Source organism: Rhizobium sp. SL86, from assembly GCF_026672545.1.
Classification (GTDB): Bacteria; Pseudomonadota; Alphaproteobacteria; order Rhizobiales; family Rhizobiaceae; genus Neorhizobium.
Window position 1 is genome coordinate 442,672 of sequence record NZ_JAPPRJ010000002.1, and the last position, 114,236, is coordinate 556,907.

General features: G+C 60.7%; 111 protein-coding genes (2 of these 111 only partly in view). 74 read left to right on the plus strand and 37 right to left on the minus strand.

What is annotated here, in order from left to right:
• From OU993_RS14285 to OU993_RS14355, 15 genes are all read left to right on the plus strand, one after another.
• A protein-coding gene (locus OU993_RS14285) for an SRPBCC family protein (RefSeq protein ID WP_268158434.1) crosses the window boundary here: on the plus strand, nt 1–464 show its 3' portion. 181 nt of this gene lie to the left of the window's left edge; the window shows 464 of its 645 coding nt (coding positions 182–645); its start codon lies off the left edge, out of view; its stop codon occupies nt 462–464.
• A 335-nt stretch (nt 465–799) separates the two neighbouring features.
• Entirely contained in the window at nt 800–1,459 is a 660-nt protein-coding gene (locus OU993_RS14290) for a TetR/AcrR family transcriptional regulator (protein WP_268158436.1), read from the plus strand.
• Entirely contained in the window at nt 1,456–2,220 is a 765-nt protein-coding gene (locus OU993_RS14295; RefSeq protein WP_268158438.1) for an ABC transporter ATP-binding protein, read from the plus strand. The genes OU993_RS14290 and OU993_RS14295 overlap by 4 nt, the downstream gene beginning before the upstream one ends.
• 2 nt (nt 2,221–2,222) lie before the next feature.
• Nucleotides 2,223–2,924 carry an ABC transporter ATP-binding protein gene (locus OU993_RS14300; protein WP_268158440.1) on the plus strand — a complete coding sequence of 234 codons (702 nt, stop codon included), beginning with the start codon at nt 2,223–2,225 and terminating at the stop codon, nt 2,922–2,924.
• Between the two features lie 40 nt (nt 2,925–2,964).
• The gene (locus tag OU993_RS14305) at nt 2,965–4,170 is read left to right on the plus strand and encodes an ABC transporter substrate-binding protein (protein ID WP_268158442.1); all 1,206 of its coding nucleotides are present in this window, start codon (nt 2,965–2,967) and stop codon (nt 4,168–4,170) included.
• A gap of 7 nt (nt 4,171–4,177) precedes the next feature.
• Nucleotides 4,178–5,041: a branched-chain amino acid ABC transporter permease gene (locus tag OU993_RS14310; protein WP_268158444.1), complete on the plus strand. Its 864-nt coding sequence runs from the start codon at nt 4,178–4,180 to the stop codon at nt 5,039–5,041.
• The gene (locus tag OU993_RS14315) at nt 5,041–5,952 is read left to right on the plus strand and encodes a branched-chain amino acid ABC transporter permease (RefSeq protein WP_268158446.1); all 912 of its coding nucleotides are present in this window, start codon (nt 5,041–5,043) and stop codon (nt 5,950–5,952) included. The genes OU993_RS14310 and OU993_RS14315 overlap by 1 nt, the downstream gene beginning before the upstream one ends.
• Nucleotides 5,949–6,413, plus strand: coding sequence for a GAF domain-containing protein (locus OU993_RS14320; protein WP_268158448.1), 465 nt, complete (start codon nt 5,949–5,951; stop codon nt 6,411–6,413). Before OU993_RS14315 ends, OU993_RS14320 begins: the two co-directional genes overlap by 4 nt.
• A 22-nt stretch (nt 6,414–6,435) precedes the next feature.
• On the plus strand, nt 6,436–7,659 hold the full coding sequence (locus tag OU993_RS14325; protein ID WP_268158450.1) for a metal-dependent hydrolase family protein: 1,224 nt from the start codon (nt 6,436–6,438) through the stop codon (nt 7,657–7,659).
• Nucleotides 7,660–8,087: 428 nt separating this feature from the next.
• Entirely contained in the window at nt 8,088–9,113 is a 1,026-nt protein-coding gene (locus tag OU993_RS14330; protein WP_268158452.1) for a LacI family DNA-binding transcriptional regulator, read from the plus strand.
• Between the two features lie 35 nt (nt 9,114–9,148).
• Nucleotides 9,149–10,102, plus strand: coding sequence for an ABC transporter substrate-binding protein (locus OU993_RS14335; RefSeq protein ID WP_268158454.1), 954 nt, complete (start codon nt 9,149–9,151; stop codon nt 10,100–10,102).
• Nucleotides 10,099–10,908, plus strand: a complete 810-nt coding sequence (locus OU993_RS14340; RefSeq protein ID WP_268158455.1) for an ATP-binding cassette domain-containing protein — start codon at nt 10,099–10,101, stop codon at nt 10,906–10,908. Before OU993_RS14335 ends, OU993_RS14340 begins: the two co-directional genes overlap by 4 nt.
• Entirely contained in the window at nt 10,905–11,909 is a 1,005-nt protein-coding gene (locus OU993_RS14345; RefSeq protein WP_268158457.1) for an ABC transporter permease, read from the plus strand. Before OU993_RS14340 ends, OU993_RS14345 begins: the two co-directional genes overlap by 4 nt.
• A 4-nt stretch (nt 11,910–11,913) precedes the next feature.
• Nucleotides 11,914–12,981, plus strand: coding sequence for a phosphotriesterase family protein (locus OU993_RS14350; RefSeq protein ID WP_268158460.1), 1,068 nt, complete (start codon nt 11,914–11,916; stop codon nt 12,979–12,981).
• Nucleotides 12,982–13,001: 20 nt separating this feature from the next.
• Entirely contained in the window at nt 13,002–13,772 is a 771-nt protein-coding gene (locus tag OU993_RS14355) for a glutamine amidotransferase (protein ID WP_268158462.1), read from the plus strand.
• A 7-nt stretch (nt 13,773–13,779) separates the two neighbouring features.
• Here the strand turns inward: OU993_RS14355 and OU993_RS14360 are convergent, their stop codons facing one another.
• Nucleotides 13,780–14,676 (minus strand): ribokinase, encoded by an 897-nt coding sequence (locus tag OU993_RS14360; RefSeq protein WP_268158464.1) that lies wholly within the window; start codon nt 14,674–14,676, stop codon nt 13,780–13,782.
• 26 nt (nt 14,677–14,702) lie between these two features.
• Between OU993_RS14360 and OU993_RS14365 the strand changes: the two genes are divergently transcribed.
• Nucleotides 14,703–15,545 carry a BtpA/SgcQ family protein gene (locus tag OU993_RS14365; protein ID WP_268158466.1) on the plus strand — a complete coding sequence of 281 codons (843 nt, stop codon included), beginning with the start codon at nt 14,703–14,705 and terminating at the stop codon, nt 15,543–15,545.
• Between the two features lie 6 nt (nt 15,546–15,551).
• On the plus strand, nt 15,552–16,796 hold the full coding sequence (locus tag OU993_RS14370; RefSeq protein WP_268158468.1) for a Zn-dependent hydrolase: 1,245 nt from the start codon (nt 15,552–15,554) through the stop codon (nt 16,794–16,796).
• Between the two features lie 240 nt (nt 16,797–17,036).
• Here the strand turns inward: OU993_RS14370 and OU993_RS14375 are convergent, their stop codons facing one another.
• The 3 genes from OU993_RS14375 to OU993_RS14385 are packed head-to-tail and all read right to left on the minus strand — an operon-like array spanning nt 17,037 to nt 19,837.
• On the minus strand, nt 17,037–18,086 hold the full coding sequence (locus OU993_RS14375) for a LacI family DNA-binding transcriptional regulator (protein ID WP_268158470.1): 1,050 nt from the start codon (nt 18,084–18,086) through the stop codon (nt 17,037–17,039).
• Between the two features lie 8 nt (nt 18,087–18,094).
• Nucleotides 18,095–19,084, minus strand: coding sequence for an ABC transporter permease (locus OU993_RS14380; protein WP_268158473.1), 990 nt, complete (start codon nt 19,082–19,084; stop codon nt 18,095–18,097).
• A gap of 12 nt (nt 19,085–19,096) precedes the next feature.
• Nucleotides 19,097–19,837, minus strand: a complete 741-nt coding sequence (locus tag OU993_RS14385) for an ATP-binding cassette domain-containing protein (protein ID WP_268158475.1) — start codon at nt 19,835–19,837, stop codon at nt 19,097–19,099.
• A 152-nt stretch (nt 19,838–19,989) separates the two neighbouring features.
• On the opposite strand from OU993_RS14385, the gene OU993_RS14390 reads away from it, so the two are divergent.
• From OU993_RS14390 to OU993_RS14490, 21 genes are all read left to right on the plus strand, one after another.
• Nucleotides 19,990–20,970 (plus strand): NAD-dependent epimerase/dehydratase family protein, encoded by a 981-nt coding sequence (locus OU993_RS14390; RefSeq protein ID WP_268159670.1) that lies wholly within the window; start codon nt 19,990–19,992, stop codon nt 20,968–20,970.
• 47 nt (nt 20,971–21,017) lie between these two features.
• Nucleotides 21,018–22,004, plus strand: a complete 987-nt coding sequence (locus OU993_RS14395; protein ID WP_442792985.1) for a sugar-binding protein — start codon at nt 21,018–21,020, stop codon at nt 22,002–22,004.
• A gap of 117 nt (nt 22,005–22,121) precedes the next feature.
• Nucleotides 22,122–23,069, plus strand: a complete 948-nt coding sequence (locus OU993_RS14400) for a sugar-binding protein (protein WP_268158479.1) — start codon at nt 22,122–22,124, stop codon at nt 23,067–23,069.
• 72 nt (nt 23,070–23,141) lie between these two features.
• Complete coding sequence (locus OU993_RS14405; RefSeq protein ID WP_268158481.1) at nt 23,142–24,641, plus strand: sugar ABC transporter ATP-binding protein; 1,500 nt, start codon at nt 23,142–23,144, stop codon at nt 24,639–24,641.
• A 9-nt stretch (nt 24,642–24,650) separates the two neighbouring features.
• The gene (locus OU993_RS14410; protein WP_268158482.1) at nt 24,651–25,658 is read left to right on the plus strand and encodes an ABC transporter permease; all 1,008 of its coding nucleotides are present in this window, start codon (nt 24,651–24,653) and stop codon (nt 25,656–25,658) included.
• A gap of 464 nt (nt 25,659–26,122) precedes the next feature.
• Nucleotides 26,123–26,983 (plus strand): MurR/RpiR family transcriptional regulator, encoded by an 861-nt coding sequence (locus OU993_RS14415; RefSeq protein WP_268158483.1) that lies wholly within the window; start codon nt 26,123–26,125, stop codon nt 26,981–26,983.
• A gap of 268 nt (nt 26,984–27,251) precedes the next feature.
• Complete coding sequence (locus tag OU993_RS14420) at nt 27,252–29,414, plus strand: TonB-dependent receptor family protein (protein WP_268158485.1); 2,163 nt, start codon at nt 27,252–27,254, stop codon at nt 29,412–29,414.
• A gap of 150 nt (nt 29,415–29,564) precedes the next feature.
• Nucleotides 29,565–30,464, plus strand: coding sequence for an ABC transporter substrate-binding protein (locus tag OU993_RS14425; protein ID WP_268158487.1), 900 nt, complete (start codon nt 29,565–29,567; stop codon nt 30,462–30,464).
• A gap of 6 nt (nt 30,465–30,470) precedes the next feature.
• Nucleotides 30,471–31,484: a FecCD family ABC transporter permease gene (locus tag OU993_RS14430; protein WP_268158489.1), complete on the plus strand. Its 1,014-nt coding sequence runs from the start codon at nt 30,471–30,473 to the stop codon at nt 31,482–31,484.
• Complete coding sequence (locus OU993_RS14435; protein ID WP_268158491.1) at nt 31,481–32,488, plus strand: FecCD family ABC transporter permease; 1,008 nt, start codon at nt 31,481–31,483, stop codon at nt 32,486–32,488. Before OU993_RS14430 ends, OU993_RS14435 begins: the two co-directional genes overlap by 4 nt.
• Entirely contained in the window at nt 32,481–33,287 is an 807-nt protein-coding gene (locus tag OU993_RS14440; RefSeq protein ID WP_268158493.1) for an ABC transporter ATP-binding protein, read from the plus strand. The genes OU993_RS14435 and OU993_RS14440 overlap by 8 nt, the downstream gene beginning before the upstream one ends.
• A gap of 409 nt (nt 33,288–33,696) precedes the next feature.
• Nucleotides 33,697–35,775, plus strand: a complete 2,079-nt coding sequence (locus OU993_RS14445) for a c-type cytochrome (protein ID WP_268158495.1) — start codon at nt 33,697–33,699, stop codon at nt 35,773–35,775.
• A gap of 89 nt (nt 35,776–35,864) precedes the next feature.
• Entirely contained in the window at nt 35,865–37,631 is a 1,767-nt protein-coding gene (locus tag OU993_RS14450) for a sensor histidine kinase (RefSeq protein WP_268158496.1), read from the plus strand.
• The gene (locus tag OU993_RS14455; protein ID WP_268158498.1) at nt 37,628–38,257 is read left to right on the plus strand and encodes a response regulator transcription factor; all 630 of its coding nucleotides are present in this window, start codon (nt 37,628–37,630) and stop codon (nt 38,255–38,257) included. The genes OU993_RS14450 and OU993_RS14455 overlap by 4 nt, the downstream gene beginning before the upstream one ends.
• A 246-nt stretch (nt 38,258–38,503) precedes the next feature.
• The gene (locus OU993_RS14460) at nt 38,504–39,481 is read left to right on the plus strand and encodes a LacI family DNA-binding transcriptional regulator (protein WP_268158499.1); all 978 of its coding nucleotides are present in this window, start codon (nt 38,504–38,506) and stop codon (nt 39,479–39,481) included.
• A gap of 248 nt (nt 39,482–39,729) precedes the next feature.
• On the plus strand, nt 39,730–41,658 hold the full coding sequence (locus OU993_RS14465) for an ABC transporter substrate-binding protein (protein WP_268158501.1): 1,929 nt from the start codon (nt 39,730–39,732) through the stop codon (nt 41,656–41,658).
• Between the two features lie 72 nt (nt 41,659–41,730).
• Nucleotides 41,731–42,741, plus strand: a complete 1,011-nt coding sequence (locus OU993_RS14470) for an ABC transporter permease (protein ID WP_268158502.1) — start codon at nt 41,731–41,733, stop codon at nt 42,739–42,741.
• Complete coding sequence (locus tag OU993_RS14475; protein WP_268158503.1) at nt 42,741–43,850, plus strand: ABC transporter permease; 1,110 nt, start codon at nt 42,741–42,743, stop codon at nt 43,848–43,850. The genes OU993_RS14470 and OU993_RS14475 overlap by 1 nt, the downstream gene beginning before the upstream one ends.
• Before the next feature lie 3 nt (nt 43,851–43,853).
• Nucleotides 43,854–45,935 (plus strand): ABC transporter ATP-binding protein, encoded by a 2,082-nt coding sequence (locus tag OU993_RS14480; protein WP_268158505.1) that lies wholly within the window; start codon nt 43,854–43,856, stop codon nt 45,933–45,935.
• Nucleotide 45,936: 1 nt separating this feature from the next.
• Nucleotides 45,937–46,986 (plus strand): LacI family DNA-binding transcriptional regulator, encoded by a 1,050-nt coding sequence (locus OU993_RS14485; protein ID WP_268158507.1) that lies wholly within the window; start codon nt 45,937–45,939, stop codon nt 46,984–46,986.
• An 8-nt stretch (nt 46,987–46,994) separates the two neighbouring features.
• Nucleotides 46,995–48,230, plus strand: a complete 1,236-nt coding sequence (locus OU993_RS14490) for an HAD family hydrolase (RefSeq protein WP_268158509.1) — start codon at nt 46,995–46,997, stop codon at nt 48,228–48,230.
• Between the two features lie 123 nt (nt 48,231–48,353).
• On the opposite strand, the gene OU993_RS14495 is transcribed toward OU993_RS14490, so the two are convergent.
• Nucleotides 48,354–49,097: an SDR family NAD(P)-dependent oxidoreductase gene (locus OU993_RS14495; protein ID WP_268158511.1), complete on the minus strand. Its 744-nt coding sequence runs from the start codon at nt 49,095–49,097 to the stop codon at nt 48,354–48,356.
• A gap of 88 nt (nt 49,098–49,185) precedes the next feature.
• Here OU993_RS14495 and OU993_RS14500 point away from each other — a divergent pair, with 88 nt between their 5' ends.
• Nucleotides 49,186–49,743, plus strand: coding sequence for an SbtR family transcriptional regulator (locus OU993_RS14500; protein WP_268158512.1), 558 nt, complete (start codon nt 49,186–49,188; stop codon nt 49,741–49,743).
• Nucleotides 49,744–50,002: 259 nt separating this feature from the next.
• On the opposite strand, the gene OU993_RS14505 is transcribed toward OU993_RS14500, so the two are convergent.
• The gene (locus tag OU993_RS14505) at nt 50,003–50,578 is read right to left on the minus strand and encodes a chlorite dismutase family protein (RefSeq protein ID WP_268158513.1); all 576 of its coding nucleotides are present in this window, start codon (nt 50,576–50,578) and stop codon (nt 50,003–50,005) included.
• Nucleotides 50,579–50,712: 134 nt separating this feature from the next.
• Nucleotides 50,713–51,021 carry a hypothetical protein gene (locus OU993_RS14510; RefSeq protein WP_268158514.1) on the minus strand — a complete coding sequence of 103 codons (309 nt, stop codon included), beginning with the start codon at nt 51,019–51,021 and terminating at the stop codon, nt 50,713–50,715.
• A gap of 648 nt (nt 51,022–51,669) precedes the next feature.
• On the opposite strand from OU993_RS14510, the gene OU993_RS14515 reads away from it, so the two are divergent.
• The 11 genes from OU993_RS14515 to OU993_RS14565 all read left to right on the plus strand — a co-directional run bounded on the left by OU993_RS14515 (nt 51,670) and on the right by OU993_RS14565 (nt 58,123).
• Nucleotides 51,670–52,149, plus strand: coding sequence for a hypothetical protein (locus OU993_RS14515; RefSeq protein ID WP_268158515.1), 480 nt, complete (start codon nt 51,670–51,672; stop codon nt 52,147–52,149).
• Between the two features lie 136 nt (nt 52,150–52,285).
• A complete protein-coding gene (locus OU993_RS14520) occupies nt 52,286–52,831 on the plus strand; it encodes a hypothetical protein (RefSeq protein ID WP_268158517.1) in 546 nt (181 codons plus the stop codon).
• Entirely contained in the window at nt 52,819–53,415 is a 597-nt protein-coding gene (locus tag OU993_RS14525; RefSeq protein ID WP_268158519.1) for a YHS domain-containing (seleno)protein, read from the plus strand. The genes OU993_RS14520 and OU993_RS14525 overlap by 13 nt, the downstream gene beginning before the upstream one ends.
• A gap of 216 nt (nt 53,416–53,631) precedes the next feature.
• A complete protein-coding gene (locus OU993_RS14530) occupies nt 53,632–54,345 on the plus strand; it encodes an SDR family NAD(P)-dependent oxidoreductase (protein ID WP_268158521.1) in 714 nt (237 codons plus the stop codon).
• A gap of 7 nt (nt 54,346–54,352) precedes the next feature.
• Nucleotides 54,353–54,568: a hypothetical protein gene (locus OU993_RS14535; RefSeq protein ID WP_268158523.1), complete on the plus strand. Its 216-nt coding sequence runs from the start codon at nt 54,353–54,355 to the stop codon at nt 54,566–54,568.
• Nucleotide 54,569: 1 nt separating this feature from the next.
• A complete protein-coding gene (locus OU993_RS14540; RefSeq protein ID WP_268158525.1) occupies nt 54,570–54,731 on the plus strand; it encodes a hypothetical protein in 162 nt (53 codons plus the stop codon).
• The gene (locus OU993_RS14545; RefSeq protein ID WP_268158527.1) at nt 54,728–55,819 is read left to right on the plus strand and encodes a Rieske (2Fe-2S) protein; all 1,092 of its coding nucleotides are present in this window, start codon (nt 54,728–54,730) and stop codon (nt 55,817–55,819) included. The genes OU993_RS14540 and OU993_RS14545 overlap by 4 nt, the downstream gene beginning before the upstream one ends.
• A complete protein-coding gene (locus tag OU993_RS14550) occupies nt 55,819–56,589 on the plus strand; it encodes a hypothetical protein (protein WP_268158529.1) in 771 nt (256 codons plus the stop codon). The genes OU993_RS14545 and OU993_RS14550 overlap by 1 nt, the downstream gene beginning before the upstream one ends.
• Nucleotides 56,586–56,798, plus strand: a complete 213-nt coding sequence (locus OU993_RS14555; protein ID WP_268158531.1) for a hypothetical protein — start codon at nt 56,586–56,588, stop codon at nt 56,796–56,798. The genes OU993_RS14550 and OU993_RS14555 overlap by 4 nt, the downstream gene beginning before the upstream one ends.
• 153 nt (nt 56,799–56,951) lie before the next feature.
• Nucleotides 56,952–57,707, plus strand: coding sequence for a haloacid dehalogenase type II (locus OU993_RS14560; RefSeq protein ID WP_268158533.1), 756 nt, complete (start codon nt 56,952–56,954; stop codon nt 57,705–57,707).
• Complete coding sequence (locus tag OU993_RS14565; protein WP_268158535.1) at nt 57,704–58,123, plus strand: CopD family protein; 420 nt, start codon at nt 57,704–57,706, stop codon at nt 58,121–58,123. The genes OU993_RS14560 and OU993_RS14565 overlap by 4 nt, the downstream gene beginning before the upstream one ends.
• A gap of 92 nt (nt 58,124–58,215) precedes the next feature.
• Here OU993_RS14565 and OU993_RS14570 read toward each other — a convergent pair whose 3' ends face one another.
• Nucleotides 58,216–59,118 carry a LysR family transcriptional regulator gene (locus OU993_RS14570; RefSeq protein WP_268158537.1) on the minus strand — a complete coding sequence of 301 codons (903 nt, stop codon included), beginning with the start codon at nt 59,116–59,118 and terminating at the stop codon, nt 58,216–58,218.
• Between the two features lie 110 nt (nt 59,119–59,228).
• Between OU993_RS14570 and OU993_RS14575 the strand changes: the two genes are divergently transcribed.
• Genes OU993_RS14575 through OU993_RS14585 form a run of 3 tightly spaced genes read left to right on the plus strand, consistent with a single transcriptional unit; the run spans nt 59,229 to nt 60,949 of the window.
• Complete coding sequence (locus tag OU993_RS14575) at nt 59,229–59,777, plus strand: carboxymuconolactone decarboxylase family protein (RefSeq protein WP_268158538.1); 549 nt, start codon at nt 59,229–59,231, stop codon at nt 59,775–59,777.
• Between the two features lie 60 nt (nt 59,778–59,837).
• A complete protein-coding gene (locus OU993_RS14580) occupies nt 59,838–60,302 on the plus strand; it encodes a nuclear transport factor 2 family protein (RefSeq protein WP_268158539.1) in 465 nt (154 codons plus the stop codon).
• 14 nt (nt 60,303–60,316) lie between these two features.
• Complete coding sequence (locus OU993_RS14585) at nt 60,317–60,949, plus strand: pyridoxamine 5'-phosphate oxidase family protein (protein WP_268158541.1); 633 nt, start codon at nt 60,317–60,319, stop codon at nt 60,947–60,949.
• Nucleotides 60,950–60,983: 34 nt separating this feature from the next.
• Here OU993_RS14585 and OU993_RS14590 read toward each other — a convergent pair whose 3' ends face one another.
• Nucleotides 60,984–62,084 carry an ROK family protein gene (locus tag OU993_RS14590; RefSeq protein WP_268158543.1) on the minus strand — a complete coding sequence of 367 codons (1,101 nt, stop codon included), beginning with the start codon at nt 62,082–62,084 and terminating at the stop codon, nt 60,984–60,986.
• Between the two features lie 308 nt (nt 62,085–62,392).
• Between OU993_RS14590 and OU993_RS14595 the strand changes: the two genes are divergently transcribed.
• The 6 genes from OU993_RS14595 (at nt 62,393) to OU993_RS14620 (ending at nt 68,037) form a co-directional block, all read left to right on the plus strand.
• The gene (locus OU993_RS14595; RefSeq protein ID WP_268158545.1) at nt 62,393–63,472 is read left to right on the plus strand and encodes an ABC transporter ATP-binding protein; all 1,080 of its coding nucleotides are present in this window, start codon (nt 62,393–62,395) and stop codon (nt 63,470–63,472) included.
• A complete protein-coding gene (locus tag OU993_RS14600) occupies nt 63,469–64,332 on the plus strand; it encodes an ABC transporter permease (protein WP_268158546.1) in 864 nt (287 codons plus the stop codon). Before OU993_RS14595 ends, OU993_RS14600 begins: the two co-directional genes overlap by 4 nt.
• A gap of 4 nt (nt 64,333–64,336) precedes the next feature.
• Nucleotides 64,337–65,179, plus strand: a complete 843-nt coding sequence (locus OU993_RS14605) for an ABC transporter permease (RefSeq protein ID WP_268158548.1) — start codon at nt 64,337–64,339, stop codon at nt 65,177–65,179.
• Nucleotides 65,180–65,223: 44 nt separating this feature from the next.
• Nucleotides 65,224–66,345, plus strand: coding sequence for an extracellular solute-binding protein (locus OU993_RS14610; RefSeq protein WP_268158550.1), 1,122 nt, complete (start codon nt 65,224–65,226; stop codon nt 66,343–66,345).
• A gap of 85 nt (nt 66,346–66,430) precedes the next feature.
• The gene (locus OU993_RS14615; RefSeq protein ID WP_268158551.1) at nt 66,431–67,213 is read left to right on the plus strand and encodes a glycerophosphodiester phosphodiesterase family protein; all 783 of its coding nucleotides are present in this window, start codon (nt 66,431–66,433) and stop codon (nt 67,211–67,213) included.
• Nucleotides 67,214–67,215: 2 nt separating this feature from the next.
• Nucleotides 67,216–68,037 (plus strand): inositol monophosphatase family protein, encoded by an 822-nt coding sequence (locus OU993_RS14620; protein WP_268158553.1) that lies wholly within the window; start codon nt 67,216–67,218, stop codon nt 68,035–68,037.
• Between the two features lie 39 nt (nt 68,038–68,076).
• Here the strand turns inward: OU993_RS14620 and OU993_RS14625 are convergent, their stop codons facing one another.
• Genes OU993_RS14625 through OU993_RS14635 form a run of 3 tightly spaced genes read right to left on the minus strand, consistent with a single transcriptional unit; the run spans nt 68,077 to nt 72,514 of the window.
• Entirely contained in the window at nt 68,077–69,201 is a 1,125-nt protein-coding gene (locus OU993_RS14625) for a siderophore-interacting protein (protein WP_268158555.1), read from the minus strand.
• An 18-nt stretch (nt 69,202–69,219) separates the two neighbouring features.
• On the minus strand, nt 69,220–70,344 hold the full coding sequence (locus tag OU993_RS14630; protein ID WP_268158557.1) for an ABC transporter substrate-binding protein: 1,125 nt from the start codon (nt 70,342–70,344) through the stop codon (nt 69,220–69,222).
• A gap of 7 nt (nt 70,345–70,351) precedes the next feature.
• Nucleotides 70,352–72,514, minus strand: a complete 2,163-nt coding sequence (locus OU993_RS14635; RefSeq protein ID WP_268158559.1) for a TonB-dependent siderophore receptor — start codon at nt 72,512–72,514, stop codon at nt 70,352–70,354.
• A gap of 74 nt (nt 72,515–72,588) precedes the next feature.
• Between OU993_RS14635 and OU993_RS14640 the strand changes: the two genes are divergently transcribed.
• Nucleotides 72,589–73,311, plus strand: coding sequence for a TetR/AcrR family transcriptional regulator (locus tag OU993_RS14640; protein WP_268158561.1), 723 nt, complete (start codon nt 72,589–72,591; stop codon nt 73,309–73,311).
• Between the two features lie 119 nt (nt 73,312–73,430).
• Here the strand turns inward: OU993_RS14640 and OU993_RS14645 are convergent, their stop codons facing one another.
• Together OU993_RS14645 and OU993_RS14650 are read right to left on the minus strand one after the other, a co-directional pair.
• Nucleotides 73,431–75,263, minus strand: a complete 1,833-nt coding sequence (locus OU993_RS14645) for an ABC transporter ATP-binding protein (RefSeq protein ID WP_268158562.1) — start codon at nt 75,261–75,263, stop codon at nt 73,431–73,433.
• Nucleotides 75,264–75,308: 45 nt separating this feature from the next.
• Nucleotides 75,309–76,505, minus strand: a complete 1,197-nt coding sequence (locus tag OU993_RS14650; RefSeq protein WP_268158564.1) for an aminotransferase class V-fold PLP-dependent enzyme — start codon at nt 76,503–76,505, stop codon at nt 75,309–75,311.
• Between the two features lie 142 nt (nt 76,506–76,647).
• Between OU993_RS14650 and OU993_RS14655 the strand changes: the two genes are divergently transcribed.
• Nucleotides 76,648–77,436: an IclR family transcriptional regulator gene (locus tag OU993_RS14655; protein ID WP_442792986.1), complete on the plus strand. Its 789-nt coding sequence runs from the start codon at nt 76,648–76,650 to the stop codon at nt 77,434–77,436.
• A gap of 8 nt (nt 77,437–77,444) precedes the next feature.
• On the opposite strand, the gene OU993_RS14660 is transcribed toward OU993_RS14655, so the two are convergent.
• From OU993_RS14660 to OU993_RS14680, 5 genes are all read right to left on the minus strand, one after another.
• A complete protein-coding gene (locus OU993_RS14660; protein WP_268158568.1) occupies nt 77,445–77,942 on the minus strand; it encodes a RidA family protein in 498 nt (165 codons plus the stop codon).
• Nucleotides 77,943–77,972: 30 nt separating this feature from the next.
• Nucleotides 77,973–79,193 (minus strand): amidohydrolase/deacetylase family metallohydrolase, encoded by a 1,221-nt coding sequence (locus OU993_RS14665; RefSeq protein ID WP_442792965.1) that lies wholly within the window; start codon nt 79,191–79,193, stop codon nt 77,973–77,975.
• A gap of 1 nt (nt 79,194) precedes the next feature.
• Complete coding sequence (locus tag OU993_RS14670; protein ID WP_268158570.1) at nt 79,195–80,070, minus strand: ABC transporter permease; 876 nt, start codon at nt 80,068–80,070, stop codon at nt 79,195–79,197.
• Nucleotides 80,070–81,011: an ABC transporter permease gene (locus OU993_RS14675; RefSeq protein ID WP_268158572.1), complete on the minus strand. Its 942-nt coding sequence runs from the start codon at nt 81,009–81,011 to the stop codon at nt 80,070–80,072. The genes OU993_RS14670 and OU993_RS14675 overlap by 1 nt, the downstream gene beginning before the upstream one ends.
• Nucleotides 81,012–81,087: 76 nt before the next feature.
• On the minus strand, nt 81,088–82,614 hold the full coding sequence (locus OU993_RS14680; RefSeq protein ID WP_268158574.1) for an ABC transporter substrate-binding protein: 1,527 nt from the start codon (nt 82,612–82,614) through the stop codon (nt 81,088–81,090).
• Between the two features lie 621 nt (nt 82,615–83,235).
• On the opposite strand from OU993_RS14680, the gene pxpA reads away from it, so the two are divergent.
• Nucleotides 83,236–83,991, plus strand: a complete 756-nt coding sequence (gene pxpA, locus OU993_RS14685) for a 5-oxoprolinase subunit PxpA (protein ID WP_268158575.1) — start codon at nt 83,236–83,238, stop codon at nt 83,989–83,991.
• A 137-nt stretch (nt 83,992–84,128) separates the two neighbouring features.
• Here the strand turns inward: pxpA and OU993_RS14690 are convergent, their stop codons facing one another.
• The 10 genes from OU993_RS14690 to OU993_RS14735 form a co-directional block, all read right to left on the minus strand.
• Nucleotides 84,129–85,322 (minus strand): ABC transporter substrate-binding protein, encoded by a 1,194-nt coding sequence (locus OU993_RS14690; RefSeq protein ID WP_268158577.1) that lies wholly within the window; start codon nt 85,320–85,322, stop codon nt 84,129–84,131.
• A 43-nt stretch (nt 85,323–85,365) separates the two neighbouring features.
• Nucleotides 85,366–86,448: a branched-chain amino acid ABC transporter permease gene (locus OU993_RS14695; RefSeq protein WP_268158579.1), complete on the minus strand. Its 1,083-nt coding sequence runs from the start codon at nt 86,446–86,448 to the stop codon at nt 85,366–85,368.
• 4 nt (nt 86,449–86,452) lie between these two features.
• A complete protein-coding gene (locus OU993_RS14700; RefSeq protein WP_268158581.1) occupies nt 86,453–87,358 on the minus strand; it encodes a branched-chain amino acid ABC transporter permease in 906 nt (301 codons plus the stop codon).
• A gap of 1 nt (nt 87,359) precedes the next feature.
• On the minus strand, nt 87,360–88,094 hold the full coding sequence (locus OU993_RS14705; RefSeq protein ID WP_268158583.1) for an ABC transporter ATP-binding protein: 735 nt from the start codon (nt 88,092–88,094) through the stop codon (nt 87,360–87,362).
• The gene (locus OU993_RS14710) at nt 88,091–88,843 is read right to left on the minus strand and encodes an ABC transporter ATP-binding protein (protein ID WP_268158585.1); all 753 of its coding nucleotides are present in this window, start codon (nt 88,841–88,843) and stop codon (nt 88,091–88,093) included. The genes OU993_RS14705 and OU993_RS14710 overlap by 4 nt, the downstream gene beginning before the upstream one ends.
• A gap of 270 nt (nt 88,844–89,113) precedes the next feature.
• A complete protein-coding gene (locus OU993_RS14715; protein WP_268158587.1) occupies nt 89,114–90,085 on the minus strand; it encodes a biotin-dependent carboxyltransferase family protein in 972 nt (323 codons plus the stop codon).
• Entirely contained in the window at nt 90,075–90,950 is an 876-nt protein-coding gene (locus OU993_RS14720; RefSeq protein WP_268158589.1) for a 5-oxoprolinase subunit B family protein, read from the minus strand. Before OU993_RS14720 ends, OU993_RS14715 begins: the two co-directional genes overlap by 11 nt.
• Nucleotides 90,951–90,962: 12 nt before the next feature.
• Nucleotides 90,963–92,327, minus strand: a complete 1,365-nt coding sequence (locus OU993_RS14725; RefSeq protein ID WP_442792966.1) for an acetyl-CoA carboxylase biotin carboxylase subunit — start codon at nt 92,325–92,327, stop codon at nt 90,963–90,965.
• Nucleotides 92,327–92,560, minus strand: a complete 234-nt coding sequence (locus tag OU993_RS14730; protein ID WP_268158591.1) for an acetyl-CoA carboxylase — start codon at nt 92,558–92,560, stop codon at nt 92,327–92,329. The genes OU993_RS14725 and OU993_RS14730 overlap by 1 nt, the downstream gene beginning before the upstream one ends.
• A gap of 69 nt (nt 92,561–92,629) precedes the next feature.
• Nucleotides 92,630–93,352: a LamB/YcsF family protein gene (locus OU993_RS14735; RefSeq protein WP_268158593.1), complete on the minus strand. Its 723-nt coding sequence runs from the start codon at nt 93,350–93,352 to the stop codon at nt 92,630–92,632.
• 135 nt (nt 93,353–93,487) lie between these two features.
• Between OU993_RS14735 and OU993_RS14740 the strand changes: the two genes are divergently transcribed.
• Complete coding sequence (locus OU993_RS14740) at nt 93,488–94,393, plus strand: LysR family transcriptional regulator (protein WP_442792967.1); 906 nt, start codon at nt 93,488–93,490, stop codon at nt 94,391–94,393.
• 110 nt (nt 94,394–94,503) lie between these two features.
• Here the strand turns inward: OU993_RS14740 and OU993_RS14745 are convergent, their stop codons facing one another.
• A complete protein-coding gene (locus OU993_RS14745; RefSeq protein WP_268158595.1) occupies nt 94,504–95,400 on the minus strand; it encodes a LysR family transcriptional regulator in 897 nt (298 codons plus the stop codon).
• 101 nt (nt 95,401–95,501) lie between these two features.
• Between OU993_RS14745 and OU993_RS14750 the strand changes: the two genes are divergently transcribed.
• Both OU993_RS14750 and OU993_RS14755 read left to right on the plus strand, forming a co-directional pair.
• The gene (locus OU993_RS14750; RefSeq protein WP_268158596.1) at nt 95,502–95,822 is read left to right on the plus strand and encodes a nuclear transport factor 2 family protein; all 321 of its coding nucleotides are present in this window, start codon (nt 95,502–95,504) and stop codon (nt 95,820–95,822) included.
• Nucleotides 95,822–96,601 (plus strand): SDR family oxidoreductase, encoded by a 780-nt coding sequence (locus OU993_RS14755; protein WP_268158597.1) that lies wholly within the window; start codon nt 95,822–95,824, stop codon nt 96,599–96,601. Before OU993_RS14750 ends, OU993_RS14755 begins: the two co-directional genes overlap by 1 nt.
• A 145-nt stretch (nt 96,602–96,746) precedes the next feature.
• On the opposite strand, the gene OU993_RS14760 is transcribed toward OU993_RS14755, so the two are convergent.
• The 5 genes from OU993_RS14760 to OU993_RS14780 form a co-directional block, all read right to left on the minus strand.
• The gene (locus tag OU993_RS14760) at nt 96,747–98,258 is read right to left on the minus strand and encodes a malonate--CoA ligase (RefSeq protein WP_268158598.1); all 1,512 of its coding nucleotides are present in this window, start codon (nt 98,256–98,258) and stop codon (nt 96,747–96,749) included.
• Nucleotides 98,255–99,685 carry a malonyl-CoA decarboxylase gene (locus OU993_RS14765; protein WP_268158600.1) on the minus strand — a complete coding sequence of 477 codons (1,431 nt, stop codon included), beginning with the start codon at nt 99,683–99,685 and terminating at the stop codon, nt 98,255–98,257. The genes OU993_RS14760 and OU993_RS14765 overlap by 4 nt, the downstream gene beginning before the upstream one ends.
• Entirely contained in the window at nt 99,685–100,998 is a 1,314-nt protein-coding gene (locus OU993_RS14770) for a TRAP transporter large permease (RefSeq protein WP_268158601.1), read from the minus strand. The genes OU993_RS14765 and OU993_RS14770 overlap by 1 nt, the downstream gene beginning before the upstream one ends.
• Nucleotides 100,995–101,552: a TRAP transporter small permease subunit gene (locus tag OU993_RS14775; RefSeq protein WP_268158602.1), complete on the minus strand. Its 558-nt coding sequence runs from the start codon at nt 101,550–101,552 to the stop codon at nt 100,995–100,997. The genes OU993_RS14770 and OU993_RS14775 overlap by 4 nt, the downstream gene beginning before the upstream one ends.
• Nucleotides 101,553–101,622: 70 nt before the next feature.
• Nucleotides 101,623–102,627, minus strand: coding sequence for a TRAP transporter substrate-binding protein (locus tag OU993_RS14780; RefSeq protein WP_268158603.1), 1,005 nt, complete (start codon nt 102,625–102,627; stop codon nt 101,623–101,625).
• A gap of 117 nt (nt 102,628–102,744) precedes the next feature.
• On the opposite strand from OU993_RS14780, the gene OU993_RS14785 reads away from it, so the two are divergent.
• Entirely contained in the window at nt 102,745–103,416 is a 672-nt protein-coding gene (locus OU993_RS14785; protein ID WP_268158605.1) for a GntR family transcriptional regulator, read from the plus strand.
• 34 nt (nt 103,417–103,450) lie between these two features.
• On the opposite strand, the gene OU993_RS14790 is transcribed toward OU993_RS14785, so the two are convergent.
• On the minus strand, nt 103,451–104,356 hold the full coding sequence (locus OU993_RS14790) for a LysR family transcriptional regulator (protein WP_268158607.1): 906 nt from the start codon (nt 104,354–104,356) through the stop codon (nt 103,451–103,453).
• A gap of 204 nt (nt 104,357–104,560) precedes the next feature.
• On the opposite strand from OU993_RS14790, the gene OU993_RS14795 reads away from it, so the two are divergent.
• The 8 genes from OU993_RS14795 (at nt 104,561) to OU993_RS14830 (ending at nt 113,678) form a co-directional block, all read left to right on the plus strand.
• A complete protein-coding gene (locus tag OU993_RS14795) occupies nt 104,561–105,535 on the plus strand; it encodes an ABC transporter permease (protein ID WP_268158609.1) in 975 nt (324 codons plus the stop codon).
• The gene (locus OU993_RS14800) at nt 105,532–106,434 is read left to right on the plus strand and encodes an ABC transporter permease (RefSeq protein WP_268158611.1); all 903 of its coding nucleotides are present in this window, start codon (nt 105,532–105,534) and stop codon (nt 106,432–106,434) included. The genes OU993_RS14795 and OU993_RS14800 overlap by 4 nt, the downstream gene beginning before the upstream one ends.
• 5 nt (nt 106,435–106,439) lie before the next feature.
• Nucleotides 106,440–107,414 (plus strand): ABC transporter ATP-binding protein, encoded by a 975-nt coding sequence (locus OU993_RS14805; RefSeq protein ID WP_268158612.1) that lies wholly within the window; start codon nt 106,440–106,442, stop codon nt 107,412–107,414.
• Nucleotides 107,411–108,451 (plus strand): ABC transporter ATP-binding protein, encoded by a 1,041-nt coding sequence (locus OU993_RS14810; RefSeq protein ID WP_268158613.1) that lies wholly within the window; start codon nt 107,411–107,413, stop codon nt 108,449–108,451. Before OU993_RS14805 ends, OU993_RS14810 begins: the two co-directional genes overlap by 4 nt.
• A 20-nt stretch (nt 108,452–108,471) precedes the next feature.
• The gene (locus OU993_RS14815; protein WP_268158614.1) at nt 108,472–110,046 is read left to right on the plus strand and encodes an ABC transporter substrate-binding protein; all 1,575 of its coding nucleotides are present in this window, start codon (nt 108,472–108,474) and stop codon (nt 110,044–110,046) included.
• Between the two features lie 61 nt (nt 110,047–110,107).
• A complete protein-coding gene (locus tag OU993_RS14820) occupies nt 110,108–112,033 on the plus strand; it encodes a CocE/NonD family hydrolase (RefSeq protein ID WP_268158616.1) in 1,926 nt (641 codons plus the stop codon).
• Entirely contained in the window at nt 112,030–113,169 is a 1,140-nt protein-coding gene (locus OU993_RS14825; RefSeq protein ID WP_268158618.1) for a CapA family protein, read from the plus strand. Before OU993_RS14820 ends, OU993_RS14825 begins: the two co-directional genes overlap by 4 nt.
• An 89-nt stretch (nt 113,170–113,258) precedes the next feature.
• Nucleotides 113,259–113,678 (plus strand): GNAT family N-acetyltransferase, encoded by a 420-nt coding sequence (locus OU993_RS14830; protein ID WP_268158619.1) that lies wholly within the window; start codon nt 113,259–113,261, stop codon nt 113,676–113,678.
• 7 nt (nt 113,679–113,685) lie between these two features.
• Here the strand turns inward: OU993_RS14830 and OU993_RS14835 are convergent, their stop codons facing one another.
• On the minus strand, nt 113,686–114,236 hold the final stretch of the coding sequence (locus tag OU993_RS14835; protein WP_268158621.1) for an anhydro-N-acetylmuramic acid kinase. It continues 565 nt past the right edge of the window; only the last 551 of its 1,116 coding nucleotides appear in the window; its start codon lies off the right edge, out of view; it ends in the stop codon at nt 113,686–113,688.

A 114,236-nucleotide genomic window follows, 5' to 3' on the forward strand; every position in this document is an offset into this window, starting at 1 on the left:
GCACCGTCACCCTATCCGATCTCGACCCGCCGAACGGCTATACGATCTCCGGCGAGGGATCGGGCGGCATGGCCGGGTTTGCCAAGGGGGGAGCCAAGGTCACGCTTGAACCGGATGGCGATGCAACGATCCTGAACTATACGGTCAAGGCCGAAATCGGTGGCAAGCTGGCGCAGATGGGCAGCCGGCTGATCGATAGCACGGCGAAAAAACTCGCCGGCGAGTTCTTTGCCAAGTTCGGCGATGTTGTCGGCAAGCCACCAGCCGGAGAGCCTCTTCCTGTCGAAGAACCTGCGCAGGAGACACTCAGCAAAGGCTGGATGAGCCGTATCCTCGGCACCAGTGCGACAGCCTTCCTCATCCTCGCCCTCACGCCGGACCTTTGCTGCGTTGCCGGCGATCATTCGGTTATGGCGAATGACATGATGATGTCATCGATCTGCACGTCTCAGTCGACATTGTGACAGGATTGTCTCCCGAGGGAGTATGAAGGAACAGATGATCTGATCGATTGCCCATATCCCATCGGGTGCCAACGCCCGAGCTCATTTGCGATGGGACAATCCAACGCACGAGTGGTCGGCTGACGTCGCTTGCCAAGCCTGTTGTCAAGTTCAACGGCTCGAAGTCTGTCTGTATAGACGTACATGAACAACCTCCCGGGGGGCAAGTTTTCGCCGCCGCAGATGCATTAAAAAACAAACTTGACTGTTTGTTTTTGGCGTGCAAACCATTGTGGCAACGAAAGCGGCGCCACTGGTTGCCGACTTAAGAATTGGCAAAAAGCCGAGGGGACATCGTGAGTTCAGTCAATAAGCGGCCTTCGGGCACGCGACGTACACGCACGCAAAGTGAACGATCCAGCGAGACGCGCCAGGCGTTGTTCGACGCGACGATTGCACTTCTTCACGATCAGGGGTTCAACAAGACATCGACCCCGGAGATCGCGCGCAAAGCCGGGGTTTCCCGCGGTGCACTGACCCATCATTTCGCGACCAAGGAAGACCTGGTGATCAGCGCGGTCGCCGACCATCTGGCGCAGGTGAACACCAAGCTGGCCGCCTTTGCCGACACCTACGGTCGCCGTGGCGGTTCGACCGACGAGATCGTCGATTATCTCTGGCAGATCATGTTCGACAGGCTCTTCTACGTGACCCTGGAATACCTGCCTGAGGCGCGCCATAACGAAGGCTTTCGCGCCGGCCTCATACCCGTCGTGCACGAGTTCCATGACCGTCTCGATGCGATCTGGACGGCGCTTGCCGCTCACCGGCAGGCAGATCCGGCCAGCGTTCGCATCGTCATGAACGCCACCATGTGCCTGATCCGAGGAATGATTGCACAGACCGTGCTGCGTCCTGCAGATTCGACCTATTACGAAACCCTGCTTGGGTTCTGGAAGCAGCAGGTCAGGGACTATTTTTCGACGATCGCGAAACATTCGGAGCCGAAGCCATGAAGTCCATTCTTCAGGTAAGGGATCTCCGGCGAAGCTTTTATGGTGTGAAGGTTCTGACGGGCGTCAATCTCGATGTCATCGAGGGGACCATCACCGGTCTGATCGGTCCGAACGGCGCTGGGAAATCGACCTTCTTCAACTGCATCTCAGGGCTTTATATGCCCGATAGCGGTTCCGTGATGTTCGACGGTGTCGACGTCACCCGCTCCAGAAGCCAGGATCGAGTGGCCGCGGGTCTTGTCCGCACATTCCAGCTCGCGCGGGGGTTTCCAAAACTCACCGTGTTCCAGCACTTCATGCTTTACGGCCAGAACCATCCTGGCGAGGGCCTGTTGGCCAGCCTCACCGGCAGCGCCGTCGGGCGGCGACACGAGGAAGAACTGGCGGAGGAGGCCTTGTCCACGGCCCGCCGGCTGCGCCTCACCCATGTGATTGACAATCCGGTAACGGCGCTGTCGGGCGGTCAGAAGAAGCTTGTCGAGATTGGCCGGGCGCTGATGGCCAAACCTCGACTGATCCTGCTCGATGAACCCATGGCCGGCGTCAACCCCACCCTTATGGCGGAGATCGCCGAGCATCTGAAGGCTTTGAACGCCGAAGGTGTGACCATCTGCCTGATCGAGCACGATATGAAGCTGATCGGCAGCCTCTGCGATCCGGTCATCGTTATGGCCGAAGGTCGCAAGCTCACCGAAGGCAGCTTCGCCGAGGTCGTCTCCGACGAACGGGTACAGGAAGCCTATCTCGGAGGAAGGCACTGATCATGTTGAAGGCTGAAGGTCTTGTGGCCGGTTATGGCGCCGCCGAGGAAATCCTGAAGGGCGCTTCGATCGACGTGGAAGCCGGTGAGATTGTCACGATCATCGGCCCGAATGGTGCAGGCAAATCGACCCTTCTCAAGGCGATTGCCGGTCTGGTGCCGTTGAAGGGTGGCAGCGTCCGAATGAATGGCGCCGATCTGACGCGCCAGGATGCGCTGGGTCGTTCAAAGGCCGGGCTGGCTTTCGTCATGCAGGAAAAGAACGTGTTCGGCGCGATGTCGGTGGCCGAAAACCTCGACATTGCCAGCTTCGGCAATCCCTCGGGCATGGCGGCCCGGCGTGAGGCGGTCTATGCCCGTTATCCCGTTCTGGCCGACAAACGAAAGGCCTTGGCGCGCACGCTTTCCGGCGGTCAGCGGCAACTGCTCGCCATGGGCATGAGCCTGATGACGGAACCGAAGCTGCTGCTGCTCGATGAACCGACGGCTGGTCTTTCGCCGAAGGCGGCCGAGGAACTTTTCATGGCGATCATCGAACTCAACCGGTCCGGTCTTCCCGTCCTCATGGTCGAGCAGCACGCGCTTGAGGCGCTGGAGATCTCCACTCGCGGTTATGTCATTGTTACCGGTCGCAACGCGGCCACTGGCGGCGGCAGAGAACTGGCCGCCGATCCTGAAGTTCGCCGCCTGTTCCTGGGCGGTTGAGAAGACGGTCAGCAATCAAACAAAGAAGAGGGAACAACGCATGAGCAGCTTCACATTCAGTCGCCGCGGCTTCATGGGCGGCGTGGCCGGTCTCGCCGCAACCGGTCTCGTGCCGCACGCCGTCATGGCGCAGGACGGACCCATCAAGATCGGCGCATTGACGCCGCTGACCGGCTCGGGCGGCCCCTACGGTCCGGTGATGGTCAAGGCGATCAAAGCGGTCGCCGCCGAGGTGAACAAGGCCGGTGGCGTTCTGGGACGCCAGATCGAAATCATTTCGGAAGACGACCAGACGAACCCGGAAGCCGGTGTTCGCGCCGCTCGTAAGCTGGTAGATGTCGATCGCGTTTCGGCCATTCTCGGCACCTGGGCCTCGTCGGTTACAACCGCGGTTGCGCCGATCTGCTGGGAATCCGGCACCATGCTGGCTACCGTTTCCGGTGCCGACGCGATCACCGCGCTGCCGCATCAGGGTTACATTATCCGGACCCAGCCGACGACCATTCTCCAGGGCCGCAAGTTCGGCGAGTTTGCCGTGGAGCAGGGCGTCAAGAAGCTGTTCTTCTTCTCGCCGCAGACCCCGTTTGCGGACAGCCAGTTCACCAATATCACGAAGGCGGTGAAGGCCGCCGGTGGCGAAACGAAATCGTTGATCTATGACGACAAAAAGCCGTCCTATCGCAGCGAAGTCGATGAGATGCTCGCCTATGGTCCCGATGTCATCGTGCTGGGCGGCTACGCGGCGGATACCGCTGTCCTTCTCAAGGATATCTTCCGCGCCGGCTATGAAGGCAAGAAGATCGCCTTCGCCTATTCCGTCAACCAGAAGCTTATCGACAGCGTTCCCCCGGAAGTTGTCGAAGGCATCTTCACGATCGCGCCGTCGCCGGCTGAATCGTCCAGCGCCTATAAGCGCCTGGTTTCGCTCATCGACGTACAGAATCCCGACCCCTACACCACACAGGTCTACGACCAGGCAAACCTCGTGATCATGGCCATTGCCAAGGCGGGAGCCGCTGACGGCAAGTCGATCCGCGACGCGATCCGTTCGGTTTCCCAGGCCGAGGGCGGCACGGTCGTCGACAATGCGGTCGATGGTCTGAAGCTGATCGCCGAAGGCAAGTCGGTGAACTATCAAGGTGCTTCCGGCCCCTGCGATTTCACCGCCGCCGGTGACATCTCCGACAGTCAGTTCCGCTACGAACAGGTTAAAGGCGGCAAGCTCAAGCTCCTGAAGATCGCGTGAGGCCGTAATGACGATCGTGGCTCAGGCAATACTGAACGGTATCATGACGGGGATGCTGATCGCCATTCCCGCCCTTGGCCTCACGGCGATCTTTGCCGTGCTGCGTTATGTCAATTTTGCCATAGGGGCCTATGCCACGGTCGGCGCATTTGCAGCCTGGTATGTCAATACGAGGTTCGGGCTCGGTGTGTTTCCTTCCGCGCTGGTGGCGTTTGTTGCCGGCGGTGCGGTTGGGCTGATTGCGGAGCAGACGGCGCTTGCCCGTCTGCGTCCGTCCGGCGCACTTGCGGTGGCGATCGCCTCGATCGCCGTCAATCTCATTCTCGAAAATGTCATCCGTTTCATCTTCGGCAACGATCTTCAGGGGTTCGATCTGCCGATCGCCCGTGACTGGCGTTTTGCCGGCCTCCGATTCGGGCCGCAACAACTGCAGACGGCGGCGATTGCCATCGCCATCATGGCAGCGGTGTTTTTGTTCCTGCGGTTTGCCCGGTTCGGCAAGGCCATGCGCGCGGTTGCCGACAATCCAGATCTTGGCAGGCTTTTCGGCATGGACCCGGCCCGGATCGCCATGATCACCGTGGTGCTCGGGGCAGGTCTTGCGGGTGTCGGCGGCGTGCTGCTCGGTCTCGACACGGCGATCGATCCGATGACGGGATCACGTTTGTTGCTGTCGATCTTCGCCGCCGCGGTGCTGGGCGGACTGGGGTCTATCCCCGGAGCCGTACTTGGCGCGGTCATGATCGGCATTGGTGAGGAACTGGCGGTGCTGGTTCTGCCGGCCACGTATCGTTCGGCCGTCGGCTTCGCCACCATTCTTCTTATCCTGTCGCTGCGTCCCGCAGGCATTCTGGGTGAAAGGAATACCTGATGCTGTCCTACCTCATCTTCACGCTGACACTTGGCGGCATCTACGCGCTCTTGGCGCTCAGCCTCAATCTGATCTGGGGCGGCGTCGGCATGGTCAATCTCGGCCTCGCCGGTTTCTTTGCCGTCGGGGCCTATGCTTCGGCGCTGGTGGCGATTGCCGGCGTTCCGCTGCCGCTTGCCATGTTGCTCGCCTGCCTGATCGGCGCTGCCGCCGGCATCCTCGCCACCTTCGCGACCATTCGCCTGCGCGGTGATTATCTCGCCATCGTCACACTCGGTTTTGCCGAGGTGGTGCGCATGGTGGCGCTCAACGAGCGCTGGCTGACACGCGGCTCGGATGGCATATCGGGGATACCCGCACCTTTTCGTGCCGAGCTTGGCGTGGACGGTTTCAACCTGTTCTACCTTGCGCTGGTCAGCGTGATCGTGCTCGCCGTGTTCCTGACCATGCGCCGCCTCGATCTGTCGCCATTCGGGCGTGTGCTGAAGGCGATCCGCGAAGACCAGGAACTGGCGACCTTCGCCGGCAAATCCGTAACTCGGTTCAAGATGCAGACCTTTGCGCTGTCGGCGGGCATTGCCGGTCTGGCGGGGGCCCTCTACGGTCATTTCCAGACCTATATTTCGCCGGACCATTTCCAGCCGTTGATTACCATTTATATCTTCCTCGCGGTGACAGCCGGCGGTGTCGGCCGGCCGGTGGGCGCGCTTGTCGGCGCTTATCTCGTGGTGTTTTTCCTCGAAGCGACGCGTTTTCTCGGCGAGATCTTCACCGTGCTTGAGCCGGGGCAGGTGGCCGCGATCCGCGAAATCCTCGTCGGCCTCGCCTTGCTGTGTGTCCTGCATCTGCGCCCGCAGGGCATTTTGCCGGAACGTATCGCCCCCGCACCCAAACCGGAGACATCACCGTGAAGGAACTTCTGTCGACGTTGAGCGCGCCCGGCCAGCCGGCAACGCTCTACAAGGCTCTCGAACAGGCCCTGTCGGAGGAAATCGGCTTTGGCCTGTTCACCTTGCTTTACCGGGATGGCGACGAGGTCGCTCGCGTCTATTCCAGCAACGAGGCCGCCTATCCGGTGTTCGGCCGCAAGCACATGGGCCCGACCCCTTGGGGTGAAAAGGTCATTGACCGGCAGGAAGCCTTTCTCGGGCCGGACCGGGACGCCATTGTCTGGGCCTTCTACGATCATGAGTTGATTTTCAGCCTCGGTCTCGGCGCGGTCATCAACATCCCCGTCGTCTACAATGGCGAGACCATCGGCACGATGAACCTGCTCGACAAAAGCGGTGCCTATACCGAGGAGCATCTTGAAAAGGCGGCGGCGTACGCGCCTTTGCTCATCCCTGCCTATCTTGAGGCGCGCCGCGCCTGAACACATTCCCAGGACATTTTTTATGACAAACATTCTCTTCCAGAACGCCCGTATCGTTGACGGCACCTCCGATCGTCCGAGCGATCCGGTCAACGTGTGGATCGAAGGCAACATGATCCGTGAAGTCGGCACCTCGGTATCGAGCGCGTCGGCCGAACGGATCGATCTCTCCGGCAAGATCCTGATGCCGGGTCTGATCGATGCCCATGTCCATGTCGTCGCCTCGACCGCAGATCTCGGCCGCAACGGCCAGCTTCCCGATCCGCTCGTCACGGTGCGCGCCTTCAAGCTGATGGGCGAAATGCTCAATCGCGGTTTCACCACGGTGCGTGATGTCGGTGGAGCAACCTCTGGCCTGGTTGCGGCTGCCCTCGAAGCGTCCTGGCTGACGCCGCGCCTGAACATTTCCGGCAAAGCCCTGGCTCAGACCGGCGGCCATTGTGATTATCGCGGTCCGTTCAACGATGATCCGGTGCGGCTTCGCAGCTTCCCGCTGGGCGCGCTCGGCCGTATCGTCGATGGCGTTCCGGAGGTTCGTCGCGCCGCCCGCGAAGAGATCAAGAGCGGCGCCAACTTTATCAAGATCATGGCGAACGGCGGCGTATCCTCGCCGACCGACCCGATCCATTTCCTCGGATTTTCCCGGGAAGAGCTGCTGGCCGTGGTCGAGGAAGCGGACAATGCCGGCACCTATGTCTCGGCGCATCTTTATACCGACCAGGCCATTCGCCGGGCGGTTGAATGTGGCGTGCATTCGCTGGAACACTGTAACCTGATCGGGTCCGAGACAGCGAAGCTTGCTGCATCAAGGGGGGCTTTCGCCGTTCCGACGCTCGTCACTTATGACAAGCTGTCGAGCGAGGGGGAAGCCATGGGCTTGCCCGCCGCATCGGTGGCCAAGGTCGACGATGTGCGTCTCGCCGGCATGGAATCGCTGTCGATCATGCGCGAAGCCGGCCTGCAGATGGCTTATGGCAGTGACCTCCTGGGTGGCATGCATGTGCACCAGTCGGAAGAATTCGTCATTCGCGGTCGGGTTCTGCCGGCCATGGACGTCATCGCCTCCGCCACCCATATCGCTGCGCGCCTGCTGCGGATGGAAGGCAAGATCGGCACGATCGCCGCCGGCGCATTCGCAGACCTCATCGTGGTCGATGGTAACCCTCTCGACGACCTCACGCTTCTCACGGGTCAAGGCATGCACATGCCGATGATCATGAAGGACGGCGCTTTCATCAAGCGCTGATCGCTTGCCGCCATAAGGTGGCCGCCATTGTCAACGCCCGGTTCTTCACCGGGCGTTCCTGCTTGCGCACGCGTGCGCGTTGACGGCCGCCCTCCGCTGAGGGGCCATATCTCATTGTCGTTGACCCGACCAATCCTGTGCACGTGTCCCGATCAGGCCCACGCTGGCATGAGGGCATTGGTTCGACCAACCGCGCACCGTTGAGCAATCGCCGTCGTTCGGTGAGCAGGTGCTGCGATGTCCAGGTTATCGGTTGCCGATGTGTCACCCTGCACAAACTGGCTTTGCGGAAATGTACACCGACGAAATCCATTCCGCTTGACAAGAGAACAACAAAATGGATTCAGTAAAGCGCTTTACTAAAGCGGTTTACAAAACGCCTGTAGAGACCTTAAGGTCCGCATGGCAGGGGAACAGGAGTATCAGCAATGGCGCAGAACCGTGCGACCAGCCTGAAAGACGTAGCCCAGGCGGCCGGCGTTTCGGTTGCCACCGTGTCGCGGCTGTTGAATGGCTCGCTGGAGCTGCCCGCCGAGACAAAGGCGCGTATCGACACGGCCATCCGCGATCTCAATTATGTTCCCAATCCGCATGCGCGGCGCCTGAGCCGCGGCCGATCCGATACGATCGGGCTGGTGGTGCCGGATATCGGCAATCCGTTTTTCGGTATGCTTGTAGCCGCGGTTGAGGAGGCTGCTGACCAACAGGGTCTGGCGGTATCGTTGTTTGCGACCTTGAACCGCACCGGCCGCGAAATCTCCTATCTGCGGCTGTTGGCACGCAATCATGTCGATGGCCTGGTCTTCATCACCAACCATCCCGAAACCGACGAACTGGCCGAGCTGATCAATGCAACCGGCAAAGTGGTCGTCGTCGACGAAGACGTGCAAGGCGCGCTTGTTCCGAAACTGTTCTGCGACAATGAGCAGGGAGGGCGTCTGGCCGGTGCGCATCTGGCGGACCATGGTCATCGTCGCGTTCTGTACGTGGGTGGGGCTGACGACATGCTAAGCGCGCAGCGCCGCTATCAGGGCTGTCAGGCCGCACTCTTCGAGCGCTTCGGCAGTGATGCTCTGCTTCACCGCTATTGCGGCGATTACACGATTGAATTCGGTCGTGACGCCGCCCGGAAGTTCCTGGCCGAAGGCCGCCCCGCGACGGCGATTTTCGCCAGTTCCGATGAAATCGCCATCGGCATGATGGAGGTCCTGCGAGCCGAAGGAATTCGCGTGCCGGAGGATGTATCGATGATTGGCTTCGACGATGTCGCGCCGCTGCATCTCTTTGCGCCCGCCCTCACGGCGATCCGCCAGCCGGTCCGGGCGATCGGCCAGCGGGCGCTCTCGCTGCTTCTGGAAACCAATTGGGACGAGCGATCTGCCTCCGCCACGGAGGAATTGCTGCCCGTCGAAATCGTCGTGCGGAGCTCCGTTGCGCCGCCGTCGACCGCATAATCGCAACGGACAATAACCAACAGAGGACGAACGCCATGACATTCATGAAACGCAGATATTTTTCCGGAGCGCTCGCGGCCACGGTCCTGGCCGGCGCCACCCTGTCGGCAGGCCTTGCCTCTGCCGCGGAAAAGACGATTGCCCTGGTGCAGATAAACCAGCAGGCTCTCTTCTTTAATCAGATGAACGAAGGTGCGCAGAAGGCGGCAAAGGAAGCCGGCGTCAAGCTCGTCATCTTCAATGCCAACAATGATCCGGCCGCACAAAACAGCGCGATCGAGACCTACATCCAGCAGAAGGTGGATGGGATTGCCGTTGTCGCCATCGACGTGAACGGCATCATGCCGGCCGTCAAGCAGGCCGCTGCGGCCAACATTCCGGTTGTCGCCATCGATGCCATTCTGCCGGATGGCCCGCAGAAGGCGCAGATCGGCGTGGACAACGCCAAGGCGGCTGCCGACATGGGCAAGTTCTTCCTTGATTATGTGAAGTCCGATATGGGCGGCAAGGCGAAGATCGGTGTTGTCGGGGCGCTGAATTCCTTCATTCAGAACATCCGCCAAAAGGGTTTTGAAGACACGCTGAAGGATCAGGCCGGCATCACCAAGGCCGGTGTCGTCGATGGCCAGAACGTCCAGGATACCGCCCTTTCGGCTGCCGAGAACCTCATTACCGGCAACCCCGACATGACCGCGATCTACGCCACCGGCGAGCCGGCACTTCTCGGCGCCGTCGCCGCTGTCGAAAGCCAGGGCAAGCAGAAGGCCATCAAGGTCTTCGGTTGGGATCTGACCAAGCAGGCGATTGCCGGTATCGATGCAGGCTATGTCGCAGGCGTTATCCAGCAGGATCCCGCCGCCATGGGGGCCGCGGCCGTCAAGGCCCTGAAGACCGTTTCGGACGGCGGAACCGTCGAGAAGACCATCGCCGTGCCGGTCACCATCGTGACCAAGGCCAATGTCGAGCCCTACCGGGCGGTCTTCAAATGAATGCCGACGGACAGCACTCAACCGCTGTCTCCGGCGCCGGGGGAAGGCCCATCCCCCGGCAACCCACCGGAGCGGTGAGGCAACCGCGCATCTCCCTGAAGGGGATCACCAAGACTTTCGGCTCGCACCAGGCCCTGCGCGGTGTCGATCTGGATATCTTTCCCGGCGAATGCCTTGGCCTCGTGGGAGATAATGCGGCGGGCAAGTCGACCCTGACGAAGGTCATTTCCGGAACCTATCTCCCGGACGGTGGCACCATCACCATGGATGGTGAATCCGTTCGTTTTTCTGGCCCTGCCGATGCGCGGGAACGAAACATTGAAATGGTGTTTCAGGATCTGAGCCTGTGTGACCACATTGACGTGGTTGGCAACCTCTTCCTGGGACGCGAAATCACCAAGGGGCCTTTTCTGGATCGTCCGACCATGCTGGCGGAAGCCCGCAAGATGCTGGATGCGCTGGAAATCCGCATCCCGCGTCTCACCGCCAAGGTGGAAAAGCTCTCGGGCGGACAGCGCCAGGCCATCGCCATCGCGCGTGCCGCTTCCTTCAACCCGAAGGTTCTGATCATGGATGAGCCGACGTCCGCTCTGGCGGTGGCGGAAGTGGAAGCCGTGCTTTCGCTGATCAATCGCGTGAAGGCGAAAGGCGTCTCTGTCATCCTGATTACCCACCGCCTGCAGGATCTCTTCCGGGTCTGTGATCGCATTGCCGTGATGTATGAAGGCACGAAGGTGGCGGAGCGTCAGATCGGTGAAACAAGCCTTGAGGACCTCGTCAAACTCATCGTGGGAGATCGACATTGACCGTCTATACTGAACGGGCCAAGGGATCGCCGGTGGCGGACTTCGTCGCCGAGAATGCGCAAGTTCTCTCCATCGCGGTCTTCTTTTTCGCCTGTATGGTGTTCTTTACGATCACCACCGATACCTTTTTGACCGCTGGCAATCTGCTGAATGTCGTGCGGCAGGCAGCGCCCATCCTCATTGTTTCCATTGCCATGACGCTGGTCATCATTACCGGCGGCATCGATCTCTCGGTCGGCTCGATGGTCGCGCTCATCAATGCCGTCGGTGCCATCTTGCTTGCAGCGGGTTATCCCTGGCTGCTGGTGTTGGTGGCCATGCTGATGTTGGGAGGCGTGCTGGGTCTGCTACAGGGCTGGTTCATTGCCTATCAGGGAATTCCGGCCTTCATCGTGACGCTTGCCGGTCTTTCCATCCTGCGCGGCGTGGCGCTCTACATCACGCAGGGCTATTCCGTGCCGGTTCCCGATGTGCCAGGCTTCTTCTACCTTGGACGTGGAGATCTGTTCGGCATGCCGGTTCCCGCTCTGATCGGCATCGTTGTCACGATCATCGGTTATGTCGTCTTGTCCTCTACCCGCTACGGTCGCCGGGTCATCGCCGTCGGCTCGAATCTTGAAGCAGCCCGCCGGGTCGGCATGCCTGCCAAGTGGATCCTTGCCTCTGTCTATCTGGTGGCGGGTGTCGCCTCGGCCATTTCCGGCCTGCTGATTGCCGCGCGGCTGGGCTCAGGGTCGTCCAATGCGGCCGTCGGCTTCGAACTCCAGGTGGTGGCGGCCGTCGTTCTCGGCGGCACCTCGTTGATGGGCGGGCGCGGTACGATCCTCGGCACGGTGCTTGGCACCATGACGATTGCCGTCATCGGCAATGGCCTGATCCTTCTGCATATATCGCCCTTTTTCACACAGATCGTGACGGGCGCGATCATTCTGGCTGCCATCTGGCTGAACACCCGGATCTTCACCACCAACTTCCGCTTCGGCGGCAAGAAGAAGGGGTGAGGCTATGGTCAGCGAACTCTCGGAAGGTCACGTTCGATCCGGTCATGTCATGACCGTTTGCGGCCCGGTACCGGTGGAAAGGCTCGGTGTCACGCTGATGCACGAGCATATCCTCAACGATTGCCGCTGCTGGTGGCATGCGCCGAAGACGCCGGAGCGGCAATATCTGGCCGAAGACTTCGTCTGCATGGAAATCCTTGGCGAACTTCGCCAGGATCCCTTCGTCAACAAGCACAACATCACGCTTGACGACGAACCGCTGGCCATCGCCGAACTCAAGGACTTCGCCATCGCCGGCGGGCACACGGTGGTCGAGCCGACCTGCCAGGGCATCGGGCGCAATCCTCTGGCGCTAAAGAGGATCGCGGAGGCAACCGGCCTCAACATCGTCATGGGGGCAGGTTATTATCTTGCCTCTTCCCATCCGCAGAAAGTGGCCGCGCTCAGCATCGATCAGATCGCAGATGAGATTGTGATTGAAGCGTGTGAGGGCGTGGATGGCACCGGCGTCAGGATTGGCCTGATCGGCGAAATCGGCGTCTCTGCGGAATTCACCGCGGAGGAAGAGAAATCGCTGCGCGGGGCGGCGCGGGCGCAAGTGCGCACCGGACTGCCCCTGATGGTGCATCTGCCAGGCTGGTACCGACTGGGTCACAGGGTACTCGATGTCGTGGAAGAGGAAGGTGCGGATCTTCGCCACACCGTTCTCTGCCACATGAACCCCTCCCATGACGACCTTGCTTACCAGGGCGAACTGGCGAACCGCGGTGCCTTCATCGAGTATGACATGATCGGCATGGATTTTTTCTATGCCGACCAGCAGGTGCAATGCCCCAGCGATGAGGAAGCCGCCCGCGCGATCGTCCAGCTGGTGGAACGGGGTCATCTCGACAGCATCCTGCTTTCCCACGACGTCTTCCTGAAGATGATGCTGACGCGATATGGCGGCAATGGTTATGCCTATATCCTCAAGCATTTCCTGCCCCGCCTGAAGCGGCACGGGCTGGACGATGCCACCCTTCACACTCTCATGCGGGCGAACCCGCGCGCGGTCTTCGAAGCGAAGGCCTGATTAACGACGGAATGTAAGTCATGACGAAAAAAGTTCTTCTCGTTGGCGAAAGCTGGGTCAGCTCCGCCACCCATTACAAAGGTTTCGACCAGTTCGGCAGCGTCACCTTCCATCTCGGGGCAGAGCCGCTGGTGAAGGCGCTCGAAGGCAGCGAATACGACCTGACCTATATGACTGCCCATGATGCGGTGGAAAAATTCCCCTTCGACATGGCGGGCCTCGACCTCTACGACGTGATCATCCTGTCCGATATCGGCGCCAATTCGCTGCTGCTGCCGCCGGCCGTCTGGCTGCATTCGAAGACCGTGCCGAACCGGCTGAAGCTGATCAAGGCCTGGGTGGAAAAGGGCGGCGGCCTGCTGATGGTTGGCGGTTATTTCTCCTTCCAGGGCATCGACGGCAAGGCCCGCTGGCGCCGCACGCCGGTGGAAGACACGTTGCCGGTGACCTGCCTGCCCTGGGATGACCGCGTCGAAATTCCGGAAGGTTCGAGCGCCGACATCCTGAAACCCGAGCACCCGACGGTGGCAGGGCTTTCCGGCGACTGGCCGCTGCTGCTCGGTGTCAACGAGGTGGAGGTGCGCGAGCGCGCCGATGTCGAGGTGGTCGCCCGCCTGCCGGAAGATCAGGGCGGCCATCCGCTTTTGGTGACCGGTTCGTTCGGCAAGGGCCGCACGGCGGCCTGGACGTCCGATATCGGCCCGCACTGGCTCTCGCCCGCTTTCTGCGAGTGGGACGGGTATGGCAGGCTGTGGAAGAACATTCTCGGCTGGCTGACGGAAAAGCGCTGAGGTGATCTCAGGCGGAGAGGATCTCTTTCATCTCGTCAACCGTCGGAAAGGCCAAGCGCGTTCCCCGGCGGCTGACGGTGATGGCGGAGGCACGAGCTGCGTCTTGCAAGGCGCGGTGATCAAGGGCAGACCCACGTAGCATGGCGGAGGCAAGCGCGGTTCCCATGAAACAGTCTCCGGCTCCCGTGGTATCCACAGCCGGGGCGGTCACGGCGGACACGTTGCAGGCCGTGTCCGCCGTGACCAGCATCGAGCCTTCTTTGCCAAGGGTCAGGACCACGGTGCGAACGCCCTGTTGTATAAGACATTGACCGGCAGCATGGCCTGTCTCGCGTGTGAGGGCCACGGCCTCGCTCTGGTTCAGGAAGGCCATATCGACCAGGGGCCAGAGATTGGCAAACCACGGCTGCAAGGGGGAGGGATTGAAGGCAGTGAGCATCGATTTGTGCCGGGCCAGTTCCAGTGCCGTTCGTGTGGCCGCTTCGGCGAGGTTGCCCTGCAGGACGAGAAGATCCCCGGCCTCTGCCAGTCTGAGGCTGTGGGCAACACGGCCCGGTGTGAAGGCCGACGCGGCGCTCCGGGTGGTAATCACGGAGTTTTCGCCATCCGGCGTGGTGAGGATGATGGAGAGGTCGCTTGCCACCCCATTCGCTTCGATGAGATCGGCTGTCAGGGGCTCCTCCGCCAGCGCCTCTCGAATGGTTGTCGCGCGGTCATCCGATCCAATTGTGGCGGCAAGTGTCGTCGGCAGGCCGCAGCGCGCCATCACGATCGCCTGGTTGCAGCCCTTGCCCCCCAGATCCCGCGAGGCCTGGGCGCCGAAGATCGAAACGCCTGGCTCCGGCAGGGCGGAAATGGAATAGGTTTCATCGAGTGCGACATTGCCGATCACGAAGGCACGCATGTAGAACTTTCGAAAGGATAACAATCGTGCAGACCATATCCGACAACGCCGCGAATGCCATTCAGGAAATCTTCGGTCGGCCGAAGGCGCTGATCGGCATGGTTCATTGCCCGGCTTTTCCAGGCGCCCCGCGCTATCGCGGCGCGTCCATGGACACGATCTACGATGCCTGCATGCGGGACGCGGAAGCGCTGGTTGAGGGCGGCATGCATGGGATCCTCATCGAGAACCACGGCGATATCCCCTTCTCGAAGCCGGAGGATATCGGACCGGAAACCACGGGCTTCATGAGCGTGGTGACCGATCGCATCGCCCGCGCCATCGACGTGCCGCTCGGCATCAACGTGCTGGCGAATGCGCCGATCCCGGCCTTTGCCATTGCCATGGCGGGCGGTGCAAAATTCATCCGTGTCAACCAGTGGGCCAATGCCTATGTGGCCAATGAAGGTTTCATGGAAGGCCGCGCGGCAGAGGCTATGCGCTATCGCTCAGCCTTGCGTGCAGAACACATCAAGGTTTTCGCAGACAGTCATGTGAAGCACGGCGCGCATGCCATCACCGCCGACCGCACCATCGAGGAACTGACGCGAGATCTCGCCTTTTTCGATGCGGATGGTGTGATCGCCACCGGCCAACGGACGGGTAGCAGCGCGACGATCGAAGAGATCGAAGAAATTGGCAAGGCGACGCATCTGCCGTTGCTGGTCGGTTCCGGCGTCAGCGAAGGCAATATCGTCGAGATCCTCAAGCGGACTCAAGGGGTCATCGTCGCATCTTCGCTGAAGCAGGGTGGCGTCTGGTGGAATCCGGTCGAACTCAGCCGGGTCCGTTCCTTCGTGGCCGCTGCCCAAGCCGGCCTGGAAGGATAAGCCACGATGGGTGACAATATCGCGATCAATGGAGAGCGGCTTCTCGCAAACCTGCAACGTTTCGCGGAGATTGGGGCAACGCCCAAGGGCGGCGTCAATCGACAGGCGCTGACCGATCTTGATCGCCAAGCACGCAGACGTCTGGCAGAGCTTGCGGCCAAACGGGGCTTTTCGGTATTTCAGGATGAGATTGCCAATCTTTTCATCCGCCGGGAGGGCCGTAACCCGGCTCTGCCGCCGATGCTGATCGGCAGCCACCTTGATAGCCAGCCTTTGGGTGGCAAGTTCGATGGCGCACTGGGCACGCTCGCGGCCTTCGAGGTCCTGGAAACGTTGGAAGATCACGGCATCGAGACCGAGCGACCGGTTGAAGTGGTCGCCTTCACCAATGAGGAGGGTTGCCGGTTCGCACCGGGTTGCATGGGGTCCATGGCCTTCGCTGCGGGAGAATTGCCCGCAAGTTGGCAGGATCTTCGGGCTGTTGATGGGGCTTCTCTGGCGGACGAGCTTGCCGCGACGCTCGCAAGTTTGCCCGAAGCGACCATGCGTCCGCTCGGTTTCCCAGTGTTCGCTTATCTGGAGGTGCATATCGAACAGGGGAGGCTTCTGGAAAGTGAGGCCCTGTCCATCGGCATCGTGACGGGCATTCAGGGCACGCGGTGGCTCGATGTCGAACTGACGGGCCAGACTGCGCATGCGGGAACCACACTGCTGAAGTTTCGGCGCGATCCAATGCGGGTGGCGGTGCAGGCGCTGGCGGGCCTCTACGACCACATCATGCCGAGCGACGAACGGGCGCGGTTCACCGTCGGGCGAATGTCGTTAAAGCCCGGCGCGGTCAACGCCATTCCCGAAAGCGTGCGATTGACGATCGACATCCGTCATCCGGAAACGCCGGCACTGGACGCCATGGAGCAGATCATCCGCGACAGCTTCGCCCGGCAGGCCGGGGAGCAGGACTGTCAGGCGATCGTGACCCGCATCTTCGACATGCCGCCCGCGGAATTTCCTTCAACCATGGCCGACACATTGAGTGCCTGTGCAGATCGTTTGCAACTGGGTTCGCGGCGAATGTTATCCGGAGCATTCCATGATGCGCTATTCATGAACCGGATCGCACCCGCGGCTATGATCTTCGTCCCGTGTCGCGATGGTCTCAGCCATAACGAGTTGGAACATGTGGAGCCGGACCACTCGATTGCCGGTTGCCGGCTTCTGGCAGCCGCGGTGCTTGATCTCTGCGCGTCATGACGGCAGATGAGCCGTTGATGCAGCTGCGCCGTGTTCTGTCGAAATCAAGGCATGGTTTCTTGCGGTCAGACCGGCTGTGGATGATGATCCTGGCGGTGTCAGGCCGTCCGACGATCAAAACCAATTCTGCGGGCTTCTTTGGACGTGGAACGGTTCATGGCACGCGAAGCGTGTGTCAGCGAGACGGTTGGACGACCGCGTTGCGATGCTCTTCTACCTAGCCACGGCTTTCGTCCTCGCTCAGGCGGATTGGCGCTCCACCAGGCGGCATTCGACCTTCAACTGGTCGTGCGAACTGGACAGCCCTCCGGCTATGTCGGCAATCAGCTCGACGGCCATCGCGCCCATTTCGAACATCGGCAGGTGGAAAGTCGTCAGTGGAGGCATGGTGAACTGGGCGATGTCGCGATTGTCGAAACCGACGACGGAGATGTCGCCGGGGATGGATTTGCCGAGTTCCTTCAAGGCCTCGATGCATCCAAGCGCCATCAGGTCATTGGCGCAGAAAATGCCGTCGGGCGGGTTCTTCAACTTCATCAAGGCATGCGTTTTTTCGTAACCGGATGAAGGCTCCCAGTTGCCGTAGTGCACAAGGTCGGGGTCGTAACCGAGGTCATTGCTGGCGAGCGCCTGCTTATAGCCGCGCAGGCGGTCCCGCGGGTTGTCAAGACCCTCCTGACCATTGATCAGGGCGATCCGCTTGCGGCCGGCCGCAATCAAGCGTTCCGTCGCAGCGCGTCCGCCGGCCACGTCGCCCGGGAGGATCGAGGGCAGACGGCGGTCCTGGTCATAACAGTTGACCAGGACGGAGGGCGCCCTCATCAGAGGCTCGGGCGGTTCGATCTTGCGGGTCAGGATTGTGCCGAAGATGTACCCGACCAGCGTCTGGCCGTCACAGATCGAGAAAATGCCGCCATCCGGGTCCTCGCCCTTGCGGAAGACGCCGAGCGTTACGATGATGCCCAGTTCAAGAGCCTTTTCCCGGGCACCTTCGAAGGCCATGGACATCCAGGGATCGGTGGTCAGTTCATCCACTGCGAAGACGATGATCTTGTTGGCAGGCGCGACGCCAGCAGCGGCACTCGCGGTAGACTTGTTGGCCAGCCGATAACCCAGTTGTTCTGCCGCATCGAAAACCCGCTTGCGGGTTGCTTCGCTGAAGCGGGCGCCGGAACTGCCGTTGAGGATGAGGGAAACGGTCGCCTGGGATACGCGCGCCAGCGCGGCCACGTCCATCATTGTCGGTTTCAAGGCATTCTCCATGACGAACACCGTGGTTTCCGCAGCCATGTCCCGGATCAGGATCGAAAATGCCGGATCCGGTCGAAGGCGACGGCGACCACAATGAACGTACCTATGAACATTCCTTGCCAGAATGTCGAGATGCCGAGCAGGATCAGGGAGTTGCGAATAACCTCAATCAGCAGCGCTCCCACGACGGCTCCCAGCGCATTGCCTTCGCCGCCGGCGAGGTTGGCCCCGCCGATGACGGCCGCGGCGATCACCGTCAGCTCCATCGACTGGCCGAGATTGGTTGTCACGCTGCCGAGCCAGCCGGCCATCAGGATGCCTGCGAGCCCGGCGGTCAGTGCCGAAAACACGTAGATGCTGACTTTCATCTGTCGGACGGGGATGCCGGTCAGAAGGGCGGCGTTCTCGTTGCTGCCGATGGCAAAAAGATGCTGCCCCCAACGGGTCCACTTGAAGATCAGGGAGGTTATCAGCGTCAGGAGGGCGAGCACGTAGAGAGGGTGCGGCACACCGAGTGTCGATCCGCCGCCGACCCAGATCAGAAGGTCATGGTCCGGGCCGAAGTTCCAGATCATCTTGTTGTCGGAAAGGACCATGGCAAGCGACCGTGCCGCGGAGAGGGTTCCAAGTGTAACGACAAAGGGTGGCATGCCGGCATAGGCGACGAGTACGCCGTTGAGCACCCCGACCAACAAGGCCGCAATCAGTGCAAGCGGTGCCGCCACGAGAAACGGCGTGCCCGCCTCCATGGTCACGCTGATCACCATGGCACTCAAGACGACGGTCGATCCGACCGAAAGATCGATCCCACCTGAGGCAATCACAGCCGTCATGCCGATCGCAATGATGCCAACAAAGGCGAAGTTGCGGGCGACATTAAAAAGATTGCGCTCCGTCGCGAAGCTATCGGTCATGAGGCTCAGTGCCAGGCAGGCAAGCGCGGCAGCCAAAAAGACCCAGAACAGTTGTTGGCTCGATAGTCGCGAAAACCAATTGCGGTGCTCGCTTCGGGCAATCACGTCTTCCAAAGTGGTCATGGTGTTTTTCTCTCAGGCTGCTTCGATGGCGCCGGTGATCAATCCCGTCACCTCCTCGGGTGATGAACGGTCGGCGCGTTTGCTGGCAACGAGTTCGCCGCGTCTCAACACGGCGATCCGGTCGGAGACACCAAAGACATCCGGCATCCGGTGGCTGATCAGGATGACGCTGATACCCTGATCGCGCAGGCGGCGGATGACATCGAGGACTTCTGCGACCTGCCGCACGGAAATGGCCGCGGTCGGCTCGTCCATCATGACGATCTTGGGCTCGGACAACAGCGTGCGTGCAATGGCAACTGCCTGCCTTTGTCCGCCGGACATGCGCCGCACCAGGTCTCGGGGTCTCGTTTCCGATTTCAGTTGCCGGAAAAGTCCGGCGGCGATCCGGTTCATCTGGGCGTAATCGATGTAGCGCAGCGGACCGAGCCTACGCACCGTCTCGCGCCCCAGGAAAACATTGGAGGCAGCAGACATATTATCGCAGAGCGCGAGGTCCTGGTAGACGACCTCGATCCCGTGCCGCTGTGCATCCCTTGGGTTGTGGAAAGCGACCGGTTGATCATCGATACGCATCTCTCCTGCAGATGGCGGGAAGTTACCGGCAATGATCTTTACCAGCGTGCTCTTGCCGGCTCCGTTGTCTCCCATCAGTCCCAGAACCTCCCCGGGCTCGACCGTGAGGCTGACCCGGGAGAGTGCCTGTATGGCGCCGTAACTCTTTGAAATAGAATGCAATGAAAGCCGTGACATGCTCCGCCTCCCCTCGGCTGATCCCACGCTGGCATTCCCTCTGCACCATAACGCGCGAGCGGGACTTGCGCAAACCGATATTAATGATGCTTGACTTAATATTATTACTAAATATTAATTACTCAACTGGAAAACGAAAGGGGAGGCGTTGGATGCGGCTGCTCATCACGGGCGCCACCGGAAAGGTGGGGCAGGCCTTCCTTCCGTCGTTCTTGTCGCATCCGCGGTTTGCCGATTGGGAGGTCGTGGCGCTCTGCAACAACCGCACCTTGCCACCCCATCCACGCGTGTCGATCGTGACGGGGTCCATCGCTAATCCGCAGACGGTGGCCGAGGCGCTTGAGGGGGTTAGCCATGTGCTGCACCTCGCTGCGGTCAAGGAGACGCCGGCCCAAGCCATCGATGTCGCCTTGAAGGGGCTTTATCTGCTGCTCGACGGTTTCTGCCGTCAGTCAACGCGGCGTCAGTTCATGCTGTTGAGCGGCGATTGTGTGGTCGGCCACATTTTCCAGGGTTATGCCGGGCCGATCACCGAACGATCTCCAAGGCGGGCCTATCGCGGGGCATATGCGCTGACGAAGGTGCTCGAAGAGACCATGCTCGAGCAATTCGGCATACAGGAAGGACTGACGTGGACGACGCTTCGCGCGCCGTGGATCATGGAGAAGGATGATTTCCGATATGCTCTCGAACTGGGTGACGACCAGTTCGGCGGTCCGGCCTGGGCAAGCCTGATGGCCGCCGATGAACTGGCGTCATTGAAGGAAGAGCGTGCAGTTCCGGCGATGCTTGACCGCGAGGGGGCCTATCTGAAGCGCAATTTCATCCATGTCGATGATCTTGTGAAGGCGATGATTGCGGCGCTCGACAACCCGGCCGCATTCGGGGAGTTGTTCAACGTCGCGATGGATCGACCCGTCGATTACGGCGACGTGGCCAGCCTCCTGGAGGCTGCGGGAAACCGGCAGCGCCGCGACATTCAGACACCGTTTTACAGCAACTGGCTCGATAATTCGAAAGCCCGGATGGTCCTCGGCTGGCAGCCCGAGATCGATCTGAAGGTCCTGATCGAGCGCGCCTGGACGTATACGCGCGAGGCCGATGACCCGCGCATCGTTTGGTATCCCGGTTGAGCAGGAGGGCTTTGCCGGCGATTTGGAGGAGGAGAAAGGCAATGAACATCAGACATTTGGCATTCACTGCGATACCTATTCTCATGTTGCTGGCCGGCGAGAGCGCTGCGGAGGGCAAAAAGACACTGGCCATCGTCGTCAAGGGTCTCGACAATCCATTCTTCGAACAGATCAATCTCGGCTGCAAGAAGTGGCGTTCGGAAAACCCCAACAGCGAATATGACTGCCTTTATACGGGGCCTGCCTCATCGGCTGATGAAGCCGGCGAAGTGCAGATCGTCGATGACCTCCTGACGCGTGGTGTGGCGGCGATTGCGATTTCGCCATCGAACGCGCCAGCCATGGCAAACCGTGTGCGCCAGATCGCGCCGAAGGTTCCGGTAATGACCGTCGATGCGGACTTCCTCGAGAAGGACCACGATCTGCGCAAGACCTATCTCGGCACCGACAACTATCTGATGGGCGTCAAGATGGCGGAGGAGGCCAAGAAGCTCAAGGCCAAGGGTGGCACCGTCTGCCTGCAACTTGGCAATGTCGCTGCGGCCAACATCAATGCCCGTGCTCAGGGGTTCCGCGACACAATCGCCGGCGCCAAGGATGTGAAACGTCTGACCGGCCAGAACGGCTGGACGGAAATCGAGGGTTGCCCGGTCTACACGAACGACCAGGCCGATCTTGCGAACCAGCAGATGTCCGACGTCTTTACCGCCCATCCCAAGCTTGATGCCTTCATTCTGGTCGGTGGATGGGCACAGTTCGCGCCTCAGGCCTATACGCAGGTGACGGATCAGGTGATGGCCAAGTTGAAGTCGAAGGAACTGGTCATCGTGGCTGGCGATACGCTTCCGCCGCAGACCCAGGCGTTCCGCGAGGGCCGCAGCCACGCTCAGGTTGGCCAGCGTCCGTTCGAGATGGGATACAAGGCCCCTGACGTGATGATCCAACTGATCAAGGGCGCCAAGGTGGAGGATCCGCTCTTTACCGGTCTCGACGTCTGCAACACCCAGGATCCCGGTTTCTGCAAGAGCAACTGAGTGCGCCGCGCGCTCGTATTCGTACGGACCGATGACCGGGTGCACGGCTTCGAAAAGGCTCGGTCGTCGCCCTTCAACACATAGCAGTCCCAGAGGAGAGGGCTGCGGGAGGACAAGATGAAGACACTTACGATCACGGCCCTCGTGGCCATGGCGGTGATGGCGGCTGCGCCCGCTGTCGCAGCGGAGAAGAAGGCGCTGGCCTTTGTCGTCAACGCTGCGTCCGATTTCTGGAAGCTTGCCGAGGCCGGCGTGAAGGCGGCGCAATCCGAGCTTCCGGATTTCGAACTACAGTTCCGTTATCCGGCGCAAGGCACGGCGGCGCTTCAGAACGCGCTGATGGATGATCTTGTCGCGGCGGGAACCGATGCGATCATGATTTCGTCGGTTGATCCGAAGAACTCCGTCGATGCCTTCAATCGCATTGCCGGCCAGGTGCCGCTGTTTACCACCGACAGCGACGCACCCCAGTCGAAGCGGATCGCCTATCTTGGCTCGTCGAATACGCAAGCCGGCATCCAGGCCGGTGAAATCGCCGTCAAGGCGCTGCCGAAAGGCGGGAAATGCATGGGCTTCGTCGGTTTCCTCGGTGCTGACAATGCCAAGGAGCGTATTGCCGGTTTCCGGCAGGCGGTCAAAGGCAAGTCGATCGATCTCGTCGACGTGCGGGGTGATGATGTCGATTTTGCCCGCGCCCGCTCGAATGTCGATGACGTTTTGGCCGCCAGTCCGGACATCAACTGCATGGTCGGCTTCTATTCCTACAATCCGCCCAAGATCTACGAAGCCCTGAGGGCGGCGGGCAAGCTCGGCAAGATCACGGTTATCGCCTTCGACGAGGACCCAATCACGCTTGGTGCGGTGCGCGAAGGCACCTTCGCGGGAACCGTCGTCCAGGATCCCTATCAATGGGGGTATCAGGGAATGAAGCTGATGGCGGCATACCTCAAGGGCGACAAGTCCATGGTGCCGGCCGACGGGCTGATCATCGTACCGACGCAGGTCATCGACAAGGCAAACGTCGATTCCTTTGAAAAGCAGCTCAAGCAGCGGATCAAGGGCTGACGGCGTCATGCGACGAACCTGCGCGGATGATCTGGATCCGCGCAGGTCAAAGCCAACCGGGGTGTCTCTCTGATGTCTGCTGCCGATCGTATTTCTCTCGATCTCGTCGGGATCACCAAGGTCTATCCGAGCGCGGTGGCGCTCAACCGCGTGTCGCTCGGCATCCGGGGCGGCGAGGTTGTCGGACTGATCGGTGAAAACGGCGCGGGCAAATCGACGCTGATGAAGGTGCTCGGTGGTGCCATCGCCCCGGATGAGGGCGAGATTGTCATCGACGGCCGAAGCGTGCCGCATCTGACGCCCGCCGCAGCGCTCGCCCACGGCATCGCCTTCGTGCATCAGGAACTCAACCCGTTTGCCAATCTCGATGTTGCCGGCAATGTCCTGTTGGGACGTGAAATACGCCGCGGGCCGTTCGGTTTCATCGATCAGGCTGAGATGGCAAGACGTGTGCGACCGCTGCTCGACATGCTGGGCGCCCGCTTTCAGCCAACGACGCCTGCGTCCAGACTCTCGTTGGCGGATCAGCAACTGATGGAAATTGCCAAGGCGCTGTCGACGAATGTGCGTCTGCTGATCCTCGACGAACCGACATCGAGCCTGACGCTTTCGGAAACCCAGCGGTTGCTGGCGGTGGTCCGGCGGCTGCGGGCGGATGGTGTGGCTATCCTCTTTATCACCCATCGCCTCGCTGAAGTCGAAGAGGTTGCGGACCGGGTGGTGGGGCTTCGCGATGGCTGCAATGCCGGTGAGCTTGGAAAGGGCGGCATCAACCGCGACGCCATGGTGCGCCTGATGATCGGCCGCGACGTTGCGCAGTTTTACACGCCCCCGGAAACCAGGCTTGGAGAGATCGTTCTGCGAACGCGAGGCCTGCGGACACGCGCCAATCCGAATACGGCGGTCGACCTTGAGGTGAGGAGCGGTGAAATCGTCGGGCTTGCCGGGTTGGTGGGCGCGGGACGGACGGAACTCGCCAGGGCCTTGTTCGGCATCGATCCGGTTCACGGCGGGCAAGTCGAAATCAACGGCCAACCCGTTCCTTCCGGTTCGGTGCCGGCGGCGATTGCTGCCGGCATCTGCCTTGTGCCGGAAGACCGCAAATCCGAGGGCCTGTTCCTCGATTTTTCGCTCGCGCAGAATGTCATGATGCCAAGCCTCGCGACGATTGCGACGGCCGGTTTTGTCAACCGAGGGGCGGAATTGGACCGCGCCGGTCATTTTCGAAGCCGTTTGGCGATCCGTGCCCGGCAGCTCGACCGTCCGGTCAGCGAACTGTCGGGCGGCAATCAGCAGAAGGTGGTGCTGGCGAAGTGGCTCGGGCTCAATCCCAAGCTGATCATCCTCGATGAACCGACACGGGGCATCGACGTGGGCGCCAAGGCGGAGGTCTATCGCCTGATGCGCGATCTGGCGGAAGGTGGTGCTGCCGTGCTGATGATTTCCTCCGACATGGAGGAGGTCATCGGCGTTTCGACACGGGTGGCCGTCATGCGCCGCGGAGCCATCGCCGGGGTGCTGTCGCGCAAAGACCTGACGGAAGAGACGATTCTCAGGCTGGCGGTCGGGTAGGAGAGCTGCATGCACAAGAAAGATATCGGACTTGCCGTCCTCGTTCTGGCGGTCGGCGCAATCGTGACGCTGGTCAATCCACGCTTCATTTCGCCCATCAACCTTGCCAACACCGCCAACCTGATCGGGCTGTTCGGGCTCTTTTCGATTGCCGAGGCCTTTGTCATCGTCACGGCGGGGATCGAACTCTCGATCGGTTCCGTCATTGCCCTGCTCGGTGTCATCTTCATCGATCTGATTGCCTCGCACGGGGTTCCCTGGCCCGTGGCGTTCGCAATCGTGCTTACGCTGTCCGTGGTGATCGGACTGCTGCATGGCTGGCTCATCACACGTCTTCAACTGCAGCCCTTCGTCGTGACATTGTGCGGCCTGCTGATCTATCGCGGGATCGCACGATTCTACACCAGGGACGGGACGGCGGGTTTCAGTTTCGGCACGGATCTGCCGATGCTCGAACACCTGTTCGTGGGGAGAACGGCGGGTGTTCCCCACTCGGTCATCGCCTTCGCGGTCTTTGCGACCCTGGCCTGGTTTCTCCTGCACAGGACGGTGTTCGGCCGGCATCTGCTGGCCGTTGGAAAAAACGAAGAGGCCGCCCGTTATTCGGGGATCGATACGAAGCGGGTCATCGTCACGGCCTATGTCCTTTGCACGTTCCTGACCGGCATATCGGCCGTGTTCTTCGCCATGTACACAAAGTCCGTCCAGCCGTCCTCGCATGGAAATTTCTACGAACTCTACGCCATTGCCGCCGCCGTGCTCGGTGGGTTCTCGCTGCGGGGCGGGGAGGGGTCGATCATCGGGGTTGTGCTGGGCGTCGTCTTGCTGCAGGTCCTGCAGAACCTGGTAAACCTGCTCGGCATTCCCTCGTCGCTGAATTTTGCGGTAATGGGCGCCGTCATCCTCGTCGGCGTGATCGCCGATACGCAGTTCCATGCCTACAGGCAGCGGCGCCGCCAACTGACAGTGCGCGCGGCCTTGGCCGAAACCTCCGAAGCGCCGCCGGTCGGGTTGTGACGGAACGACAAGCTCGAGAATAAGAGGGTGTCGGCAACACCTACAAAAGTAGTGAGCCGATTGCGGACGGCAAAGTTCGTATTCTCCTTCTTGGGCTCCAGTTCTCAGTCCCAACAACGCGATCGTGCCGTTAAACCAGTCGACCGGTCGCACCATTTTTTAAACTGGTGTCGCTGATGTTGCTGCAAACATGGAGTCTTATCGTTTCTATGCGAGACTCGCGTTCGTTTGTTTCCCATCAAGGCGCAAGAGCGGTATCCCACCGGGCACGGGCTTTGTTCCCACATCTGCCCGTTTGATCACGATTTTCCGTTCGCCGACTCGGTGATGCGTCCGCGCAAAGCGGATTGAGGATTTTTGTCGTGAATGCGCCGCGAAGCCTTGAGACACACAGTTTACAGTTCCCCTTCTCTGGGGGCTCAGCTATCCCCTTTGGGTAATTGAACTCTCAGGAAGGCCGCGCGATGCAATCAGAATTGACCAGCCGTTTTCAACAGAACCGCACACAGCTCAGCCGTTCTGAATTGATCGTGGCGGAACATTTGATTGGTATGCCCCTCGAAGTCCTGATTTTCCGCAGCGCAGAAGAAATTGCCCTGGAAACCGGCACAAGCGATGCAACCGTCATCAGAACGGCGAAACGTCTCGGTTTCAGTGGTCTGCCTGAACTGAAACGTATCTGTGGTCGTTCTCTGGCATCGACACTGCCAGCCAGCAAACGTCTGGAGCAGCGGTTGCAAGCGACGGGTAGCAATATTGCCAAAGTAGCGCGGCAGATGTTCTCCGAAGCACATGAGGCGCTGAAATCGTCGGAAGAACTGGCGAACGGCCAGGATTTCGACCAGGCGATATCCCTGCTGGAGCCGGCCGATACGGTGTGGTGTCTTGGATTTGGTACTGCCGAAGTCATTGCGAAGCATTGCGCGATCGGCCTCAGCCGGGCGGGAATCAGGACGCGCAGCTGTGGTGCTTCCGGATTTACGCTTGCCAACGAACTGATCGATCTTCGCAGTGGTGATGCCATCGTTCTTTTTCATGCGCTCCGCGATACTCCGGAGTTGAAGATGATTGTGAAGAAGGCGCAGACTGCTGGCATTCCACTGGTTCTTGTCAGTGGTGTCCAGCTGCAGGCGGTTTATGCCGACAGGGTTTCTGTTACCCTTCGATGCGTCGGCGTGCACTCCAAGCTTGCCAGTTGGAACCTTAGTGCCATGGTGATTGCCGACATCCTTTGTTACGGCGTTGCCGCCCGCAATCCGGCCCGTGCGGTGGAAACAAAAGATCGTCTCACGACCTTGCGCCGCGACGTTGGATACCCGGCCTAAAAAAACATGACGAAATCAGTAATGTTTGTTTGAAGTTTTCACGACATTATTGTAGTGGATTCGACAGGCGAGCCTTTGCCATGTCTGATCCGTGAAAACATCATGAATTCAAATCATCGCAGCGGCGCTTTGCTGAGACCACGAGCACCGCCCGTCATTCCCCGGTAGATCTGCCGGGATGGTCCGCCGAACGAATACAGACTTGTGTGTGCCAGGACGGGTTCTGGCGCAACGAATTTACTTTGCCTCTTGTTTCAGGGGATACCAGATGAAATTGCGAATTCGGCTTCTCGTCACGACTTTCTTGTCCGGAGTTGTGTGCGTGCCAATCCACGGACTTGCGCAAGAACCGGACACATCCGACACGATTCTGCTCGATCCGGTTCTGATTATCGGCAACTGGCTTGATGAACCGAACGAAAAAAAGGTTCTGAACCATTCGGGTGCGCGCACGATCGTCAGCCAGGAGCAATTTGAAGAAAGAGGCAGCGTCGATATCCGCGATGCACTTAATCAAATTCCGGGTGTTCAGGTTCAGGAAAGTGCCGGAACGGGTGGCAGCGACGTTTCCCTCAATCTTGGTGTTCGAGGTCTGACGTCACGACTGTCGCCTCGTTCGACAGTGCTGATGGATGGAATCCCGTTATCTTATGCCCCTTACGGTCAGCCGCAGCTGTCGCTTTTTCCTCTTACGCTCGGCAATGTCGAAACCATCGATGTGGTGCGTGGCGCTGGTTCAGTCCGCTACGGCCCGCAGAATGTCGGCGGCATCATCAATTTTGTGACCCATCCCATTCCCGAGGATTTTTCGGCCCGGTTCTCCGCAGGCTCGGAAATTTCCGGGAACAACGGCCACGTGAAATCCACGCCGAACCTTCTCATCGGCGGCACCAATGCCGACGGATTGGGTGCGGCGATCCTGTATTCCGGTATCCACGGCGAAGGTTACCGCAATAGCAATGATAGAACAGATATTGATGACCTGATCCTGAAAGGTAAGTACGAGCTTTCCGATACGGACACCATCAGCGCCCAGTTTCACCACTATGAAGGAAAGGGTACGATGCCCGGTGGTCTGACTGCGGCGGAATATGCGGCCGACCCGTATCAGTCCACGCGTCGTTACGACGAGTTTTCCGGGCGGCGCAACGATGTATCTCTGCGTTACCAGCACAATGACGGCGAAAACAGTTTTGAAGTGCTCGGTTATTATGTGAACTCGTATCGCGGCAGCCATGTCGAACAACAGGGAACCGGCACGAACGCCGGTCGCTATCGTCTGACCTCCGCACCACGCAGCTACGAATATTTCGGGATCGAGCCGCGCTATTCCCGGTATTTTGAGTTGGGTGGTGTCCAACATGAAGTGACGGTCGGCTATCGTTATCTGTGGGAAGAAAGCTCCGAAGTCGCCAGCCGAACCGCATATTATAGTCGGGCGACGGGCGTTGACCCTTACAGCTTGCCGATGAACACGTATCAAACGAGCGAGGGCGCGACGACCGCCCACGCCCTTTATATCGATGACAAGATCGAGATCGGCAACTGGACGATCACCCCAGGCGTTCGATACGAAATGATCAGCACGAGCAATACCGTCACCGATCTGTCTGCCGGTGTCGTTACGGATGTAAGTTCGCCCGCTATCGATGCGAATGAGATCCTGCCGACGGTCTCGGCTTCCTACAAGATCAACGAGTCCTGGACGGTCTTCGGCAATATCGGCGTATCCTTCGGACCGCAGCAATACAGCCAGCTTGCGTCAACGACCGATGGGCTCCACCCTGAGAAGGCAACCACCTACGAAATCGGCACGCATTATGATGGAGACAGTTGGAATGCGGAACTGACCGCGTTCTACATCGACTTCGACAAGGAACTCTATCTCAGCCGCAACATCGTCGGCGAAGGTGTGTGGACGGATCTTGGTGCGACCAAACACCAGGGAATAGAGAGCGCTGTGCAATATGATCTGGGTGGCCTGACCGCAGCCTTGGATGGAATGTCGGTTTATGCAACGTACACCTATACCGAAGCGACCTACGAAGCTGGCGCCTTTCAGGGCAAGGATCTTCCCTTCTATTCCCGCCATTTCGGCACCGTCGGAGCGAGCTATCGGACCGAAGACTGGGTCATCAATGCCGATATTCTGGCGCAGTCGAAGCAGCATTCTCCCGGCACGGCAACGGATGGCGCGACTTATGTCACGGATGAGGACGCCACCGGTCGCCTTGGTGATATACCGGGGTATGGCATCGTCAATCTGCGGGTGGCTTACCAGCCGAAGGACAATAAGAACGCGCCAAAGTTCGCGTTCGGCGTGAAGAACCTGTTCGACAAGGAATATTTCACGCGCTCGACGGACAACAACGGTGGCAAGTTTGTGGGCCAGCCGCGAACCTTCTTCGTCAACGCATCGATCACCTTTTAACACCCGCACCGGCGCCCCTGACGGTGCGCCGGTTGCTTTACATTTGGCCGCAACGCCGCCTTCTTGTTCTGTCGGCGGGTTTGCTTCTGATGAGGGGAATACTCAATGTCACATGGACATTTGTCGCGAAGAGATCTGCATAAAGGCACCATGACTGCCATTGCCGCCCTGTTGGCCGCACCGGTAGTATTCCGGTCCCAAATTGCGACCGCCTCCGGGACCCGCACCATAGCCCACACGCTCGGAACAACGCAGATCAGCGGGGCGCCCTCGCGTGTGGTTGCGCTCGAATATTCGTTCGTGCAGGCACTTGATGCGTTGGGCGTCGTCCCTGTCGGCGTGGCCGATGACAAACAGCCGCAGCGTGTCGATCAGTTGCTTGGCAGGCATATCGACTACAAATCCGTCGGCACGCGGTTGGAACCCAACCTGGAACTCGTCAGCGCACTTGCGCCGGATCTGATCATCGCCGACGAAATCCGCCATTCGGCAATCTATCCGCAATTGCAGGCGATTGCCCCCACCATCGTGCTCAACAGTTGGGAAGGCAGTTACCAGACGATCAAGGACTCGGTCGTCGTCATTGCCGATGCGCTTGGTGAACGAAGCCAGGGTGAAAAGGTTGTTGCCAACCACCAAGCGACAATTGCCGCACTCGTCGCCAAGATCCCGACGGGTGAAAAGCGACGCTTCCTGCTTGCCGTGGCCACACCCGATTCCATGAGCCTGCACACATCCTCGTCGTTTACCGGATCGGTTTTTAAGGCGATCGGCCTGACACCGGCAATCGATTCCAGCGATGCCGTTGAAAGTGGCGCCGGACTGGAACGACTGATCGCTGTCGATCCTGACATACTTCTCGTGGCAACCGATTCCGGCCGTACCGTGCTTGATCAGTGGAAGACCAACGGCGCTTTTGGCAATATTTCGGCGGTGAGGTCCGGCATGGTATTTGAAGTCGACCGGAACCAGTTTGCGCGATTCCGTGGATTGAAAACGGCGGAGATGATCGTGCGGGAAGTCCTCGTGAAAGTCTATGGTGCCGGATGATCAACGATGATGAGCGATGATGCGACCGGGCGGTGGCTGACAGGACCCAAGGTCTTGCTGCAGGGGCTTTTGGGATTTGGTCTGCTCGCTGCCGTCATGCTTGCAAGCGTAGGCTTCGGCGTGTCGGACCTGCCGGCTGCATCGACCCTTCGTCTGCTGTTCATGCCCGATCTATCGCCGGGCAGTGCCCTTGTCTGGAACATCCGTGTCCCGCGTGTGGCGCTGGCGGTTCTGGTCGGTACTAACCTTGCGGTCGCCGGTGTGTTGATCCAGACGCTGACGCGCAATCCGCTCGCTTCGCCGCAGACATTCGGCATCAATGCCGGCGCGTCACTGGCCATCGTGCTCTGCCTGATCGTTCTTCCGGATCTGGCCGGTGCCGGCACCGTCTGGCCGGCATTTGTCGGCGCCATGGCGGTCGGTTTTGCCATGTGGGCATTGTCTGCGTCCGGGACCATGACGGACACGACGCTGGCGCTGGCCGGGATCTCGATCCAGCTCGTTCTCGCTGCGCTGGTCCAAGCAATCCTGATCTCCAACAATGCAGCCCAGGATATCGTCTATTGGCTGGCTGGCTCGCTGAACGGGGCGCAATGGAACAAGGTCTGGACCATCCTGCCGTTCACACTCGTCGGTGGCAGTGTCGCATTGGTCGCCAGCCGCCATTTTGCCATCCTTGCGCTTGATCGGACCACCGGAGTCTCGCTTGGTCAAAACGCGAAGTATGTGGGCGGCCTTGCAGCCTTGCTGATTGTCGTGTTGGCCGGGTCAGCCGTTGCTGTCAGTGGTCCGATCGGCTTCATAGGCCTGCTGGTGCCCCATATCGTGCGCCGCATTGTCGGCAGCGACCAACTGACCGTCATCGCGATCAGTGTCATCGCTGGCCCGCTGCTGCTGAATACCGCCGATCTGCTCGGACGTATCGTCGCCTTTCCGGCAGAAATGCCGGTCGGTATCGTCACTGCCCTCATCGGCTCACCCGCCTTTCTCGTTATCCTGTGGAAGCAAAGAGCGAGATGACCGCAAAACTCATGTCCCCGGAAAGCCTCAGGGCCATATCCGTCTTTACGCTGGTCATCGCGCTTATCCTCGTTACTGCGATTCTCGGTTTGACGCTCGGTGCCGTGACCCTGTCTGTCGACCAGATACTTGATGGTCTTGCGGGCGGGAAAAACTCGTTCATCGTCATGCAATACCGCGCGCCGCGCGTCGTCATGTCGCTGCTTGCGGGAGCATCGTTCGGTATCGCAGGCACCCTGCTGCAGGGCGCACTCCGCAATCCCTTGGCTTCTCCTGATGTCATTGGCATCACAAAATGCGCGGGTCTTGGGGCTTTCCTTGCCGCGCTTGCCACGCCGCCGGCCTGGGCGATCTGGGCAATCCCTATCGGTGTCATGTCCGGCGCGCTTGCCGGTGCGATGATATTGCTGGCCATCGGTCGCAGTCTCGGCGGTGGCGTCGTCTCTCTGGCACTTGTCGGCGTGGCGCTCGGCATGCTCGCCCATGCCTTGATGCAATATGTGATGGTCCTGTTTCCCACGCGTGCCGACCAGTCGATGGTGTGGCTCGCCGGTAGCGTTTACGGCACCACGATGGCCGATGTGATCGTACTGGTGTTCTGGTTGCTTGCCTGCCTGCCCTTTCTGCTGATTGCCGCGGTTCATCTCGACGCCAGCGGTTTCGGTGACGACACGCTGAAAAGCCTCGGTCTGTCACCTGGCCGTTTGCGCGGCGGGCTCGTTCTGGTGTCCGTCCTGCTTTGCGCAGGTAGCGTTGCGGCAGTGGGCAGCATGGGTTTCCTCGGACTGTTGGCACCGCATGCCGCCCGTCTGCTGGTCGGCTCTCGCGCACGTTTCCTCCTGCCCACCAGCGCGCTCATCGGCGCCTTGACACTTTCACTCGCCGATCTGATCGGTCGTCTCGTGGCTCTTCCGAATGAGATTCCCGCCGGTATCGTCGCTGCCGTTATCGGCGGGCCTTATCTCATTTTCTTGCTGATCAAGGAGGCAGGTTATCGTGACTGATACTGCAAGTTCCCGTCTCTCGGCACATCACCTGGCTCTCGGTTATCCGGCCGTCCGCGTCCTTGAGGGCATCGATATCTCCATCCCGGACGGCATGATAACGGCTTTGATCGGAGCGAATGGCTCCGGCAAATCGACGCTGCTGAAGGCGCTTGGCCGCATCATGCAACCGCTCTGCGGAAGCGTGATGCTGGATGGCAAGATGATTGCCACCATGCCGGGCAGGGCCGTCGCACAGGTTCTGGCGCTTCTCCCGCAAAATCCGGTTTCACCGGAAGGCCTGACGGTGCGTCAGCTTTGCCGTTTCGGGCGTCATCCGCACAGGGGGCTCCTGTCTCGAATGACGGAGGTCGACGAGGCGGCTATCGAGGGCGCCCTTGCCGCGACCGGCCTTATGGCTCTTGCCGAGCGGCCGATCGAACGGCTTTCAGGCGGCCAGCGCCAGCGTGCCTGGATTGCCATGGCGCTGGCACAGGAACCCCCCATTCTCCTCCTCGATGAACCAACCACATTTCTCGATATCGCGCATCAGCTTGAGATCCTTGAGCTCCTGAGAGAGCTGAATGAAACGCGAGGCCGAACCATCGTGATGGTCGTTCACGATCTCAATCAGGCCGCACAGTATGCCGATCACATCATTGCCGTTGCCGAGGGTGGTATCTATGCTACCGGCCGACCTGCCGACCTGCTGAAACCCGACCTGATCAGGTCGGTTTTTGGAGTCGATGCGATGGTCATCCCGCATCCCGTCACCGGCACGCCCTTGTGCCTGCCCCTGTCCGCGTGTGGCGCGAGATAATCCTTCAACTGCGATGGATGCTCTGGAATTCCGTGCTTCTGCTCCAGATCTTGCATCTTCTTGCTGATCCGTGCCCTGGACCTGCTCAGGCTCTATGCCGCCGCGAGGAAGCTTCCCCGCTGGACAAGGGCGACGAAGGTCAGCGTGTCGCTCACGTCTTGCAGCATATGCTGCGATATCCGAGACCGATCTGAAAGGTCCAGACCTCTTCGAACATGCGGGAGGGGCTGCACCCTGTCCTCTTAAAGCGTTCTGCGGGAGCAAAACGCAGACCGGTTCCCGCCGAAAAATACCAAAAAGCAATTGGTTATAGGGAAAACCCTGCCTGTTTCCGGGATATTCCCAAATCGAATTGCGCGCCTTCCGGCCTTATCCTGCCCCATGAAAAATCAGAATGGGACCTCGTGTCATGGATGAGAGAAAAGCCAAACGTTTGAAGCGGGTGGGGATCATTGCGGGAATGGCCGCCGTTTTCGCCGCCGGCGTCGCCCTGTGGATGGACCTTCCGCCGACCATCACCGTTGAGGAACCTGATGTGGCTACCTTGCTCGATCCCGCATTGGTGGAGCGGGGGCGGTATATCGCTCAGCTCGGTGATTGTGTTGCCTGTCACACCGAGAAGGGTGGCAAGGAAATGGCCGGCGGACTTGCCCTCGAAACGCCGATGGGCACCATCTTCTCCACCAATATCACACCCGACAGCAAGACCGGCATCGGCGCATGGACCTTTGGCGCCTTCGACCGTGCCATGCGAAAAGGCGTTGCTGCGGATGGGCACAACCTCTATCCCGCGATGCCTTACCCCTCCTATGCCAAGATCACCGGGGAGGACATGACTGCGCTGTGGGCTTATCTCCGGCACGGTGTTGAGCCGGTCGAGAAGGAGAACCGGGAAACAAGCATGAACTTCCCCTTCAATCTGCGCTTCGGCCTCGCTTACTGGAATGTCGTGTTGGCCGACGGCACGCCTTTTGTGGCTGATCCGTCGCAGGATGCGGTGTGGAACCGTGGGGCCTATCTGGTCCAGGGGCTTGGCCACTGCGGCGCCTGCCACACCCCACGCGGAATCGGTTTCGAGGAGGTGGCGATGTCGGAAAAGGGGCCGAACGGTGACCGGTTCCTTGCCGGCGAAAACGTCGAGAACTGGCACGCGGTGGAACTGCGTGACCTGTGGACCGTCGAGGACACGGTTGAACTGCTGAAGACCGGGCAGAACCGTTTTGCCACCGTCTCCGGCTCGATGACCGACGTCATCCTGCACTCGACCCAGAACTTCACGGACGGCGACCTCGTGGCCATAGCGACCTATCTGAAGTCACTGCCGTCGAAAAATCCGAAGCCGATGCCGCCGAAACCGGTCTACACGGATGCACCCGAGGGGGCCTACACGACGGCCGGCGGCCTTGGTTACATGCAGTTCTGCAACGACTGTCACCGGCCGGACGGCACGGGCGTGAAGGGCGTTTTTCCGGCGCTGGCCGGCAATCCGACGATTGCCGCGCGGGACCCTTCGACGCTTGTTCACATCACGCTGACCGGCTGGGAAACGGCCTCGACCAACGCCCATCCCCGCACCTATACCATGCCTGCCTTTGCCCGGCTGGAGGACAAGGAAATCGCCGATATCCTCAGTTTTGTGCGCAAGAACTGGGGCGGGGATGCGCCAGCCATCACCGAGGCGCAGGTTGCCGAAGCTCGCAAGCACATCGACCCGAAGATCGACGCCTCGAACTTCGAAACCCCGCGCCTTGCCGGTCTGCTCGACGCGCCGAACAAGGATCAGCTCGTGCGCGGCATGCGGCTCAATTCGGAAACGAACAAGCTTCTGCCGGGGCATGTGGGCAATGACCTGAACTGCACATCCTGCCACCTGAATGCCGGCACGGTCGCGGATGGTTCGCCTTATGTCGGGGTCTCCGCCTTTTTCCCGAGCTATGCGCCCCGTTCCGGCAAGGAAATCACCATGGCCGACCGCATCAATGGTTGTTTCCGCCGTTCGATGAATGGCAAGCCGCTGGCGCCCGAATCGGCAGATATGCAGGCCATGCTCGCCTATTTCGACTGGATGAAGGGCGCGACCAAACCGGAGGACAAGGTGCCTGGCCGTGGCGTCGGTAAGATCGACCCCTCGCTCGTTCCCGACCCGGCCAACGGCGAAAAGATCTATGCCGTACAGTGTGCCGTCTGCCATGGCGCAAGCGGCGAGGGGCTGAAGGACGAGGCAGGCCGTGTCGTCTATCCTGCTCTGTGGGGCGATCGGTCGTTCAACATCGGCGCCGGCATGGCGCGTACCTATACCGCCGCCGCCTTCGTCAAACGCAACATGCCGGTCGGTTTCCATGAAAAGTTCCCGCTCGGGCAGGGCGGCCTTTCCGACCAGGAAGCCCTCGATGTCGCCGACTATTTCAGCCACATGCCAAGACCTGACTTCCCCGACAAGGTCAAGGACTGGCCGAACGGCGGCAAACCGAAGGACGCTCGCTATTAGACTGGCCTGCGTTCCGAGGAAGACCGGCCGTCATCCCCGGCCGGTCTTTCATTTTGCCTGTCACCTCCGTCTGTGCCAATTTCGCCGCCATGATCCGTTCGCTTTGCGCATTCGTCCTCCTTGCTTTGGTCTTCGCCCAGGCTGCGGAGGCGCGCGACGTGACGATCGCCGTGCTCGCCTTTCAGGGTTCGGAGCGGGCGGTAAAGGATTTTGAACCGACGGTCGCCCATCTCGAACGAACGCTGCCGGAGCATCACTTCATAGTCTTGCCCCTCGATCTTGCCGGCATCGCGACAGCGGTTGAGGCGAAGTCGATCGATTTTGTCATCACCAATCCCGGCGAATACGTCGATCTCGAATATCGTTTCGGCGCAACACGGCTTGCAACGCTGGAAAGCCGCGATCATGCCGTACCGACCGATACGGTCGGTTCTACCGTGGTTGTGCCGAACCGTCCGGGTCATGCCGAAACCTTCCGGGACCTTGCCGGTCTGAGGCTTGCCGTTGTGGCGACGGATGCCTTCGGTGGTTGGCAGGTCGTTTCGCGGGAGATGGACGAGGCCGGCATTGCGACATCGAAACTGGCCGGTGTCGTCGAAACCGGTTTTCCCATGGAAAACGTGCTGGCGGCGATCCGCTCAGGCCAGGCCGATGCCGGTGTGCTGCGCACCTGTCTTCTGGAGGACGAGATTGCCGATGGCCGGGTGATGGCGGATGAGTTCGCCGTGGTTGCGGAACGCGCCGCGTCCGATTTTCCCTGCCGGTCGTCTTCGCGCCTCTATCCGGATTGGCCCTTTGCCCGGCTTGCCGGCACTTCGCCCGACCTCGCCAAGGCGGTGACCGCGAGCCTTCTGACCATGATCCCCGTCGAGGGGCGGGCCTGGACCGCGCCACAGGATTATACCTCCGTCCATGCGCTCTTTCGGCAGCTCAGGATTGGACCTTACGAATATCTCGCCCGTTCCACGCTGATGGGCTTTGTGCGGGCGAACTGGCACTGGTTCCTTGCCGCCGGCCTCGGTCTGGTCTGGTGGATTATTCACGTGGCTCGGGTCGAAACGCTCGTGCGCAGGCGAACGACGGAACTGACGCGTGAAATCCAGGAGCGTGAGAAGGCTGAGCAGGCGGCTCGTTTGCACCGGGAGGAACGCGATCAGTTTTCCCGCCTCGGAATTCTCGGGGAAATGGCTTCCAACATTGCCCATGAACTCAACCAGCCGCTGGCGGCCATCACCAATTATGCCGAGGGCATAACCCGGCTGATCGATGCCGGGCGTACCGATCCCGACATCCTGCGCGACGGCGCGCGGGGCATTGCCGGACAGGCCGAACGGGCCGGGGTGATCATCCGCCGCATCCGTTCCTTCGTACGCCGGCGTGAGCTTCGGCGAGAAAACCTCGACATCAACGAGGTCGTGCGCGAGGCGCTGGTCCTGTTCGAGGGACCGGCACGGCGCAACGATGTGCCGCTTCATGTCCACCTTGCCGCCGGCATGCCGCCGCTCAGCGCCGACCGGATCGAGATCGAGCAAGTCCTGCTCAACCTGTTACAGAATGCTGTCGATGCGATGAGTGATCCCGTGGCGCGCGGGCGCGGCATTGGTGTCTCAACCGTCCGTTCGGGTCGTACCGTCGAGGTCGCGATCAGGGATCATGGCACCGGACTGTCGCCGGAGGTCGAGGCACATCTTTTCGATACCTTCTTCACCACCAAGCCGCAGGGGCTGGGGCTCGGCCTTCCCATCTGCCGTACCATCGTCGAAAGTCATGGCGGACGATTGTGGGCGACAAATGAGGCGAGCGGCGGGATCACGATGCGCTTCACCCTGCCCCTACCACCGGAGGAAAGCCGATGATCGGCGATAATGATCAGCCACTGGTCTTGATCGTGGATGATGACGAGGCCATGCGCCGATCCATGGCCTTCCTGTTTTCCTCTATCGGACTGGAAACGAATATCTTCGCCTCGGCGGCTGAGCTTCTGCAGGCCTTGCCGGAGCCAGAACACTGTCGTCCGGGTGCCCTGGTGCTCGATGTCCGCATGCCCGGCATGAGTGGGCTGGAATTGCAACGCCACCTGCGCGACCGGGACTGTCCCTTGCCTATCCTCATCGTCACCGGTCACGGCGACGTGCCGATGGCGGTCGAGGCGCTGAAAGCCGGAGCCTTCGACTTCATCGAGAAGCCATTCAAGGAACAGCTTCTGCTCGATGCTGTGGCCGCGGCCATCCGCCTTTCACGGGAAAACCTGTTGCGGGGAGCACGTCGTCGCAGCGTGGAGGAACGGCTGGCCCGCCTCGGTCGGCGTGAGCGCGACGTGCTGGACGGCATCCTGGCCGGCAAACCCAATAAGGTGACCGCCTATGAACTTGATCTTTCGATCAAGACCATCGAGGCCTACCGGGCGTCCGTCATGACGAAGATGGAGGCGGGCTCACTGGCCGAACTCGCCTTGATGGTCAGCTCCGTGATAGATGGGTGAGCCCGTCGCTCACCTCCCGTTTGCGCCATCGATCGAAATTCGTCGGCTGATGGGTGTCCCTGGTGTTAAGCCGGGCTCTGCCGTAGAATTACGGCAGTCATTTTTCGTTTCCGTGCTGGCGTGATGTTGTTACGGTCGAGGTTGGGCCATTTGTGGCTGGATGTTCAAAGCCCTTGGCTTGTGACCGCGATCGGTGCGGTTATTGTGTGCCGCCGGGTGGTGCGGAACTGAAGTTGGAAGTGGTCGATGTCGGATATCAGGCGGATTGCGCGACTTGCGGGTGTATCGCCTGCCACCGTCTCGCGGACCATGAATGGGCATCCGCATGTGCGAGAGGCGCTTCGCCAACACATTCTCAGCATCGCCCGACGCGAGAACTACAAACCGCAGCGCACGGCGCCTGGCCACCTGGCTGCCAGTTCCGATGTGATTGGTTACCTTCAGTTCGGCGTGCCGGGCCTGAAGGACGGGCGCATGGCAGAGGCTGCCGAGACCATTCTTTTCGATGCCGGATACAAGACCTTCGTCTGCAACGCCGACGGCGATCGCGCCCGCGAGCGGTTCTATCTGGACTCGATGATCAAAAGAGGCGTGGCCGGTTGCATCCTTGCGCCGCAAGGTTATCCCGCCCGGGCTCTGGCGGCCGCGCATGAGCTGGAAAGTGCCGGCATCGTGCCGATCATTCTGGACGCCCTGGTGCAGGTGCCGGATGTCAGTGCCGTTGCGGTCGATCCGCTGCAATGCTGGCGTTTTGGCATGGACTATCTTGCCTGTCTCGGCCATCAGCGCGTGCTTGCGCTGGTCGGACCTGCCGAACGGTCCTGGCTGGAGGAGGGCGATGGCATTCTGCCGGACGCCGAGGCCACCGAACCTTTCGATGCGGCCGGCTTGTTGAGTGACCACCTGGACCTACCATCCGCCACCTGGCCAACGGCCGTTTTCTGCAGCAATGAACAGATCGCCTGCACCGTGCTGCGGGTGCTGCGCGAAAGACGGATCGCGGTGCCTGGCACGCTTTCGGTGCTCAGCCTCGGCGGAACCGACTTTGCCCGCATGGTTTCCCCGCGCATCACATCGGTCGCGATCCCCTTTTCAGAACTTGGCGGCATCTGCGCCCAGCAATTGCTGGCCCTCGTACAGGACGGCACAAGTTCGCCACGCACGGTGATCCTGCGTTGTCGTCTTGCAGAGGGGGACACAACCGCCGCAATTTCTGCGTCTTGAAAATGTTTCAGCTTTTTTCAGTCAATCCGCCACCGCGGCTCCTGTCGCAGTGGCCACCATGCTCCCTTTCATGATTGTCGAGGCAGCCAGTTTTATTATTTATTGTCAAAGACATGACGGTCACGATGCAAGCCGTGCAAAGCCATGTTGCAATGCGGCGACATTCACATAACTGACGCCTGGTCCGGTTACCTCTGAAACAGTTTTCAACGCCTGCCCCAGCAGGGGCCGTTTCAGAGGAAGCGCAGATGAATACCAGAACCCTCATGCTCTCCGCGGCCCTCGCCGCGTTGGCCGGCCCGGCCTTTGCTGCCGGCGCCTGTCAGGTGTTTCATCAGTCGCCGCAGCTCGATGCCGCCGTCGCGGCGAAAACGCTGCCGGCTGTGGTCGATCGCCTGCCGAAAGATCCCCTCGTCGTGCAGGTGGACGAAGTGGGAACCTATGGCGGCATGCTGAAGGAGCCCTTCGGCGGCGGGCGCTTGGCGGATTATCGCCACTATGGCTACGAGCCGCTGGTGCGTTGGAGCCCGGACGGCACCCAGATCCTGCCGAACATTGCCTCCAGCTGGGAGGTTTCCGAGGACGCCAAGAGTTATACGTTCCATATCCGCGCCGGCTTGAAGTGGTCGGACGGCGTGCCCTTCTCCGCCGATGATATCGTTTTCTGGTGGGACCGGGTGGAGAACAATCGCGCCGTATCTCCCAAAGGGCCGTACCGCACCTTCACGGTCGAAAATGAAGTCGCAAAGGTGGAGAAGATTGATGACCTGACGGTCCGCATCAGCTGGTCGAAGCCGAACGGCCGCTTCCTTCTCGATCTTGCCGGCCCTTATGGGCAGCGCGTCGTCCAGTTTCCGGCCCATTATGTCCGGCAGTTCGACAAGGAGCTCAATCCGGACGGCGTTGCGCAAATGATGGCCGCCAGCGGTGAGAAGGACTATGCCAAGTGGTGGGCGGGCCGCGTTGGCACCTACGGCCAGCTCTCCGAGCAGAATGACCCGAAGCGGCCGACCATGCTGGCCTGGCGCACCGTGGAGCCGGTGCTCGGCAAGACGCATTTCGTGCTGGAGCGCAATCCCTATTACTTCAAGGTGGATCAGAGCTGCAATCAGCTGCCGTATATCGATGCCCGCTCCTATGACCTTGCCAAGGATTCCGAGGTCCAGCTGTTGAAGACCATGGCCGGCGATTTCGATTATTCGCTGCCGGGCGTTTCCGTGCCGCAAAACAAGGGCGTCTTCTTCGAGAACCAGCAGAAGGGCAATTATCGTTTCGCAAAGGCCGAAAGCTGCGACTACAACACCATGTTCATCGAGCTGCCCTTCAACAGCCCGAAGGCCTGGCAGCAAAGCTTCTTCCAGAACAAGGATGTCCGAATTGCCCTGTCGATTGCGATTGACCGGCCCGGCATCATCGATACCGTCTATCTTGGTCAGGGTGAGCCCTATCAGGCGGCTCCTCGTCCGGGTTCGCCCTACTACAATGAGCGGCTGGCGAAGCAATATACCGAGTTTGATCCGGCCAAGGCGAATGCGCTGCTCGACAAATATTACCCGAAAAAAGACGCGCAGGGTTTCCGCCTGACCGAGGACGGACAGCGTGTCAGCTTCACCATCTCGGCTGAAGGCGGCTTCCGCGCCGAATGGGGTGATGTCCTGCAGATCATTGCGCAGAATTGGGCCGATATTGGTGTGGAGATGAAGCCGGATATCGCCTCGGGCGAGGTCTATGAGACCCGTCGCAAAGCTCGTGATCGCGAAGGTCTTGTCTGGACTGGCGAAAATGGTTGCGGACAGCTTCCGCTTTCCAGCCTCGCCCGCATGATCCGCTATCAGTCGAACTGGGACAACTGGATCAACTGGATCGACAAGAACATCGCGCCGCAGACGGAAACCGTTGCGGGTGCAGAGCCGATCGAGCCGCCGCAGGACATCAAGGACCTGTTCCGCATGGAAGCGGAGATCCCGACCAAGACCGGCAAGGCCAGTGATGAACTGGTCAAGAAGTTCATGGACCAGATGGCCGACAGCTTCGTCAACATCGGCACGGTTCTGCCGGAGGGCAACTACCGGGTCGTATCGAACCGCCTGGGCGGCGTGCATGAGCCGATCATCGAAGGCTGGCTGTATCCGGGTCCGGCTCCCAGCAACATGGAAGCCTGGTTCGTCAAAAAGTAAGCCTCAGACCGTCTTGGCTATCGCGCAGAACGGCTCTGCCGTCCTGCGCGATAGGTTATGAAAGGACACGCCATGCTGCGCTTCATCCTGCAGCGGTTGCTCTGGGTTCCGCCAACCCTGATCGCCATCTCCGTTGTCGCCTTCGCCATCATCAATCTTCCGCCGGGTGATTATGTCGATCGCTATGCACTTCAGGCCGCTGCCCAGGGCGATGTGATGACGGAGGCGCAGAAAGAGGCATTGCGCATCACCTATGGTCTCGATGCGCCGATTCCGGTTCAATATGTGCGCTGGATGTCGGACATGGTGCTGCACGGCAATTTCGGTTGGTCCTTCCAGCACTCCCGTCCCGTCGCTGAAGTGATCGGCGAACGGCTGGGACTGACCGCCATCCTCTCCATTGTCACGCTGACCGTGACCTGGATGATCGCCATACCGATCGGCATCTATTCGGCCGTCCGCCGATATTCGATTGCCGATTACGTTTTTACATCACTCGGCTTTTTCGGGCTGGCTTTGCCAAACTTTCTGTTGGCGCTGGCACTGATGTATGCGCTGTTCGTGTTTACCGGCCAGAGTGTCGGCGGGCTCTTTTCCTCGCAATATGCCGATGCGCCCTGGAGCCTCGGCAAGGTGCTCGATCTTCTGGCGCATTTGTGGATACCGATCCTGGTTCTCGGCATATCCGGCATGGCCTCGATCATTCGCACCATTCGGGCCAACCTGCTGGATGAGTTGCGTGCTCCCTATCTGTCGGCGGCGCGGGCCAAGGGCTTGCCGGAAACCTGGGCGCTTCTGAAATATCCCGTCCGCCATGCAATGAACCCGTTTGTTTCCGGTCTCAATGATGTCTTCGTGCACATCATCTCGGGCGAAACCATCGTTGCGATCGTGCTGGGTCTGGAAACCACCGGCCCGCTTCTGTTCGATGCCTTGCGAAACCAGGACATGTTCCTCGCCGCCACGCTCATCATGTTTCTCGGCATTCTCGGCATGATCGGAACCCTGTTTTCGGATGTGCTTCTGGCCTGGCTTGATCCGCGCATTCGTCGTCAGTTCACCCTTGTCGAAAGGAGAGGCTGATGGTCGCCATCGACGCCTTGTCTGCCGATGTCGCTCCGCCGGCACAAAGCCCGGCCTCTGCCGTCTGGCGCAGGTTCCGCCGCCACCGGCTCGGCCTTGCCGGATTGTGGGTCACCGTCCTGTTATATGTGGCAACGATATTCGTCGAAATTCTCTCGCCCCAGGCACCCGACGCCTATTCGACACGGTATGCCTATTATCCGCCGCAGGCCATCCATCTGTTTCGCGACGGGCGATTTGAGCCGCATGTGCTGGGCTACAAGGTGCAGTTCGATTATGCGTCCGGCACGCGCAGTTTTGTCGCCGATCCGCGCGCCGTGGTGCCGCTTGGCCTCTGGGTGAAGGGCGATGAATATCGCTGGCTCGGCCTGATCCCTGCCAATCGGCATCTGTTGGGACCGGTTGATCCGCGCCAACGCGTCTTTTTTGCCGGTGCGGATCGGCTTGGCCGTGACGTCCTCTCGCGCACCATCTATGCAGCGCGGGTTTCCATGACGATCGGGCTGGCAGGGGTGGCGCTGTCGCTTGTGCTCGGCGTGGCGATCGGCGGAATTTCCGGTTATGCCGGAGGCATGACCGATCAGGTCATCCAGCGTTTCATCGAATTCCTGCAATCCCTCCCGTCTATCCCTCTCTGGATCGGCTTTGCGGCGGCCATTCCAAAGGATACGCCGCCGCTGCAGACCTATTTCCTCATATCCCTTGTTCTTTCGATGCTCGGCTGGACGGGGCTTGCGCGTGTCGTTCGTGGTCGTTTCCTGGCGATGAAGGAAGAGGAGTTCATCAAGGCGGCAAAACTCGACGGGTGCTCCACGATGCGCATCCTCTTCCGTCATATGCTGCCCTGTTTCTATTCGCACATCATCGCGGTGATCACGCTGGCCATTCCAGCCATGATTCTCGCGGAAACGAGCCTCAGTTTCCTTGGGATCGGGCTGAAGGCACCAGTCATCAGCTGGGGCGTCCTGCTCCAGGAAATCCAGAACATCCGGTCGATGTACACCGCTCCCTGGCTGTTCCTGCCGGGCGCGGTCGTCGTTTTCGCTGTCCTTGCCCTGAATTTCCTTGGCGACGGACTGCGGGATGCCGCCGATCCTCACGGGAGTTGAACCATGGCCGAGGTTTTGCACGACACGCCCTTCCTGGAGGTTCGCGATCTGCATGTCAGTTTTACGGAGGGCGATCGACAGTTTACCGCCCTTGACGGGGTCTCGTTCCAGGTGCGCCGCGGCAGGACATTGTGTCTCGTCGGGGAATCCGGCTGCGGCAAGTCGCTGACTGCCAAGGCCATTTTGCAGGTGATGGGCGATAATGCCCGCATCGGGCAGGGCGGCATATGGCTTTGCCGCGATGGCCGGGAGCACATCGACATTGCCGCGCTCGACCCGCGTGGATCTGCCATACGCAGCATTCGCGGCAATGACATTGCGATGATCTATCAGGAGCCGATGAGCGCGCTCTCGCCGCTTTACACGATCGGCGACCAGATCTCCGAGGTTCTGCGCTGGCACGGAAACACCAGCCGCAGCGAGGCGCGTGAGGAGGCGATTGCGGTGCTGAGGGCGGTCGGAATGCCCGCGCCGGAAAAGCGTTTCGACGCCTATTCCTTCGAACTCTCCGGCGGCCAGCGTCAGCGTGCGATGATTGCCATGGCACTTGTCGGCCGCCCGCAGCTTTTGATCGCCGACGAGCCGACGACGGCACTTGATGTGACGACGCAGGCCGTGATCCTGGATCTTCTGCGTGAACGTCAGCAGGCGCAGGGCATGGCGATGCTCTTCATCACCCATGATCTCGGCGTGGTCTCCGAAGTCGCCGATGATGTTGCGGTGATGTATATGGGGCGGATCGTCGAAAGCGGCCCGGTGGCTGAGGTGCTCTCCGACCCGCGTCATCCCTATACCCGCGGACTGCTCGCCTCCAGGCCCTCGGTGACCGGCCGGCGCCGCGACCGCCTGGAGACCATCCCCGGTACGGTTCCGCATCTTCATAACCGGCCGTCGGGCTGCGCCTTTTTTGCCCGGTGTGGCCATCGCCGCCCCGGCGAATGTGATCGCCAGGCGCCACCGCCACGACAGCTGGCTCAGGCGCGGCAGGCCGCGTGCTGGGCGCTTGATGATGAAGGCCATCTGCAAGCTGCCGAAACGCATGCTCCCGCCGTAGTCAGACGCAAGCCGGATTACACTTGCCCGCCGCTCTTGAAGGTCCACGGACTGAAGAAGCATTTCCTGCAAAGTGGCGGTCTCTTCACAAAGCCACGCCGCGTGCGGTCGCTCGACGGCGTTTCCTTCGATATCTGGCCCGGCGAGACGCTCGGGCTCGTTGGCGAATCCGGCTGCGGAAAATCCACCCTGGGACAAACGGTGATCGGCCTGCACAAGCCAAGTGAAGGCAAGGTCTTTTTGTCGAACAAGGGCCATGATGTCGATCTGGCGGCCCTGCCGCCAGCCGCCCGGCGACGCCATTGGCGCGATATCCGCATGGTGTTCCAGGACCCGAACGGCTCGTTCAATCCGCGCCTGACGGTGTATGACATCCTTGCCGAAGTGCTGTCGGTGGCCGGCGAAAGCCGTCCGGCCATCGCGTCGCGTGTCCATGAGGTCATGCGGATGGTGGGGCTCGATACCGCTTATCTCGATCGCCATGCGCATGCGTTTTCAGGTGGACAGCGTCAGCGCATCGGGATTGCCCGGGCTCTGGCCAGCAGGCCGCGGCTGATTATTGCCGATGAACCGGTTTCGGCGCTGGATGTCTCGGTACAGGCACAGATCCTCAACCTCCTGCGCGACCTGCAGGCAGAGCTCGGCCTCTCTTATCTGTTCATCTCGCACGACCTTTCTGTCGTCCGCCACATCAGCGACCGGGTTGCGGTCATGTATGCGGGTCAGGTGGTCGAACTTGCTCCGACCGAGGAACTGTTTTCTGCTCCGCGGCATCCTTATACGCGGGCGCTGTTGAATTCGGTCCTGGAGCCGACGGTGGCTCGCCGCACGGAGCGTCAACGGCTCGTCGGCAGCGTGCCCGACCCGGCAGCCTTCCCGGAGGGCTGCCGCTTTCACCCCCGCTGTTCCTTGGCGAGCGACGAATGTCGGCGCACGCCGCCACCGCTTGCCGCAAGCGGATCGGGCCGGGACGTGGCCTGCTTCCACCCGCTGCATGCTGCAGAGCCGGTACGCCTCCTGGAGCCGGCCTGACATGGTTGGCATCAAGGATGTCGCTGCCCGGGCGGGGGTGTCGCCGGCAACAGCCTCGCGCGCGCTGAACGGGCATTTGCACATCAGCCCGGCCAAACGGGCCGCGGTGCTGCAGGCCGCTGAAGCGCTCGGTTATCGTCCGGATGCCGTCAGCACGGCTGTACCCCGCAAACGCGACAAGACCGTCGGCGTGCTGCTGGCGCGGCAAGGCTCACCTTTCGGCGCAACCCTGCACCGCGCGATCGAGGCAACTTTGGCCGCCGAGGGTTATCTCGCCATGGTCTGCTCCACCCATACCGAGCCGGAGCGAGAGAATGCCTATGTGCGGCGGCTGCTCGACATCGAACTCGGCGGTGTCATCATTCGTCCATCGTCGTCCCTGGCGCTTGCCGCCCGCAATGCGGCGCGTTTCGAGCGGGCGGGCGTGCCGGTCGTCTTCGTCGAGACTGCGCCACCGACGCGAAAATGCTCCCAGGTGACGACGGACAATTATGCCGGCGGACGCGAGGCGATCCAGCATCTCTACGATCTCGGCCACCGTAATATCGGAATTCTGGTGAAGGGCTGGGATCAGCGGGCGCATGGCGGCCGGCCCGGCTTCATGCGCGTGAGCGGCGCCCTCGATGCCGCCCGCGACCTCGGTATTGCGGACCGCATTGCCATCTCCAGCGATATGCCCGGCGAACGTTTCGATTTCGGCCGGCGCGCCATGCGGCAGTTGCTGATTGACACGCGCGGACTGACCGCCGTGTTTGCGACGACGGATATGATCGGGCTCGGCGCGATTTCCTGCCTGCATGAAGAGGGCATGGATGTTCCCCGCGACATGTCCGTGCTGAGCTTTGATGGTTTGCCGCTTGGGGAAATGGCTCTTCCCGCTTTGTCTACTATGAGCCAGAGAATTGAGATGATGGGCCAGACGGCCGCGCGTCTTCTTATCGATCATATGACCGGCAGGATAAAACGGTCCTGCCAGATTGTTCTGCAGCCGCGGCTGACGCTGCGCGAAAGCGTTGCGCCGCACTCCCTTTCCCGTAGCATCCAGTATTGAGGATAATCATGAATTATAGCAGCGAAGCGCGACACAGCCATGCCCTGACGGCTGAGGTTGCCCGATTGGCGCGGCAGCATGCGCCCATTCTGCTGTGCGACGCCAGGGAGCCTTTCCGGCCACAGACCATCGGCATAACGCGGCTGACGGCCGGTGAACAATCGCCAAGCTGCCGGCATACGCCTCCGGCACCGGAGGGGACGGTGCATGTGCTGGAATATGCGATCTGGTGGGATGGCGATATTCAGCATCTCTACGAACTGGAGCATGTCTGGGTGGCTCTGAATGCCGATGGGGTGGCGCTTGGCGTTTGCGCCAGCGCGCATGGCGGGCTTTTCGACATGTCGCAGGCGGCGCGCGAGGACGGCAGAGTGGTGCTCTATTGTGAGCCGGGCAAGCACGCTCACAGCGCAGATGCGGCCGCCATTCTGGCTCGCAGGCAGGCGCTTGATCATGCCTGCCAGAGCGGCGAGGATCTGCGCGGCATCATGATCAACGACATGTTCTGCGATGCGCTGGCCTTTCTTTCGCCGTATGACCAGTTTCTCGGGCGTGCCTATCTGAAGTCGCTGTGTTTTGCCCCGACCTATGATTTTTCGCTGCGCTTCGATCTCGCCCAGATGCGCTTCGCAAGCTGGTCGGAACTTGCCAACCACGTACCGGTGTTCATCCGCGATCAACTGGAACAGCTGCGCGCCAGCCGCAAGGGCGTGAAGGCCGTCTTCCTCGATAGCGGCGCGACACTGATCGATGAAGCAAGCCAGGTATTTTGCCAGGCTGAGGCGGATCTGGTTCTCTCCGCTGCAGCCCTTGATGGCGGCGATCGGCTGGTCGGCGAACTCAAGGCCCGTGGTTATGTGGTGGCACTGGTTGCCGATGGGCGCGAACAGAGCTTTCGAAATGTCCATTCGGCTCTTGGCTTCTGGGATCTGTTCGATGCGCGGGCGATTTCGGAAGTCTGCGGGGTGGCCAAACCGGAGCCATTGATCTTCCGCGATGCCATGCTGAAGCTCGGACTGCGCGATGAGGATGCTGCCGGCATCGTGATGTTCGGCAACAACATCAAACGTGATATCCGCGGTGCGAATGCGCTCGGATTGACCTCGGTCTGGATCGACCGACAGGACGGTTATGACAAGAGCCTCGTTTGCGCCGAGGACAAGCCAGACTTCGTGGTGCATGCGCCGCTGGAGCTTCTGTCTGTCATCGACCGCATCGAGGCGGCCGCCGGCAATGCCGGCTGAGATGTGAACGGCACAGGGCGGCCGCGATCATCCGTGGAACTGCCACGGATGATCGCCACGGAGAACCGCGCAACCGAACGATTGACCTGCGGTATCGTCGCGTCAACCGCGTTCGAAAAGCCGTCAGACCGCGACGAAGCCGCCATCGACAAGCAGTTCCTCGCCACCAATGAAGCTGGCTTCGTCCGATGCGAGGAATAGCACCGCCCTGGCGATTTCTTCGGTTTGAGCGAGCCTGCCAAACGGAATTGCTTGCTGCATCCATGCCTCGGCGCCGGCATTGTCCTGCAGATAGGTCTGCATGGCCGGTGTGAGGACCATGCCGGGGGAAACGACATTCACACGGATGCCCAGGCTTTTCAGGTCGGTTGTCCAAGTTCGTGCGAAGGAGCGGATCGCTGCCTTGGTCGCACTGTAGATCGACAGGTTGGCAAAGCCCTTGCTACCAGCGCCCGATCCCGTCAACACGACGGCGCCGCCCGCAGACATCAGCGGCAGTGCCTTTTGCACGGTGAAGATCATGCCTTTGACGTTGATGCCGAAGACGCGGTCGACATGCTCTTCCTCAATGGCGCCAATGGCGGCGGACTCAGACACGCCGGCATTGGCGAACACCACATCCACACGATCATGATCGCGCTTGACCTGCGCATACAGCCTGTCGAGGTCGGCAAGGTTGCTGACATCGCCCTGGACGCCAACGGCGCCTTGGCCGATGTCAGCAACCGCTTCATCCAGACGGTCTTGCCGTCGGCCCGTGATGTAAACCTGCGCGCCTTCAGCCACAAACGCTCTGGCCGTGGTCAGGCCTATACCGTCCGTTCCACCCGTGATCACCACCACCTTGTTGTCAAACCGTTTCATCATATCCCTCTTGCCTTCAATAAGTGGAGGATTGCTCCACTTTTTATATGGAGATACCCTCCACTTAACAAGTCATGATGGGGCGAAAATTTTGGTCGACGACATTCCACTGCGGGCTGACGCGCAGCGAAACCGCGATCAGATTCTTGCTGCTGCCGAGGAAGTCTTTCTGGAGCGCGGTGCTCGCGTCTCGCTGGACGACGTTGCCAAGCGCGCTGGCGTTGGCATCGGCACGCTCTACCGTCGCTTTCCGACACGGGAAGACCTGCTCGCCGCGACATACAGCGCTCGCTTCCTGAGGTTTGCCGAAACCTCCCGGAACAGAGGAGAGGAGGTTGATCCGCTGAACGCCTTGCGGCTCTATCTTCAGGAACTCGTCGAGTACACGAACATGTATCGCGGCGTTGCGGCGTCGCTCGGAACCGTCTTGCAGATCGGAACGCCGGGATGTGTGGCAACCAGCGAGGAAGGCGTCCGGCTCCTGCAACGTGGACAGCAGGCGGGCGTCATTCGGCCCGATATCAGCTTTGACGACATCGTCTGTATCGCGACCGCAATTTCGCTCGCCACGGAGAAGGACACCTCACCGCAAGACCATATTGCTCACTTGGTGGGCATCTTCATAACCGGGATCGGCATCCGCCCTTAACGCCGATCAGGCTCGGTCTTGGGCACTCAGCAACGCAAGCCGGACGAAGCCCGCAAGGTTCGCTGACTGGTCGATTGGGCGGGCATGTTGCCCTCCGCTTTCGCGAATTTGACCAATGCGCTGAGAGAAGCGGCTGCGGTGATGATGACCATGATGACGATGACGGTGAAGACCAGGAGAGGATGGTGTATGGTCGTGCCTCCCCTGGTTTTGCGCCTGCGCCGGAAAAGCCTTCATGGTCTCTTCCGGCATCCACGCATCAGCGATCGGCGGTGGACTGCGGGATCATGGTCCTCGTCAACCGTATCTCGACTTCTCTTTCGACATATTGCCACTCCTCCGTCGCCCGCAGGCGACCCAGAAGCTCTTCGAAGGCGCTCGCGCTGTCGGGAGAGAACTCGAACCAGGTCAGGAAGTCGAACGGCTCTCCCAAATCGCGGCTGTGGTAGAGCTTGCGTGCGACTGCCGGCAGGTAATCCATGCCGATGCCGAAATGCCGCGATTTCTCTTCCATGATCGAACGCCGCTCATCCTGGGCGAGTGTCCACCACGTTTCGGATTTCCGGATCGGAATGAGCGCGGCGCATGTTGCACCTTTCCGGCCCAGTGCCTCTTGGCGCTCCAGCAACTGGTTGGTTTCACTCCGGGTAACATAACGAGCGTGGCCCGCCGTTCCCCGTAAGGTCCAGAGATTGCTCTGCTCATTTTTACCGGCATCACCATCGGTGATTTTCAGGAAACCGGCGGCGGGAAGCGTCGGCCCGAGGATCGAACGGATCGTTTCGATCTGCCATTCTCCTGCGCCGGCGGCGCAAAATGCGGTGGGTGCTATCATCTCAATACCCTTTCGTTTTTATAACCTGTCATTCCAAAAAATTCAGCCATCCACGGTCCCAGAGGATGAAATGACCTCCGCGTGTCTGGTTTCACCTGGAGCCCGGCAAAACTGCCTGAATCACGTCCTCGGTCTTATTTGTCGACGCGCCGGGCAGTACGCATCGCTTGCGGGTGGTCCATTCTTCCTTGCGCATCGAATGCTTCATGCGACATGTTCCAGTTCGCAGATAACGCTGCCGCCGTTACAGCGGTGGATGCAATAAAACGTCCGGCGCGATCACCGAGATTTTGCTCGGCGTTGATATCGAGCGCTCCGCGATGAACCGCCCGCTTTTCGCCGAATGCATTATGAACGCTGGCCGTGGTCAATTCCCATAACCTTGCCCCGATCCAGGTTGCTTCGTCTCCCCGTTTCCTGATGTGCTCCACGGTCAGTGCCAAAACCTGCTCGTCATCGAACTCTCATGGCCTGGCGATGGATTTGTCTCATGGGGAAGTGATGGTGACGCTGGACCAGTCGAGAACTCTCTGCCGATAATCTTGTAGGGATCGCACCGAAACGCAATTGCACGTCCCGGACCTCCGCAAGAATGTTCCGGTTGAGGTTCGGTCCGTCTGTCTCGGCAGCCTGGCAATGATTGTAGGAGGCTTCTCTCAAAGAGTTGAAGCGCTTCTTATGAGGGCCGCAGAAACGGAAATTGTGGGACCGCGCACAAACAGCTAGCAATCTTCAGCAATCGTGGGGAGGTGCATTTGGCCAGCATTCGTCTGATGTTCCTATTGGGTTTCCTCGCAACCGCGGGAACCTCCACCGCTGCTATGTCTGAACCTTGCGGCGGTCCGATGCCTTGCCAGGTTTCCGGCGGCAACTATCGGATCGAGCTTCCTGCCGATCATGATCTTCGCGGGGTCTATGTCTTCTTTCACGGATTCAAGAGTTCTGCCGAACTGCAGATGCAGCAACGACCGCTCGTCGATACGACGCTGTCGCATCACCTTGCCTATGTCGCTGTTGACGGGATCGATGGCCGCTGGTCCTTTCCTCACATCCCCCGCCCTGAAAGAGACGAAAAGGCATTTATCGCCAACGTGTTCGATGATCTGCGGCAACGCTATGGCTTTACGGCCGACAAGACGATCATCGGAGGTTTTTCCATCGGTGCCTCAATGGCTTGGTACGCAGCGTGCCAACAGGGACAGAAGGCCGCCGCCATGCTCACCTTTTCCGGAGTCTTCTGGCATCCCATTCCAAAGGCCGAGGATTGCGTTGCAGACATTCCCACGGTCATCCATTTTCATGGCACCGCCGATCAGACCTTTCCTTTGGCCGGACGCGCGGTCGGCAGCGGCTTTCGCCAGGGAAACACGTTCGAAAGCACGGCGATCCTGCGGTCGCGTGCGCAATGCGACGCGAAGAACGCCAAGCCGATCATGCTCGACACCATCGAATGTCAGGATGTTCCAGGCTGTCTGCGCGGCGACAATATCCTGTGCATCCATAACGGCGGCCACGAGGCCCGTGCGAGCATGCTCGACGCGGCCCTGACCAGCCTCGGTTTTCCGCGTTGACCGCGTTTTCGACATTTAACGGGGGATCCCTGTAACAACGGGACGGTGTCCTGCGAACTAGTGGACAGCAAGGTGTTTAATCTTGGCCCAGTCCAGCCGACAGGCGCGGACCGTGGGCCACAACAGGAACTCCGTCATGCTGCATTCCATCGCATGTCCCGGCATGGGTCCCGAAATCGTGCATCACTTCGCAGAGGGTGCGGCTGTCTGGGGGCAGGTGATCACGCCAAGCATCGCGCACCTGATACAATCGCATCGCGCGCTGCCGATCGATTTTTCCCGGGTTCGCCCGGGTATCGTCTTCGAAATCGAAACGAGTACCGCCACGCTCCCGCACGTCATTGACGCATCAACGATGCGGATGCAGATGGCAGCCTCCGCGTTTCGCCATGCCGCAGGCCGGGCGGATGCAACAGTGGACGCCGTCGCGCGAATCGATCTCGGCGGCGATTGCACCCTCAAGGTCTGGGGCAGGGTAACGGCCGAAACGCAGTGTTCGCCTGAGCAAACGTGCAACCGCGACCTACCTTCCACCACTTCGATCATCTTCAAGGTCACGTTCTGGGAGATTGCGCGAGCAAGTGATCTTCGTCGCGATCAGCTGCTGCGTGAAGCTGCCGAAAAGGATCTTGAGATCCAGAAGCTCAGGACTCAGGCCGTGTTGGCAAGGTGCTCGCAGTAAATGCACTGCGCAACACGTCGCGCGACCCGGTCTCTGAAAGTTTTCGCTTACTATTGATTGCCTCTGGATCGAGCGCGTTCCTGTCCATCGCGAAGTCTCATATCTGCAAAGGAAAGACCATGATGTTGTCCCTTCCGCGTCTTGTGCCGTTTGTCACGGCAAGCCTGCTTGCTCTGTCTTCGCCGTCGACCGCCCTCGCCGATGAGATTTTTGTAACCAACGGCGTTGCCATCAATGGTTACGATCCCGTGGCCTATTTCACCGACCAGAAGCCGGTGAAGGGCGTGGAAGAGTTTTCGACCTCCTATAAGGGCGCGACATTCCACTTCGCATCTGCCGCGCATCGCGATGCGTTTGCAAAGAACCCGGCTCAGTATGCGCCGCAATACGGCGGGTACTGCGCCTTCGGTACCGCGAGGGGATATAAAGCGCCCACCCAGCCGCAGACGTTCACCATTGTCGCGGGCAAACTCTACCTCAACTATAATGACGAAGTCACACAGACCTGGCGTTCGGATACAAGTGGTTACATCAAACTGGCGGATGCCAATTGGAATGTCGTGCGGACGCAGCCGGCTCCTTGACGGGTGTCATCGGTGGTCGAGACGCCGGTCCTGGCAAGCCTGCACGGTTACGGGATCCTCGCCCTTGGAGGGGAGACGGACCTCTCTGAGGCAGCAAAATTCATCCTTTGGCGGATGAGGCCAAAGACTGGGAATACACGCAGAACAATGTCCTGATGCGATGCGTATGCCGCGCCAGACATGATCTTGTTCAGCCGATGGAAAGGGGACGTTTCCATGCATGAAGTCTCAAGACGTGATATTGTCATCATGGTGACGGGGGCGGCCGGCAATCTTGGTGCTGCGGTCGTCAAGGAGTTCACCGCCAGCGGCGCGCGGGTGGTATCCGTCGAACGCGATAGCGTTCCCCAGGCCGTGCCGGAAGACGGCTCCGGTGGAGGGCGTCTGGACATCGCAGGGATCGATCTGGCCGATCCGGCAGCCTGTCAGGATGCCGTTCAACGGGCGCTGGACGCATTTGGACGGATCGATGTCCTTGTCAACACCGTCGGCGGTTTTGGAACCGGTCCGGTGCATGAGACAGGTCTCGACCAATGGGATCAGCTGTTCCAAATGAATGCCCGGACCGCCTATGCGATCAGCGCCGCGGTTCTGAAGCCGATGCGGGAAGCGGCCTATGGTCGTATCGTCCATATTGCCGCGGCGCCCGGCTTGAAGGCGGGTGCCAACCAGGCCGCCTATGCCGCGTCCAAAGCCGCTGTCATCCGTCTGACGGAAGCGATCGCGGCCGAGAACCGCGAGCTGCGTATAACCGCCAATTGCATTCTGCCTGGGACGATCGATACACCGCAAAATCGTGCGGCGATGCCGAATGCGAAGACGGATGGCTGGGTGCAACCGGCGGATATTGCCAAGCTTATCGGTTTTCTTGTCTCGCCGGTCGGCGGCATCGTCACCGGCGCTGCGATCCCGGCGACGGGGCCTGTGTGAGGCGCCCATGCTTGATCCGTCCGATCCCGTCGCAGCAGGGCTGATCTTGTGGGCCGGCACGGGCCTCACCGTTGCCATTGCCTTCTTCCTGTTCGGCTTCGACAGGATCGATCCGGGCGCCCGTGATGCCTATGCCGTCAGGCCGCTGCTTGTTCCCGGCCTCGTTCTCCTTTGGCCGGTCGTCATCTGGCGTTGGCTGAGCCTGGCGAAGGAGGGGAAATAAGATGCAGCGCCGCCATCGCCGTGTTCATGCAGCAATCTGGACCAGCCTTGCTGTGGCTCTGCCACTTTTGCTTGCCATCATTTTTGCCAGCGCCCCGAAACGTCCAGCGGATGCGCCGGCAATTCGCCTGGATGATCAGAGCGCCGAAGGAGGGAAGGCGTGAGCGCGTCCTACAAGCCTGTCATCTGGAACCGGACAAAGATCATCTATGATGGCGTCCTGCTTGCCGGCATCGTGATCTATATCCTGATTTTCCTGAACCTTGGCCCGATGCTGTCGCCGGCGCTGCGCGATGTCGATCCCCCGATCCAGAGGATGCGCGCCTTCGGCTCGCTCGCGCTGCTGATGCTGACGATCGTGCTGGCGATCGGACCGCTCGCTCGCATCGACACGCGTTTCATGCCGCTCCTTTACAACCGGCGCCACTTCGGGGTCCTGACAGCGATCATTGCCGCGACGCATGCCCAATACGTGCTGGGCTGGTATTTCTCATTCAGCCCAACGCCGCAACTGACGGCGCTTTTCACCAGCAACACCAGTTTTACCAGTATCGCCGGGTTCCCTTTCGAATTGTTCGGCGCCTTTGCGCTTGCCGTTCTGGTCGTTCTTGCTGTCACCAGCCATGATTTCTGGCTGTCCTTCCTGACCCCGCCGTTGTGGAAGGCAATCCACATGAGCGTCTATTTTGCTTATGCGGCGGTCATCCTGCATGTGGCGCTCGGCGCCCTGCTGGATCGCCGGGACCTTGTGCTCGGGTTCCTCTCCTTTGGCGGCCTTGCCCTGCTGTGTGTATTGCATCTCGTCGCGGGGCGCAGAGAAAGCGCCTCGGACAATGCCGCTTCTGCCACGACGCCTGACAAGCCCTGGATCGTCGTGGGGGATGTTTCCGAGATCGCCGAAGGCAGGGCGATCATCGGGGCCGCACCCGGTGGCGAGCGTATTGCGGTGTTCAGGGTAAAGGGTGGATTGTCGGCCGTCTCAAATGTCTGCTCGCACCAGAACGGTCCGCTTGGGGAGGGCAAGGTGGTTCTGGGTTTCATCACCTGCCCCTGGCACGGTTATCAATACCGCCTCGAAGACGGCTGTTCGCCACCACCGTTCCGGGAACGCATCCGCAAATATCGGGTGCGGCTGCAGGGGTCGGCTGTGCTTGTCGATCCCGAACCTTTGCCGCTTGGAACACGGCTCGATCCTGTTGCGATACCGGCCGAACTTCGTGCCTCCACCGCCGGAAACCTGGGGAAAGCCTGATGTTGAAACCTTCCGAACGCGGCTTCTTTGTTGGATATTTCAAGAAGGTCCCCGCCGATGTCAGGAGATTGATGATCGGTTTCATCGTCTTCTTCATCGCCGGAATGGCGTCCGCCTCCGTCCTCTTGTCCATCAACACGGACAGTCCCGGAGCCGGGCGTTATGTCGATGAACTTCGCGGTGACCGTCTGATCGGAACGATGGAAACCAGCCCTTATCCCATCCTCCGTGTACCGGGGACGTCGTTAAGACCTCCGCGTGCCGTGATGCTGGCCGCATCAGGCAAGTTCGGCGTCGATGACCGGGCATTGCCGCTTGCAGGCAAAGCTGCTCGGGTGGGAGGCGTTTTCGTCAAGCGCGGCGATCTTGAGATGCTGCTTGTCGGCGGAGGGGACGATCTGACAGCGGCCGACCCGCAGGCAACCAGCCTGCCGACACCGTCGCCATCTGAAAACCTCGGCAGATGGCGGCTGACGGGAGAAATCTGCGACGGCAAATGTGCTGCCGGTGCGATGAAGCCTGGCACGGGCCTCGCTCACAAGGCCTGCGCCAATCTGTGCATCGATGGCGGTGTTCCGCCCGTCTTCGTTTCGACCGCACCTGTCGATGGGCATCTCTATCTTCTGCTCGCCTCCCGTGATGGCGGCCCGATGCCGGCTTCTCTTCTCGACAAAACAGGGCTCGCCATTATCCTGGATGGGATGGTCGAGAGACGCGACGACCTGCTGATCTTCAAGGTGGACCGAATTGCCGATGGAGAAGGCGTGTGAGCGAGACGAACACCCCTCACAAAGGACAGCACCTGCTGGGAATGGTCGCGGCATTCGTTGCATCTGGCTTGATCGTCGCGCTGTGGAGCTATGGTCTCGACTATCTCAACGGCACGCCATTGGCAGAACTGCGGTATGTGGTCTTCGTTGTTGTCGCCATCGGCCTTCTGTCGGGACTGCAGAGTATCTTCTCCCGGTTCACACCATGACGAACACAGTTGAGTGGTAAAACCGGGCCCTATGTTCAAAGTCTTGGCGGTTCACGTCAGGCCCGTCGCCGTTGGGACGATCTGCGATGGAGGCCGTGGCCGTCCGGCCTAACAAGACAATAAACGCAGTCGCCATGTAAAAGGGAGATCGTGGTGAGCCAGAACATCAAGGCATTCGTCTTCGACGCGTATGGCACTCTTTATGACGTACGCTCGGTCGAGGAACGGGTCGAGGCGGCGTTTCCGGGCAAAGGACGCCTGATCAGCAGCATCTGGCGATTGAAGCAGCTGGAATATTCGTGGCTGGTGACGCTGATGGAGCGCTACGAGGATTTTTGGTCGCTGACAGTGCGATCTCTCGAATACACGCTTTACTCGCTGGGGCTGAGTGCCGATCGGGATTTGCTTCACAACATCGCGGCAGCCTATCTCGATCTCAAGCCGTATGACGACGCGCGGTCCTGCCTTGAGCGGCTTCGCCCCGGCCGCCGGGCCATCCTGTCGAACGGAAGCGGGTCGATGTTGTCCGATCTGGCCGTTAATTCGGGACTGGATCGCTCTCTCGACATGATCCTCAGCGTCGAGGCGAAGCGCGTCTTCAAGCCTGCGCCACAGGCCTACAGCCTGGTCGAGGAGCAACTGGGTGTCACGCCCCATGAGGTGATCTTCGTATCCTCCAATGGCTTTGATATCTGCGGCGCGAAAAGCTTCGGCTTTACGGTCGTTCGGGTTGCGCGTGTCGATGCTGGAGATGTCGTGGAGCGGTTGGCTCGCGGCGGTGTGGACGAAGGTGTCCTGTACGGACTGCTGCGCGGCCAGGCCGAAGCCCTTGCGTATCCGGCCGATTTTACCGTGCGGTCCCTGGCGGAGATCCCCAGTCTTTTTGACGATCGTGAACGGACAGAATGATGTATCTGTATGCCAAGGCGCTTCACGTCGTTGCCGTCGTCACGCTGATCTCTGGCATGCTGGCGTTTGCCTTCGCGTTGCGGATGTCGATTGCTGGGCCGGACCGAGACGACACCCGCCGCTTCGGCGAATCCGTCTTGCGTTGGGATGGGCTGGTCACAACGCCTGCGCTCGCCATTGTCTGGATGGCGGGTTACACCATGGCTTTCGGTGCGGGTTGGGGCAGTTCGCCCTGGCTGCTTGTCAAGATGGTCCCCGCACTCTTGCTCACCGGCCTCCACGTCCTCGAGGGCCTGGCACTCAAACGGGTGTTGCAGGAAGGCAAGCCTGTCCACCGACTGTTCGGCACGGTTCCCTATGTCATCCTTTCGGTGTTCGCCATCATCGCATGGCTTGCCGTCGTCAAGCCGTTCTGACCCTTGCAGACGGGTGGGGGCAGACTGGACCGGCCCAACCGCTGACGGGACCGGGATCGACGCGCCTGAACCGTCGTCTGATTTGCACCGGATCAATCGAGGGCCGCCAGCCTTCGTCTCAACCGGTCGACGGCAAAATCGATGAAGGCCCTGATCTTTTTCGGCACCGAGCCTCTTTTCGGATAGACGAGGCTGACTGGCCAGGACGGCCCCTGGAAATCCTCCATGAAGGTTTCGAGCCTGCCGGTTTTGAGGGCGTCGGCGACCTGGTAAGACAGGACCCTTGTCAGGCCAAGACCGGATATCGCGGCATCGATCGCCGCTTCGGCCGTGTTGACGATGAGCCGTGGATGGATATTCACGTGAACGTCCCCATCTGCTGCCCGAAAGGTCCAGTTGCTGCCGCTTGTCAGCGTTTCGAAACTCACGCAGAAATGCTCGTGCAACTCCTCCGGTCGGCCGGGTCGGCCATGCTGCCTGAGGTAATCGGGGCTGGCGCACAGAACCTGGCGGATCGTGCCGACGGTGCGCGCAGCAAGGCCACTGTCCCTCAGTGTGCCGATGCGCACAGCGAGATCGACATGTTCTTCCGCAAGATCGACGATCCTGTCTGACTGGATCAGGCGGACGCGGATTTCCGGATAGGTCTTGAGAAAGTCGGCAATCACAGGAAGCACGTGAAGCCGGCCGAATACGACGGGCGACGTCATGATCAGGCTGCCTTTCGGTCGGGACAATTCGCCGCCCGCAATTCGCTCCGCATCGGCGACGTCATCAAGGATCCGGCGGCATGCATTGGCATAATCCAGTCCGGCTTCTGTCGGCACCAGCCCGCGGCCGGCGCGCTGCAGCAAGCGTGTGCCGAGATGCGCCTCGAGGTCGGAAATCTTCCGGCTCAGCGTGGCGAGCGGAATGGATCGTGCGCGTGCCGCTGCCGAAAGGCTGCCCATCTCCATCACGTCGAGAAAGAGAGCCATGGCATCCAGACGGTCCATATCGGGATTTCCAGAAAATGAGAGGATATCTTCCGAAAATAGCAGATATACCTGAAAAGTGGAAGGTGAGATGTTCCTGTCATCGCTTGAACCTGAGGAAAGGCAAGACAATGACAAACATTGAAACCCCTGCTGATATCGCAAGTGCACCCGAAGCATCCCGTCGTCTGCTGGAACAGGTCAAATCCCAGCTCGGGGTCGTTCCCAATCTCTTTCGTGTGGTCTCCAACAGCCCGGCGGCGCTCGAAGGTTACCTCGCCATGTCCGGTGCGCTCGGCAAGGGCAGGCTTCCTGCCCAGACCCGTGAAGGGATCGCCCTTGCCGTGGCGGAAATCAACGGCTGCGGTTACTGTCTGGCGGCGCATACCTATATCGGAAAGAACATGGCAAAGATCGGCGACGAGGAAATCGCAGCCAATCGCAATGGTCGATCCGGCAACGAAAAGGTGGACGCCGCAATCCGGTTTGCCGCGAAAGTCGCGCTGGAACGCGGCCATGTCTCGCGTGATGACGTGAATGCGGTTAAGGCGGCCGGTTATGACGACGCACAGATCGTCGAAATCGTTCAGCACGTCGCCCTCAACACTTGGACAAATTACATCAACGAGGTCGCCGGCACGGAAATCGATTTTCCCGCCGTATCTGTCGCAAAATCGTGAAGTGGTGGATGGAAGTCGGCCGGCGAAGATGGCCGGCTTCCCTTTGAACCGGAGAACGTTATGACCCGCCCCCCTTTGCCGCCGTTCGATCAGGAAAGCGCCATCATCAAGGTCCGTAGGGCCGAAGATGCCTGGAACGGGCGTGATCCGGATGCCGTTTCCCTTGCCTATACGCCTGACAGCCGTTGGCGAAACCGCTCGGAATTCATCGAGGGCCGAGAGGAAATCCGCAACTTCCTGGCGCGTAAATGGACACGCGAACTGGATTACCGGCTGATCAAGGAGCTCTGGGCCTACCAGGGCAATCGTATCGCCGTCCGGTTTGCCTATGAATGGCGGGATCATTCCGGCCAGTGGTTCCGGTCTTACGGAAACGAGAACTGGGAGTTTGATGACGCGGGCCTGATGCGGTTGCGCATCGCCAGCATCAACGATCTTCCCATCGGGGACGGCGAACGTCTTTTTCACTGGCCCCCCGGCCCGAGGCCGCATGACCATCCCTCCCTCAGCGAACTCGGATTGTGAAGGAGATCGAGATCATGTCCGATGTCAGAAACTCCGTCGCAAGCGACGTCGCCTTCAGCTCCGCCGTGAAGGCAGCCCAGACGCTGCGGAATTCCAGGGCAACTTATGAACGCATGGAGGAACATGGCTCGTGGCCGGTGGACCTGTCACCGGATCTTGTCCGGTTCATCGAAAGCAGGCGAAGCGCCTTTCTGTCCACGGCGAGCGCCGACGGTCAGCCCTATATCCAGCATCGTGGCGGGCCTGCCGGATTTCTCAAGGTGCTGGATCGTCGTACGATCGGTTTTGCCGACTATGCGGGCAACCGCCAGTATATCACCATCGGCAACCTGTCGGAAAACCCCAAAGCGCACCTGTTCCTGATCGACTACGATCTTCGCCAGCGCGTCAAGCTCTGGGGGCGGATGCGCGTGGTCGAGGGCGATCAGGAGCTGATGGCTCGACTGTCGCCGTCCGACTATCGGGCGCGCGTCGAGCGGGCCATGCTCTTTACGGTCGAGGCCTGGGACGTCAACTGCCCGCAGCATATTCCGCATCTCGTGGCGCCTGAGATCGTGCAGGACGCGATTGCCGAGCGCGACATGAAAATTGCCGCCCTTGAACGGGAAATCGATGCGCTCAAGAACCAGATGGAGCGGCCCGTCTAGCCGACTGTTTGCACGATCTGCCAGAGTGATCCGGTCACGGGCTGCTTCTGGGCAAGGACCAGGCAAAATAGCGGTCCATCAGCGGGATGAGGGCGGCGCCGAGAACGGCCGGATCTGCCTCGATCGAACTCAGGAGTTTGCGCGGGTAGGGGGCGTCCAATCCGTAACGCGGCTCCCCAGGGGAGGGCGGTGCGGCAATCAGCAACTCGCCCAGCGCACGCGGCAACTCGCCGCCGAAGACGATGGCTTCGGGATCGATGACCGCTCTCAGCATGTCGATCGTACGGTTCAGTGCGGGCGTGACTTCCTCCACCCACTCGGCAACCTGCGGCCATGACGGGTCGAACCGCTGGCGCAGCTCCCGAATATTGGCAATCGCGATGCCGCCCTTATCAAGCCTTTTCAGCAGTTCGCCGAGCGCCGGACGCGAGGCACCCTCCTTCATCGTGTAAACGCGGCTCAGTTCGCCCGCATTGCCGAAGGCGCCAAAGAACGGCTTGCCATCGAGCACGATGCCGCCGCCGAAGCCATAATTGAAGGAGAGGTAACCGAAGGTGGCGTAAGTGCGCCCAGCCCCCACGGCGGACTCGCCGATGGCGCCGGTCGTGCCGTTGTTCTCGGTCCAGACGGGAAGATCGAAGAGTGTTTCCAGTTCCCTTCGAAGATCCACAAGCGACCAGTCGCGCAGAAGCTCTGGCGAGTTGAAATGGCGATCTGGCCCGATGAAGAATCCGGCCATGGAAAAGCCGATGCCGACGATCTTCTCGTTCGTGACGCCACGGGCGGCCAACACAGCCCGCAGCCTCTCCTTCAGCGAAAAGAGCGTGTCGCGCCGATGCGCCGGCGACATGTCGAGCATTTCCTCGTGGATGATCCTGCAGGAGAAATCGCAGAGTCCAAAGGTGATGCTATCGGTATTGACCGAAACGCCGATGGCATACCGTGCATCGGCGTTCAGCTTGAGCGACGGACTGGGTTTGCCGCGTCCGTGAATGACGGGATCCCCCAGCGTCAGCAGCTGCGCGTCAAGCAGCGCATCGATGATCCGATGCACCGATGGTTGCGTCAGGTTGGTGCAGGGCGCCACGGCCGAGCGCATAATGTTTGGTGTCCTGCGCACGATCTCGAGGATCATCCGCTCATTTCCCGAAAGACTATCGTTCATCCGCTCGACACCGCGCTGCCTTCACCCTGTCGGTAAAGTCCTAAACACATTGCCGGACTTGGGCAAAGGGTCTGCCGGCTTATCTCGTAATTTATACAGGGCGCATCAAAACACGCATGCTTCATTGCGGGCGTCTGTCGTTGGTCCAGCGGTCTGAGCAGAGATGCGCCGATTGCAATTGTCTCAAAGCTGTCATAAATATTATACACAAAGAATGATAAACGGTGCCCATCATCCGAAGCGAGCAACCGTGCGAGGGAGGACATGAAATGGCGCTAATGGCGAATGCCTTGGCTGTCGAACGAGCGAGCCTGCGCTACGGCAAATTCCAGGCCTTGAAGGATGTGACGTTTTCGGCAAGCCAGGGCCAGTTGATCACCCTTCTCGGTCCCTCTGGCTGTGGCAAGACAACGCTGTTGAAGGCGATTGCCGGATTCATGCCGCTCGATAGCGGTCGCATCGACATCTTCGGCCGGGACATGCAAGGCGTCCCGCCGGAAAAGCGCGATACCGCCATGTGCTTTCAGTCCTACGCCTTGTTTCCGCATCTGTCTGTGGCGGACAATATCGGGTTCGGACTGCGCCAGCGACGCCTGAGCGCGGCTGAAATCGCAACGCGCGTCTCGTCCGTTGCGGAGCAGGTCGGATTGTCATTGCAATTGCAAAAGTTGCCCGGGCAGCTTTCGGGCGGCCAGCAGCAACGCGTGGCGCTTGCCCGCGCCATGGCCGTACGACCCGGCGTCATGCTGTTTGATGAGCCGTTGTCGAACCTTGATGCCAAGCTGCGTGATCATGTGCGCATGGAAATCCGCGCGCTCCAGCGCGAGCACGGGTTTACCGCCGTCTATGTCACGCATGACCAGTCTGAGGCGCTGGCCATGTCGGATCTCGTCATTGTCATGCGCGCTGGCGTGATCGAGCAGATGGGCCGTCCGGAAGAGATCTATCGCCATCCGGTCAACCGTTTCGTGGCGGATTTCATCGGTACGGCAAATATCATGCCGGTGAGGATCCTGAGTAGGGATCAGGCCCGTGGCGAATATCACGTCACCTGTCCTCTCGGGCAGGCGGTCATCCGCTCGGCAACGCCGCCCGTCGGAGATCATCTTTATGCCTGCTGGCGCCCGGAAGATACGGTCGTGGCTACCGACAGCGGCAACGACAATCGTTTCACGTTCAAGGTCTCGGCGCGCACCTTTCTCGGCAGCCTGTGCGATCTATCCGTATCGCCCACCGAGGACGCTTCCGTTTGCTATCGTATCCAGACCCATGGCTCCACGCCCGTCAGCGAGGGGCAAACGGTCGATGTGGTCATTCCACCGGATACGATCCGCTTCCTCGATGAGGCGATCGCATGACCATCAACAACGCCCTCAAGGCCTATCTTTTGTTGATCCCGGGGCTGTTGCCGATCGTTGCCTTCATGTCGCTGGTGGTCGGAATGGCCGTGTCGCAATCGATCGGCTTTTTCAATTTTGCAGGGGACGACCATTTTTCCCTGCTGTTCTGGCAACAGATGCTGACGCAAGACCAGTTCTGGAGGGTCTTTTTTTATTCCGCACGCATTGCGGTTGTCAGCGCCGTGCTGTCGGTCATGCTGGCCTATCCGGTTGCGCTGTGGTTGCGGCGCCCTTTCCCAGGCTCCGATCTCATCAGCGCCATGATCAAGGCGCCAATCCTGGTGCATGGTCTGGTGGCAGCCTTCCTCTTCGTCAATTTCATCTCCTTCCAGGGGTTTCTGAACGTCGCTCTTGTGCACCTCGGTCTTATCGCAAGACCGATCCGGATGCAGAACGATCCCTATGGTATCGGGGTGGTCGTCCTGCAGGTGTGGAAGAACATGCCGTTCGCCTTCCTCATCATCGTCGGTTCGGTGCGGGCCATCGGCGATGATATTCTGGACGCCGCGCGAGATCTGGGGGCTGGCCGCCTTGCAAGGCTGCGTCGTGTCATTCTGCCTCTGACGCTGCGCTCGCTTCAGGCCTCGCTCATTCTGATCTTCATCGGTACGGCGGGCGATTATTCGTTCCAGGCGGTGGCCGGTCCCATCAACATCAATTCCATGTCGCAGTTCATGCTGAGGATCCAGATGGACAATGCCGCACATGGCTGGAACGAGGCCGCCGTTGTTGCCGTCATGCTGATGGTGCTGTCCTTGTTCGGCTCGCTTGCCGTGGCAGGATTGATGCAATTTGCCGTTCGTCGGGCGGGGAGGTAGGGCCATGACCAAGCTCCTCTTCTCACGCAATGACGTCTATCGTTACCTGACCGTCCTACTGGCAGTTTTGGTCTTCCTGATCTTCCTGGCTTTGCCCTTCGCCATGGCGGTGCTCTGGTCGCTGGTCGATCCGTCCCACCCCTGGGCCTATCCCGCCGTGTTGCCACCGGTGCTTTCGCTTCGCCGTTGGGCCGAGATCTGGACGACGAGCGCCCTGCCGCAGGCCTTGTACAACAGTTATGCCCTGGCAGCCTGTGTGTCTGCCGTGACGCTGCTTCTTGCCGTTCCGACGGCCTATGCCTTTGGCCGTATGGAGTTTACGGGCAAATCGACGGCACAGATGATGACGCTTATCCCGCTGATCATTCCGGGTTTCGTCAGCGCCATCTTCTTCTCGGCACTGCTGATCCAGCTTGGCGTCTATTCCCGTTTTGCCGGGATTGTCATCGGCCACACCGTCAGCTTGCTCCCTTATGCAATCCGGCTTTTGACGGTCTCTTTCACAATGGTGCGGCAGGACCTGGTCGATGCCGCGCGGGATCTCGGCGCCTCGCCGCTGACCGTGTTCCGCACGGCCTATCTGCCTGTCCTGAAGCCGGGACTTCTCGCATCGCTCATCATCGTCTTCATCCTGTCGATTGAAGAGTTTGCCATCTCCTACATCGTCGGCGCACCGGATTTCGTCACCGTGCCGACCATTCTCTACTCCTATCTTGGGTACAACTTCATACGGCCGAATGCCGCCGTCGTGTCTCTCATCCTCGTCGTCCCCAATGTCGTTCTGATGCTGATTGCCGAGCGCCTGCTCAAAAGCGCCGATCCGGCAGTCGTCACCGGAAAGGGATGACGCCGTTCTCCATCACCCCTCATGTCACACAAGGACCTGATGCCATGCTGAAGACAGTCGCACTGCTCATGCTCGCCACGGCTCTGCCGCTGGCCATTATCCCAACAGAAGCCAATGCCAAGGATCTCTCCCAGATGAATTGGGACGAGATCGTTGCCCAGGCGAAGGAGGAGGGCCAGGTCAACTGGTTCCACTGGTATTTCCAGGATCGTTTCCGGGAACAGGTGAAGGCGTTTGAAGCCGAATATGGCATCAAGGTCACCATTCCGGATGGCGACGGCAAGGCCAATATGGACAAGATGCTGGCGGAGCGCAGCCGCCCGCAAGGCGATATCGATGCCATCTCGCTGGGTGGTTCGGCGCTGCAGACCTTCAAGGCGGAGGAACTTCTCTACGGCCCCCTGAAGCCGGTGCTTCCCGACGGCACCAGGCTGCGGTATTCGATCGAAGGGACCGACAACAAGGGCTATGCCCCGGCTTTCTGGGGCAACCAGACGGGCATTGCCTACAATCCGGCCCGCATCTCTGTCGCCGAACTGCCGCACACGCTGGATGAGTTCGTCGCCTTCATGAAGCAGAACCCCGGCGAGCTTGGCTTCAACACGGAAAATGGCGGTTCCGGGCCGGCCTTCATCGAAAGCGTCGCTCGCGCGATGGTGAAGGACATCGATTACACGCAAGGTGCGTCTGCGCCTGACAAGATCGCGAAACTGGCGCCCGCCTGGACTTGGTTCAAGGATCATCGCGACGGCTACATCATCACCGCGTCGAATGCCGACAGTGTGACCCGCCTCAATGGCGGCGAATTCAAGCTGATCGCCGCCTGGGAAGACCAGATCGCCGGCCTGCAGCGCAAGGGCGAGATTTCGAATGACATCAAGATGTATATTCCGTCCTTCGGCATGCCCGGCGGCGGAAACGTGGTGGCCATTCCCGCCAATGCCAAACACAAGGCGGCAGCGCTCGTTCTCATCAACTGGCTGACCAGCGCAAAGACCCAGACCGAATTCGCCAAAAGCTTCGGCATTGCGCCGCAACACCCGGATGCGGACAGTTCTGTCGGCCTCATCCCGGCCGCTGACCGGGCATTCTCGACTGTCTGGGCGGCAAAACCCTTCGGCGACGATATCAAGAAAGCCTTCATTAGCCGGGTTCTTCAAAACTGAGCCGCCGCACCGGTCATCACCGCCGCGGCAGCCTCTGCCGCGGCGCGTCTTCCCGATCCATCTCCCGCCAAGAAAGAAACAGGCCTTGTCCCCCTACGATCCCAGACCCTCTGCCACCCTTGCCCGCCAGAACGTTGCCGTGCCGGATGCCCTGATTGCCCATCGCGGTGCGCCGCTTCTCGCACCCGAAAATACCTTGCCGGCCATGCGGGCAGCCGCGGAAAAAGGCGCGCTCTGGGTGGAAGTGGATGTCAAGCTGACGCGCGACATGAAGCCGGTCATCATTCATGATGACCGGGTGGATCGCACGACGGATGGCAATGGCTTTGTCGCGAATATGACCTTCGAGGAGATCCGCACGCTGGATGCAGGCGCTTATTTTGCGCCGGAATTTGCCGGGACCCGCGTTCCCACACTTGAGGAACTGGTGGAGACCGTGCTCGACCTTGGCCTCAACCTGCAACTGGAACTGAAGCCGACGGCCGGCGACGACATCGAAACCGCCGAAATTGCACTCGCCATGATGAAGGATCTGTGGCCGGCCAATCATGATGGGCTGTTTTTCACGAGCTTTTCCATCCGCTCCATCCACGCGGCAGCGCGCCTGATGCCCAACGTGCCGCGTGCCTATGCGGTTGTCGTGCCGCCCAAAAAACCAAAGGCACTGCTGGACGAAACGAAGTGCCAGATCCTTCATCTGCAGCGCGATTTCCTGCCGGATGAGGCGCTTGCCATCATGGCCGACAGCGGCATCGAATTTGCCGTGGCGACCATCAATGATGCAGAGGTGGCGCACCGCTTTTTTGCAGGTGGCGCCCAGACCATCCTCTCCGATGTTCCGGACCTGTTTTCCCGGAAAGACCGCTGACCATGCACGATATCGATCAGCGCGAAACAGCGCTTCACGAGATCATTCGAAGCGCGGGAGAGCTCGCACTCCACTGCTACCGCGCGAGGCGCCCCGGCCAGTACAGCCTGAAAGGCCGCCAGGATTTTTTGACCGAGGTGGACGGTCTTGTCGAGCAGCATGTCTTTGACAAACTGCGGGCACGGTTCCCCGAAGACGGTTTGCTTGGCGAGGAAACCGGTGGACATGTGGCCGCCTCCCGCCTCTGGGTGGTCGATCCCATTGATGGTACAGCCAATTTTGCGCGCGGGATCGACCATTTCTGCGTCGCGATCGCCTTCGTCGAAGATGGCATCACGCACTTGGGCGCCACCTTCAATCCGGTCACGAATGAACTTTATGTCGCGCGTCAAGGCCGCGGCGCCAGCAAGAACGGCAGTCCGCTACGGGTCGCCAGCACGGACGCGCTGACGGTCGCTTCCATCGAACTCGGATGGTCGACCCGTACGCCAGAACCGGAGTACCTCGCTCTCTTTCAGGCGATGATTGCCAGCGGTGCGAGCGTGCGGCGCGGGGCGTCCGGTGCGCTCGCGCTCGCCTGGGTCGCGGAGGGGCGGACCGACGGTTATGTCGAACATTTCATGCACCCGTGGGATTGCCTCGGTGGCCTGTTGATGGTGCGCGAAGCCGGAGGATGCACGGGACTTTACCGGGCAGGCAACCGCAAGATCTGCGACGGCGGACCCGTCATAGCCGTTGCGACCGGCATTGCAGCAGAATTGGCCGAGATCGTGAAGATCCCTGTCTATCCGCTGGTGGACGCCAAGATCTCGTCGCCGACTTGATGAAGTCCCCAGGTGTCGCACGGCACCTGGCCGGCCACATTACCGCGGGTCCGGCAGATAGGCTTCGCCGCCCGTTGCGATAATGTCCTCTTCGCTCAGCAAACGATGCCAGTGCGAATAGAACACGAAACGATCGCGTGGCAGGCCGACTTCTCGCTTGAGATGGCGATAGATGGCGCTGAAGGCCGCGTGCTCGCAGCCGCCCCAGAAAAAGCAGTGGTGCAGGTCTTCAGGCCATGCCACGCTCCGCACGGCATCGACAAGCAAAGTCGTCGTTCCCGGCGCGGCACCATCGCGATGCAGCCACCGTAGATTGAGGCGCGGCGGACAGATGAGCGGCAGCTCGTCTTCCGCTCCGTCGACCTCGATCATCACATGCCCGGTCGTAGAGGCCGGAAGCCCCTCGATGATGCGGGCAATTCCGGGAAGTGCCGTTTCATCTCCGAGCAGAACCAGGAAGTCCGACGGTTTCGGTCCGTGGGCCGCAGGCCCCAGGACGCCGACCATATCGCCGGGGCGCACGTCGAGAGCCCAGCGCGTCGCTGGCCCGGGATCGCCATGCAGTGCGAAATCGATCGCAAGCTCGCCAGCTGCCGCATCAATCCGCCGGATCGTGTAGACGCGCGTCGGCACCGCTTTTCCCGGCCAAACCACCTGACCTCGATGGTCGAGCATCGGCCAGACCGGTTGGGTCACGCCGCGCGGCTGGAAGATGAGACGACAGTGCATCTGGTCGATACGGTCATACCGGCCGAGGTCCTTGCCGGAAAAGACGACCCGTCGCATGCATGGCGCGACGTCAGTGACGTGGCGGACGGTGAGGATGCGTAGATCATCGGGCAGCGTCGGCTCTGCCTGGTCTCCCTCCCAGCTGATCTCGATCCGTTCGCGCGCGGCGATGAAGCCGATCGGGCCTGCGAGCGCGTGCTTCAAGCGGTTGAGGGCTCCGGCTTCGGGTGCCTCTGCCGTCAGCCGGAAGCCCGCCTCCAGGGCTTCGAATGTTGCATGGCCGAAGGGCGAGCGGATCTGATACACGCCCTTGACCACCTCCACCGCCATGTCGTGCGTGGCGATCGAGTCGATGAAGGCTTCCGTATAATCGCCGATCCGCTCGAAGCGAACGGTGGAGGATGCGCGGTAGGTTCGGTTGGCAGCACGCTGCATTAAGGGTCTCCAGTCTTTTCAGATCGAGGCCCAGAGAGGCGCTTCGATGCGAACTGCGGCAAAGTCGCGGTTGATGGTTTCCAGCAGGGCTGCGGGATCAAGGTCGGCAGAGCGGTCGGGATGAAGCCAGCGCGCGGCCTGTGCCACGAACAGGATGTTGAGTGGCAGATTGGTGATGAGACCGGTCCAGATTCCATGGACCCGGCCATTCCGCACGCTCGGCAGATGCGCGAAGCTTGGTCGGCCATCGACCAGACGCTGAAGGCTCGCACGCGAAAGATTGGGGTCGATGCCGGGCCCGATGGAAGGGCGGCCTCCGGATGCCCAGCCGCCGCCGGTGGCGATGTAGACATCGTGCGGCGTCGCGATCAGATATTCGGGAGACAGCTTCTCGAACCAGGGAGCCGTCACGCCCGGCAAGGGTTGGCCGCCGGCAAGCGACAGCAATTCTCCCCAGATTTTACGCCCCGCCGCCCAACAGCAATCGTCAAGTGTCGACTGGACCTCCAGATAGATCGTGACGGGTTTTGCACCGGCTAGGCGTCTGCCGATATCGGAAAGCGCCTGCTGGAAGAAGGCGATATAGGCCTCGGCCTTTTCGCTGGCGTCGAGAAGTTGTCCCCACATGCGCATCGACGCTTTCAGGGTGCTCACGGGATCGGACGTCGGCTCTGCCCCCGCAGCGTTCGAGGAGGCATCACTGTAAATGACGGGGATGTCTGCGGCGATCAGGCGGTCGACAAGGGAATCCATGTCCGCCTGCGGCGTCATAAAGGCTGTGGTAACGACGAGATCCGGCATCAGGCCGATCAGGGCCTCTAGCGACAGCGTGTCGGGCGTCAGCTTGCCGACGACCGGAACCTTATGTCCTTTGAGAAGACCCGTCTGCAGGCTCGCGCTGTCGATCCGGTCCACCGCCGCCCACCCAATGATGAGCGAGGCCGGATCTGGGTGAAGCAAGGACATGGTCAGCAGATCATGTCCTTCGAGCAGGACGATCCGTTTCGGGCGGCCGGGCAGGCGGACTTCCCGCCCCGCCATATCGATGATGGTGAGCGGCTTGCCGGTCAGGGCGGCGGGCGCGATCCCTGCCATAAGACCCGTTGCGGCAACCGATGCGCAGAACTGGCGTCTGGTGGTCATGGCCGTCTCACCACTTGTATTTCAGACCGGCAATGACTGTCCGGCCATTTCCATATTGGCAATAGAAGTTGTAGCTGCAGCTCGAATAATACTCTTTGTTGAGCAGATTGGTGACGTTGAGCGTCGCCTGAAGTCCCTTCAGGTTTGGCTGCTTCACGCCAAAATCATAGGTCAGTGCCGCGTCGAGCAGGGTGTAGCCATCGGCTTTCACCGTGTTGGCGTCGTCGCCATAACTGGAGCCGACAATTCGGACGCCCCCTCCAATCGTCAGCCCTTCCAGGACACCCGTATCAACCTTGTAATTTGCCCAGAGCGAGCCGTAATAGGTCGGCACTGCCTGCGGCCTTTTACCGATGAGCGCAGAATTGCTGGATTCTGAGACTTCCGTGTCGAGCAGCGACAGTGCCGCGATCAGCTCCAGATTGCCGGTGACCTTGCCCCTGGCCTCGAATTCAAGTCCGCGCGAGTGGATCTCACCCTGCTGGACGTAGAAACCGAGTGTTGTGGCCGGCGATTTGACATTCTGTTGGCGGATGTCGAAGGCTGCGAGCGTAAAGAGTGCATCCAGACCAACCGGCTGGAACTTGAGACCCACCTCGAATTGCTGTGCCTCGGTAGGCTTGAAGGCATTGCCTGATGCATCCGTGCCGAGTACCGGCTCGAAGGACGTCGAATAGCTGGCATAGGGTGCGATCCCGTTGTCGAACAGGTAGAGAAGGCCGGCCCTGTAGGTGGTGGCGTCATCCGACTGATCGGAGGAGGTTCCGGCAAGCAGGTTGTCGCTCTCCTGCCGCGTCCAGTCGTGACGCAGGCCCAGAACCGCGCGCAACTGGCCGATCTCGATCTGGTCCTGCAGATAGACACCCGTCTGCCACAAGCTCTGGTCGGTGTCGATCGCCGTTACAAAGGGGCCGACCGGCTGACTATAGACGGGATTGGTGACGTCGATCGAGGTTGCCAGACCCATCAGGTAGTCCCAGCTGCTTGTGGCGTGCTGGACATCAATGCCGACGAGCAGGGTGTGAGCGGCGGCTCCGGTTTCAAAATGAAACTCCGCCTGGTTGTCCAGAGCGAAACCGCGGGCGTTCTCGATCGAATGAACGGCGTAGCGCGGAATTACCCCGCTCGCAGAGATGGCTCCGGCCATCTGCAGCGACTGCATGTCCGTGTCCACGCCGGAATAACGGAAACCGGAGCGCACAGCGACGTTTTCGTCGAACCGGTGTTCGAAGCGATAGCCGATGTTGTACTGCGTCCGGTCGAAGGAATCGTAATAAGGATCGCCCACGTCGAAATCCGGGCCAAGATAGCCGGCTAGGTTCGATGGTGCGAGGAAGCGCGGATAGACGGAGTTAAAATAGCCGCCCTCCGGATCGCGCTGGTAGGAACCCGAGATGGTGAGCGATGTGTCCGCATCCGGCTCCCATTTGAGGGAGGGGGCAATCCCGAGGCGTTGTTCCTCCACATTCTCATACCGTGTACTCGCCGTGCGGGCCACGAGGCCGAGACCGTATTGCAGCGTGCCGTCTTCCGTGATGGGTCCCGTGGAGTAGAGCCCGCCCTGAACGCGGCCGTCGGTTCCGCCCTCGAGCCTGACTTCATTCGACTGGATCTGCGAGGGTTCGCGGCTCACTTGGTTGACGAGACCACCGGGGCTGATCTGGCCGTAAAGCAGAGCGGAGGGACCCTTCAGCACGTCGATGTGATCCAGAAAGAAGGGATCTATCTGCGGTGTGGCAAATCCCTGTCCGCGCACCAGTTTCAACCCGTCCAGATAGGTCACATAGGTCGTATCGGTTCCAAACGCCCCGAATCCGCGCAGGAACACGGAATCGTAGCGCGACGTTGCATCGCGGTCCGACAGAACGCCCGCGGTGTAACGCAGCGCCTCGGCCACCGTTTGCGGGTTCTGGTCCTCGATCTGCTTGCGGCTGATGCTCGTGACCGATTGCGGGGTCTCAATCGCCGGCGTGTCCGTCTTGGTTGCTGACCGGTTCGACTTCACGATAAGGCTGTTGGATGTGTCGGATTCGCCCTTTGAGCCTTGGACGAGGACTGTTTCGAGCTGCGTGGTCTGGCCGGAAGATCCGGCCTCCTGGGCGAGCGCCTGCAGACCGGTGAAAAGGAAGGTCGATGTAAGGAGAATGGAGCGGAAAAGGCTGGATCTCACGAGGTGTCCCCATAGTCATGACGCCGGATTTGTGGCAACACATAAATCAAACGGGACCGTCCTGTCCAGTTAATATGAACCTAATCCTCACCTTTAATCGTCAGGAAGATTGCCCTGTTGAAGGGTGGCATACAGAGGAGATGGCAATGTCGGAGGCAGTGGCCAAGAAGATGAGAGGGCGGGTTGGACGCCCGGCAAGGGATAACCAGGACGGAGCAGCCGAGCGGATCATCGAGGCGGCAACTGAGCTCTTCGCCAGCCGCGGCTTCGCCGGCACCTCCATGGAGCAGGTAGCCAGCCGGTGCGGCGCGGGCAAGGACACGCTCTATCGACGTTACCCGTCCAAGGTCGTCCTGTTCGAGGCGGTCGTCGAGCACGCCCGCCGCAGAACGGCGGCACGGTTATCCAATCTGCCATCCATGCAGGGGAACGCCCTTGAGCGATTGAAGGTGCTTCTGCGGGAAATGCTGCGCATCAACATGGACCCAGACCTGATCGCACTCAAGCGCATCACGTTCAGCGAGGCTATCGTGTTCGACAAGGCGGCTCCGGTCGCTCAGCAGCCGGATCCGATCATGGAGCATCTGGTCGGCGCAGTCGGAGACGCCCAGACTGCCGGTTTCATTGAAGACGGCGAGACCAGGGTCATCGCGGAACACTTGATCTACTGTCTTGTTGCGCAGCCAACCACGGCGGCCATGCTGGGTGCAACCGAGTTCAATGGAGCGGCAGCCGAAGAAAGGCATTTCGAACGAACCTGGACATGGCTGCTCAACGGCGTCGCTGCAGCCCGTTGATGGTCCGCAAGTGAGGCTTTGGTCCTGGCGCCATAAATGGCCGAAGGGAAGAGACCCGGAGGACTGAAAACGCGGTGAACCCTTTTCGACCAAGGCCTTCCGGTAACTGTCGCGTAAGACTAACACATGACAAGATGGCCCTCTGAGACCGTCCGGTAGGTGCGCTTGGGCAAGGCATCATGGATCGAGCGGATGGGGCTTTTCAGTTCGTCCACCACCAGGTTACGTCTTTGTCGGCGCCGGGCCGGGTCGGGGACAGGGACGGCGGAAAGCAGTTTCTTCGTGTAGTCATGCTGCGGATTGCTGAAGACGGCAGCGCGCGGACCGATCTCGACGATCTCACCGAGGTACATCACCGCCACGCGGTGGCTTGCCCGCTCGACGACTGACATGTCGTGACTTACGAATAGAAAGGCGAGACCAAGTTCCGCCTGTAAGTCCAGCATCAGGTTGATCACTTGGGCCTTGATCGACACGTCGAGTGCCGAGACGCTTTCATCGGCGACGATGACGCGTGGGCGAAGGGCAAGTGCACGCGCAATGCAGATCCGTTGCCGCTGGCCACCGGAAAATTCGTGCGGAAAGCGTGTCGCCATGTCGGCACTCAGCCCCACCTTGACGAGTAGATCCGCCACCACCTCGCGCGCATCGCGGGGCGTGCCCATGCGGTGTTCCAAGAATGGCTCAGCGATTGCCTGACCGATGGTCATGCGCGGGTTGAGCGCGGCAAACGGGTCCTGGAATATCATCTGTACCGACCGGCGCATCTGGCGGATGTCGCGCTGGCCAAGGGTGAGCATGTCGCGACCGTCCACTATCACCGAGCCTGAATCCGGTTCGATCAACCGCATGATGGCGCGCCCGGTGGTGGACTTGCCGCAGCCGGATTCGCCGACCAGCGACAGCGTCTCGCCAGCCATCAGGTCGAAGGAGACATTTTCCACCGCATGCACGCGACCGACCAGCCGGCCAAGTGGTCCGGCATGGATATCGAAGCGCTTCGTCAGCCCCTTCACCTCCAGAACAGGGCGGGTCGCGTCGACGGTATCCGCCACCTCGATGGCCTCGTTTGCCACGCCGGTCGAGGGATCTACGACGGGGAAGCGCAGTGGACGCGTGCGCCCGTGCATCGAGCCCAGCACCGGAACGGCGGCCAGAAGTGCGCGGGTATAGGGATGCTGGCCGCGATGGAAGATGTCCGCTGTCTGCCCGGTCTCCACCTGTTCGCCGCGATACATCACCACCGTGCGGTCTGCGATTTCGGCGACGACGCCCATGTCATGGGTGATGAAGAGAACCGACATGCCGTCTTCCTCCTGCAACTCCTTGATCAGGTCGAGGATCTGGCCCTGGATCGTGACGTCAAGCGCCGTCGTCGGTTCATCGGCAATCAGCAGTTTCGGGCGCGAGGCAAGCGCCATGGCGATCATCACGCGCTGGCGCATGCCGCCGGAGAACCGGTGCGGATATTCATCGAAGCGCGAGGCGGCGGAGGGAATGCGAACCTTTTCCAGAAGCCTGATCGTCTCGGCTCGGGCCTCGCTCACCGAAAGGCTTCCATGGCACAGAAGCGCTTCTGAAATCTGGTCGCCGATGGTGAAGAGGGGGTTGAGCGAGGTCATCGGCTCCTGAAAGATCATGGCGATCTCGTTGCCGCGTACCTTGCGCATCTCGCGCTCGGGCAATGACAGCAGGTCGCGCCCCTCCAGACGGACACGACCTTCGATGCGGCTCAAGGCAGGGTCGATAAGCCGCATCACCGACAAAGAGGTGACGCTCTTTCCCGAACCGCTTTCGCCAACGATCGCAACGGTTTCCCCGGCCGCCACCTCGAATGACACACGGTTGACGACGGGACGCCAGGCGCCGTCGATCCTGAAAGCGGTGGTGAGGTCTTCCACCGAAAGGACAGGCGGCCGGCCGCTCTCTGCATTGATCGTGTCTCTCATCATCTCTTATCCCCTGGCTTCGATAGACTTGTCGTGTGCCGATGGGCTTCAGTCAGGCCAGCGCAGCATGCCGTCGAAGCGGTGACGACTGAGGTCTTCGATGGGTGTCGCTATGATCTCGTTGGAGGCTCGCGCCCGGTCCAGTTCGGCTGTGAGGCGCTCGGCCACCACCACCTCCTCGCCGGGATGCAGATTGCACGGGTCGAGGTAGAAGTAGTTGTGTTCCGTTTCGTGGTCGCGCACGATTACCGGCGGGCTGCCGGCGCGAAGTGCGGCCGCCAGGTCCCAGGCGGTGGTATGCGCTTCGCGCGGGTTGATGATCACCCGCAGACGGTCGAGAGGATTAGCGGTCGGGTCGGGCTCGATCAGCGCGGTGACGCCGGGCCGGCCCTTCAGCGCCTCGCTCCACAGCGCCAGATAGGCGCTTTCGCGCGCTCGCACCGCCTCGTGGTCGCGCGTTTCCCAGGCCTCGAGCGCCGCCATCACGCCAAAAATGCTTTCCTTGCCGACCTTCATGCCACGGCCGATGCCCATGTTCTGCAGGAAGGCATTGCGCACGAGGTCCTTCCGGCCGGCAACAATTCCGCTGGTCGGGCCACCCAAAAACTTGTGACCGGAATAGAGCGCCATGTCAGCGCCGGTCGCCAGGAATTTGCGAAGGTCGTATTCCGACGCCGCATCGACAATGACTGGAATACCCCGGGCGTGAGCGATTTCCACGAATTCGGACAGATGCAAAAGTCCGTAATCGACGACATGATGGGAAACGACATAGACGGCGGCTGCCGTGCGCTCGGTGATGGCGTTTTCCATGTGGTAGCGATGGGTCGAGGTTGCTTGGCCGATCATCACCACCTTGCCACCCGCCAGCCGGATCGACTGGTCGACGGGGGCGCCGTAGCTTACCACATGACCCATCTGCACCAGCACTTCGTTCTTCTCCGTCGCGACATCCGGCAGCCGCTCGATGGCGAGCAGATCCGGTCCGGTGATGGCGCCGGCCACGGCCAGACTGATGCCGGCGGAGCAGGATGCGGTCACAAAGCCCGCCTCGCCGCCCGTGAGGCGGGAGATCACGGCGCTGGCCTTGCGCTGGAGATCGTTGATCTCGACGAAGTGCGGCAGGATTTCCGCCATGGCCGCGATGGCTTCAGGCACCACGATGGAGGCGCCAAGACTGGTCATCGTGCCGGAAACATTGATCACCGGTCGAAGGCCGAGCCGCGCGCGAAGGTCGTTGGACATGGTTCTGTTTCTCCTGATCTGGCAGCATGCCGAGAGCTATCGACACCTATACCATAATAATATAATAGCTTCCGGAAACTGTCTGGGGAGCCTCGTCGTCGTGTCATCGCAAGCTGTCAGCCCTGTTTCCGGCTCCGAAACCCTGCCGAGCGAGGATGGGGAAAAAGTGGCCCGGCGCAGCCGCGTCAGCGGTATCGACCGGGCACTGCAGGTCATTGACCATCTTTATGAGACGGGCGAGCCGGCCGGCGCCTATGCCATCGCCAAGGCGATCGGCGCGCCGCTCTCGACCGTCTACGTCATCATCGAGGACCTGGTCGAAAAGCAGATGCTGACCCGCAACGCGGACAACGCGATCTGGCTCGGGCCGCGGCTTTATCACTATGGCCTTGCCTATGCCCGGTCGCTGGACTTCATGAGCGTCGCCACCCAGGAGATGCATGACCTGTGCCGGAAGGTCGGCGAGACGGTGCAACTGTGCGGGCGCGACGGAGACCATATGCTGGTGCTCGCGATGGCGGATGGCCCCAGCCATTTCCAGTTCGCCTCGCGGGTCGGAACTCGTGTTCCGCTCAACTGGACGGCGTCCGGGCGGCTGCTGGTCGGTCATATGGCCCCGGACGAACGACGAGAACTCTTCCGCCGCTGCGCCCGGATCTCGCCGACGGGGCGGGCGGAAGTCGATGCCGCGACCCTGTGCGAGGCCGCCGGCAAGGCCTTCGCGGAGCGACTGTCCGTTCAGGTCGCCGAATCCGACTACGCCGTCGCCTGTATTGCCTCTCCCATCGTTAACGATGCCGGCACTTGCGTTGCCACCATCTCGATCGTGCTGCCCGAGCAGAAGGTCATCGGCAAGGACAACCCCTATGCCGAAAGCGTCAAAGCCTCGGCAGCAAAGATCGAAAAGATGATGGGCTGGCGCAATCATTGACATGGTCCTCAATCCCTCAGCGCCACGATCGCTTCGATTTCCACGGTGATATTGCCCGGGAGTGAACCAAAGCCGACCGCCGAGCGGGCATGCCGCCCGGCCGTGCCGAACACGTCGAGGAAGAGGTCCGAACAGCCATTGATGACCTTTGGGTGATCAAGGAAATCCGGCACGGCATTGACCATGCCGAGGAGTTTGACCACTTGCTTGACGCGGGAGAGATCCCCCAGCGCATCCTGCATCACCGCGAGGAGGTTGATGCCGACGAGCCGGGCATGGCGATAGGCTTGCTCGACGCTGACATCGCCCCCAACCTTACCGGCATGCAGATAGCCGTTTTCCTCCAGCGGCCCCTGTCCTGACAGATAGAGCATGCCGCCTTCCACCACATGCGTCACGAAATTGGCGATTGGCGGCGGTGGCGGCGGCAGCGTGATCCCGAGTTGAGCCAGCCGGTCATAGGCCGTCTGCTGTGGATCGGGGTTGGAAATGCGGGTATGGGTCAAGACAACTCCTTGATGCGGAAGCGCGCGCGGTTACCGCCACGAATAGCCATGGCTATGACGGACCAGCTTGCGGGCGCGCGGAATGTAGCGTGAGGCGGTGATGGCTTCGGCGCCGATCACTGCATAACGCGGTTCGAACAACCGGGTGAGGCGCGAGACGTCGCCATTGCTGTCGGTGGCTTCAATATCGGCATCGACGAGATCGAAAATGGTGAAGTCGGCACGGGCACCGACGCTGAGGCGATCCTCCATCGATAGCTTGATGGCCGAGGCGGGCGCAAGCGTCACGGCCTCCACCACCTTCTCGAACGGCATTCCAACGCTGAGCAGCTTCGACATGGTAGTGGCTAAATCCCAGACCGGGAAGTTCATGGAATGGCCGTGCAGGTCGGTCGAGATCGAGAACGGCAGGAGGCCGCGCGCGATCGCCGCTTCCGCCACCTTGAAGGAGAAGGAGGCGCCGCCATGGCCGATGTCGAGGCGAATGCCTTCCGAGGCGCAACGTTCGGCCAGGTTGAACAGGTCCTCGTCCTCCATGATCGAGGAGCCGGCCTTGCCGTTGAAGCAGTGTGTGACGATGTCGCCGGGGCCGAGGATTTCCAGCACCTCGTCATAGAGGGCCGGCGGCTCGCCGACATGCACCATCATCGGGATCTTGAGGATCTTGGCAATCTTCTTGCCGAGCTTGACCGGCGTGACACCCCAGGAACCGGTGATCACGTGGCTGGCTCTCACCTTCAGCCCGACGATATGCTCGCTGTTTTCGGCATAACATTCCAGGATGCGGTCGAGATCGATATCCTTGATGTCGCGCAGTTCCGGCACCCGGTTGCAGGCGACAAGCCCGATCGAACCGAGATTGAGGAAGGCCTTGATGCGTTCGCGTGAGGGCTCGATGATGTATTCGCGAAAGCCATGGAAATTGGCTTCTCCTGCCGATCCGGCATCGACAAGCGTGGTCACGCCGCGTTCCGCCCCGCATTCGGAGGGGCGAATGGAAATGTCGGTTCCGCCGTGCCAGATGTGGACGTGCAAGTCGATCCAGCCAGGAGAGATGTAGGCGCCGGCGCCGTCAATCACGGTCGCTTCGGGCGGTTGAGGCAGGCCGTCGCCGATGGCGGCGATACGGCCATCGGCACCGACGAGGATGTCGGTCGTTCTTGCCGCGGTCGGCTTGGCGAAGGCCATTGGCTTGATATTCTTGAGAAGGAGCGGCTTGAGCGCTGTGCCGTCGGCCATTTGGGAGGCCATGTCAGAGGTCCTTTCGAAGTCTGGGGTCGAGCATGTCACGCAGTCCATCACCCACCATCTGCAGGCACAGGACCGAAAGAACGATGGCAAATCCCGGGAAATAGGTCATCCAGTCCGCCTGACCCACATACTGGCGGCCAGCGGCGATCATGGTGCCCCAGGTGGGGATCTCGGGACTCACGCCGAGCCCGAGAAAGGAGAGTCCGGCCTCAGCCAGCATGGCGCTGGCAAATAAGAAGGTTCCCTGGACGAGAATGGGAGAGGCGAGATTGCGCAACACATGGCGTATCATGATGTGAAAGGTGGAGATGCCAAGCGCGCGCGCCGCCTCCACATAAGGCAGTTCGCGGATCACCAGCGTCGATGCGCGCACGATGCGGGCAAGCCGCGGCGCATAGACGATGGACAGGGCGACGACGACCGTGGCCAGAGAGGGGCCAAGTGCTGCCACCAGCGCAATCGCCAGCAGGATGTCCGGAAAGGCCATCATGGCGTCGATCAGCCGAGCAATCGGCGTGTCCAACCGCTTGAAGAAACCGGCGAGCAGCCCAAGCGTCACACCGATGACCGCCGACAGGCACACGACGGAGGCTCCGACGAAGAGCGACAGGCGCCCCGCATAGATGGTTCGCGAGAAGATGTCGCGGCCGAACTCGTCCGTGCCGAACCAGTAGAGCGTGCTCGGCGGCTTCAAACGGTTCACGATCGACAGCTTCGAGGGAGAGTAGGGTGCGATCCACGGCGCAAGGACGGCGAGGAGAACGAAGATCGCCAGCACGATCAGTCCGACGGCAACCGTCTTACGCTTCAGGAAACGGCGCAGGAACAAGGCCCTTGGGCCGGCCGGCTGACCGGCTGTTGTGGTGATGTCAGCCATCAGTAGCGCACCCTCGGGTCGATGAGCAGGTAGAGCATGTCGATCAGGAAGTTGATGAGCACATAGAGCCCGGCAATCACCAGCAGTGCGCCCTGGATGACGGGATAGTCGCGTCGCAGGACCGCGGAGACTACCAGGCTGCCGATGCCGGGCAGGCCGAACACGGTTTCGGTGACCACAGCGCCGGCGATCAGCACCGCTGCCGTCAGGCCGAGCACGGTCAAGATCGGAATGAGGGCGTTCTTCAGGGCGTGCTTCAGGACAACCCGCCGTTCGATCAGCCCCTTGGCGCGGGCGGTGCGGATATAGTCGTCGCTGAACACGTCGAGCATCGAGGCGCGGGTAAAGCGCAGGATCAACGCCGAGGAGACGAGACCGAGCGCCACGGCTGGCAGCGTCAGGTGGTACATCCGGTCCAAAAAGCTCGCATCCGGCCCGCCATAGCCCGACACCGGAAACAGCCCCAGCCGGACGGCGAAGATCTGCATCAGGATGAGACCCAGCCAGAAGCTTGGAATGCTGGCGGCGAGCATCGCAATCGTCGTTGAGGCCTGGTCGATGAAGGAGCCGCGGCGATAGGCGGCATAGATGCCGATCGGAAGCGCGATTACGGCTGCGATCAGAAGTGAGAAGACGGTGAGGAAAAAGGTCGGTTCTGCCCGCTCGATCAGTGCCTGGCCGACGGGGACGTTGAGGAAGATCGACTGGCCGAGGTCTCCCTTCAGCAATTGTCCGATATAGAAGACGTATTGCACGAGGATCGACTGGTCGAGGCCAAGGCGGGCGCGCAGCGCGACGATATCCTGGGGTGTCGCATCCGGACCCAGCATGACGGCGGCCGGATCGCCGGGCGTGACGCGCACGATGATGAACACGATCGTCACCACCAGGAACATGACGACGACCATGCCGGCCAGGCGCTTGAGAATATAGCTGATCATTCAGTTCGGTTCCGGACCTCGTCTCTACAGAAGTGGCTGGGATGCCGACACTCACATCGGCATCCCAGGGTTCCGATCAGGGCTTGACGGACGCATTCCAGAAATACGGCCACGGAGCAGGCTCGACACCTTCGAGCTTGTTGGAGACGGCCGACACGGCGTTGAAGTTGCCGATTTTCAGGAGCGGCAGTTCGTCATACATGGTTTTCTGGACCGTCTGCCACAGTGCGACACGCTTGTCGGGATCGGCCTCGGAGGTGAAGGCGTCGACCGCTGCCTTGCGGGCCGGCGTATCCCACCAGCCCGGCGAACTGGTCGACAGCGCCCCCATCAGGGCGGGTTCGGGCAGGAAGGGGCTATGGGAGATGTAGATGTCCCACAGCTTCGGGTCGGCACGGCGCTGCGTCAGCGTCGCCCAGTCCACCACCTGCAGATCGACCGTAAAGCCGGCGAGCTTCAGATACTCGGCGGCCACCTGCGCCATCTTGTAGTGGAACTCGTACTGGCGGCTGGTGAGGATACGCAGCGGCTTGCCGTCGTATCCGGCGGCCTTCAGGTCCTTGGCCGCGCCTTCGGGATCGCCGAGATTGTAATTGCCCTCGGTACCGATCTCCGTATGCCAGACGTAGGACTTCGGGTAGAAGGCGCCGTCGGCCTCGTAGAACTCCTTGGCGCCGAAGGCTGCCGCCAGCATGTCTTCGGTGTTCAACGCCTTTTCAACCGCCTTGCGCACGGCAAGATTGGAAGACAGGCCTTCCTTGGTGTTGAAGACGAAGACCGGGAAGCCGAAAGGCTTCAGCATGATCGGCTTGGACGCGCTGGAGGACTTGACCCGGTCATAGGCTTCGACCGGGATCGAATCCACATAGGCGTACTGCCCCGAGATCGCTGCTTCCACGCGGGTGTTCGGATCGGGAACGGGAACGAAACGAATTTCATCAAGATACTGATGGCGGGCGCCGCCATAGCCGTCCGATTCTCCCGAGCGGGACTTGTAGCCGTCGAAGCGCACCAACTGGATATACTGGTCCGGCTTGCGCTCCTTCAGCATGTAGGGGCCGGTTCCGATCACCGCGCTCATCGTATCGGCCTGATTTTCTGCCGGCAGAATGACGGCGGCCGAATTGTTGAAGGCAAGCAGAGACAGAAGCGGTGCATAGGGCTGCTTGAGCGTGATCGTCACCGTTTGCGGATCGGTAGCGGTGACCTTGTCGATGAAGGAGGCCGCCTGCTTGCCGCGCGAGGCGATCTTCATCCAGCGGCCGAGGGAGGCGACGACGTCGTCCGCGTGCATCTCGGAACCGTCGTGGAAGGTAATGCCGCTGCGCAGCTTGATCGTATAGGTCTTCCCGTCGGCGCTCATCTCGGGAAGGCTTTCTGCGAGCAGCGGAGTCACCTTCCAGCTTTTGTCGAAGGTGTAGAGGGTTTCGAAAATATGCTGGGTGACGATGCCGACGAGATCGGCGGTGGATGCCATTGGATCCAACGTCGGTGGTTCACCGATCGTGGCAACATTGACCACGCCGCCACGTTCGGCGGCAAGGGAAAGGCACGGTCCCGAGATCAGCACGGTGGCGGCGAGGAAAGCGAGTTTCAGGCGCATGATGAAGTCTCCCAGTTAGATTGTTCCACAATTATGAATTATAGTTCTTAACTATAGAGTATCCACGTTGGACGCGCTGTCAATCCTCCGATGTGGGCCGGAGACGAAATTAAAGGTCAGAACCAGATGGGAGCGGCATCTAAAAGATGGGCGATAGGATTGCGGGAGTGCAGCGGAGCACTTCGGGTCGGCACGTAACGGGAGCGCGGAATGGCCTGCTGCCGAACAAACAGACGCCCAACTGAGCCTTATGGCGCCGAAAGATATCTGTTTTTTCGATAATCTATTCCAAAAACGACTATTTCACAGGGCCCAGGTGTTGCCACAGAATGATTGCCAAGCGGCAGCATTCGAAGGGGCAGGGGCAGGAGGGAAGGCAGACAACGGGTCGTTCATCGCTCGCGGACTTGGCTAAACGCTCAAGCGACGCCAACGCCAGGTTGTTACGCCGCGCCTGCCGTTGACGCCGCCGCATCATCTACGGCTGTTCCACGATCGGCGGGCGCAGCCAGAACACAGGATTATCGCGTTCGGATGTCTGGACGACACCGTGAGCTGAAGGTGGCGAAACACAAGGTTCAGAACCAGATCGACCGGCTAACACGGAGAGGAAACATCAAAATGGTTGAAGCAGGTGGTACGTCTCAATACGGCACCCCAGTGACGCTCAACTGCGACATGGGCGAAAGCTATGGCCACTGGGAGTTTGGCGATGATGCCGCCATCATGCCGAATATCCATTTGGCGAACATCGCGTGCGGCTTCCACGCATCCGATCCCTGGACCATGCTGAAGACAGTGCGGCTTGCGTTGTCGCACGGTGTAAAGGTCGGCGCGCATCCGTCGCTTCCAGACAAGGAAGGGTTCGGGCGACGCGAAATGAAGCTGCAGCCGGAAGAATTGACGGCGGCTTTCATCTACCAGATCGGAGCCCTTACTGGCATGCTGATTGCCGAAGGGGACGCCCTGTCGCATGTCAAACCACATGGAATCGTTTATGGCATGGCGGCGCGCAATATTGAAACCGCCCGCGCCATCGCCCGCGCAGTCAAGCCTTTCGAGGTGCCGTTGCTCGGCATGGCCGGCACGCCGCACGAAACGGCTGCCGCCGAGATCGGTGTGCCGTTCATCGGCGAATATTTCCCCGACCTGTCCTACGCGCCGGATGGTAGCCTGATCATCCCCCGTATGCACTCCGAAATCGACTTGTCCGCCATCGAGGAAAGGATGCGCCGGGCGCTGAAGGGTGAGATCGTGGCGACAGATGGCTCCGTTCTGCCGGTCACCTTTGGTACCGTCTGCATTCATTCCGACCCGCCCAATGCCCGTGACGTCTCGGCACTGATGCGGCGGATCATCGACAGTCACAACGGCTGAGGCACGCACATGTCGCGCCGCCGTCTGGCAGAAGACACGTCACGCGGCGACGAAAACCCGGCGAGCATCGATCGTCCGCCGGGTTCTTCTTTGCACCATCGGCTGTGGGCAAGCGGATGGCACCGCATGCGATGGGCTTACTTAACGAGCGCGCTCATCGGCACTGGTTCGGAAATCGTCCAGGAGCCGACGACGCCCGGTTTGCCCTTCTCGACATCGACGATCAGGTAGCGGGCCTTGTTCTGGTGGTGCAGTTCGGCGGTGAAGGTGCGCGGTCCGAAGAGCGTCGGCTCGTCCTTCATCTTTTCCAGTTCGGCAACAACCTCGTCGGCATCCGTCGTTTTGGCGCGTTCGACGGCCTTGGCCCAGACGTCGATCATCGAGTAGCCGGGATAGACGTACTGGCTCGACGGATCGGTGCCGGTTGCCTTCTTGTAGGCAGCGTTGAATTTCTGAACATCCGGGTTCGGGTCGTCGCCATAGATCGAGCCCTGGACCGGAACGTAGAAGTTCGACAGGTCCGGAACAGCCGACAGCCAGTAGCTGCCATCGACGCCCGAACCATTGAGGATCATCGCGTTGATGCCGGCGGCGCGGATCTGCTTGATGGCCGAGACGGCACCCGGCATCATCGTGCAGAGCATGATCGCATCCGGTTCCTGCGGCAGGGACTTGATGCGGGTGATCTGCGCGGCGATGGACGCATCGTCGTTCTTGAATGTGTCCTGTCCGACGAGCTTAGCGCCCTGTGCTTCCAGCTTCGGCATCATCCAGTCGAAGCCATCGCAGATGCCTTTATTATACTCGGTCCAGGTGTCGAGCAGACGATAAAAGGTCTTGGCCTTCTTCTCCTTGTATGCCCATTCGGCCATGGTGGCACCCTGGACGGCAGCCAGCACCGAGGCCGAAAAGCTGTGCGGCCCCACGCCCTGAATGCCGGCTTTGACGGATTCGGCGCATAGGAAGAAGGAGATGAGGCCCGCATCTTCCGCGGCAAGGGCAGCCGGCGCCCCGAAGTCATAGTCGCAGGAGACCACGACTAGGTCGGCGCCCTGATCAATGACGGACAATCCGGCCTTGGCGCCTTCGGCGCGGTCGGATTTGGTGTCGGCACTGACGACTTCGATCTTCTTGCCGAGCAGACCGCCTGCTGCGTTGATCTCGTTGATGCGGATCATCGCCGCGTCTTGGGCGGGCTTGTCATAGGCTTCCATGAAGCCCGATGCGGCGGTAGCAAAGCCGACGACAATCTTGTCATCGTACGCAAGAGCCGGGAATGCGACCAGAACAGCGGCCATCATCCCTGCGAGTATTCTACCCCTGAATGCCATTGCAGTTCTCCTTTTATGTTGGGCGGTTTTCCTCTCCGCCGGTTTATGCCTTGCCTTTGAAGCGCGCGAAGGTGATCTCGCGATTGCCGATCAGGCCAGCCGGACGAAGCGCGAGGATCACGATCATCAGGCCGCCGAGGGCGATTTCCTGGAGGCCCTTGGGAAGTGCGAAAGTGGTCTCACCAAGCACTACGCCCGCTTCGAGCCACCGCAGACCCTGGATCAGGGCCGACAGAAGCAGCACACCGAGGACAGCGCCCGATAGGCTGCTCATGCCGCCGACGACCAGCATCGAAAGGGTGATGAAGGTGAGCCCCAGATAGAAATTGTCCGGAGTGACGACACCGATCGAGTGGGCCATGGCCGCGCCGCCGAGGCCCATCACGATACCGGAGATGGTGAAGGCAACCAGTCGCTCCTTTGGAATATCGACGCCCGAAGCCGCCGCCGCCGTGGGTTCGTCGCGAGCGGCACGCAGTGCCAGGCCGGAGCGGGAAATCGCGTGTCCCCAAGCGATAAAGATGGCGATGATAGCGGCGCCGACATAGGGCCAGATATTGCGGACGATCGGGATGCCGACGACGGAGGACGTTGCGCCTGTCACGCTTTCCCAGTTGGAATAGATCGTGTTGATCATGGCCAGTACCGCGAAGGTTGCGATGGATGCGGCGATCCCCGAAAGCCGCATCAAGATCCGTCCAAGGATCAGCGCGATGACCCCAGCGAAAATGGCAGCGATAGGCGCAGCCTCCCAATACGGCAGGCGAGCCTGCAAAATGAAGTTCGGCAGGCCGGGAAGGGAGGTCTTCTTCATCAGCGGATTGATGGTGAGCCACGCAGCGGCATAGGCGCCGAGGCAGGTAAAGCCGATATGCCCGAAGCTAAGGACACCGGAATTGCCGATAAAGATGTAGAGGCCGACGACAAGCGTGACCCGTACGAGGATGTCGATCATCGCCTGGTTGAAAGGGCGCGAACCGGTCATGATCGCAAGAGTTGCAACCGCCAGAATGAGCAGTGACAGAAAGATGGGCGTAATGATCGTGCGACGGGCCAGTGCGAACCGGGCCGGCTTCTTTGGATTCGTGAGTTCGACGGGAAACGGCGAGATGCTGGTGTCGGTCATGAGGTCAGACCCTTTCCTGCGTGCCGCGCGCGGCAATCAGCCCTTGCGGACGGAAGAGGAGAACGAGGATGACGGCGCCATAAACAAAGGCGTCGCGAAAAGGCCGGGCATCGACAGGTAGGATGACCTGCATGACGACAGAGGCCGCCCCCAGAGCAAAACCTGCCAGTACAGCACCGGAGAGACTGCCGAGACCCCCGATCACGGTCGCAATGAAGGCCATCAGCATGATTGAGGAACCCATCTGGATGTCCGCGGTGCCCGTTTGGCTGACGAAGATCAGCGAGATCGCACCGGCCAGTGCACCCGATAGGGCAAATGCCCCCATGATAACCCGGTTCGCCCGTACCCCCAGCATGCGCGCCATCGAGAAGTTTTCCGCCGCCGCCCGCATTTCCAAGCCGAACCGTGTTTGACGGAGGAAAAATGTCAGGCCGAGCAGGATCAGGACGGTAACAATGATCGTGATGATCTGGAGAAGCGGAAGGCGTGCACCGAATATCTCCACCGGTTGGGATAACATTGGCAGAAGGGAGATCGACTTCGGCCGGCTCGTGAAGAGCATCAGCAGAAAATAGCGGATGACGAAGCCGAGCGCGAAGGAGGCGATCATCATTGTTGCGGGATTGGCGCGCCGGAAACGGCGGAAGACGACGATTTCACACAGAACCGAAAGGGCAGCCCCGACGCTGAGGACCAGCGGGATCAGCAGATACCAGGGCAGTTGCCCTGCAAAGACAATCGCCATGGCATCGGTGGAAGGCCACAACAGTGCAAAGACGCAGAAGGCGATCACGTCGCCATGGGCAAAGTTGACGAGACGCATCACTCCGAAGATCAGCGCAATGCCAAGCGCGCCAAGCGCATAGAGCGAGCCAAGGGAGAGAGAGTCGAAGACGATTTGAAGCATCTCAATGATCCTCGTATCCGAAATAGGCCGCCTGGATGGCCGCACCGTTGCCGAGTTCGCGCGCATTGCCGTCGAGAACGATCTGGCCGCCCCGCATCAACAGCATGCGTCCTCCAACCAGATCGGCGCGGGTGGCACTTTGTTCGACGATCAGCAGGGTGAGCGCACGCTGCGCCTGAAGTCCAATCAGGCGTTCATAAACCTGGTCTGTGATGTTAGGCGCCAGGCCGAGTGACGGTTCGTCGATGGCGATCAGTCGCGGATTGGTCATCAGCGCGCGCCCGATGACCAGCATTTGCTGCTGTCCCCCAGAAAGAAGCCCGGCCTGACTGTTGCGGCGATCCTTCAGAATCGGGAAAGTCTGGTAGACCGCGTCCAGATCCTCGATGGCCTTGGTTCTCCAGTCCCGGTCTTTCTTTGCCATTCCCCTGCCAACCATGAGGTTTTCCTCAATTGTCAGCGAACCGAAGACGTCGCGGCCTTCCGGGACCATCGAAAACCCGAGGCGGGCGATATCCTCGGGTGCACGGCCGGTGATATTGTAACCATCGAACTCAACGGTGCCGGCAGATGCTGGCGTCGCGCCGGCAATCGCTCGCAGCAGGGATGATTTTCCCGCGCCGTTCGGTCCGGTAATAAAGACGGTATCTCCGTCCCGGATGGACAGCGAGACACCGCGCACCGCGGTCAGGCGACCATAGCGGATTTCGAGATTGTTCAGGACGAGGAGGCTCACAGCATCACCTCCTCAGCCGGCAGGGACGTTTCTGCGGCGGTGCCCATATAGGCATGCCGCACCTTTTCACTCTTGCGGATGTCGGCGGGCACACCCTCCTCGATCACCGCGCCGGAATCGAGCACGACGATATGGTCGCAGAGGCCGAGTACGAGACCGACGTTGTGTTCGATGATCAGCACGCCGCAGCCGAGGTCGCGGGCAATGCGCCGGACGAGGTTGGAAAGCTCGGTGGCTTCGGCAGCGCTCATGCCGGCTGCCGGTTCGTCAAGAAGTATGTAGGCGGGGCGGCCCATCAGTGCGCGACCGATAGCGACGCGGCGCTCGTCTGTATAGGGCAGTGTTCCGGCTATGCGGCTGCTGAGCGCGGAGATGCCTATCCAGTCCAGCATCGCTTCGGCCTCTGCCACAGCGGTGCGGCGGCTCATGCCGAGGCCGACGCCAGTGACCTCTAGATTGTCTATGACGGGCAGGTCGCGGAACAATCTGCCACTCTGGAAAGTGCGTGCAATGCCACGCCTGCGTACCTCGTGCGGCTTCAACCTGCCAAGTGGCTGTCCGTTCAAAATGACGGTGCCTTCCGTCGGTATCTGGAAACCGGTGAGCACATTGACGAGCGTTGTCTTGCCGGCACCGTTCGGCCCGATCAGTCCGCTGATATGACCGGACTGAATGCGAAGCGTGACAGATGACAAAGCCTTGAGCCCGGCAAAGGCCACAGAAACATATTCCGCGCTGAGATGACCCATGGACCCCTTTTCCTTATTTGGCCGATGGCAAGGGGCACGCGACATCGGACCGTGTGACGGCCGATAAGAACGATCGCAATGTTCCCCTGTCGGTTCCGGCGATCTCTGCGGATCGCTCGAACACAAATTCCGCCGTTTGCCGGCGTCGTCTTGTCGTTGCGCGCGCCCGCTCTCATCACCAGGCGCGACGGGGGGCCGGCAGTGCCAACCATACCCCTCCCGGCTTCTGTTTCCTCTTCCAGAAGCCCTTCATTCACTCCCGACCACCATTCAGGTGGCTAGGAATTCCTCCGCTTTGGCCAGCACGGACTTGCGTTCCGCTCTTGCCGTCAGCGCTTCTTCAAGCGTGACCGGCACGAATTTGGCCGGCGTATGTGGCTGTAGCTGCGCGATCCGGTCCATATCGGCTGAGATAACCACGCCCAGCATCATGTAACCGCCGCCGGATACCGCGTCGCGATGCAGAACGATCGGCTCCGTGCCGCTCGGTACCTGCACTGAGCCATACGGGTAGCAGGCATCGACGATGTTGGACGGGTCTGAACCGGCGCCAAACGGCTGCTCGCGTGACACGAACTCCAGTGCTGTGCCGCCCCGGAAGCGATAGCCGATTCGGTCTGCTTCCGGTGCGACCTTCCAAGTGTCCTCGAAGAAGCGTTTGCCGGCCGCTTCCGTGATCCGGTGCCAGTAGATGCCGGGCAACATCCGAAGCTCAATCGGACCTGTGGATGTTGCGCGCAGCGCCGTGGGAAGCGTGCGTCCGACCGTTCCAGAGCCGGAGCCGACTGGAATTTCATCCCCAGCCTTTAGGACACGGCCCTCAAAGCCGCCAAGCGCACCGAGAACGTAGGTCGATCGTGAACCGAGAACGGCAGGCACGTCGATACCGCCGGAAATCGCAATATAGGCGCGCGCGCCCGATTTCAGATAACCGAAGGACAGCCGGTCCCCGGACTTGACCGCGAAGCTTTGCCAGGTCGGATGTTCTTCGCCATTCACCTTGGGCGGTAGCTCGGCCCCGGTGACTGCGACGATTGCCGGCGCGGTGAATTCCAGCTCCGGGCCGAGGAAGGTTGCTTCCAACACGGCGGCGCCCGGTTCGTTGCCGACGAGAAGATTGGCTATGCGCGTTGCGAAACGGTCCATGCCGCCGCCTTCCGGGATGCCGACGTGATAGTAGCCCGGGCGACCAAGGTCCTGGACCGATGTGGCGAGACCGGGAGAAATTACCTTAACGGCCATTGAGAAGCTCCATCAGTTTCGCATTGGTGCCGTAGATATCGCGGTTGAATTCGCTGAGGCTGAAGGAGCAATCGCACACCGTCGGCTGCCAACGGTTGCCTTCGATCTCGTCCAAGGTTGCATCATATTCGTCGCGGGTGATCGACTTGAACTTGACGATATCGCCCGGTTTGAACAGAGCCATGTCGTCAGTCAGATACCGCACGGTGCGGGTGGGGTCATAGATCGGAGCAGGTGTTACGCCATACATCTGGTAACCACCTGCACCGCGCACCGAATAGATGGCTGCGAAACATCCGCCATGGCCGATCGTGAGCTTCGGCGTGTCGGTGCGCGGGCGCAGATATTTCGGCGCTTCGATCTGCTTCTTGCGTTCGACCATCTGATAGAGCCAGGGTAGGCCGGCGACGAAACCCACCATCGAGACGAACCAGGGCTGGCCGGAATAGGCGGCGATGAACTCGTCGATCGTCGCGTAACCGTTGATCCGCGCAGAATATTCCAGATCGGTTGCGTTCGGATCCTGATGGCGTTCGCGAAATCGCATTTCCGTTTCGTGCGTCCAGGGGTCCTGAAAATAGACGGGCAGTTCGATGATACGCGTCTTCAACGTTGCGTCCGAGGTGGAAGCGGCGGCCTCCATCGATTGCAGTTCTTTCAGTAGGTCCTCCGGCGCTATCACATCCGGGTCGAAACGGATCTGGAAGCTGGCATTGGCGGGGCAGGTCTCGGTCACGCCGCGAATGCCCGCGGCCCGTACGGCGTTGATCATCGAGAGGCCGGTGAAGAAGGAGGCAAGCGACATCTCTTCGGAAACCTCGCCGAAGATATGTTCGTCACCGCCGAAATTGTAGCGTATCGACATCAAACCTCCTTGTCAGCCAGCAAGCGCTGTCGCGTTGTCATTGAGCCAGCTTTCCAGCCAGCGGGTGTGCACGTCTCCGGCCTGCACCGACGGATCGGAGGCAAGTGCGATGAACAGCGGTTTCGTGGTCTTCACGTTGCCGATTTCGAGTTCGCGCAGTGCCCGTTTCAGCCGCGTCATCGCGGCCTCGCGCGTTTCTGCGTGAATGATCAGCTTAGCGAGCATGGAATCGTAAAAGGGCGGTATCTGATATCCGCTGTAGAGCATGGCATCGAACCGCACGCCGGGTCCTCCCGGAATGTGCAGGTCACCGATCGTGCCTGGGAAGGGCGCAAAGTCCTTCGAAGGGTCCTCGGCATTCAGCCGAACCTCGATGGCATGACCCTTGACGGTAACGTCGCTCTGCTTGAGCCTCAACGGCTCGCCGCCGGCGATCCTCAGCATTTCAGCGACGAGATCGATACCAGTGATGGCCTCCGTGACGGGATGTTCCACCTGAATCCGGGTGTTCATCTCGATGAAATAGAAGCGGTCCGCGTCGTCATCGTAGAGATATTCGACCGTTCCGGCACCAGAATAGCCCACCTCCTTGGCAAGAGCCACGGCCGAAGCGCAGAGTTCCTCGCGAAGTTCAGATGACAGCGCGCGTGATGGCGCTTCCTCCCAAACCTTCTGGCGGCGACGCTGCAGTGAGCATTCCCGCTCGTAGCAGTGGATGGCCTCCTTGCCATCGGCGAGCACCTGCACCTCGATATGCCGCGCTCGGCCGATGACTTTTTCCATATAGAGACCGCCGTCGCCGAAAGCGGCGAGCGCCTCGGCTGCCGCCTGCGGGAAAGCCTGCTCGAATTCACCAATTGCGTTTGCAATGCGAATGCCGCGACCCCCGCCGCCTGCCGCAGCCTTGATCATCACGGGAAAACCGGTCTGCGTCAGGGTCTGACGGGCGGCTTCGATACTGTCCAAGCGCCCTGTCGAGCCGGGAACCACAGGCAACCCCGCCTTCGCAGCTGCTATGCGGGCGGAAACCTTGTCACCCATCAACCGGATCGCATCGCCGGAGGGGCCAACAAAAGTGAGGCCAGCGGCCTTGACCGCATCGGAAAACATCGCGTTCTCCGCCAGGAAACCATACCCCGGATGAATACTGTCACACCCCGTGTCGTGAGCGGCGGCAATAATTGCCTCGATGTTCAGATAGGATTTCTTGGCAGCCGGCGGACCGATATTCACGGCCTCGTCCGCGAGACGGACATGCAGGGCGTGTTCGTCAGCTGTCGAATAAACAGCAACGGTGGCGATCCCGAGATCCTGCGCCGCGCGGATGATGCGAACGGCGATCTCGCCACGATTGGCAACGAGAAGCTTCTTCAGCATCAGCCGATTTCCGCCAACGGCGCGCCGGCCATCACCGGGTCTTCGTTATCGACAAGAAAGCGGATGCTCTTTCCTACAGCATCAGCCTTCACCTCATGGAAGGACTTCATCACCTCGATCAGGCCGATGACGTCGCCAACTGCAACATCGTCGCCATCGTTCTTGAAAGGTGGTGTCCCGGGCGAGGCGCTGCGATAGAAGGTGCCGGGCAGGGGAGAGAGAATTTGCGTCATATCGATCTCCGGATCACGTCGTGAAAAATGGAGCACTCTTGAGAATCGCCTCTTGGGCGGTTGCTGATGTCAGTGCCAGGGGGCGATCGCGCTGCGAACAGCCTTGGCGATATCAATTGCATTGGGCGTATCCGAATGCACGCAGATCGTCTCACAGCGGACAGGGAAGAAGCTGCCGTCAGCCGCCGTCCCCTTGCCGTCCGTCAAGGCTCGCACGCAACGCTGCGCCATCACATCGGGGTCCATCGCATCGTGTTCGCGGGTCACAATCAAGGCGCCACCCGGCGCATAATCCAGATCGCAGTAGAATTCCGCAGTGAACGGTATGCCACGTTGCTGATAGACGGTTTCATGCAGCGTACCGGTCATGCCGAACAGCGGAACACCGAATATTTCGGCGGCGTCGCAGATCGCATGTGCTACTTCTTCCTGACGCGCCGCCATGCCGTAAAGGCTGCCATGTGGCTTGATGTGATTGAGGTGCATGCCTTCGGCTTTGAGAAAGCCGACCAATGCACCGACCTGGTAGATAACCGAGTTGGCAATCTCCTGGCGGCTCATCTTCATTTCGCGGCGGCCGAAACCTTGCAGGTCGGGAAGTGACGGATGTGCGCCAACCTTCACGCCATGCGTTTTTGCGCTGACTACGGTCTTGCGCATATGATCCGGATCGGAGGCATGGAAACCGCAGGCGACATTCGCCGCATCAATCAGCGGCATCATCCCGGCGTCGTCGCCCAGCCTGTAAAGGCCAAAGCTCTCCCCCATGTCACAGTTGAGTGTGACAGTCATCGTATATGAACCCCTCTTTATGCTGCCGTCTTTGCGGCGTTGCACAAATCTTTGCGCAGCTTGCTGAACTTGTGAAATAGTAGTTTTTAGAATGTAATATCGAAAAAACAGATAATTCGAAAAAGGGGTCAAAAATTGAGTATAACATTGAAACAAATGGATTATTTTATTGCAACCGCCGAGAGCGGTCAGGTAAGTCATGCAGCTATTAATCTCAATATCTCTCAATCAGCTGTCACCGCTGCGATCAAATCCCTTGAGATTGAACTGGGTGTTAAGCTGTTTGAGAGGACCCATTCCGGCGTACGACTGACAATGGAGGGTTCGCGCTTTTTGGAGCGTGCGCGGGCGATCAACGGTGCCGTTGCCGCCGCGGTGCGAAGTCCGCTGCGCGACCGGACCGAGTTTTCCGGCAAAGTTCGGATAGGCATGACTTACACGGTCATCGGCTACTTCATGTCGAAATATTACTCGCGTTTTCTGAAAACCTACCCGCAGATCTCGGTCGAGATCGAGGAACTGTCGCGGCCTTTGCTTGAGAAGAAATTGGCGCGGGGCGACGTCGATATCGCGCTGATGCTGATCTCCAACCTGGAAAACCGGGACGAACTGGATCATGAACTTCTGTTGCGCTCCAGCCGCCGTTTGTGGCTGGCGGCGGATCATCCCTTGCTGTCTCGCAGCGAGATCAGTCTTTCCGATGTCGCAAAAGAAGACTACGTGATGCTGACGGTTGACGAGGCGAGCAACACTGCTGGTCGTTATTGGGAAACGACAGGCCTTGCGCCGCAGGTCGTCCTGACGACAAGTTCGGTCGAAGCTGTCCGCTCACTGGTGGCTGCAGGGGTCGGGGTGACTATCCTGTCTGACATGGTGTACCGGCCCTGGTCTCTCGATGGCCAAAGGATCGAATTGCGAAGGCTCGTTGAGCCGATCCCGAGTATGGATGTCGGATTGGCATGGGCGCGCAAGAGTCCCATTCCGCCGGCTGCCACCACCTTTCGTTCGTTCATGTCCGTCACGATGGGCGGCGGCGGCTGAGGTCATGCCTGCTGCATGGTCGGCATTGAGCTGCCGCACGCAACATTCCATTCTGCGGCCGCTCTCGCCGAACGCGCGTTGGCCTTGGTCACACAATGCGGCTGATCCTCTCAGCGCCTGGAAAACTCGCGTGCCAGCGCCAGGAATGCTTTCATCCCGGCCGAGAGGTTTCGACGGCCGGGATAATAGAGGCACAGTCCTGGATAGGGTGGTGTCCACGCTTCCAGCACGCGAACGAGGCGCCCGGATTCGATATCGGTCAGGACTTCCTGTTCAAAAATATATCCGATGCCGGTGCCCTTGATCAGGGCGGTTCTGACAAGGCTCGCCTCATCAAGCGTGATCTGGCCCCGGACATCGACGTGCACGGTTTCGCCGTCTTTCTCGAACCGCCACCGAAACAGCGAACCGTCGGGCAGGCGGACGCGGATACATCGGTGATTGAGAAGATCAGGAGGAACCAAAGGCATACCGTAGCGCGCGATGTAATCGGCTGAGGCGACGACGGCATGCCGTTGCGGCCGGCCGAGCGAAACGGCAATCATGTCGCTCGGAACGAGGCTCGCAACCCGCACGCCGAGATCGAAGCCATCTCTGACGATATCGACCATCCTGCCCTCGGTGACGATATCGACATGCATGTCCGGGTACCGCTGCAGGAACTCGAGCACGAGCGGCGTAATGATGGCGCGGGCGGCGAAGGGGGCCGCATTGATCCTTATGGTCCCGGACGGGGTCTCCCGGTGGGAGCTCACCGCTTCGAGCGCCGCGTAGATATCCTGCAGCGAAGGCGCGATCTGTTCGACGAAGAGCTTGCCGGCATCGGTCAGCGAGACGCTGCGGGTGGTTCTGTTGAAGATGCGCACACCGAGACTGGCCTCAAGCCTGGCAATCGTATGGCTGAGTGCTGTGGTCGACATGCCAAGCTCGATTGCTGCCGCGCGAAAGGTTCCCCGGCGGGCGATGGCAATCACCGCTTCCAGCTCTTTCAGGTTTGCCTGTTCCATTGTCCCGTTTCAGTCATCATTGCGTCCGGCTTTATCCTACTTATCGCGATAGACGTCCAGCCTTATCTGTCCTGGAGCACACGCAAGCTTCGGAGACGAACATGGACCTGCCCGCTATCATTGCTCTTTATTTTGACGCCGACGGTCGCGGAGACGCGGACGCCCTTTTGAACACTTTTGCGGCGGATGCCGTGGTCGAGGATGAAAACGCGCGGCATGAGGGAGAGGCTGTGATCCGCCGCTGGTGGACCGCAGCGAAAGAGGCCACGCAGTACATCGCAGAGCCGCTTGATGCGGTTAGGGACGGTGATGTCGTGCATGTCCGCGCCAATATTCGTGGCACCTTTCCCGGCAGCCCGATCACGCTAACCCACAGCTTTACCGTCAAGGACGACAAGATCGTCAAGCTGGAGATCCACTAATGGCAAGTTTTCTCAATCTTGAAGGCAAACGCGCCCTCATCACGGCCGGAACCAAGGGAACCGGGGCTGCCACCGTCAACCTGTTCCGGCAGATGGGCGCACATGTGCTGACGACTGCCCGCGGGCGCCCGGAAGACTTGCCGGACGACCTGTTCGTCGAAGCGGATCTCAGCACTGAGGCAGGATGCGCGACCGTCGCAGAGGTGACGCGTCAACGTCTTGGCGGTGTCGACATCATCGTTCACATGCTGGGCGGTTCGTCCGCCCCGGGCGGCGGATTCGCGGCCCTGACGGAGCAGGAATGGCAAAAGGAACTGGCAATTAATCTTTTTCCTGCCGTACGACTGGATCGCCTCCTGGTCCCCGATATGGTGAAGCAGGCAAGCGGCGTGGTCGTGCATGTGACATCGATCCAACACGTCCTGCCCTTACCGGAATCGACGACGGCCTATGCGGCCGCCAAGGCCGCTCTGTCCACCTACAGCAAGGCACTGTCGAAAGAGGTTTCGCCCAAGGGCGTTCGGGTTGTCCGGGTGTCGCCGGGCTGGATCGAAACGGAGGCCTCGGTCCATCTTGCCGAACGTCTTGCGAAGCAGGCAGGGACCGATCTTGAGGGCGGCAAACGGATGATCATGGATGCACTGGGCGGCATTCCGCTCGGCCGTCCCGCAAAACCGGAAGAGGTCGCAAACCTGATTGCGTTTCTTGCGTCCGATCGCGCCGCATCGATCACCGGCACGGAGGTCACGATTGACGGCGGTACAGTGCCGACGGCCTGAAACGTAAGAATTGAAGAGAGATCGGCGGGGCGTTCCACCCGCCGATCCGTGCAGCTTCGGCTGACCGCCATCGTCGTCAACCGCGCAATGAAGTTCCCGCCGCAGCACCGGAGACCGCGGGGGGAACGGCGATCGCGGTTCGGCCTTATGATCGGTAGAGGTCCGCATAGGTCTGGCGCAGGATGTTTTTCTGTACCTTGCCCATGGTGTTGCGGGGAAGCTCATCGAGAAACAGGATACGCTTCGGCTGCTTGTAGCGGGCAAGCCGTGGCTCCAGGTGCAAGAGGATCGCCTTTTCGTCGAGCGCGGCAGCTGGCTTGCGGATCACGACGGCCGTCACCCCTTCACCGAGATCGGGATGCGGCACGCCGATCACGGCGCTTTCCTCGACGCCATCGATCTGGTCGATCTCGGTCTCGACTTCCTTCGGATAGACGTTATAGCCCCCCGAGATCACCAGGTCCTTGCCACGACCGACGATATGGACGTACCCGCGTTCGTCGATCCTGCCGAGATCGCCGGTAATGAAGAAACCGTCGTCGCGGAATTCCGCCTTGGTCTTCTCCGGCATGCGCCAGTAACCCTTGAAGACATTGGGCCCCTTCACCTCGATCATGCCGGTGTCACCATCGACGATGGTTGCCCCGCTTTCGGGATCGGTGACGCGCAGCGAAACACCCGGAAGCGGAAAACCAACCGTGCCGGCAATGCGCTCGCCGTCGTAGGGGTTGGAGGTGTTCATGTTGGTTTCGGTCATGCCGTAACGTTCGAGAATGGCCTGGCCGGTCATCGCTTCAAACTGGCGATGGGTCTCGGCCAGCAGCGGGGCCGAACCGGAGATGAACAGCCGCATCCTGGCCGTTGCCTCGCGCGTCAGACGGGGCGACTGGACGAGGCGGACATAGAAGGTCGGCACGCCCATCATGACGGTCGCGGTAGCCATCAGGTCAAGCGCTTCTTCCGCATCGAATTTCGGCAGGAAATACATGGAAGCGCCGGAGATCAGCGTCACGTTCGAGGCGACGAACAGGCCGTGCGTGTGGAAGATCGGCAAAGCATGGATCAGCCGGTCGGCGCTGGTGAAGCGCCAGTATTCGCGAAGGGTGAGGGCGTTCGACAGGAGATTGTCATGCGTCAGCATGGCGCCTTTCGAACGGCCTGTCGTTCCGGAGGTGTAGAGAATGGCCGCAAGATCATCCGGACCGCGCGCGATATCGGTGAATTCGGTTGGTGCACCGGCCGCGGCCTCCATCAGCGAGCCGCCGCCCTTGTCATCCAGAGTTTCGACGCGGGCACCGTGAGTGGCCGCAATCGGTTCCAGCCCTTCGCGGGATTTCGGGCTTGAGACCACGAGGCGCGGTTCCGCATCACCGATGAAATAGTCGAGTTCCGCAAGCGTGTAGGCCGTGTTGAGCGGCAGGTAGACCGCACCCGCCCGTACGCAGGCGAGATAGAGCATCAGCGCCTCCGGGCTCTTCTCCACCTGAACGGCGACGCGATCACCGGGAGTGACGCCCAAGCCGACGAGCGTGTTGGCGAGCCGCCCGGACAGCGACAGCATGTCGCCGTAGGACCATGTCTGCCCCGCCTTTGTCTCGATGAACGGCGCCTCTGGCTGAACCCCTTTCCGGATCGCGTCGAAAAGATGGTTGCTCATGCACGGAACTCCCTGTTGTTGTTTCGGACCGGGCGGTCCTGTTGGCTGTTATGTGGCGACCCGGCAAGCGGCACGAGCGCGCGCACGGTGCGATCGGCCGGTACATACTTGCGCACCGAGGGCGCCGCAACCACTTCGCCGCGCGCGGCAAAGGCTTCGTGGTTCGCTTCGATATCGTCGAGTTTGTAGAGATAGTTGACCATCAGTCCAAAGGACTGGCGCATCGCGCGGGGGGATCTGTCCCCGAGAAAATTCAGCCGTTCGAGCCGGGCGCCATTGCCGAGATGGAAACGGGCGACCGGATCGAGCACGCGGCCGTTGCGATCCCTGGCCTTCAGGAAGTACCAGGCCGCGGCGGTGGTGAGCACCGGCTGGATGGCCTGGACACGCTCGACATCCTCTGCCCAGTCGTCGCTGTCGAGAATGGCGAGCCTGTCCTGGTCCTGGCGGGTCAGGATGTCGCTTGCTTCCGCCTTTCGTTCGGTCGACAGCCACGCGGCAAAACCGGGTACCGGGGAAAGCGTGACGAAGGTCGAGAGCTTGGGAAACTCCCGCCGAAGGTCTTCCACCACCTGCTTGATCAGGAAGTTGCCGAAGGAGATGCCGCGCAGGCCCTCCTGGCAGTTGGAGATTGAATAGAAGACGGCGGTGGTCGCCTCACCGGCGGGCACGGTCTCGCGGCCATCGGTCAGAACCTCGCTGATGGAGGCCGGCATGTGGCGGGTCAGCGCCACCTCGACGAAGATCAGCGGATCATCGGCGAGCTGCGGATGGAAAAAGGCAAAGCAGCGCCGGTCCTCCGGGGCAAGCCGCATCCGCAATTCTTCCCAGCTGCCGATGTGATGGACCGCTTCGTAACGGATGATTTTTTCCAGAATGTCCGCCGGTGTCGACCAGTTGATCTGTTTCAGCATCAGAAAACCGCGATTGAACCAGGAGGCAAAAAGGTGGCTGAAATCGGCATCCAGCGCCTCCAGATCCGGGCTTTCGCGCTTCAGGCCGAGCAGGGTTTCCCGCATCCGCACAAGCGCTGCCGTGCCATTTGGTGCAAGGTTCAGACGCCGGATCAACTCCTGCCGCAGCGGTTCTGCCGCCACATGCAGTTCCAGCAGCGTCCTGGCGGTGGGGTCCGTCTGATAGGCGCCAATGGCCTTTTCGAGTCTCTCCGTGTCCGGTCCGAAACGCGTGACGAGCAGATGCAGGAAGTCGCGCTTCTGGCCTGCCTCCAGCATCTGCCAGTTGACCAGTATATCGCGTGCCAACGCCATGCCGGAGGCTTCCCCCCGGCTGGAGAGCAGCGCCTCGCACAGCTGCTCCATCACCTTCAGCGGATCGGAGGTGTTGACCTTCGGGTTGGAAAACAAGAGCCGCTTACCGCGATCGGTGATCGTCTGCAGCATGTCACCCAAGAAGGAGGTGGTGTTCATCAGACCGCTCCCATCATGTGATTGGGCAGCCAGGTGGCAATGCCCGGGAAGATGCAGAGAATGAGGATCGCCAGGAACATCACCAGCACATAGGGCAGGGCGCCCCACAACACGTCCTTCGTCGGCACCGTCGGCGCAATGGCGTTGATGACGAAGAGGTTGAGACCTATCGGCGGGGTGATGAGGCCGACTTCCATGTTGATCGTCAGGATGATGGCGAACCAGTAGGGATCAAAACCTGCCTGTGTCACGATCGGAAACAGCATGGGCGCCGTCATGACGATGACCGCAATCGGCGGCAGGAACATGCCGCAGACGAGCAGGAACACGTTGATGATGGCCATCAGCACCCAGCGGTTGACATCGAGCCCGGCGATGACTTCGGCGACCGACTGGGTGATGTAGAGCGATGACAGCGCGAAAGCGAAAAGTTCGGCTGCGGCCATGATCATCATGATCATCACGCTTTCGCGCATGGCTGACCCGAAGATGGTCGACACGGAGCGGAAACGGAACAATCGGTAGGCGAGGATCACGACCAGCAGTGTCAGGAAGGCACCGGCGCCGGCAGCTTCCGACGGCGTCGCGACGCCGCCGTACAACACATACAGCGTACCGGCGATGATCAGCAGGAAGGGCAGGATACGCGGCAGGCCGGCCAGCTTTTCCTTCAGTGTATAGCGGACGGCACGGGCGTCGAAATTGTAGCCCTTGCGTTTGCAGTCGATCACCGCCCAGATCATGAACATCACCGTCAGCATGATGCCGGGGATGACGCCGGCCATGAACAGGCGGCCGATCGAGGTCTCTGTCGCTATTCCGTAAACGATAAGCGTGACGGACGGCGGGATCAGGATGCCAAGCGTTCCACCGGCGGCAATCGATCCCGTCGCGACGGAATTCGGGTAACCGCGGTGCAACATTTCCGGGATGCCCATTTTGCCGATCGCGGCGCAGGTGGCGGGCGAAGAGCCGGTCATGCCGGAAAAGATGGCACAGGCGCCGATATTCGACAGCACAAGGCCGCCCGGCACCCGGTTCAGCCATCGATCGAGTGCCGTGTAGAGATCGGCTCCGGCCGGAGACGATGCAACGGCCGCCCCCATCAGCACGAACATCGGGATGGAGACATAAGCGAGGTTCGCGATGCCGGAAAACATCGTGTCGCCGAGAATATAGAAGATCGGCAGGCCGTTTTGCAGCACCAATGCCGCGACGGCCGAGAGCCCCAGGGCAAAGGCGATCGGCATGCCGGTGCCCAGCAGCACGAAGAGCGAGGTAATGAGGAGCAGACCGGCGGACAAGGTGCTCATCGGGACGGCTCCTTCACGGAAACGGCGTGTGGCGGAATTGCGGAGGAGGTCTTCTCTGCCGGGTGACCGGCCAGCACGAACCCCATATCGAGAATCTTGGCGCTGTATTGCAGGCACAGAAGCGCGAAGCTGAGCGGCAGCGCCGACAGTGGGATCCACAAGGGCGGCGCCCACATGCTGGAATGACGCCAGTCGCCGGCCCATGCATCGTGAAACTGGATCCAGCTCGCTGCGAGCATGGCCGCGCAGAAGGTCAGGCCGCACAGGCTGCCGATCAGCTGGAGCCAGAGCCTGGCTCGATCACCAACCATCATCTCGACCACGTCAACGCCGACATGGCCATTCTTCAGCAGGACATAAGGTGCACCGAGAAACATCGCGACGGTCGCGGAAAACACGACGAAATCCGTCTGCCAGATGGTCGGCAGGGTAAAGACGTAGCGCAGGAAAATCATCTGGCATACGACGAGCATGGAGGCGACGATCAGCAGTGTGGCGATCACGGCAAAAGCGCGCGACAACTGACCGATGACCCAGATATAGGCTTTCACCATGAACAGAAATCCCTGATCGGACGGTGGAAAGACGAGCCGGTCGCCGGCTCGTCCCGCGACACGGAGGCCGTTACTTGACGGCCAGCGCTTCCTCGATCAGCTTTTCACCGCCCGGAACCTTGGCGGCGAAGTTCTTGTAGGCCGACTGTTTGGCGATCGCGAGCCAGGCATCGTAATCGGCCTTCGACATTTCGACCACCTCGACGCCTGCCTTCTTGAAGGTGTCGATCATCAACTGGTCGCCTTTGCGGACTTCCTCGTTGAAATAGGCCTCGGCTTTTTCGCCGGCGGCGAGGATTGCCTTCTGCTGATCAGCGTTCAACCCTTCGAAGATGCGCTTCGACATGAGAACCGGCTCGTACATGAACCACAGCGCGTTTTCTCCGGGGGCCGTCAGGCACTTTACCTGCTCGAACAGACGGTAGGAGACAAAGCTTGCCGATGAGGTGTTGGCCGCATCCAGAACGCCGGTCTGCATGCCGGAATAGATTTCCGAAGACGGCATGGAGCCGATAGAGGCACCGGCGGCGGCCAGCATCTCTTCGAACGCCGGACCTGCTGCACGGATCACCTGCCCCTTCATCGTGTCGGGTGCCGTGATACAGCCCTTCTTCGAGGCAAAGGCGCCGGAAAGCCAGGCATCGGCGATGACGATTGCGCCCTGTTTTTCGATGATGCTCTTGATGTTCTTCATGAACGGCGAGTCATTCAGCCGCATGGCGCGGTCGAAATTGCCGACCAGTCCGGGCATCAGCGTTGCCGAAAATTCGGGGTGGCGACCGGACGCATAATCGAGCGGAAACGAGGTGATGTCGAGCAGGCCGCGGGTGACTGCGTTCCACTGGTCGTTCGGTTTAAACAGCGAGGAGCCGGGGAACACCTGGATGGTGAGGCCGACCTTGGCCGCCGCGACCTCCCGGGCGATCAACTGGACCATTTCGTCGCGGATATCCCCTTTGCCTCCGGGAAACTGGTGTGATGCCTTCAGGATGGTCTCCGCCTGTGCGGCCGAAGACGAGATGACGGTCGCGGCAAGAGCCGCGCCGAACGCAAGAATGCGGGCGTAACGTTTCATGATATTCCTCCCTTTGTTCCGGCCTCCCAACCGGCATGTCGAAATGTGCGCTCATCTTGCGTACGATGTCAATAATCTTGTATACAAAAAGCATCAGAGGATATACGCGGATCAATCATGTCGGAGAATGCCTTCTACAAGCTGCGCGACGAGATCGAGAACGGCATTGTGACCGGCGAGTTCGAGCCGGGTGAGCGCCTGGACGAAATGCAGCTGGCGGCTCGTTTCGGCGTGTCACGCACGCCGATTCGCGAGGCACTGATGCAACTCAGCGCCATCGGTCTCGTCGAGATCCGGCCGCGTCGTGGCGCCTGCGTTGTCGATCACCCGCCGCAATATGTCTTCGAGATGTTCGAGGTGATGGGCGAGCTGGAGGCGATGGCCGGTGCGCTTGCCGCACGCCGGCACACGGATGCCGACAGGCAGGCCTTGTCGAGTTCGCATGAAGGCTGCCTTTCCTCTGCCGCAAGCGGCGACACGGATGCGTACTACTATGACAACGAGGTGTTTCACCACGCGATCTACGCCGCAAGCCACAGCGCTTTCCTGAAGGACCAATGCATTGCGCTGCATCGGAGACTGAGGCCCTATCGCCGTCTGCAATTGCGGGTCCGCAATCGCATGCAGATCTCCGTCCGGGAACATGGCGCGATCGTCGAGGCGATCCTGGCGGGGGAGGCAGAGGAGGCGCGTGCGCTCCTGCGCAGCCATATTATCGTTCAGGGAGACCGGTTCAGCGACCTTGTTGCCGGCATCCAGTCGATGAAGATGCAGGCCAAGGCGCGATAAGATCGGCGCCGGCCAGAATGCCGACGACGTTCGCCTAGAGATAATCGGCCTTTGCTCTGCGTGATTCCTGCCGCATCAACTCAACAAATGCCTCACAACTCCAGGACAGCGCGGCGTCGGTCCTGGAAATGAGCCCATAGTCCGCCGGTTTTGCCGGGTGGAAGGGCCGCATGATCAGTCTGTCGCTCTGGAAAAACGATGCGATCAGTGTCGGCACGATCGCGATGCCGAGCCCCTGGGATGCACAGACACACGCCGTTTCCACGGAATGGACCTCGAGGCTGCAGCGGTAACTCGGAACCATCCGACGCAATTCGTGCTCCAGCTCGTTGCGGTTGATGCGCTGCCGCCCCAGCAGGATCAGGTCGTTGCGGGCAAGATCGTTGACGTCGATGGTTTCCTTGGCTGCCAACGAATGGCCGACCGGCATGACGCAGGTCGTGCCGCTGGAATAGAGCGATACCGCGTTGAAACCCGGTTCTTCCGGCGGCAGGCGCACGAAACCGAGATCGGCTGCCCGTCCCCGCACCATCCCTTCGATCGCCGCATAGGGCCCGCTCAAGATTTCGATCGTCACCCGCGGGTGATCGACCTTAAAGCGCGCCACGAGCGGCGGCAGCATGGTCGTTGCCAGGCTGTGGGGAAACGCCACGCGGATCAGGGCGTCTCCGAAGGCGCCGGTGCGGATATCGCCGATCTTCGTGCGCAGCTTCGCCATACTCTGCGAAACCTCTTCGACCTCTCCGGCGAGCAGAAAGGCTTCGGGTTTCGGTTTCAGTCGCCCTTTCTCGCGCAGGAAAAGCTCCCGGCCGATCTCCTCCTCAAGGGCCGCAAGTTGACGGCTGATGGCCGACTGCGACAGCCCGAGCTGCGATGCAGCCGAGATCGTCGAGCCCGTATCCATGATCGTCTTGAAGATTTCCAACTGCTTGAAGTTCATGCGCCTGATCCTAGGCGGATTGCTTGTGAAGGCAAGCGCTCATCGATCCGCCACCCACGCGCGAAAAACGCATAGGGTGATGCCGTCACCTCATACGATTGCGGCAATGTCAAAGGGCGCTATCGTTTCGCCAACACAAAGAGAAAAAGGGGTTCCAAACCATGATCATCGACTGTCCCATGATGGCCTGCGGGACGTGACAAGGTGAGCGTCTTCATCATCCGTCGGTTGATGCAGAGCATCGCCGTTCTGTTCGTGACCGCTGTCGTTGTTTTCCTCGGGGTCTATGCCATCGGTGATCCTGTCGAGATGTTGATCTCTCCGGATGCCAGTCCCGCCGAACGCGCCCAGGTGATTGCCTCGCTCGGCCTCGACCGACCTATGTGGCAGCAGTTCCTGACCTTTCTCTGGAACGCCGTTCACGGGGACCTCGGGCGCTCCTTCGTTTTCAACCGGCCAACCATCAGCCTCATCCTCGAACGGCTGCCGGCGACGCTGGAATTGACGCTGACGGCCCTCGTCATCGCGCTTGCCATCGGCATTCCCCTCGGATTGATCTCGGGGCTGAAGCCGAACAGCGCCACGGACGAAGCCATCATGACCGGTTCCATTCTCGGCTTCTCGCTGCCGAGTTTCTGGCAAGGCATGATGCTGATCATGATCTTTTCCATCTGGCTGGGCTGGCTCCCGTCCACTGGGCGGGGCGAACTCGGATCCTTTCTGGGCATTCAGTCGAGTTTCTTCACACTGGACGGTCTCACCCATCTGATCCTGCCAGCGATCAACCTGTCTTTGTTCAAACTGTCGCTCGTCATCCGTCTGACGCGCACCGGTGTGCGTGAAACCATGCCGCTCGATTTCGTCAAGTTCGCCCGCGCCAAGGGCATTTCGGAACGCCGCATCGTCTTCGTCCATGTGCTGAAGAACATTCTCATTCCCCTCGTCACGGTCATCGGCATGGAACTCGGCAGCATGCTGGCCTTCGCCGTCGTCACCGAAACGATCTTCGCCTGGCCCGGCATCGGCAAGCTGCTGATCGATTCCATCATGCGCCTCGATCGCCCGGTCGTCGTCGCTTACCTGCTGGTCATCGTCAGCCTGTTCATCCTCATCAATTTCGTGGTCGACATTCTCTATTCGCTGATCGACCCGCGCGTACGGCTGGGAGAACAGTCATGACAGCCTTGTCCTTTCTCCTCAGAGACGAAACGACCACGGGTCGCCTGCTGCGCGGCATCGCCACCAGCCCCAAGGCATTGGTCGCCACCGTCGTCTGTCTTCTTCTTTTCCTGGCGGCACTCGTCGGTCCCTGGATCACGCCGCAAAACCCCTATGATCTCGCCGTGCTGGACATTCTCGATGCCAAGCTTCCGCCTGGCTCGGAAAGCATGAACGGCATGGTCTACTGGCTGGGCACGGACGGCCAAGGCCGCGACATGCTCTCGGCGATGATCTACGGCCTGCGCACCAGCATCGGCGTCGGCGTCTTCTCCGGCATCGTCGCACTGGTCATCGGCACCATCCTCGGGCTGATCGCCGCCTATTATGGTGGACGGATCGACGCGCTGATCATGCGCATCGTCGACCTGATGCTCGGTCTGCCGACCATCCTGGTGGCGCTGATGCTGCTGGCGCTTCTCGGCCAGGGGCTCTGGAAGGTGATCTTCGCCCTCGTTCTGGTGCAATGGGCAACCTTTGCCCGCTCGGCCCGCAGCGCGGCTTTGGTGGAAAAGAACAAGGATTATGTCGAAGCCGCCGTGACCCTCGGTATCGGCACGCCGCGTATCCTGTTCGGCCATCTTCTGCCGAACTGCCTGCCGCCATTGATCGTCATCGGCATGCTGCAGGTGGCGAATGCGATCTCCGCCGAGGCAACACTCTCTTTCCTCGGCATCGGCCTTCCGATCACCGAACCCTCGCTTGGGCTGCTGATCGCCAACGGTTACCAGGTGCTGATGTCCGGCGAATACTGGATCAGCGTCTATCCAGGGCTTCTGCTTCTGCTGCTGGTCTTCTCGATCAACATCACCGGTGACCGCTGCCGCGAAATCCTCAATCCCCGTCTGGGCGAAAGGTAAGCGCCATGACGCAGCCCGTTCTCGAAGTTACGAATCTCTCCACCCATTTCCCCACCCGGCGGGGCGTCATCAAGGCCGTTGACGAGGTCAGCTTCACCGTCGGACAACGCGAAATCGTCGGGCTGGTCGGCGAATCCGGATCCGGCAAGTCGATCACCGGTTTCTCCGTCCTGGGCCTCGTCGATCCGCCGGGTCGTGTCGTCTCCGGCAGCATCCGCTTTCAGGGCGAAGAACTGACGCAGCTTCCGCAAAAGGCGATGCGTGCCATCCGCGGCAAGCGGATCGCGATGATCTTCCAGGATCCAATGATGACGCTCAATCCGGTGCTCTCCATCGGAACGCAGATGGTCGAGGCGGTTCTGGCGCATGACAGGGTCAGCCGGACGGAGGCCCGCAACCGCGCTCGCGACGCGCTCGGCATGGTGGGCATCCCTTCCCCGGAGGAGCGGCTGGATGCCTATCCGCATCAGTTTTCCGGCGGTATGCGGCAGCGCGTCGCGATTGCGATCGCGCTTCTGCACCGACCCGACCTCATCATTGCCGACGAACCGACGACCGCACTCGACGTGACGATCCAGTCGCAGATCCTTTATGAGATCAAGCGGCTGGCGCAGGAGTTCTCGATGGCGCTGGTGTGGATCAGCCACGACCTCGGCGTCGTGGCAGCGCTGGCGGACCGGGTTCTCGTCATGTATGCGGGCCGGATCGTCGAGGCCGGTCCAGTCGAGGATGTGCTGTCACAGCCGGCGCATCCCTACACGCTGGGGCTGATGCAGGCGATCCCGTCGGCGGTGCCGCGCGGCGAACCGCTGCGCCCGATCCCCGGCATGGCGCCGTCGCCGCTGGCGCGTCCCTCCGGCTGTTCGTTTCGCGACCGTTGCCAGCGGGCGACCGAGATCTGTTCGGCCGAGCCGCGGCTCGACATTCTCGCCGACCGCGAATGGCGCTGTTTTCATCCAAATGAGGGGAGGGCAGCATGATGGGCACCCCGCTGATCGAAGCGAAGAATGTTAGCCGCCGCTTTTCCCGCAAACTCGACTATGCGGAAAAGATTGCCCGCGCGTTCGGTGCCAATCTGTCGGAAAAGACGGTGCATGCCGTCGATGAGGTGAACCTTGCCGTTCACAGCGGCGAGGTGGTGGGGCTGGTTGGGGAATCCGGCTGCGGGAAGTCCACGCTTGGCCGCGTGATGGCCGGCATCATGCCGGCGAGTGGCGGCGAGGTGCGCTGGAAGGGACGAGAGCTTGCTGGCCTCAAGGGGCCCGACAAGCGGCAGGCGCGGCTTGCCGCCCAGATGATCTTTCAGGACCCGATGTCGACGCTCAATCCGCGTAAGCGGGTAATCGACATCATCGGCGAAGCACCGCTCGTCCATGGTCTCGTCACCCGTCCGGCGCTTCGCGATTACGTGGCGGACCTGGCTCAGCGCGTCGGCCTCGACCCATCCTATCTCGATCGTTATCCGCACCAGTTTTCCGGCGGACAGCGCCAGCGTATCGGCATTGCGCGCGCGCTTGCCGTCAAGCCTGAACTGATCGTCTGCGACGAATCCGTTGCGGCCCTCGACGTCTCGATCCAGGCCCAGATCCTCAACCTGTTCATGGATCTGAGAAAAGAGTTCGGCCTGACCTATCTCTTCATCAGCCATGACCTCGGGGTCGTCAAACATATCTGCGACCGCGTGGTGGTGATGTATCTCGGGCGCATCGTCGAAACGGGCACGCCGGACGAGCTCTTTTCCAACCCGAAACACCCCTATACGCGGGCCCTGATCCGCGAATTGCCGAGCATCAGCGACAGGCGGCGCGACTTCACGCCGGTGAAGGGCGAAATCCCGTCACCGCTTCATCCGCCGTCCGGCTGCCATTTCCACCCGCGCTGTCCGCATGCCTTCGCCCGCTGCCAACAGGAAAGACCCCTGCTGCAGGAGACCGGGCCGGGGCAGGCGAGCGCCTGCCACCTGAATGACGAACCGAGCCCGGCAGCAAGAACCGGGACCTTCAGCACCGTCAGTTAACCGAGAGAGGAACCTGAACCATGTACCGCAAGACCTTTTATGCCGCGATGATCGCCAGCACGATGCTCGCCTCATCGATTGCATCCGCCGCCACCCTGACGATCGGCAGCGCGACCGAGCCGTCGTCCATCGATCCACAGTTCTCGCGCACGGGCAACAACCAGAATGTTGCCATGCAGATTTTCGATCGCCTGCTGGAAACCGATACCACGATCGGCATCCACCCCGCCCTAGCCGTCTCCTGGAAAAACATGGATCCTCTTACCTGGCAGGTGAAGCTGCGCGAGGGTGTGAAGTTCCACGACGGTTCGCCGCTGACGGCAGAGGACGTGATCTTCTCCCTCACCCGCGCCAAGAATATTCCGAACAGCCCGGCGCCCTTCTCCGGCAATGTCGCGGCCATCGCCAGCATGACGGCGGTCGATCCCCTGACCATCGAGTTCAAGACGAAGAAGCCGACGCCGGATTTCATCGAGCAGGTGGGTTTCGTCTATATCGTCAGCAAGAAGGCGGCTGAAAATGCCACGATCGAGGATTTCAACAGCGGCAAGGCGGCAATCGGCACCGGCGCCTACAAGTTCAAGTCCTGGACGCCGGGCGACAACCTGTCGCTCACGCGCAATGACGATTTCTGGGGCAAAAAGCAGGACTTTGACAACGTCGTCATCAAGTTCATCTCCAATGACGCGTCTCGCGTGGCGGCATTGCGCTCGGGCGCGGTCGACCTGATTGATGCGGTTCCGCCGGGCGATGTGAAGACGCTGTCGTCGATCTCCGGCCTGAAGGTCTTCTCCATTCCTTCGGCACGGTTGATCTACCTCGCGCTCGACAGTTCCCGCGACCAGTCCCCCTTCGTCACGGACAAGGATGGCAAGCCGCTGGCGAAGAACCCGCTGAAGGACAAGAATGTCCGCATTGCCTTGTCCGAACTGATCAACCGTCAGCTGATCGTCGATCGCATCCTGGATGGTTCCGGCGAACCCGCAGGCCAGCTTGTGCCGCCCGGCGTTGCCGGCAATGAACCGCTGATTGCCGCGCCCGCCTATGCGCCGGAAGATGCCAAGAAGCGCCTCGCCGCAGCTGGTTATGCCGATGGCTTTGGCATCACGCTGCATACGTCGAACGACCGTTTCCCCGGAGATGCGGAGACCGCACAGGCGCTCGGCCAGATGTTTGCGCGCGGCGGACTGAAGGTGAACGGCGTGGTGGCGCAGCCCTACAATGTCTACACGAAGGGTGCCTCGGCGCAGGAATTCAGCGCCTTCATCTTCTCGCTCGGCAACTCCACGCCGACCTCTGCCACGGGCCTGCGCAATCTGCTGATGACCAACAACAAGGAGGCGGGCACCGGTTCCTTCAACCGCGTTCGCTACAGCGACCCGACCTTCGACCAGATGATGCAGGAGGCGATGGGGGAATTCGACGCCGACAAGCGCATTGCCCTGCTGCAGCAGGCAACGACCTACGTGTTCCAGGACATGCCGATCATTCCGCTCTTTTGGCAGAAGGTGCACTGGGCCGGCAAGGCCACGCTCGCCTATGACGCGAACATGACCGAAGACACCAGCGCGACGCTGACCAAACTCGCGAAATAACCTCTCGGCGGGCGCTGTTGGCGCGGCGTCCGCCTTTCTCTCTGACATCAAGGACTGCACGATGACTATGCTGGCGTCTTCCGGCTTGGAGGCGATTGCCGACGACGTACTTGTGGAACGCGACGTGATGGTGGCGATGCGCGACGGCGTGCGTCTGGCGACCGACGTCTACCGGCCGGCCTCCGGTGGCCGGGCGCTCGCAACAAAACTGCCCGCCATCCTGGAGCGAACGCCTTACGGCAAACGCGAACGATCCCGCTCGGAGATCGAGGTGGGCATGGTGAGCCCGATGCGTCGCGATGAGGTCGCAACGCACTTCGTGCGCGCCGGTTATGTCGTGGTCTACCAGGATTGCCGTGGTCGCTACGGCTCGGAAGGGGAGTTTTCCAAATACATATCGGAGGCTGCCGATGGTTTCGATACGGCAGAATGGCTTGTCGCTCAGGACTGGTCGAACGGCCGCTTCGGCACGATGGGGCTCTCCTATGCCGCTCATACCCAGGCGGCGCTCGCCTGCCTCAATCCGCCGGGATTGGCCTGTATGGTGATGGATTCGGGCGGCTTTTCCAACGCCTTTCAGTGCGGTATCCGCCAGGGCGGCGCCTTCGAACTGAAACAGGCCACCTGGGCTTACAACAATGCCCGAGAGGCCGCCGATGGTCTGGTGCGATCCGCCATCGAGGCGGAGGATATCCGCGCCTGGTTTCGCGCCATGCCCTGGAGCGAAGGCATTTCGCCCATCCGCGAGGCACCGGAATATGAAGCCTATCTGCTCGACCAGTGGCGCAGCGGCACCTTTGACGACAGCTGGCGTCGGGTCGGGCTCTACATGGAAGGTTCGTATGCGACGTTTCCGGAGGTGCCGGTGGTGCTGATGTCGAGCTGGTATGATGCCTATGTCAAATCGACACTCGACAACTTTGCTGGCCTGTCGAACGGGCGCCGGCCGCTGTCTTTGATCATGGGCCCCTGGCTTCACGGCAACCGCAACAGCACGTTCGCCGGTGATGTTTCGTTCGGACCGGAGGCGCCGATCGGCGGCCAGGTCGCGGAAAGCTGGCTCGATTTCCGCCGCCGGTGGTTTGATCGCTGGCTGAAGGGCGAGGTGCCGAGCGGCAAGGAGGAACCTACCGTGCGGTATTTCCTGATGGGTGGTGGTTCCGGCTCGAAGAACGAGCAGGGACGTCTTGAGCATGGCGGCCGCTGGTGCATGGCATCCGAATGGCCGCTGCCGGATGCGTCCACGCAGTCGTTTTACCTGCACAAGGGCGGCCGGCTGCGGTTAACCGAACCGGCGGGCGAGGGCACCGCGTTCACCTATGATTTCGACCCGAGCAATCCGGTGCCGACCATCGGTGGATCACTCACCAGCGGCCAGCCGATCTTTGAAGGCGGCGGTTTCGATCAGCGCGAAGCGGAGCGCTTCTTCGGCTGCCGCAATCTTGGTCTCCCGCTGTCGGCGCGGCCGGACGTTTTGTCCTTCGAGACGGAGCCGCTTGGCGAAGATCTCGCCGTCATCGGTCCGGTCACCATCGAGCTGCATGTGAGCTCCAGCGCACCCGATACCGATTTCACTGCCAAGCTCATCGATGTCTATCCGCCGAGCAAAGACTATCCGCTGGGTTTTGCGCTCAACATTACCGATGGCATTTTCCGCTGCCGGTACCGGGATTCCTTCGAGGCGCCGCGTGCGATCGAACCTGGGGAGGTCTTTGAGATTACCATCGAACCCTTTGCAACGGCCAATCTCTTCAAGAAGGGACATCGGATCCGCCTGGATATCTCCTCGTCAAACTTTCCGAAGTATGATGTCAATCCGAACACCTTCGCACCGGAAGGAACGGGACGGGGCAAGCAGATTGCCCGCAACACCGTGTTCAGCAGTCGTGAGCGGCCATCGCATCTGGTGCTGACGGTCGTTCCCGCCCATCGTATAACGCCGCTGAAACCGGGTTCGACGAAGAACAAGAGCACGTTGCCCGCATGAGCGTGACCATCGCCATCACCGGCCAGGCCCTCATCCACGAACCGCTTTGCATGGACGGCGCGGAGGCGGCAGCGGTTTGCGATTTCCTTAAGGCTGACGCGACGATCGGCAATTTTGAAGGTGTCGTGGAAGCGACCGGCGCCTGGCCGACGAAAACGAAAACCGTGCACGCCGTGAAGGAAACGGCCGTCGCCTCCCTGGCCACCCTCGGCTTCACGGCCATGGCGCATGCCAATAACCACGCGTTTGATCTGGGGCCGCCCGGAATCGCCGCCACGCATGACGTAATGCAGCGCCACAACATCCGGCTTGCGGGAAGCGGGGCAAATATCGCCGCGGCGTCGCGTCCTGTCGAATGGGCGGTCCGGCAACACAAATTCGCGCTCTTTTCGGTCGATCTCGGTCCTCAGGGTGAGATCGTCTATGCCAGCGCGGACCGGGCGGGAATTGCGCCCTTGCGGATTCACCGCACGACGGCGCTGCCCGATCAGGACTATGCGAGGCTGTTGGCGATCCACGAGGAGACCGGGGATGCGGCGCGTCTGGCGGCGAGGCGCAGGACGGGCTACAGCCCGTCCGTCCACGAGGGTTTCGAAGCCTTCGGCAGCCGGTTCGTGACCGGGGAGCGCGTGGAAGGCCGCTGGAGCGCGGATTCCGCAGACCTGGAGCGCCTGACGACGGCACTGCGCAATGCCAAAAGCCTTGGCCGGATCGTCATTCTTGCCCTGCACAACCACCACTGGGATGCGGATTGGGCGATGCCGCCGGGCTGGCTTGATCGCCTGGCCAGAGAACTGGTGGATGCGGGTGCCGACGTGATCGTTGGAACGGGCGCTCCGGTGATGCAACCGGTGCGCTTTTACCGCAACAGGGCGATCATGCCGGGCCTTGGAAACTTCATCTTCCACACAGGTCGTGCCGATGTCTACGACGAAAAGCGGGTGGATGTCTGGCGCAGTGTCGCCGTGCGCCTCACGCTCGATGCTGGCGGTGCCATGGAGGGCATCGAGATCCTGCCGATTCAGGCCGCGCGGCTGTCGGCCGATCCCCAATCTCCCAGACCGCTTGCCGGGGACGATGCGCATGAGATCCGCGAGCGCTTCATGTCCGGAACGTCCTCGCCGGTCGAAGCTTGACGTTTGGCTGTGGGTTCGGCCTAATCCCGCGCGGCCATGTCCTTGGTCAGGACTTTTCAACCACCTGCACATGAGATGATCTCAACGCCATGGCACTGACACTTATCACGACGGACGTTGCCGCAGCGGAACACATCGCACGGATCGGAGAAAACCTCTCCGCCTTTAATGACCAGGATGTGGGAGCCTCCGAACGGCGCAGCCTGGCAGTCCTCGTGCGGGACGACGAGGAGAGGCTGGTTGCCGGTATCAACGGTTATACGGCCTGGGGATGGCTTTTTGTCCAGTGGCTGTGGGTGGAGGATGGGCAGCGCGGCCAGGGGCTGGCCGGGCGGATGCTGGAGGCGGCGGAAGAGGAGGCACGCCAACGCGGCTGTCACGGCGCGTGGATCGACACCTTCAACCCCGCCGCGGAAAAGGTCTATCGCCGGCAAGGGTTCGAGGTTTTTGGCGAACTGCCCGACTTCCCGCGCGGCCGCACGCGCAAGTTCCTGAAAAAGAGCCTCTGAGGGCCTCTCAGCCTGCCAGTCTCCCGCCCGTCATCGGCGCCGGTGCGCCCGTCGTTGTCGGGAAGCTGATCGGCAGGTTGCGCAGCACGCGCACGGCGAGAAACGCAAAACATTCGGCTTCGACCGCATCACCACGCCAGCCGAGCGTTTCGGCGGGCAGGACCTCGATCCGGCCGCGTTCCGCCAGCATCCGCATCAGCGTCGGATTATGCCGGCCGCCGCCGCTGACAAAAATTTTGTGCGGGCGCTGCGGCAGGAGATCCAGCGCCTTGCCGACGGCAGAAGCCGTAAAGGCGGTGAGTGTGGCTGCCCCATCCGCCACATCCAGTCCCTCGGCCATGGCGGCACCAAAATCGAAGCGGTCCAGCGACTTCGGGTAGGCGGCAGTGAGGTAGGGATGACGCAGAAGCTCCGCGAGCCGGGCCTCGTTGACCTGGCCGGCGGCGGCGGTTTGTCCGTCGACATCCATGTCGCCCAGCCCGTGGGATTTCATCCAGTCGTTGATCGGCGCATTGGCCGGTCCCGTATCGAAGGCGACGAGCACAGCCTGACCGTCAC

What these genes read in the sequence shown, in the direction of transcription:
- OU993_RS14640 (WP_268158561.1), top strand. Translation starts at nt 72,589, where the DNA reads ATGAACCTAATCCTCACCTTTAATCGTCAGGAAGATTGCCCTGTTGAA.
- OU993_RS14700 (WP_268158581.1), bottom strand. Translation starts at nt 87,358, where the DNA reads ATGCTTCAAATCGTCTTCGACTCTCTCTCCCTTGGCTCGCTCTATGCG.
- OU993_RS14520 (WP_268158517.1), top strand. Translation starts at nt 52,286, where the DNA reads ATGCTGCATTCCATCGCATGTCCCGGCATGGGTCCCGAAATCGTGCAT.
- OU993_RS14340 (WP_268158455.1), top strand. Translation starts at nt 10,099, where the DNA reads ATGAATGCCGACGGACAGCACTCAACCGCTGTCTCCGGCGCCGGGGGA.
- OU993_RS14675 (WP_268158572.1), bottom strand. Translation starts at nt 81,011, where the DNA reads ATGATCAGCTATATTCTCAAGCGCCTGGCCGGCATGGTCGTCGTCATG.
- OU993_RS14800 (WP_268158611.1), top strand. Translation starts at nt 105,532, where the DNA reads ATGACAGCCTTGTCCTTTCTCCTCAGAGACGAAACGACCACGGGTCGC.
- OU993_RS14480 (WP_268158505.1), top strand. Translation starts at nt 43,854, where the DNA reads ATGGCCGAGGTTTTGCACGACACGCCCTTCCTGGAGGTTCGCGATCTG.
- OU993_RS14350 (WP_268158460.1), top strand. Translation starts at nt 11,914, where the DNA reads ATGGTCAGCGAACTCTCGGAAGGTCACGTTCGATCCGGTCATGTCATG.
- OU993_RS14715 (WP_268158587.1), bottom strand. Translation starts at nt 90,085, where the DNA reads ATGGCCGTTAAGGTAATTTCTCCCGGTCTCGCCACATCGGTCCAGGAC.
- OU993_RS14485 (WP_268158507.1), top strand. Translation starts at nt 45,937, where the DNA reads ATGGTTGGCATCAAGGATGTCGCTGCCCGGGCGGGGGTGTCGCCGGCA.
- OU993_RS14475 (WP_268158503.1), top strand. Translation starts at nt 42,741, where the DNA reads ATGGTCGCCATCGACGCCTTGTCTGCCGATGTCGCTCCGCCGGCACAA.
- OU993_RS14680 (WP_268158574.1), bottom strand. Translation starts at nt 82,614, where the DNA reads ATGCGCCTGAAACTCGCTTTCCTCGCCGCCACCGTGCTGATCTCGGGA.
- OU993_RS14760 (WP_268158598.1), bottom strand. Translation starts at nt 98,258, where the DNA reads ATGAGCAACCATCTTTTCGACGCGATCCGGAAAGGGGTTCAGCCAGAG.
- OU993_RS14490 (WP_268158509.1), top strand. Translation starts at nt 46,995, where the DNA reads ATGAATTATAGCAGCGAAGCGCGACACAGCCATGCCCTGACGGCTGAG.
- OU993_RS14790 (WP_268158607.1), bottom strand. Translation starts at nt 104,356, where the DNA reads ATGAACTTCAAGCAGTTGGAAATCTTCAAGACGATCATGGATACGGGC.
- OU993_RS14610 (WP_268158550.1), top strand. Translation starts at nt 65,224, where the DNA reads ATGCTGAAGACAGTCGCACTGCTCATGCTCGCCACGGCTCTGCCGCTG.
- OU993_RS14450 (WP_268158496.1), top strand. Translation starts at nt 35,865, where the DNA reads ATGATCCGTTCGCTTTGCGCATTCGTCCTCCTTGCTTTGGTCTTCGCC.
- OU993_RS14470 (WP_268158502.1), top strand. Translation starts at nt 41,731, where the DNA reads ATGCTGCGCTTCATCCTGCAGCGGTTGCTCTGGGTTCCGCCAACCCTG.
- OU993_RS14455 (WP_268158498.1), top strand. Translation starts at nt 37,628, where the DNA reads ATGATCGGCGATAATGATCAGCCACTGGTCTTGATCGTGGATGATGAC.
- OU993_RS14335 (WP_268158454.1), top strand. Translation starts at nt 9,149, where the DNA reads ATGACATTCATGAAACGCAGATATTTTTCCGGAGCGCTCGCGGCCACG.
- OU993_RS14315 (WP_268158446.1), top strand. Translation starts at nt 5,041, where the DNA reads ATGCTGTCCTACCTCATCTTCACGCTGACACTTGGCGGCATCTACGCG.
- OU993_RS14360 (WP_268158464.1), bottom strand. Translation starts at nt 14,676, where the DNA reads ATGCGTGCCTTCGTGATCGGCAATGTCGCACTCGATGAAACCTATTCC.
- OU993_RS14390 (WP_268159670.1), top strand. Translation starts at nt 19,990, where the DNA reads ATGCGGCTGCTCATCACGGGCGCCACCGGAAAGGTGGGGCAGGCCTTC.
- OU993_RS14820 (WP_268158616.1), top strand. Translation starts at nt 110,108, where the DNA reads ATGACTATGCTGGCGTCTTCCGGCTTGGAGGCGATTGCCGACGACGTA.
- OU993_RS14725 (WP_442792966.1), bottom strand. Translation starts at nt 92,327, where the DNA reads ATGCTGAAGAAGCTTCTCGTTGCCAATCGTGGCGAGATCGCCGTTCGC.
- OU993_RS14695 (WP_268158579.1), bottom strand. Translation starts at nt 86,448, where the DNA reads ATGACCGACACCAGCATCTCGCCGTTTCCCGTCGAACTCACGAATCCA.
- OU993_RS14595 (WP_268158545.1), top strand. Translation starts at nt 62,393, where the DNA reads ATGGCGAATGCCTTGGCTGTCGAACGAGCGAGCCTGCGCTACGGCAAA.
- OU993_RS14750 (WP_268158596.1), top strand. Translation starts at nt 95,502, where the DNA reads ATGGACCTGCCCGCTATCATTGCTCTTTATTTTGACGCCGACGGTCGC.
- OU993_RS14570 (WP_268158537.1), bottom strand. Translation starts at nt 59,118, where the DNA reads ATGGACCGTCTGGATGCCATGGCTCTCTTTCTCGACGTGATGGAGATG.
- OU993_RS14415 (WP_268158483.1), top strand. Translation starts at nt 26,123, where the DNA reads ATGCAATCAGAATTGACCAGCCGTTTTCAACAGAACCGCACACAGCTC.
- OU993_RS14420 (WP_268158485.1), top strand. Translation starts at nt 27,252, where the DNA reads ATGAAATTGCGAATTCGGCTTCTCGTCACGACTTTCTTGTCCGGAGTT.
- OU993_RS14425 (WP_268158487.1), top strand. Translation starts at nt 29,565, where the DNA reads ATGACTGCCATTGCCGCCCTGTTGGCCGCACCGGTAGTATTCCGGTCC.
- OU993_RS14810 (WP_268158613.1), top strand. Translation starts at nt 107,411, where the DNA reads ATGATGGGCACCCCGCTGATCGAAGCGAAGAATGTTAGCCGCCGCTTT.
- OU993_RS14580 (WP_268158539.1), top strand. Translation starts at nt 59,838, where the DNA reads ATGACCCGCCCCCCTTTGCCGCCGTTCGATCAGGAAAGCGCCATCATC.
- OU993_RS14540 (WP_268158525.1), top strand. Translation starts at nt 54,570, where the DNA reads ATGCAGCGCCGCCATCGCCGTGTTCATGCAGCAATCTGGACCAGCCTT.
- OU993_RS14730 (WP_268158591.1), bottom strand. Translation starts at nt 92,560, where the DNA reads ATGACGCAAATTCTCTCTCCCCTGCCCGGCACCTTCTATCGCAGCGCC.
- OU993_RS14530 (WP_268158521.1), top strand. Translation starts at nt 53,632, where the DNA reads ATGCATGAAGTCTCAAGACGTGATATTGTCATCATGGTGACGGGGGCG.
- OU993_RS14310 (WP_268158444.1), top strand. Translation starts at nt 4,178, where the DNA reads ATGACGATCGTGGCTCAGGCAATACTGAACGGTATCATGACGGGGATG.
- OU993_RS14325 (WP_268158450.1), top strand. Translation starts at nt 6,436, where the DNA reads ATGACAAACATTCTCTTCCAGAACGCCCGTATCGTTGACGGCACCTCC.
- OU993_RS14770 (WP_268158601.1), bottom strand. Translation starts at nt 100,998, where the DNA reads ATGAGCACCTTGTCCGCCGGTCTGCTCCTCATTACCTCGCTCTTCGTG.
- OU993_RS14605 (WP_268158548.1), top strand. Translation starts at nt 64,337, where the DNA reads ATGACCAAGCTCCTCTTCTCACGCAATGACGTCTATCGTTACCTGACC.
- OU993_RS14495 (WP_268158511.1), bottom strand. Translation starts at nt 49,097, where the DNA reads ATGATGAAACGGTTTGACAACAAGGTGGTGGTGATCACGGGTGGAACG.
- pxpA (WP_268158575.1), top strand. Translation starts at nt 83,236, where the DNA reads ATGGTTGAAGCAGGTGGTACGTCTCAATACGGCACCCCAGTGACGCTC.
- OU993_RS14630 (WP_268158557.1), bottom strand. Translation starts at nt 70,344, where the DNA reads ATGACCACCAGACGCCAGTTCTGCGCATCGGTTGCCGCAACGGGTCTT.
- OU993_RS14825 (WP_268158618.1), top strand. Translation starts at nt 112,030, where the DNA reads ATGAGCGTGACCATCGCCATCACCGGCCAGGCCCTCATCCACGAACCG.
- OU993_RS14710 (WP_268158585.1), bottom strand. Translation starts at nt 88,843, where the DNA reads ATGGGTCATCTCAGCGCGGAATATGTTTCTGTGGCCTTTGCCGGGCTC.
- OU993_RS14765 (WP_268158600.1), bottom strand. Translation starts at nt 99,685, where the DNA reads ATGAACACCACCTCCTTCTTGGGTGACATGCTGCAGACGATCACCGAT.
- OU993_RS14665 (WP_442792965.1), bottom strand. Translation starts at nt 79,193, where the DNA reads ATGGCCTCCCAAATGGCCGACGGCACAGCGCTCAAGCCGCTCCTTCTC.
- OU993_RS14465 (WP_268158501.1), top strand. Translation starts at nt 39,730, where the DNA reads ATGAATACCAGAACCCTCATGCTCTCCGCGGCCCTCGCCGCGTTGGCC.
- OU993_RS14780 (WP_268158603.1), bottom strand. Translation starts at nt 102,627, where the DNA reads ATGAAACGTTACGCCCGCATTCTTGCGTTCGGCGCGGCTCTTGCCGCG.
- OU993_RS14775 (WP_268158602.1), bottom strand. Translation starts at nt 101,552, where the DNA reads ATGGTGAAAGCCTATATCTGGGTCATCGGTCAGTTGTCGCGCGCTTTT.
- OU993_RS14650 (WP_268158564.1), bottom strand. Translation starts at nt 76,505, where the DNA reads ATGTCCAACGACCTTCGCGCGCGGCTCGGCCTTCGACCGGTGATCAAT.
- OU993_RS14625 (WP_268158555.1), bottom strand. Translation starts at nt 69,201, where the DNA reads ATGCAGCGTGCTGCCAACCGAACCTACCGCGCATCCTCCACCGTTCGC.
- OU993_RS14600 (WP_268158546.1), top strand. Translation starts at nt 63,469, where the DNA reads ATGACCATCAACAACGCCCTCAAGGCCTATCTTTTGTTGATCCCGGGG.
- OU993_RS14385 (WP_268158475.1), bottom strand. Translation starts at nt 19,837, where the DNA reads ATGTCACGGCTTTCATTGCATTCTATTTCAAAGAGTTACGGCGCCATA.
- OU993_RS14585 (WP_268158541.1), top strand. Translation starts at nt 60,317, where the DNA reads ATGTCCGATGTCAGAAACTCCGTCGCAAGCGACGTCGCCTTCAGCTCC.
- OU993_RS14670 (WP_268158570.1), bottom strand. Translation starts at nt 80,070, where the DNA reads ATGGCTGACATCACCACAACAGCCGGTCAGCCGGCCGGCCCAAGGGCC.
- OU993_RS14565 (WP_268158535.1), top strand. Translation starts at nt 57,704, where the DNA reads ATGATGTATCTGTATGCCAAGGCGCTTCACGTCGTTGCCGTCGTCACG.
- OU993_RS14300 (WP_268158440.1), top strand. Translation starts at nt 2,223, where the DNA reads ATGTTGAAGGCTGAAGGTCTTGTGGCCGGTTATGGCGCCGCCGAGGAA.
- OU993_RS14720 (WP_268158589.1), bottom strand. Translation starts at nt 90,950, where the DNA reads ATGTCGATACGCTACAATTTCGGCGGTGACGAACATATCTTCGGCGAG.
- OU993_RS14330 (WP_268158452.1), top strand. Translation starts at nt 8,088, where the DNA reads ATGGCGCAGAACCGTGCGACCAGCCTGAAAGACGTAGCCCAGGCGGCC.
- OU993_RS14590 (WP_268158543.1), bottom strand. Translation starts at nt 62,084, where the DNA reads ATGATCCTCGAGATCGTGCGCAGGACACCAAACATTATGCGCTCGGCC.
- OU993_RS14295 (WP_268158438.1), top strand. Translation starts at nt 1,456, where the DNA reads ATGAAGTCCATTCTTCAGGTAAGGGATCTCCGGCGAAGCTTTTATGGT.
- OU993_RS14410 (WP_268158482.1), top strand. Translation starts at nt 24,651, where the DNA reads ATGCACAAGAAAGATATCGGACTTGCCGTCCTCGTTCTGGCGGTCGGC.
- OU993_RS14830 (WP_268158619.1), top strand. Translation starts at nt 113,259, where the DNA reads ATGGCACTGACACTTATCACGACGGACGTTGCCGCAGCGGAACACATC.
- OU993_RS14815 (WP_268158614.1), top strand. Translation starts at nt 108,472, where the DNA reads ATGTACCGCAAGACCTTTTATGCCGCGATGATCGCCAGCACGATGCTC.
- OU993_RS14575 (WP_268158538.1), top strand. Translation starts at nt 59,229, where the DNA reads ATGACAAACATTGAAACCCCTGCTGATATCGCAAGTGCACCCGAAGCA.
- OU993_RS14400 (WP_268158479.1), top strand. Translation starts at nt 22,122, where the DNA reads ATGAAGACACTTACGATCACGGCCCTCGTGGCCATGGCGGTGATGGCG.
- OU993_RS14430 (WP_268158489.1), top strand. Translation starts at nt 30,471, where the DNA reads ATGATGAGCGATGATGCGACCGGGCGGTGGCTGACAGGACCCAAGGTC.
- OU993_RS14785 (WP_268158605.1), top strand. Translation starts at nt 102,745, where the DNA reads ATGTCGGAGAATGCCTTCTACAAGCTGCGCGACGAGATCGAGAACGGC.
- OU993_RS14755 (WP_268158597.1), top strand. Translation starts at nt 95,822, where the DNA reads ATGGCAAGTTTTCTCAATCTTGAAGGCAAACGCGCCCTCATCACGGCC.
- OU993_RS14690 (WP_268158577.1), bottom strand. Translation starts at nt 85,322, where the DNA reads ATGGCATTCAGGGGTAGAATACTCGCAGGGATGATGGCCGCTGTTCTG.
- OU993_RS14305 (WP_268158442.1), top strand. Translation starts at nt 2,965, where the DNA reads ATGAGCAGCTTCACATTCAGTCGCCGCGGCTTCATGGGCGGCGTGGCC.
- OU993_RS14375 (WP_268158470.1), bottom strand. Translation starts at nt 18,086, where the DNA reads ATGGCTGCGGAAACCACGGTGTTCGTCATGGAGAATGCCTTGAAACCG.
- OU993_RS14435 (WP_268158491.1), top strand. Translation starts at nt 31,481, where the DNA reads ATGACCGCAAAACTCATGTCCCCGGAAAGCCTCAGGGCCATATCCGTC.
- OU993_RS14405 (WP_268158481.1), top strand. Translation starts at nt 23,142, where the DNA reads ATGTCTGCTGCCGATCGTATTTCTCTCGATCTCGTCGGGATCACCAAG.
- OU993_RS14370 (WP_268158468.1), top strand. Translation starts at nt 15,552, where the DNA reads ATGGGTGACAATATCGCGATCAATGGAGAGCGGCTTCTCGCAAACCTG.
- OU993_RS14745 (WP_268158595.1), bottom strand. Translation starts at nt 95,400, where the DNA reads ATGGAACAGGCAAACCTGAAAGAGCTGGAAGCGGTGATTGCCATCGCC.
- OU993_RS14505 (WP_268158513.1), bottom strand. Translation starts at nt 50,578, where the DNA reads ATGATAGCACCCACCGCATTTTGCGCCGCCGGCGCAGGAGAATGGCAG.
- OU993_RS14460 (WP_268158499.1), top strand. Translation starts at nt 38,504, where the DNA reads ATGTCGGATATCAGGCGGATTGCGCGACTTGCGGGTGTATCGCCTGCC.
- OU993_RS14620 (WP_268158553.1), top strand. Translation starts at nt 67,216, where the DNA reads ATGCACGATATCGATCAGCGCGAAACAGCGCTTCACGAGATCATTCGA.
- OU993_RS14735 (WP_268158593.1), bottom strand. Translation starts at nt 93,352, where the DNA reads ATGACTGTCACACTCAACTGTGACATGGGGGAGAGCTTTGGCCTTTAC.
- OU993_RS14445 (WP_268158495.1), top strand. Translation starts at nt 33,697, where the DNA reads ATGGATGAGAGAAAAGCCAAACGTTTGAAGCGGGTGGGGATCATTGCG.
- OU993_RS14380 (WP_268158473.1), bottom strand. Translation starts at nt 19,084, where the DNA reads ATGACCACTTTGGAAGACGTGATTGCCCGAAGCGAGCACCGCAATTGG.
- OU993_RS14805 (WP_268158612.1), top strand. Translation starts at nt 106,440, where the DNA reads ATGACGCAGCCCGTTCTCGAAGTTACGAATCTCTCCACCCATTTCCCC.
- OU993_RS14355 (WP_268158462.1), top strand. Translation starts at nt 13,002, where the DNA reads ATGACGAAAAAAGTTCTTCTCGTTGGCGAAAGCTGGGTCAGCTCCGCC.
- OU993_RS14535 (WP_268158523.1), top strand. Translation starts at nt 54,353, where the DNA reads ATGCTTGATCCGTCCGATCCCGTCGCAGCAGGGCTGATCTTGTGGGCC.
- OU993_RS14645 (WP_268158562.1), bottom strand. Translation starts at nt 75,263, where the DNA reads ATGATGAGAGACACGATCAATGCAGAGAGCGGCCGGCCGCCTGTCCTT.
- OU993_RS14550 (WP_268158529.1), top strand. Translation starts at nt 55,819, where the DNA reads ATGTTGAAACCTTCCGAACGCGGCTTCTTTGTTGGATATTTCAAGAAG.